Source organism: Microbacterium wangchenii (genome assembly GCF_004564355.1).
GTDB classification, from domain to species: domain Bacteria; phylum Actinomycetota; class Actinomycetes; order Actinomycetales; family Microbacteriaceae; genus Microbacterium; species Microbacterium wangchenii.
Genome location: NZ_CP038266.1, coordinates 617,752 through 733,094, shown reverse-complemented (window position 1 = coordinate 733,094; position 115,343 = coordinate 617,752). Strand labels below are relative to the sequence as shown.

The following is a 115,343-nucleotide window of genomic DNA, read 5'->3' as shown; positions in this document are numbered from 1 at the left end:
CGAGGCGGAGGGCGCCCGCCCCGAGGGCACGACGTGGCGGCGCACCCCGGCCAAGAAGCCCGCCTCGGCGACGCCCCCGCGCACTCCCGGCAGCTCGACGCGTGCCGCCGCGCAGGGGCGGGCCGCGCAGGGGACCACACCCGCCGGCGGTTCGGCGGCCACCCCGCGCCCCTCCTCCGGCTCCCCCTCGGGCTCGACTCCCGCCCCCACACCCGGCGGCGGGGATGCGACACCCGACCCCGGCCCGACCGACCCCGGCCCCTCCGATCCCGGCCCCACCGATCCCGGCCCCGCCGATCCCGGCCCCGCCAATCCCGGCCCGGCCGACCCCGGCCCCACCGACCCCGGGCCCAGCGACCCCGGCGGCACCGGCGGAGTGGACACCGGCGGAGGCGACACCGGCGGAGGCGACACCGCGGAGACACCGCCCGCCGATCCCCCGGCGGAAGCGGATCCGACGCCACCGCCGGGCGGCGAGCCCTCACCGACGCCCACCGCCGGCGTGCCCGTGTGACGCGGGCCCGACATGGCGTCCACGCTCACGCCGCCCGCCGATGCGGCCGGTGGTATCCCGATGGTCCTTCCGCGTCCTGCGCGCACCCACATCGACGCCGTCGTCGCTGACGACCGGCCTCCGCGGCTGGTCCTCGTCGGCACCGCCGGGTCGGGTAAGACGCGGCTGCTGCAGCGGCTGCACGCGGAGTTCGCCACGCAAGGCCGCACTCCCGTCAGCGCGGGCCGCGACCTCGCGCACGTACCGGCGAACGACGTGCTCGTCATCGACGACGCGCACCTCCTCTCCCCCGACGACCTCGCCGCGCTCGGCCGGCGCGTAGGCGACCCGGACGCAGCGCTCGTCCTGGCGATGCGACCGTGGCCGGTGCCGCCGATGCTCCGCGAGATCGCCGACGCGCTGCATCCGGCCATCGTGCTGGGGCATGTCACGCACGCGGACGTGGTCGACGAGTGCACCCGGAACGGGCGGGCGATCGCCCCGCGGTGCGTGGACGGGGTCCTCGAGCTGGCGGGTCACCTGACCTGGCTCGTCTCCGAGGCGCTCGGCGTGCACGACGCCGACTGCACCGAGGATGACGCGCACCCGGGTGTGCGGGAGGAGCTGCGCGACCTCATCGCGCATCGCATCGCCGGTCTCGACGAGGAGCTCCGGCATGCGCTGGAGAGCCTGTGCCTGTCGCCGCACACGCCGGTGTCGCCCCCGGGGGCCGATTGGGCCGCGGCCGGACACGCCAAGGGACTGCTGCAGCGCAATGGCCAGCCGGCGCCGGTCGTGCGCGACACCGTGCGGACGACGATCTCCGTCGACCGCCTCGCCGAGCTGTACGTCGACGCCGGGGCGTCGCCGGCCGACCCGCTCGTGCGCGAGCTGATGGGCGGGATGCACGATCCGCGCGTGGCCACGGCGCTGCTCGAGGACGGCGACACCGAGCTCTCGCGTCATCCGCACCGCGCCGACGAGCTCTTCCGCGGCGCCGCCGACGCCGGCGCAGACCCGCGCACGGTCGCCGTGCGGCGTGCGCGGGCGGCATGGAACGCCGGGGAGATCGACGCCGCGGGCGCTCTCATCGACGCCGCCACGGTGGATGCGGCGCACCCCGGCTTCCCGGAGGCGGCGGCGATCGCCGGCGCCGTGTGGGCTGCGCGCGGCGACCTGCGCATGGCGTCGGCGGTGTTCGCCCACACCGACCCGGGCACGCCCGAATTCGTCGCGCACGCGAGCCTCGCGGCCCTCGGCTCCGGTGAGGTGGACGAGCTCGACCGCCTCGGCCAGGCGCCGCCCGCACGCGCCGTGCCGTCGACGCTGGCGGTGTCGCACGAGCTGCTCGTCCGCGGGTTGCGCGCGACACTGGGGACGCAGACGCGCACGTGCCTGAGCGACCTCGTCCGCGCCACCGAGATGTACACGGCCGCGCAGTGCGATGCCCCGACGCCCGAGCTCCCCGCGGTGGTCGCCACCGTCGCAGCCCTGAGCCTCGGCGAGCTCGGCGTCGCCCACACCGTGATGGACACCGCCGTGCGGGCGGGCCACGGCGGGATGTGGGCGCGCCCTCGGCTGCTGCTGTGGCAGGCCTGGGTCGCGGTGCAGCGGGAGCGTCCGCATGAGGCGGAGTCGGCCCTGCAGGCGGCGAGCGCGGCCGGCGTGACCACCGCCCGCGAGCGGGTGCTCGCCGACGCCGTCACGATGGCCCTCACCCGCCGGTACGCCGACGCGTCGGCGCTCGCGCCGGCGTGGCGGCGCGCCCGCGAGAGCATCCTGCGCACGCGCTTCGACCTGTACTCGCTGCTGCCCCTGGCCGAGTTCGCCGTCGGTGCCGCGCGCCTGGGCGACCTGGAGCGGCTGCGCCCGCACCTGGACGAGGCGTACGCCACGGTGGAGCGCATGGGCTCGCCGCCCATGTGGTCGAGCCATCTGCACTGGGCGGGCCTGCACTGTGCGATTCATCAGAACCGCCCCGACGACCTCGCCCCGCATGCGCGCGGGCTGCTGGCCGCAGCCCCGCACACGCGCCTGGCGCGCAAGATGGCCCGCGCGGGCAAGGTGTGGACCGAGGTGCTCACCGGTCATGTCGACGCCGACGCGATCGAGCGGGCGGCCCTGGGGCTGGCTTCGGTGGGCCTGGCATGGGACGGTGCGCGCCTGGCCGGCCACGGCGCCGGGCGCACGGAGGACCGTCGCGTCATCGCGCGCCTGCTCGCGTGCGCGCGTCAGCTGCACCCGCGGGAGGAGCTGCAGCATCCCGCCGTCGACGACGCGCGCACGACCGAGGCCGCCGCCCAGCGCGTCAACGACCTGCTGAGCGCGCGGGAGCGGGAGGTGGCGGCCCTCGTCGTACAGGGCAAGACCTACGCCGAGATCGGCGAGTCCATCTTCATCTCCCCCCGCACCGCAGAGCATCACATCGCGCGCATCCGCCGGCGCCTGGGGGCGACGACGCGTTCCGACCTCATCGGCAAGCTGCGGATGGTTCTGGAGGATGCACCCTCCGACGATGTGCCCTCCCCGCGGGAGGTGGAGTTCGCATGAGCGAACACGCGACCGGCCACGGTGCTCCCCCCGCGCGACCCCCTAGTGGCACCCCCACGACGGGGGGACAGCCCCCGACGCGCAGCGCGCGGCGACGCAATACGTTCGGAACGTCCCGATGTGAGGAGCAGAAATGAGCATGACGCTGGCGACGATCGCCGATGCCCTGATCGAGTTCATCCTGAGCCTGCTGCGCGATCCCGATGCCGCCGAGGAGTTCGCGAAGGACCCCGAGGCCGCCCTCACCGCTCGCGGCCTCGGCAACGCGACGGCCGCGGACGTGTGCGCGGTCGCACCCGTCATCGCCGAACGGGCGCAGGTGGTTCCCGTCCCCGCGCCCAAGCCGGCGCCGGCCGCGCCGGAGCCGAACCCGACCGTGCGGGAGATCAACTCCATCACCAACAGCTTCTCCTACATCGACGACCGCGACACGCTCCTGGACCAGTCGGTGAACCAGAACATCTGGGCCGACGGCGACGTCACGCAGGTGTTCGATCAGGACGCCGTGGTCGCCTCCGGCGACGGCGCCATCGCGGCGGGCAACGATGCGACGCAGGAGAACAACCTCGACCAGTCCACCGACATCGACGCCGGCGACGACGTCGCGATCGGCGGCAGCGACGTCACCGAGACCACCACGACGGACTCCGGCAACACCTCGACCGACACGACGACCACCACGGATGCATCGACCACGACCACGGTCACCGACTCGATGAACAGCACCACCGGCACGACCACCGCCGACGAATCGTTCAACGACTCCACCGTGGCCTACGCCGAGACGACCGTCGACAGTGACACCACGGGCGTGTTCGAGTCCTCCGACACCGTCGTGATGGAAGAAGCCCCCGCGGATGACAACTTCTGATCTCGCGCGACGCCCCGACCCCGACAACGGCGCCGGGGCGCGGGGCGCCCGCGCGACCTCCTCGGCCGGCGAGGCCCGCGAAGCACCCGCGCGTCCGTCGCTGGGGAACAAGGAGGCGGCGCCGGTGCTGGTGAAGTTGCCGGCGCCGGCGTCGGTGCGTCTCAGCCAGCTCGCGTGGGTGCTCTCGCTCGCGGTGAGCGCCGTCGCGGTGGTCTACCTCTTCATCATCCGCGAGCAGCAGCTCCCCGAGATCATCGGCGTCATCGAGGCCGTCGACGCGGAGCGAGCGGATGCCACGTACGACACCGCCGCCGACATCGTCTACTGGTCGGTGTTCGGCGCCCTCGTCGCGCTGTGGCTGGTCCAGGTGACGCTCCTGGTGTCCTTCTCCAACCGCCGGCCGAACATGCGGTGGTGGCTCCTGGGGACCGCGCTGTTCCAGGGGGCGGTGTTCCTCGCGTGCCGGGAGCTGGTCGCGCTCGGCGACCGCGGCATCCCCCTGACGCGCGTACTGCTGCTGGCCCTCGGGCTGGCCGTCGTCGGGCTGCTCTTCTCGACGCTACCGGCCGCCCTGCGCTGGACCGCTCGCCAGCACGACGTCGCCCGCAGCCTCGGCGCGGGCAGCGGCCTCTGACGCGATCCCCTCGATGCTGCGCACGACCATGCGGCACAGGTACGCGGTGTAGCGGTCGCTCAGGGGCGACTCGCCCAGCGACCGCCAATGCCCGAGGAGCGCCAGGGTCCGTTCGTCGCGCTCCGCCTTGGTCGCCGTCTCGGGCAGTCCCAGCCGTGCCGGAGCGGAGGTGCCGAGGCCCCCGAGCACGCGCTCGGCCTCGGCGATGTCATGCGGCGACAGCGCGACGGGGGCGGTGCGCACATCGGCCAGGAGCGCCAGCTCACGCAGTTCGTGGCTGCGCACCAGAATGCGCTCGATGCCCCCGAGCACGGCGTCGGCGCCGGGGCGCGGCCGCTCACGGACGAGCTGCTCCACCCCCTGCAGGACCCCGCGTGCCTTGAGCGCGACGGCGCGCGCGCGGAAGTGGTCGACGAGAAACTGCTGCAGCCCCACCATCCCGCTCTGCTGCACGAGCCGCTCCGCGAGCGCGGAAGAGGTGGTGGCCCCGCCGCGCACGAGCGCGGCGGCCAGGCGCACGCCGAACAGGCCGAAGCGCTGCAGGAGGTTCTCGCGGACGGGGATGCTCAGCGACGTCGCCGTCGTGGGGCGGACGAAGCGGTCGGCCGACAGCAGGAGGCGCTCGCGCACGTCGCGGTCCAGCCGTGCCAATTCGCGCAGCGCGATGAATTCGCTCTCCCGGAGCGTCCGGGCGCCTTCGGCCAGGAGGCCTGCGATCGGCACGACCCCCAGCGCCAGGGCGCGCAGCTCGCCGTCTCGTCGGTACCGGTCGGCGATCGCGGCCGCCGACAGCAGGGAGTCGATGCGCCCCGAGCCGATCTCGTCGGCTCGGGAGAGCACGGCGACGGCGTTGACGGTCGAGGATGCTCCGGCCGCGGTGTCGCGGAACGCCCGCAGGAACGACACGTCCGAGGAGTGCACGTGCCGCAGCAGGTACACGATGGCGTCGGCGGCGGCGGGGGAGTTCTCCGGCAGGAGGAACTCCATCGAGCGCGCCGAGTTCTCGCGGGTGACCGACGCGATGCCGGGCGTGTCGATGAGGATCGTGGAGCGCAGCGCCTCGGAGGGCCATCCCACGTCGATCCAGGCGACGTCCTCCGCGCGGTGGCCGCCCAGCTCGAGGTCGAGCCGCCCGTCGGTGCGGCGGACGGGCAGGCGCACCGCCGAGCCGTCGACGAGGTTCATCGTGATGCGGGCGGTGGGCGCGTAGCGGTACCACGTGATCGCCCGCGTGCACTCCCCCGCATCCGTCGGTGCGATCCGTTCGCCGATGATGGCGTTCAGCAGCGTCGACTTGCCGGCCTTGACGATGCCGGCCACCGCGAGGCGCAGCGGCTCGCGCAGACGCCGCGCGTAAGCGTCCAGCAGCTCCACCGTGCCGGGCTCGTCGGCGTAGAGGATGCGCGTGGCGTCGAGAACGTCGGCCACGTCGCCGAGCGACGTGCGCATCAGCGGGCCCGCTCCGAGACCGCCTGGAGCGCGGGGATCTGCGTCCGCAGCGCGTCGAGCTGGCGCAGTCGCGTCTGCAGCTGCGTGACGCGGCCGTCGCGGTCGGCGGTGTAGGTGGCCGCGGCCTGCTTGGCGGCGAGGACCGATTCGGACAGGGAGCGGTGCAGCTCGTCGGCGATCGTGCCGAAATGGTCGCGTGAGGCACGCTGCACGAGCCGGAGCCGGTCCTTCAGCTGCTTGCCGACCTGGAAGACGACGTCTTCGATGTGGCGGCGCAGGAGGTTCTTCGCCTCCATCTGGCGGCGCGTGAGGCGCCCGGTCATGTCTTCGCGGTAGGCGCGGCGTCCAACCAGCACGCCGGCCAGCAGCGACAGCGGGTTGATGAGCGTCAGGCCCACCAGGCTCGTCGCGAGCCCCACCATCAGAACACCGCCGTAGGAGCCGCGCACCCCGATGTAGATCTTCTCGGCGGCGCTCATGCGGCCCTCATCCAGCACCTGCAGGTTCTCCACGGGATCGAGCACTCCGGTGACATCGCCCACGTCGATGAGGGGGATCCCCGACTCCCCGGCGATGAACTCCTCCGCGACCCGCTCGGACAGCCACTGCGAACGCTCGTTGGTCCACACGAAGGTCTCCGACACCGCCGCCGACACGCGCTCATCCAGCCACTGCGCGATCTGATCCCAGATGGGCCCGGGGTCGCCCTCGTCGATGGCCGCCTCCCCGTCGCGCTGCACCTTGCGGAGGCGATCGCGCAGATCGTGCTCGGTGTCGGCGATGAGGTCGGCGATGCCGTCGCTGAGGGTCACCTGCCATCGGGCGGAGCGGCCGCGGAACTCGTCGGCGCGGGACTTGGCGTCCTCGAGCTCGGCGAGCATGCGCGGGGTGTCCTCGGGGTGCAGCAGTGCGTTCAGCTCCGTGCGCAGCGAGAGCGAGAGCTGATCGACGACCGTGGTGAGATCGTGCACGGCCCCGCGGCGGTGCAGCAGCTCGGCATGCCCGAGCACGTTCCGGCGCAGGTGCGCCACGAGCGCGGGGAAGCCGGACTCGTCGTTGAGCTCACGGTCCTGGTGCTCGGCGGCCAGCAGGCGCAGGTCGCTGGAGACGGCGAAGATCGGCACGTCGCCGAGCCCGTCCAGGCGCGACCGGTCGATGGAGTGGATGTCGCGCCACTGCGGATAGATGTCGGTCTTGCTGAGCACCGCGGCGACGTTCGGCGAGATGCGCATCGCGTGCTGCAGGAACGTCAGCTCCGGCTCGGTGTACTCCTGCGACGCATCCGAGACCAGGATCACGGCGTGCGCCGTGGACAGGGCCGCAAGGGTGGCCAGTGCCCGCGTGGATTCCAGACCCCCCACGCCCGGGGAGTCCACGAGGCGCAGGCCGCCCTTGAGGATCTCCCGGGGCAGCAGGACCTCGGCCCCCACGACCGAGCGCCCCGGGGGCACCTCCGCGCGATCGGACACGTAGGAGGCCAGATCGTCGAAGGAGATGGGAACGCGCTGCACGGTGTCGTCGCCGCCACCCTCCGGCCGCATGAACACGGCAGCGGAGGGCTCCTCCGCGTACCCGACGGAGGTCGGCACGGCGGTGGCGACATCGTCGTCTACCGCGCACGCCGGCGCGTTGATGAGGGCGTTGACGAGTTTGCTCTTGCCCTGTTTGAACTGTCCCACCACGATGACCCGCACGTGCGGATCCAGCAGCCGGGCACGGGTGTCGTCGAGCCGCTTGGCGAGGTCGGTGCGCCCCACCGCGCCGGAGAAGGAGCGGGCCTGCTCCACCAGCCGGACGAGCTCGCCGGGTGGGGCGGATGCGGCCACGTGGTCGTTCACGGGCGCCCCGACGGCGATCCCCCCTGCCGGATCGGTTGCAGTCACCGTTGCCTCCTTCTCGTCGCGACCCGTCGCACGAAGCGATGGCCCCGGGTCGGGTGCTGACCCGGGGCCATCGCGGTCACGTCGGAGTCATAGATCCACGTCGACATCGGGGTCGGTGTCGTCCGCGATCCCCGACATGCCGCTGTCCCAGATCACGTTCGCGTCGATGTCCCAGGCGCTCGTGGTCTGCACCGTGAGGTCGTCGTGGAAGGAGTTCTCCACATCCAGCGTCGCCGAGTAGGTGTTGCCGCTGTTGTCGAGGTCCCAATCCTGCGAGCTGTCGTTCACCGTCGTGTCCACGGTCGAGGTGTTCCCCGAGTTGTACGAGAAGTTCACCGTCTTGGTGCTGTCCATCAGGATGTCGCCGTCGGCGCTGAGCGATGTGCTGCTGTCGACGTTGTACGTCACGGCCGCATCCGACCCGGCGACGATCGCTCCGTCACCGCTGTTGACCACCGCATCCGTCGACACCCACTGGGAGACCCCGCTGCCGGCGGAGACGTTCATGTTGAGCGACTGGTCGAGGATCGTCGACCGGTTGTCGATCATCATGTCGCCGCCGCCGGCAGCCCCCAGCACATTGCCGAAGCCGGTGTCGTAGGACCGGACTCCCGCATTGATCGAGTTGTCGTGGGTGGAGTTGTCGGAGTTGTCCGTCTCCGACCCGTCCGTGTACGTGAACTCGTCGTTGAATGAGTCGGTGTTGTCGGAGTGGTCGGTGTCGGTGACGGTGTTGTACGAGTCCGAGTGGAAGGAGCCGGTCGCCGTCGCGGTGTCGTTGCCCGAGTCGTTCGTGGAGCTGTTCACGTTGCCGGAGCCGCTCACGGTGGTGGCGAGGTTCGCCGTGTTCGTGGTCGTGGAGGTGACCGAGTTGCGCACCTCGCTGGTGACGTCGATCGTGACGTCGTTGTCGTCGAAGGCCATGTCCTGCTGCTCTCTGTCTGGTGGGCGCGAGGCGCCCGGGGTTGGATGGCTGCCGGTCGCCGCCACCGCAGCGACCGGCAGCCGGTCTCACATGCCGAGGTCGGCGTCGCCGATGCCCGCGCCGACGCTGCCGACGATCGCGTCGACGTTCACGTCGACGGTCGTCGAGGACTGGAACAGCGCCTCGTCGTTGTACGAGTCGGTGACCGTCTCCGACCACGTGTACGTGTTGTTGGAGTCGGTGACGTCCCAGTCCTGCGAGCTGTCGTTGATCGTCGAGGTGAACGAGTAGTCGTTGCCGGAGTTGATCGACGAGTTGACGGTCTTGGTGCTGCCGTCCATCAGGATGTCGCCGCCGGCATCGATCGACAGCGACTCGTCGATGTTGTAGGTGACGTTCGCGTCGCCGCCGGCCACGATCGCGTCGTCGCCGGAGTTGACGACGGCCGAGCTCGACGCGGTCGTGTACACGGGGCCGGATGCGGCGATGTTGCCGTTGATCGACTGGTCGACGATCGTCGAGCGGTTGTCGATCATCATGTCTCCGCCGCCGCCGGCGGCGGCTGCGGCGCCGCCGAGGTCGCCGAAGCCCGTGGAGTAGCTGCGCACGCCGGCGTTGACGGAGTCGTCGTGCGTGGAGTTGTCGGAGTTGTCGGTCCACGACTCGTCCGTCCACGTGGCCGTGTCGTTGTACGAGTCGGTGTTGCCGGAGTGCGCGGTGTCGGTCTCGGTGTTGTACGACCCCCAGTGGTACGAGTCGGTCGCCGTCGCCGTGTCGTTGTAGCTGTCGTTGGTCGAGTCGTTCGTGTTGCCGGACTCGGTGACGGTGTGGTCGACATCCAGCGAGCTCGTGTTGGTCTCGGTGTACTCGTTCGTCACCGCCGAGCTGAGCGTGGCGTTGAGAGTGTTGTCGTCGAAGGCCATGATCCCTTTCCATTCCCGGGGCCCCAGGTCCCCGACGTGGTGTTGTGGCCTCACAGTACGAATGCGACCGGGTGCGCCGCATCGGGGATCCCTCCCGGGTTTGCCCGACGGGGTGCGGGGGTCCCCTCCCCCCGATCCCCCACCCGAAGGGGGTGCGGGCCGGGGCGTGGGGTGGACGCGCCTAGGGTGGGGGAGTGGATATGGCGGAGCTGACGGCGCTGCTCACCCCCGGCGGCCTGCGGCTGCTGGACGAGGTGGGAGAGGTCGGCTCCACCGCCGACGTCGCGCGCGTCGTGTCGCAGCTGCGCGCGGCCGGTCACTCCCCCGACCTCGTCTCCGCGGTGGTGGGGCAGGCGCGGCTGCGGGTGCGGGCGCGCGCGAAGTTCGGCGACTTCGCCGCGCGCATGCTGTTCACGCGGGCGGGGCTCGAGCAGGCCACGCGCCTGTCGGTGGCCGCGCGCCACGCCGGCCGCTTCCGTGCCGCCGGGATCGAACGGGTCGCCGACCTCGGATCCGGCATCGGCGGCGATGCGCTGGGGTTCGCCGGCCTCGGCCTGGGAGTCGTCGCCGTGGACGCCGATGAGGTGACCGCCGCGATCGCGGCGTACAACCTCGCGCCCTTCGGCGACGCCGTGACCGTGCAGCACGGCACCGCCGAGGCGGCCGACCTCTCCGGCGTGCAGGCGGTGTGGCTCGATCCGGCCCGGCGCACCGCCGGACATACGGAGACGACGCGCGTGCGCGCGGGCGACTACTCCCCTCCGCTGGAGTGGGCGTTCGATCTCCTCGCCCGCATGCCCGGCGGCATGAAGCTCGGCCCCGCCTTCGATCGCGACGCCCTCCCCGCCGACGTCGAGGCGCAGTGGGTCAGCGCCGACGGCTCGACGATCGAGCTCGTGCTGTGGAGCGGATCGCTCGCACGCCCGGGCGTGCGCCGCGCGGCGCTGGTCACCCGCGGCGACGACGCGTGGGAGCTGACGGCCGGCGGCGACGCCGAGGACGTGCCGGTGCGCCCGCTCGGGGCGTTCGTGCACGAACCCGATGGCGCGGTCATCCGGGCCCGGCTCATCGGCGAGGCAGCACGGCAGCTGCAGGCCGGGATGCTGGCCCCCGGAATGGCGTATCTCACCTCCGACGAGGCGCTCACGAGCCCGTTCGTGACCTCGTTCCGCGTGCGCGAGGAGGTGCCGTTCGACACGCGCGCCCTCGCCCGCGCGCTGCGCGAGCGCGGCATCGGCACGCTGGAGATCAAGAAGCGCGGCGTCGACGTCGACCCGGCCGTGCTGCGCACGAAGCTCAAGCTGCGCGGCGACGACGCCGCGACCCTGATCCTCACGCGCGTCGGATCGCGCCGCCTCGCGCTCCTGGCCGACCGCGTCGGGTGAGGCGGGCCCGTCCCGCCCTGGTCAGTCCAGCGGAAGCTGCGGGATGACCCACAGCAGCCAGCCGGCGCTGTAGGCGATCGACACGAGGCTCAGCACGAGCGCCCACACCGCCATCGCGCGCGATTCCCGGGGACGACGCAGGGCCACGATCGCGACCACGAACCCGGCGAGACCGAACGGCAGCATCCACCCCACGAAGAAGGACGCCCCCAGCGCGACGATCGCCAGGGCGAGCGCCCACGCGGCCACCGCGGCCCGCCGCGCCGGCGGCGGGGGCGACCACGGCGAGGATTCACCCTCGACCGGACCGTGCGTGGCGAGGATGACCGGGGCGGTGGGCAGCTGTGTGTAGCCCGTGCGCGCGGCTCCCGGGATGCGCGGGGCGACGGGGGCGGCGACGACGTCGGGCGAGGGCGCCTCCACGGTCGGGGCCGGCGGCAGGGGCGGCGGCGATCCGAGCGCGGCGTCGACGCCGGTGAGGTCGGGCGTCGTGGCCGGCTGGACCGCGGCCTCGGCCGCCTCCGCATCCGCGGGCGGGTGCGGCTCGGGGGGCAGGGGCTCGCTCACGCGGCCTCCTCCTCCGCCACCTGGATCTGCGTGACCGGCAGGGTCGAGTCCGCGCCGAACGACAGGGTCGAGGGGCGCCGGCCCGATGCGATGAGGTCGGCGGCGAGGGCGGCGATCATCGCGCCGTTGTCGGTGCACAGCCGCAGCGGCGGGATCCGCACGCTCACGCCCGCCTCGGCGGCGCGGGCGAGGGCGACATCGCGCAGGCGCCGGTTGGCCACGACGCCGCCGCCGAGCAGCAGGCGCGGCACGTCGTGCTGCGCGCAGGCGTCCAGCGCCTTGGTCACGAGCACGTCGACGACCGACTCGCGGAACGACGCGGCGACGTCCGCGACGGGCACCGGCTCGCCGGCGGCCTCCCGCTGCTCGATCCAGCGCGCGACGGCGGTCTTCAGGCCCGAGAAGGAGAAGTCGTAGCGGTGGCGTGCCAGGTCGGAGGTGCGGGAGAGGCCCCGGGGGAAGCGGATCGCGGTGGGGTCGCCGGATGCGGCGGCGCGGTCGATCTCGGGGCCGCCGGGGTAGGGCAGGCCGAGGATGCGGGCGACCTTGTCGAACGCCTCCCCCGCGGCGTCGTCGACGGTCTCGCCCAGCAGCTCGACGTCGCTCGTGAGGTCGCGCACGAGCAGGAGCGACGTGTGCCCGCCGCTGACCAGCAGCGCCACCGTCGGGTACTCCAGCGGGCCCGCGTCGGCGTCGAGGATGTCGGCGGCGATGTGCCCCACGAGGTGGTTGACGGCGTACAGCGGCTTGCCGAGCGAGACGGCGAGCGCCTTGGCCGCGCCGATGCCCACCATGAGCGCGCCGGCCAGCCCAGGGCCGCTCGTGACCGCGACGGCGTCGAGGTCGTGCAGGCTCACGGATGCCTCCGCCAGCGCCGCGCGGATCGCCGGCTGCAGCGCCTCCAGGTGGGCGCGGGCGGCGACCTCGGGCACGACGCCGCCGTAGCGGGCGTGCTCGTCCATGCTCGAGGCGATCGTGTTGGACAGGAGCGTGCGCCCGCGCACGATGCCGATGCCCGTCTCGTCGCAGCTGGTCTCGATGCCCAGCACGAGCGGCGCGCGCGTCATGTGCACCACCCCGTCGCCACGTCGCACGCCGGCGCCGCGTCCCCGAGCGGCCGGAGGCCCGCACCGAGGTCGGAGGATGCGCCCGAGGTCGGAGCATCCGCCGTGGATCCTCCGACCTCCGTGCGATCCTCCGACGGCGCGGCGGCGCGCGCGGCGGCCCAGGAGGGCAGGTCCAGGCGCATCACGACGGCGTCGACGCCGTCCGGCTGGTAGTAGCGGGGGCGGCGGCCCACCTCGGCGAACCCTTCCGAAGCGTACAGCGCCTGGGCGACGGGGTTGTCGGCGCGCACCTCGAGGAACACCTCCCGGGCGCCCCGCCGGTCGGCCTCGGCGAGCAGCGCCCGCAGCAGCGTCCGTCCCCGTCCGTGTCCGCGGAAGGGCTCGGCGATCGTGATCGTCTGGATGTCGGCGTCCTTCGCCCCGCGCGGGGCTCGCAGCCCCGCGTATCCGGCGAGCATCCCCGCCTCCTCGGCGACGACGTACCAGCCGTGGCGGGAGGCCAGCTCTTCGCGCATCATCGCCTCGCTCCACGCGTCGGTGGGGAACGAGGCGCGCTCGAGCGTCATGATCGCATCGAGGTCGGCGGCCTCGGCGGCGCGGAGGTTCACGTGCGCACCTTCTTCGGCGTGTGCCCGAGCGTGACGTCGGGCGAGCGGAGGTACAGCGGCTCGGACGGGCCGATGCTGCGGCCGGCGGCCACCGCGCGTGCGGCGGCGAGGGCGATCATGGTCGCGGGCACGGATGCCGCGTCGTGGCGGATCGCGCCGAGGTCGGCGACGCGCGCATCGAGCTCGTCCCGCGGCGACAGGGCGGGCTCGCTGACGCGCACGGGAAGGCCGTCGTCGTCGAGGCCTTCATAGACGGTGAACGCGAATTCGCGCCGGCGGGCGTCGGTGACGACGGCGAAGCGGCCGGGCTCGGGGGCGCCGGCGACGGCCGCATCCAGCAGGAGCCCGAGGGCGACGGCGTCGTGACTGACGACCGGCACGACCGGCAGGTCACGGCCCAGGGCGAAGGCGCGGGCGGCGGCGATCCCCACGCGCAGCCCCGTGAAGGGGCCGGGGCCCATTCCGGATGCCACGTGCGTGATGCCGGCCGCATCCACCTGCGCGAGCAGGTCGCCGATCACTTCGGCGTGCCCCAGCGGGTCGGGGCTGGATGCTTCGTCCACGACGTACCCGTCGGCCTCGACGACGGCGACGGCCGTGGCGAGGGAGGTGTCGATGCCGAGGAACACCCTCCCAGCGTAATCCGCCCCCGGCACCCGCTCGCCCTCGTCCGCCGGCGGGCTACGGGTGGCGGGTGATGGCGACGGTGCGGGGGGCGTCGGCGTCGAGCTCGGCGGTGTGGCCGGCGATCGTGCCGCACGCGGAGTCGAGACCGCGCCCGCCGGTCTGCGGCGTGATCTCGATCTCCCACCACGACTCGGCGAGGTGCTCGGCCATCCCCCGGCCCCATTCCACGATCACGACGGAGGACGGCACGTCGATGTCGAGGTCGTCGAGCTCGACCGCCGAGCCGAGGCGGTAGGCGTCCACGTGCACGAGCGGTGCGCCCCCGATGAGTGAGGGGTGCGTGCGCGCGATGACGAACGTCGGGCTCTGCACGGGGCCGCGGATGCCGAGGCCCTCGCCGATTCCGCGGGTGAGCGTCGTCTTGCCGGCGCCGAGCCCGCCGGTGAGCACGACGACGTCGCCGGGCTCGAGGGCGCGCCCCAGCGTCACGCCGAGGTCGTGCATGGCGTCGGGGGTGTCGATCTCGCGCGTACCGAGGAGCTCGTCGGGGACGCTCATCCGGCCACCTGCCGCCGCGCCACCCGCGAGCCGATGCCCGTGACGAGGTCGTAGTTGATGGTGCCCGCCGCATCCGCCCACTCGGTCGCCGACGGCGCACCGAGCGTCGGATCGCCGAAGAGCACGACCTCATCGCCGACGGCGACCGGCGTATCGCCCACGTCGACGACGAACTGGTCCATCGCGATGCGCCCGGCCACGGTGAAGCGTCGCCCGCCGATCGTGACCGGTCCCGTGCCCGAAGCCTGTCGCGGCACTCCGTCGGCGTATCCGAGGGGGACGAGGGCGAGGGTCGTGTCCCGCGGGGCGCGGAAGTCGTAGCCGTACGACACGCCCTGGCCCGCGGGCACGCGCCGCACCGCGGCCACGGCGGCGCGCAGGGTCATCGCGGGGCGCAGTCCGAGCTCGGCCGACGTGCGGTCGGCGAAGGGCGACAGTCCGTACAGGCCGATGCCGATGCGCACGCATCCGAGCCGTGTCTCGGGCAGCTCGATGGCCGCCTGGGTCGCGGCGATGTGGCGCAGCGGAGGGTTCAGCCCGAGAGAGGCGGCCTCGCTCACGGCCTCCTCGAACACGCGCAGGGCGGCGAGGTCGTCGGCGGCGGACGCGTTGGACAGATGCGAGAACAGCCCGACCACGCGCACCTTGCCGATGCGCTCCAGGCGCGCGGCCTCAGCGAAGACGACGCGATACTGCGCCGGCGGAACGCCGTTGCGCGACAGGCCGGTGTCGATCTTGATGTGCACGGCGGCGGGGCGGTTCCCGGATGCGGCGGCCGCGGCCTGCAGCAGCTGATCCATGCCCGACACACCCACCTCGATGTCGTGCTCGACCGCCTCGGCGAACGACGTGCCCGGTGCGTGCAGCCACGCGAGGATCGGGGCGGTGATGCCCTCGCGGCGCAGGCGCAGCGCCTCGGCGATGTCGGCCACGCCGAGGCGGGATGCTCCGCCCTGCAGTGCCGCAACGGCGGAGCGGAACGCCCCGTGCCCGTATGCGTCGGCTTTCACGACGGCGATGATCTCGGCGTCGGTGAGCCGGCGCAGGTGCCGCACGTTGTCGGTGATCGCGTCCACGTCGATGCGCGCCTCGCGCATGACGCCGTCGGGCAGCCGGCTCATGCCGACTCCACGATCACGTACGCGGTGGCCATGCCCGCGTCGTGGCTGAGGGAGAGGTGCGTGCGGGTGATTCCACGGGCCGCCATCGCCTCCGCCGTCGACCCTGACAGGGCGAAGCGCGGGCGGCCGGACGCTTCCGAGACCACCTCGATCTCGGTCCAGTGCACGCCGTCGGATCCGCCGAGCGCCTTGATGAGGGCCTCCTTCGCGGCGTAGCGCGCCGCGAGCGAGTGCGGCTTCAGCATCCGCTCCTTCGGCGCGAACAGTCGCGTCAGCAGGCGCGGGGTGCGCGCGATCGACCGCTCGAAGCGGGGGATGTCGACCAGGTCGACCCCGATCCCCACGATCATTCGCGCTCCTCCCGAACACCCCCGACCGCGGTCTGCGACCTCCGCACGGAGCCTCCGCCAGCCTACCGCGCACCGGTTGGACGGCACTCGGCGGGGCGAGAGCCGGATAACGTGGCGGGGTGGATTCCCTGCCTCCTGGACCACGGCTGCCTCGATCGACGACGAGCCGCGAGCCGCAGTACCTCATCGTGACGCTCCTGGGCGACTACTGGTTCAGGCGGAGTGAACAGATCCCGTCGGCGGCGATCGTGGCACTGCTCGCCGAGTTCGGCATCACGGAGAGCGGCGCGCGTCAGGCGATGCGACGACTTCACAAGCGCGGTCTCCTCACCCAGGGCAAGTCCGGCCGGACCACGTCGTACGGCGCCCCCGAGCGCATGAGCGAATCCGCGGAGGCGACCATGCGGCGCGTCTTGCGATTCGGCCTCGACATCACCGGTTGGGACGGACTGTGGACCGTGGTCACCTTCTCGATACCCGAGCCTGCGCGTGACGTCCGGCGCGTGCTGCGGACGCGATTGCGGGACTTGGGCTTCGGCCTGCTCAACGATGCCAACTGGATCACGCCGCATGATCGAACGATCGAAGCCGTCGAACTGCTCGACACCTTGCAGGTCGACGACGGCAGCGTCCTGCGCGCGACCATCGTGGCACGGCCCGGGCGTCCGTTCTCCGTCGCCGACGTCTTCGACCTCGAGACGCTGGAGCGTCGATACCTCGACTTCATCGCACGTCACGAACCGAAGGTCCAGGAGGTGCTCGCCGGCGGCGTCACTCCGCGCGACGCCCTCGTCATGCGTACCGAGATCATGACCGAATGGCTGCAGTTCCGGCAGTTCGACCCCGATCTGCCTGTCGAGCTGCTGCCCGACGGTTGGCCGCGCGCTCGCGCGCGAGAAGTCGCGTTCCGCATCTACGACGAACTCGGGGTCGCGGCGGAGGCCCGATTCCGTCAGGTGCTCGGGGCGGTCGATCGCGATCTCGCCGCACTGTCGTCCCACCACACATCCCGCGACGCGTGACCTTCGCCGACCCGGGTCGAGGGGAGGTGCACCTCCTCAGCCGCAGCTCATGCGGGCACGACCCGCAGGGGCACGCTCTGCGCACCGAGTTCGGGCATGCGTGTCATCTCGATCTCCCCCGCGACATCGAACGACTGCGTGCGCTCAAGGAGGACCTCCAGCGCGATGCGGAGGCTCAGGCGCGCGAGAGCCATGCCCACGCAGCGGTGCCGCCCGCGGCCGAATCCCATGTGCCGAGAGATGTTCGACCGGTCCAGCACGAATGCGTCCGGATCCGGGAAGACGCGCTCGTCGCGATTGGCCGACGCATACACGAGGGTCACGGGCACCCCCGGCTCGATGAGGCGGCCGTGAACCTCCACCGGCTCGGAGACCGTCCTGGCGAAGCCGCGATACGGCGTGTAGAGGCGGATGAACTCCTCGAGCGCTGCCGGGATGAGCGCAGGGTCCGCGCGGAGCCGGCTCTGCAGGTCCTGATCTCGGCTCAGGTGGACGCAGATACCGCCGAGCAGGATGGGCGGGGCGACGAGGCCGACCACCAGAGACTGCCGGAGCGCGCCGACGACGAGCTCCTCTGCGAGCGGCGCCCCCTCGTACTCCTCGGCGAGCAGCGAGCTCGCCGGGTCGGTCTCGACGGGCCGGGGGTTGGCGCGACGATCGGCGACGAGGGCGCGCGCCATGTCGTACATCTCGTTACTGCGCGCCGTCACCGTCTCGCCGTCCTGCCGGCGCCAGGCGTCGACCCAATCGCTCGACACCGACGCGAGTCGGTAGACCTGGTCGCGGTCGAGATTCAGCCACTCCGCTGCGGTGAACGCCGGGTAGATCGTGCCGAAGCTCCGACAGATATCGCTCGTGCCGGCGTCGAGGAAGGGCTGGATCTCCCGCTCGGCGTGCGCACGCAGGCGGGGAGCCAGCCGTTCGAGCCTGGAGTGGTGCAGCGTCCGGTCGAGCGCACGACGGAACGGCGAGTGCGCCGGCGCGTCGAAGTTCAACGGCGGCCGGCGGATGCCACGCGGGTCGCTCGGCACGACGGCGCGGACGGACGAGATGAAGCGCGTCGAATCACGCGCGGCCTTCTCGACGTCCTCGAACCGCGTCAGCGCGTAGAAGCCGCCATACCCGCTCGAGTACGCCACGGGCGCCTCATCTCGCAGCCGGCGGTAGTTCTCGTGCGCACCGTCGAAGGATTCGGCGGCCGTCGCGTCGAAGTCGTCGGCGAACGGACACCGGGAGTCACTGTGCGTCATTTGGTTCTGCTCCACTCTCGGATTGTCGACTCTACGCCAACGCCCGTCCGCTTGAACGATGTCTATTCTCGCGACCGGCTCGCCGTTTCGCATCATGTCGCCAGTCTCGACCGCGATCCCGCGCCGTGACAGCGAGCGTGATGGTCCGAATAGGATTCACCTGGATTGACTGTCGCCACTTTTACTGAATACTATTGCGTGACAGTGCCGTCTTGCCATGCGGCGGGTGGCGTTCCGAATCAACGACGATGGGATACCTCGTGCACCACACACTCCGCACCGCGGCGGCGGTGATCGCCGCGGGGATGGTCCTCGGCCTCGCCGCCTGCAGCACCAGCGGCGATCCTGCGCCCGCGGGACCCGCTTCCGCCACCGGCGACCCGGTGGCCGGGGGTGATGCCACCATCATCCTCGGCGTCGAGGCGGTGCGCGGTCTCGATCCGGCGTTGCTGTTCAACCTCACGCCGTCGGGCGACGCCAACCGGATGGCAGCGATCTACGACGTGCTGTTCTGGTCGGATGCGTCCACCGGTGAGGTCCACGGGCAGCTCGGCGACTCGCTGGAGCCCGACGTGGACGGCACCGTCTGGACCATGAGCCTGCACCCCGACATCGTCTTCACCGACGGCACGCCTCTGGATGCTGCCGCCGTGGTCGCGAATTACGAGCGGATCCAGGACCCGGCCACCGCTTCACCCCTGGCAGGACTGCTCGAGGGCGCGACGTTCGCTGTGGTCGACGAGACGACCCTCACCATCGAGCTGACCGAACCGAACCTCCAGTTCGACAAGATCGTCGCCACGAGCTTCACGCACATCGGCTCGCCGACGGCCATGGCCGAGGATCCGGACTACGCCAACAACCCGGTGGGCGCCGGACCGTTCGTACTCGAGGAATGGGTCCGCGACGACCACATGACCCTGGTGCGCAACCCGGACTACTTCCAGGAGGGGCTGCCGTACCTCGATTCGATCACCTTCACGCCGCTGCGCGACCCCACGCAGCGCATCAACACCGTGCAGACCGGAGCCGCGCACGCGGCCGTGCCCGGGTCGGAGCTCGCCTTCAAGCAGGCCGCGACCGACGCCGGTCTCGCACTGACCACCGCCCCGGCCGGCGGCGGACCCGTCCTGATGTTCAACACGCAGACCGCTCCGTTCAATGACCTCCGCGCCCGCCAGGCGGTCCAGCTCGCGCTCAATATCGATGAGCTCACCTCGGTCGTCGACCCCGGCTCGTCGGCTCCGGACAGCCTGTACGGCCCCGAGTCTGCCTTCCACCCGGGGGACAGCATCTTCGTCGAGCACGACGCGGAGGCCGCTCAGGCCCTCTTCAGCGAACTCGCCGCCGACGGCAACCCGGTCTCGTTCACGGTCACGATGCCTCAGAGCGGATTCTTCACCCGCACCGCGGAGTACCTGCAGAGCCGCCTTGCGCAGTACGACGACGTGACCGTACAGATCGAGACGCTCGACAACGCCACGCTGGACGAACGAGTTTTCCGCAAGCAGGACTACCAGATGTCGGCGCAGATCGTGCCGGTCACGGATCCGGAGCCGAACCTCGCGAAGCTGCTGCAGACCGGCGGTCAGACCAACTACATGGGGTTCTCCGACCCCGAGCTGGACGCGGCGCTGGACTCAGGGCGCGCCAGCGTCGATGAGAAGGAGCGCACCGCCGCGTACGCGACCGTCGAGGAGATCGTCGTCGCGCAGGTGCCGATCCTCCCCATCCGCAATCAGGAATCCTTCACCGTCCACGCGAAGTCGCTGCACGGCCTCACGCTGCACGGCGACGGGTCGCTCCTCTACGACCGCCTCTGGCTGAACGCGGAGTAGCGTGAGCGTATTCACCGGGGAGCGGATGCGCGCCACGCGCATCCGCTCCCGTCCCGCCCTCGCCCGCGCGGCCCACCTCGCCGCGGTCGTCCTGCTCGTCACGCTCGCCGCCACGGCATTGACGGACCTCATGCCCGGTTCCCCGGGATCGGTCATCCTCGGCCCCGGCGCGACGGCGCAGCAGATCGCCGACTTCGATGCCGCACACGGGTACGACCAACCGCTGTTCGCGCGATACGTGCAGTGGCTCGGCGCCGCTCTGACGGGTGACCTGGGAACGTCCATTCAGACGAACCAGCCGGTCGCCGAGGTCCTGCTGCAACGCCTCCCCGTCACGCTCGAGCTGACCGTCCTGGCCCTCCTGCTCTCGCTGCTCATCGCCGTCCCGGCCGCCGTCTACGCCGCATCGCGGGCGAACGGCGTCTTCGACCGGATCATGTCCAGCCTGGCGTCGGGGTTCCTGTCCATCCCGGTGTTCGTGGTGGGTGTCGTCCTCGTGTACGTCCTCGCGGTGTCGACGCGCTGGTTCCCCGTGGCCGGGTGGGCGCCGCTTTCTGCGGGGCTGGGCGAGAATCTCCGTTTCGCCTTCGTGCCCGTGCTCGCCCTGGCGCTCGGAGAGTTCCCCGCGTTCTACCGCCTGCTACGTGGGGATGTCATCACGACGCTTCGCGAGGACTTCGTGCGCACGGCCACCGTCCGGGGTCTCCCCCGCGCCTACATCCTGCTGCGACACGTGCTGCGGCCGTCCTCCTTCTCACTCATCACCGTCGCGGCCGTAGCGTTCGGGCGACTGCTGGCCGGATCCATCGTCATCGAGAGCCTGTTCGCCCTCCCGGGGCTGGGCAGCCTCGCCCTGCAGTCGATCCCGGCCAAAGACGTCCCGATGATCCAAGGAATCGTGGTGCTCGTCGCTGTGACCTACGTACTCATCAACGCCGCCGTCGACATCGCCTACACCTTCCTCGACCCCAGGACCCGCCGATGACCGCGACCGCCCCGCCCACCAGGCCGTCCACCCGGACGCTGCACACCGTCACGGTGCCGCGGCGCCGGCATGCCGGCAGGCGCATCGCCCTCGTGGTGTCGGTGACGTGGATCGCCCTGCTGGCGACTCTGGCCCTCGTCGCGGATCTTCTGCCGTTACCCGGGATCGATGAACCGGTGGGCGGCCCGAGCCTCCCCCCGTTCTCCGGCGAGGGACCACTGCTCGGCACCGACGCGATCGGTCGCGACGTCGCGACCCGGCTCATCTACGGGATCCGGATCTCGCTCGCCGTCGGGATCGGCGCCACGGTCATCGCGCTGGTGATCGGCGTGCTGCTCGGCCTCATCGCGGCGAACGCGCGCGGGAAGATCGAAGCGCTCATCAACGTCCTCGCCGACACCGTGCTGTCGTTCCCGCCGCTGCTGCTCCTGATGGCTCTCGCGACCGTCGTGGTCCCCGGCGTACCGACTCTCGTGTTCGCCTTGGGGTTCCTCTTCGTTCCGCCGTTCTTGCGCCTGACCCGCTCCGCAGCGCTCGCGCAGATGAACCGTGACTACATCACCGCGGCCCGCACCCTGGGCGCCGGTCGCGCGCGCATCGTCTTCCGCGAACTGCTCCCCAACAGCATCCAGCCCGTCGTGTCCTATGCCGTGGTCGTCATCGCCGTCATCATCGTCATCGAGGGCTCGCTGAGCTTCCTCGGGGTGGGGGTTCCCCCGCCCGCCCCCAGCTGGGGTTCGATGATCGCCTCGGGCAAGGACAACCTCAGCCGCGCGCCGTACCTGATCGTGGCCCCCTCGCTGATGATCTTCCTCACGGTGCTCAGCTTCAACACGGTCGGCGACCATCTGCGCCGACGTCTGAGCGGAACGGGTGCCGCATGACCCTCGATAGCCAGGCCGACCTTCGCGAGTCCGGGAGTGCCGATGCACTCCTTCGCGTCGAGGACGCACGCTGCGCGATTCCGACCGGGCGCGGCGACGTCAAGGCGCTCGGCGGGGTGGACCTCGAACTGCGCGCCGGCGAGGTGCTCGGCGTGGTCGGTGAGTCCGGTTCGGGCAAGTCCACGCTGGCGGGGTTCATCATCGGAGCACTCGCTCCCGGGGCGCAGTCGACCGGGTCGGTCATCCTGGAAGGCCAAGATCTGCGCAGCCTGCCCTCCGAGACCGCCCGCCGTGTGCGGGGCCGCCGCATCGGGATCGTCTTCCAGGACCCCATGATGGCGCTCAACCCCGTCGTCCCGATCGGACGCCAGGTCACCGAAGCGGCCATGTTCAATCTCGGGCTCTCCCGCGCGGAGGCGAAGGCCAAGGCCGTCGGGCTGCTGCGCCAGGTAGGCATCCCCGACCCCGAGCGCAGGCTCCGCCATTACCCGCACCAGTTCTCCGGCGGGATGCGCCAGCGCATCACGATCGCGATGGCCTTGGTGTGCGATCCGGACATCCTCATCGCCGACGAGCCCACCACGGCGCTGGACGTCACGGTCCAGCGCCAGATCCTCGATCTCTTGGCACGTCTCGCCCGCGAGCGCTCGCTCGCGATGATCATGGTCAGCCACGACCTGTCGGTGATCGCGGGACGCACGGACACCATCGCGGTGATGTACGGGGGCTACGTCGTGGAATCCGGGCCGACCGTCGAGGTCTTCCGCAACCCGCGGCATCCGTACACGCGGGCGCTGCTGCGGGCCATCCCCCGCATCGACGGCTCGCGGCACGCACGGCTGGAAGCGATCCCCGGCAGCCCGCCGGATCTGACGCTACTCGGCACCGGGTGCCCGTTCGCACCGCGCTGCCCGAACGCCCTGCCGCTGTGCGCCGACGTCATGCCGGCGGTCTCCCATCCGCACGGAGGCCGAACGCTGCGATGCCACAACCCCGTCCCGGAAGGAGCCTGACATGCCGCTGCTGGAGGTGAGCGACCTGACCAAGCGCTTCAAGGTGCCCGGGGGGAGCGTGGAAGCCGTCTCAGGTGTGAGCTTCTCCCTCGAACGTGGCGAGACGCTCGCCCTCGTGGGAGAGTCAGGATGCGGGAAGTCCACCACCGGGCGCGCCCTGCTGGGCGCACCCGGCCCGGATGAGGGGACGATCGTCCTGGACGGCGTGACGCTGTCCGATCGCGCGGCGTCCCGGCGGCGCGACGTGCAGATGATCTTCCAGGATGCGCGGGCCTCGCTGAACCCCCGCCGCCGCGTCCGCGATCTCGTCGCCGAAGGGCTGCGGATCGCCGGCGTGCCGAGGGCGGAGACGCGCACCCGCGTGGACGCCATGCTGCGTGCGGTCGGTCTCGACCCCGACCGCGTCGGGGACCGCCGCGCCGCGGAGTTCTCAGGTGGCCAGTGCCAGCGCATCGCGATCGCCCGCGCGATGGTCATGGAGCCCCAGGTGCTCGTGTGCGACGAACCGGTGGCATCGCTGGACGTGTCGGTGCAGGCCCAGGTGGTCAATCTCCTGCAGGACATGAAGGAGAGTTACGGGCTCGCGATGCTGTTCATCTCCCACGACCTCTCGGTGGTGCGCAGCATCAGCGACAGGGTCGCGGTCATGTATCTGGGGCGCGTCGTGGAGATCGGAGGCGTGGATGAGCTGTACGAGAACCCCGGGCACCCGTACACGCGAGCGCTGCTCGACTCCGTCCCCGCACCTGACCCTGCCGCCCCCTCGCGGGGCGCGGCGCTGACGGGAGACCTGCCTTCGCCGATGTCACCGCCGAGCGGCTGTCGGTTCCGGACCCGGTGTCCGCTCGCCCAGGATGTGTGCGCGACCGAGACTCCCACCCTGCGGCGCACCGCGGCGGGACAGCTCGCCGCATGCCACTTCAGCGAACTCGTGGCCGCGTGAGGGGGGCGACCGCCGAGCTGGCGGAATGGGCGGCGAGCCTCCGTATCGAAGATCTGCCCGACAGCGTCATCGATCGTGTCCTGGCGCACACGCTCGACACCGTCGGCGCGATCCTCGTAGGTGCCACGCAGCCGTGGACGCGCACGGTGGCCGAGTACGCGTCCGTCGAGTCGCCGACCGGCAGATCCCGCTCCGCGGCGCTCGATCGCACGCTCCGTCCCGAGTGGGCCGCCCTCATCAACGGCACGGCGGCGCACGGTTTCGAGATCGACGACTACGCCCTGCCCGGGCTGTCGCACCCCGGCAGTGTTGTCGTGCCGAGCGCGTTCGCGCTGGGTGAGGACCGGGGGATCTCGGGCCGCGCGCTCATCGTCGCCCTCGCCGCCGGGTTCGAGTCGATCGTGCGGTTCGGTGAGGCCTGCACTCCTTCTCTGACCAGCCACCGCGGATTCCACGTCACAAGCGCGCTCGGGGTCTTCGGCTCGGCAGCCTCCGCTGTCAGCGTCCGTGGGCTGACTGCGGAACGGGGCCTGGCCGCGCTCGGAATCGCCGCCGCGCACGCGAGCGGCACGACGGAGTTCACGAGGACCGGGGGCGACATCAAGCGGCTGCACGCAGGCATGGCGGCGGCGGCCGGCATCCGCTCGGCGGCCCTCGCCGCGGGCGGGTTCACCGCTCCCCTCGCCGCCATCGAAGGCGAACGGGGGTTCCTCGCGGCGTTCGTGGAACAGGCCCGCCCCGAGCAGCTGACCGCGCAGCTCGGGCACCGCTGGGCGCTGGACGGCCTCGCACTCAAACGCTGGTGCGTGTGCGCCGGAATCCAAGCGCCGCTGGCGGGGCTGGACGCGATCCTCCGCGAGGGCGACATCCGGCCCGAGGACATCACGGCGATCGAGGTCGGGGTCGACCGCGCGACGCTGGCCCACGTGGGTCACATCGGCGGCTCGCCCCGCGACATGACGGAGGCGCAGATGAGCCTGCACCACGCCATGGCGATGCGCCTGGTCGCGGGTGGCAACGACCCCCTGCACTACACCCTCTTCGAGCAGGGGCTGGATGTCGGGGCCCAGGCGGACCGGGTCTCCCTCCACGTGGATGACACCGCGGAGGAGGCCTTCCCCCGCCGCCTGCTGGCCTCGGTCACGGTGCGCACCGCCACCACGACCGCCACCACCGTCCGCGCCGAAGCGCCCGGCACTCCCACGACCCCCATGGATCGCGACGCGCGACTGGAGAAGTTCCACGCGCTCGCCGACCCCCTCATCGGCGAGCGCGATGCGGTCCGCCTCGTCGACGCGGTCGACGCGCTCCGAGAGGACGGGCCGGTCTCGGTCGTCCTCGCTCACACCCGAAAGGCACAGCACACCGCATGATCCGTTTCACCGCCGTCGGCGACGTCGGGCCCGAGCGCCCCGACGTCGACAGTCTGTTCGAGAAGGTCGCCGCGCACGTGCGCGCGGCGGACATCGCGTTCATGCAGCTCGAGATGACCCTCACCCAACGCGGGCAGCGCGTCCCGCAGACCAAGCACACCTCACGGACGCACCCGGATGCCGCTGCGGCCTTCCGGCGCGCGGGCTTCACCCACGCCGGCTGGGCGAGCAACCACTCGCTCGATTGGGGGACCGAGGGCTTCTTCGACACGATCGACGCGCTCGACGCGGCGAGCGTGGTACCGCTCGGCGTCGGGCGGGATCTCTCCGAAGCCCGCCGGATCCGGATCGCCGAGGCCGACGGGATCCGCGTCGCGATCCTGGCGTACTGCAGCATCCTCCCGGCCGACTACTGGGCCACGGCGCAGCGTCCGGGCGTCGCCCCCCTCCGCGCCTTCACGGTGCACGAGCCGATCGAGCCGGACCAGCCGGGCACCCCGGCACGGATGCACACCTTCCCCCATCCGGACGACCTCAGCGGCATGGTGGCGGACATCCGCGCCGCGCGGGAGATCGCGGACGCCGTCATCGTGTCGGCGCACTGGGGTATCCACTTCAGCTACGCCGAACTCGCCGATTACCAGCGCGTGGCGGGGCGGGCGGCGATCGACGCCGGCGCCGACCTGGTCATCGGCCACCACGCCCACATCCTCAAAGGCGTCGAGATGTATCGCGGGAAGGCCATCTTCCACAGCCTCGGCAATTTCGCGATCGAGCTGCCGATGGATGAGGAGCACGCCCAGCGACCATCATTCCGGCACCTGCTGTCCCTGCACCCCGGCTGGGAGCCCGACATCGGCGGGATGTTCAACTTCCCGCCGGATTCACGCAAATCGATCATCGTGGACTGCGACATCGACGAGAGGGGCGTGTCGGGGGTGCGCCTGCGTCCGGTGTGGATCGATCGGATGGCCGTGCCCGAGATCCTCGCTCCCGACGACCCGCGCTTCGCCGAAGTGGTGGACTACCTCCGCGGCGCCTCGTCCGCGGCCGGACTCGACACCACCTTCACGGTGGACGGGGACGAGGTCCGAGTGTCCTGACGCGGGGGCGCTCCGCCCCCGCGGCCGGGACTCCGCCCGCGGTCTACTCGACCGTCACCGACTTGGCGAGGTTCCGCGGCTGGTCCACGTCCAGGCCCTTGGCCGTGGCCAGGCCCATCGCGAAGATGTGCAGCGGCACGACGGCCAGGAGCGGCTCGAACATGGGCGCGGCCAGCGGGATGCGCAGCACCTCGTCGGCGACGGGCAGCACGGCGGCGTCACCCTCCTCGGCGATCGCGATGACGCGCGCGCCGCGGGCGCGGATCTCCTCGATGCTGGAGATCACCTTGCGGTGCATGTCGCCGCTCCCGCGGGGAGACGGCACCACCACGAAGACCGGCTGACCGGCCTCGATGAGCGCGATCGGGCCGTGCTTGAGCTCGCCGGCGGCGAAGCCCTCGGCGTGGATGTAGGCGAGCTCCTTGAGCTTGAGCGCGCCCTCCATGGCGATGGGGTAGCCGACGTGGCGGCCGAGGAAGAGGACCGATCGCGTGTCGGCCATCCAGTGCGCGAACTGCGAGATGCGCTCCTGCTCGGTCTCCAGCACGCGCACGATCTTGCCCGGGATCGCCTCGAGCTCGGCGACGTTGTCGGCCAGCTGCTCGGCCGAGAGCGTGCCGCGCAGGCGCGCGACGTGCAGGGCCAGCAGGTACAGCGCGGTGATCTGCGCGACGAAGGCCTTCGTGGAGGCCACGGCCACCTCGGGGCCGGCGTGGGTGTACACGACGGCGTCGGACTCGCGCGGGATGGTCGCGCCCTGCGTGTTGCAGATCGACAGCGTCTTGGCGCCCTGCTCGCGGGCGTACTTGACCGCCATCAGCGTGTCCATCGTCTCGCCGGACTGGCTGATCGACACCACGAGCGTGTTCGGGGAGAGCACCGGGTCGCGGTAGCGGAACTCGTGGGCGAGTTCGACATCGACCGGCACGCGGGTCCAGCTCTCCAGGGCGTACTTTCCGACCATGCCGGCGTACGCGGCGGTGCCGCACGCGATCACCAGGATGCGGTCGATTCCTCGCAGCAGGTCGTCCATGCCGTCCAGCTCGGGGATCTCCACGCGGCCCTCGTGGATGCGGCCGAGGAGGGTCTTGGCGACCGCCTCGGGCTCTTCGGCGACCTCCTTGGCCATGAACGAGGACCAGCCGCCCTTCTCGGCGGCCGCGGCATCCCACGTCACCTCGAACGGTTCGACCTCCACCACGGACCCGGCGAAGTCGGTGACCTCGACGCCCGTGGGGGTGATGACGACGATCTGGTCCTGCCCGATCGCGAGGGCGTTGCGCGTGTGCTCGACGAAGGCGGCGACGTCGGAGCCGAGGAAGTTCTCCCCGTCGCCGAGGCCGATCACCAGCGGTGAGTTGCGGCGAGCCCCGACGACCACGCCAGGGGAGTCCTGGTGCATCGCCAGCAGCGTGAAGGCGCCCTCCAGGCGCGCGACGACAGCGCGGAAGGCCTGCGCGAGGTCGCCGGTGGCGGCGTACTCGCGGCCGAGCAGGACGGCGGCGACCTCGGTGTCGGTGTCGCTGCGGAAGGAGAACCCCTCCCCCACGAGTTCGGACTTCAGCTCGGCGAAGTTCTCGATGATGCCGTTGTGGATCACGGCGAGCTTGCCGTCGTCGGCCAGGTGCGGGTGCGCGTTGACGTCGGTGGGGCCGCCGTGGGTCGCCCACCGGGTGTGCCCGATGCCGGTCGTGCCGTCCGGCATCGGCCGGTCGACGAGGTCGTCGCGCAGCACCGCGAGCTTGCCCGCGCGCTTGCGCATGCCGAGGCCGCCCTCACCGTCGATGACGGCGATGCCGGCCGAGTCGTAGCCCCGATACTCCAGTCGGGCCAGCCCCGACATCAGGATGTCCTGGCTCTGTCTCGGGCCGACATATCCGATGATTCCGCACATAACCCCTCATCCTAAGCGGCGGAGTCTGAACGCCTTCCGGACGACGCGGCCGCGTCGCGGCGTCGCGTGCGCCCGTCGGTGGGAGGGCGCGGGCCCCCTCGAGCCACCGGTGGGACTGGGGACAGGAGAGGGCCCACTGCTCCGATGCGGACCCGCGGAATCGCTTGGGGAAACGACCCGACCAAGACTGCTGGGGACAGCCCGGGAACCGCATCGGAGGCACGGTCAGTGTACTGCACGGCACCAGGAGCGAAACGGGATCTTCGCCATGCGTGTCGGGCGAGCCGTCCCGGTTTGTATCTGGTGCAGTCGTGGGGGCGGTTGTATCGTGAAAGCTCGACCGAACGGTGGTCGCGAAGGGGCCTCGGGGCGAGGCGCTGCCACGGTCCGGCCGGCGCGAGGAGTGACTGGGGAGAACGCTCCCGCAGCATCGAACCCTGTGCGCGGCAGGCGTCTCACCGGCCGTGCACGGGGTTCGATCTCGCAGCGGTCAGCCGTCGCACGCCGGCGCGGCGAGCACCCGCACCGGAACCGGTTCGAGCATCGGAGTGTGCAGCACGACGGGCGGAACCGCCGCGCCGCCGGACAGCAGGAAACGGAATTCCACCGTTTCGGCCTGACCGGGCGAGACGTTCACGCGGACGGCGGTGACCGAGCGCGTACCGTCGAGGGCCTGCGCCGCGGGCTCGGCGCCCTTCATCCCGGTCACCCCGGCCGGGTCGGCGCCCGGTGGCGCCGCGACGGTCACGTTGGTGCCGATGTCGCCCACCGCCGTCCCCCACAGCCCGCCGCCGGTCATGCTCAGCGGCAGGTCGAAGACGGTGTCGACCGGCGCCGTGTTGGCCAGCTCGACGCGCACGAGGGCCTCCGCCGGGCCGTCGCCGCACGCGCGGACCTCGACCTCGACCGCCGCGCCGAGGTAGCTGCCCATCTTCCCGCCCGTGGCGTCGTTGAAGTACACCGCCCACGCGTCGTCGCCGGCCGCCTCCAGGCGCGCCCTGGGGCCGCCCAGCGCGGACGCGGCCAGCGCGTCCTGCTCGGCCGGCACGGCGCTCCACACCGAGATCCGCCCCTCCGCGATCACCGGCGCGAGCGCGTGGGCCCACGCCAGCGGGTCGGCGTCGGCGGTCAGCGCCGGGAGCACCGCCGCGGTGACCTGCTGCAGGTAGGCGGTCTGACCTTCCGCGTCCAGGTGCAGATACGGCTCGACCAGCAGCCGGTGCACGAGGTCGTCGGCGCTCAGCTGCGTGCCGTCGGGCAGGGCCACCGGCCCGTGCGCGGCCAGGAGCGCACGCAGGACGAGCGGATCGATCGCGACCACGGCGTCCGGGGTCACCCCGTACGCCGACTGCCACCACGCCGAGGCGAGGCCGGCGGATGCGGCGAAGTCGGGGGTCATCGTGGCGTTCTGCACGAAGCGTCCCACCACGTCGCCGTACAGCGCCGTGGCGGCATCCGGGACCGGCGCGATGGCCGCATCCCGCGGTGCGAACGCGCCCGATTCGGCCTGGCGCACGAGGGTGAGCCCGCCGTCTTCGGCGTGCAGCTGAACGAAGCTGCCCGTGATGCCGCCGCCGGTGCGCACCTCGGCGGTGTTCTGCAGCATCACGAGGATCTCGCGCGGGCCGTCGGCGCCGAGCAGGCCCGGCGCCACGGCGCCCGCCTGGGCGAACCCCTCGACGACGCCGGCGCCGGCGTCCAGGGCGCCGCGCAGGCGCGTGACGCCGTCGGCCAGCGGCGGCAGGAGAGCGTCGGCGTCCACGGCGTCGACGGCATCACGCGCCGCGAGCATCGCCGCCGAGGCCTTCGCCAGAGGTTCGGACGCGTCGGCGAGGGCGCGCGGGTCGCGGCGCTCCTGGAGGGAGCCCGCGGCATCCAGCACCGGGTCCACGACGGAGCCGGCCACCGTGGCCAGCTGCTGCGAGACGGTGCGCACGGCGGTGAGGTTCGGGCCGAGGCCGGGGACGGCCTCGAAGAGGGGCCACAGCGCTCCCGTGGTCAGCTCGTGCGCGCGGTCGGCGTGCGTCCGGAAGCGGACGGAGACCTCCCGGGCGGCGTCGAAGTCGCGCGCGGAGACGGCGGAGCCGAGCTCGTCGGCGAGCGGGACGACGGCGGCCAGCTCTTCGGTCGCCTGCCACGCCTGCACACCCACCCATCCGGTCGCGGCGACGGCGAGCACCGCCGCGCCGCACCCCGTGAGCACGAGCGTCCGCCGCCGCCGCCTCCGAAGGGCGACGGATGCCACGCCCGTCAGCTCTCGCGTCGGCGACGCAGCATCGAGACAGCGATGCCAGCCGCCAGGAGGGCGACTCCCACCGCGCCGAGCGCCGGGACCCACGGCTCGAGCCCCGTGAACGGCAGCGTCACCGGAAGCGCGGCCATGGCGCACGCGCTCGAGGCCAGCGGCACCCGCAGTGCGGGTGCGCCGGAGGGCTCCAGCTGGATGGTGGCGCTGGCGGACGGATCGGCGGCGGCCAGTGCCGCCGCATCCGCTGGCACACGGACCTCTCCCGACGTCGTGCCCTCGGTCACCTCGCCCAGAGACACCGTCTCGGTGCGGCCTCCGGACTCGACGACGAGCAACGCCGTGGCGGCGACGGATTCGTCGTCGGCCGCCGTCAGCTGCACGCGGTAGTCGAGCCACGGATCGCCGGAACGGCACTCCATGGCCACGGCTGAGCCGGCCAGCGTGGCGGTCGACGGGTCGACCGGTGTGTATCTGGACTCTGTTGCGACGCCGGCCGTCACGGGTGCTCCCATAAGCACCCCGACGAACACGGCCGCTGCGATGGATCGCATGCGGATTGCCCTCCCCAATAGGCTCGCAGACTCTCAACTCCCCAGTGGAGTGCCTGCAGGTTCGAGACTGTAGCGCGAATCCGGCGAGAACGGAAACACATCCGACACGCCGATGGTGAACGGGGACTTCCGCGCAGCTCGAACCTGTGGTTGTATTCATCCCGCACCAGGCATCGCAAGATGTCGAGGACGCACAGCCGAGGGGTCGGCAGTGCGTGACCTCCCGATCTGGGGTCGGGATCAGGGTCACCTCGGGTGCACTCAGCGGGATCACGCCCGCTTACTGGGGAAATTGGGGACGACGTCCATGGGGAGACGTTATTTGGCGTACCCGCGCACCGTCGGAGGTGTGCGGCTGCGCATCATCGACGGTGCGCGGGGACGCGTACCGCGGGCGCTGAAGCGTTCGAGGACGCGGTCATGACCGCCGTCGACATCGCCGCGCCGGGCCTTTCGCTGCCCGCCGTCGACGCGGCCGACTTCACCGTCGCCCGCCCGGCCGGGCCGGCTCTGGGCGTCGGTCCGCGGGCCATCCCGTCGCTGGAACGCCGGCTGCTGTGGGAGCGGGCGTACCGCGTACGCCTGACCGTCACCGATTCGATCGTCGTCGCCGTCAGCACGTGCGCGGCGTCGCTGCTGCAGCTGGCGACCCTCGCGCCCGGCTCGCTCGCGCAGGATCCGTGGATCCCCGCCCGCATCCCACTGGCCACAGCCCTCGTGTGGCTGCTCATGCTCGCCGCCTTCCAGAGCCGCCAGCCCCGCATCACCGGGGCCGGCAGCACCGAGTACAAGCGCGTCGCGCACGCCACCGGCCTCGCCTTCGGCATCATCGCGATCGCCTTCATCGTCTTCCAGTGGCAGGGGCTGCGCAGTCAGCTCGTCATCGCCCTGCCCATCGGCCTGCTCGGCCTCCTGGTCGCACGCTGGCGCTGGCGCCACTGGCTCGTGGCCCAGCGCCGCGCGGGCCGGTACGTCTCCCGTGCGATCGTGGTGGGCCGCCGCCCCGACGTCGCGCACGTCATCGGGACGCTGCAGCGCGACGAGCAGTGCGGATTCGACGTCGTCGGCACCGCCCTGGAGGGCGATTCCGGTGCCGAACTCACCGTGCGCGCCCGCTCGTACCGCTCGTTCGGCACTCCGGATGCGGCGGCGCGCGTGGCGCGCGACCTCGGCGCGGACACCATCATCGTCGCCAGCCACCTCGACGATCCGGACGCCATCCGGAGCCTGGGCTGGCAGCTCGAGGGCACCGCGGCCGACCTGGTCCTCTCCAGCCGGCTCACGGATGTCGCCGGTCCCCGCATCTCGCTGCGTCAGGTGGTGGGGCTGCCGCTGATCTCGGTGCGCATCCCGACGTTCGACGGCGCACGTCACGCGTTCAAGCGGGCCCTGGACATCGGCCTGGCCGCTGTCGCGCTCATCCCGATCGGCCTGGTCACGCCCCTGCTGGCGCTGCTGATCGCGCTCGATTCACCCGGCGGCGTCTTCTTCCGCCAGCGCCGCGTCGGCCAGGACGGCCGTGAATTCGACATGGTCAAATTCCGCACCATGCGTGCGTCCGCCGAGAGCGAGGTCGCCGGCCTCGCGGCGGGAAGCGACGGCGCCGGCCCGCTGTTCAAGCTCCGCCACGATCCGCGGGTCACCCGCGTCGGCGCCATCCTGCGCAAATACTCGCTCGACGAGCTGCCGCAGTTCTGGAACGTCCTGCGCGGCGACATGAGCGTGGTCGGGCCCCGGCCGCCGCTGCCCAGCGAACTGGGCGGTTACGACGAACCCGTCTTCCGCCGGCTCTACATCAAGCCCGGCATCACGGGGCTCTGGCAGGTCAGCGGACGCAGCGACCTGTCGTGGGAGGAGAGCGTGCGGCTCGACCTCCACTACGTCGAGAACTGGTCGGTCATGACCGACCTCATGATCATCGTCCGCACGGCGAAGGTCATGCTGCGCGGGACAGGAGCGTACTGACATGACCCTGCACAAGCCCACTCCGGCCGCGACGAAGCGGCAGAGGGCCTCCGAGGCGGTGCCCGCCCCGGCCACCGCGCCCGCCACGGGGCATTCGCATCGGCTGGACGACGTGCCCAGCATCGACATCGCGGCGTGCCCCGTGCACGTCACCGACGAGGCCGGCGCACTGCGGGTCATCACGGATGCGGCCAGTCGCCCGCATCCGGCCCCCCTCGCCGTCTCCTCGATCAACCTCGACCACGTGCATCACTTCGGCGACGGCCGACGCCGACTGGGCGCCGGCGACGTGGAGTGGCTGCACCTCATCGACGGCGCGCCGATCGCCCACCAGGCCCAGCGCGTCGTCCACGCCGACGTGCCGCGGCTCGCGGGCAGCGACCTCATCGTCCAGATCCTCGACGACGCCGACCGCCGCCACCTCTCCGTGGCGGTGCTCGGCGGCTCTCCCGAGGTCAGCGCGCCGCTGCGCGAGCGCCTGGCGCGCATGTGGCCGGGCCTGCGTTTCACGGGGCACTGGACCCCGCCGCGCGAAGAGATCTCCGACCCGGCGCGCTCACGCGCGGTGGCCGGGGAGATCCGCGACAGCGGCACCGACATCCTCATCGTCTGCCTGGGCAAGCCCCGGCAGGAGGAGTGGATCGACACCTATGGCTCGGCCACCGGCGCAGGCACGCTGCTGGCCTTCGGGGCCGTCGTCGACTTCCTGGCCGGGCGCGTCTCGCGCGCCCCGCGCTGGGTCGCGGCGGCGGGCTTCGAGTGGATGTGGCGGCTCATGCTCGAGCCACGGCGACTTGCCCGCCGGTATCTCATCGAAGGACCGCCGGCCTATCTGGCCGTGCGGCGGTCGCATTCCCCCACGCGGGCATGAGCTGCCACTTGACCGAATCGTCGCTGTGGGGACTCCGTCCCACCCGACGCACATCGTCCGGGCGGGTGTGCCCCTCACCCGTCCGGGCTTCCCCCCGCGGCGGATGACGACGCGATCCCGGGGCCGAAGGGACGAACCGGCGCGCGAGCCAACGGCGCGCCGGTTCGCCGCGCCACCGGTCGATGACGGCATCCCGAAGCAGACGAAGACGACGACGAAGACGACGAAAGGATGGCGGTCGTGAGCGAGAGCCGACGAGCCGACGAACGCGGATTGGACCGAGGCGATGCCTTCTCCCCCGAGGGGCCGGCGGAGGTCGCGGTCGTCATCGTGTCCTACAACAGCGCCGACGACATCCGCCAGCTCCTGCCCGATCTCCGGCGCGAGGCCCGCGCGATGCCGCTTCGGGTCATCGTCGCCGACAACTCCTCGACAGACGGAACCCTCGCCATGATGTCGGAGCACACCGACGTGGTCACCGTCCGCACGGGCGGCAACCTCGGCTACTCCGGCGCGATCAACGCCGCGATGCGGCACGTCGGCGAGGCCGAGGCCATCCTCATCCTCAACCCCGATCTGCGGCTGGACGCCGGCTCGATCCCGCGGATGCTCCGTCGCCTGCGCAGCGACCCGCGCATCGGCGCCGTCGTCCCGCTGCTGCGCGATCAGGACGGCTCGGTCTACTTCTCGCTGCGCCGTGAGCCCACCGTCCTGCGCGCCGTGGCCGACGCCGTGATCGGCCGGTACTGGCAGCGTCGTCCCGCACCGCTTTCGGAGTACGTCCGCGACCCCCGCGAGTACGCGTGGTCGCACCCCGTCGACTGGGCCACGGGTGCCGCGCTTCTCCTGTCTGCTCCCGCGGCGGCGGTCGTCGGCGAATGGGACGAGCGCTTCTTCCTCTATTCGGAGGAGACCGACATCCAGCGCCGTCTGCGCGACGCCGGCTGGCTCGTCTGGTTCGACCCCGCAGCCGGCGCGACGCATCGGCGAGGCGGGTCGGGCGCCTCGCCCGACCTCGATGCGCTCCTGGCGGTCAATCGCGTGCGCTACATGAAGAAGCATCGGCCGCTGGTCGCCGGCGTGTTCCGCGTTGCCGTGATCGCCGGGGAGCAGCTGCGCCGCTCGCCCGGGAACGCCCGCTCCCGGTGGGCGCTGTGGAGCAGCAGACGGTGGGCCGCACTGCCGCACGCCCTCAGGGATCCCCTGCCGGTCGACGCGTTCCCGCGCGCGTCCATCGTGATCCCCGCACATCAGGAGGCCGCGGTGATCGACCGCACGCTGGCCCCCCTGGCCCACTTGGCCGCCGCGGGCCGGCTCGAAGTCGTCGTGGTGTGCAACGGCTGCACCGACGACACCGCCGATCGCGCGCGCGCCTATGCCGGCGTGCGCGTCATCGAGACCGAGGAGGCGTCGAAGACCGCCGCCCTCAACCTCGGCGACGCGCACGCGAGCGTGTGGCCGAGGTTCTACCTCGATGCCGACATCGTCGTGCCGCCGGCTGCCCTTGCCCCGGTCATCACCGCCCTCAGCGGCGGCACGGCGCTCGCGGGACGCCCCTCTTTCCGGCTCGACCTGCGCGGCGTATCGCCGATCGTGCGGGCGTATTACCGGGCACGCGAGCGGATGTCCTCGACCTCCGCCGCGCTGTGGGGGGCCGGCGTCTACGGCGTGACGCGCGCCGGTCACGCCCGCATCGGACACTTCCCCTCGTTCACCGCCGACGACCTGTACGTCGACGGGCTGTTCGCGCCCGAGGAGAAGACCTTCCCGGTCACCGCGCCGGTGACCGTGTCGGTTCCGCGGCGCACGAGCGCACTGCGACGCGTCCTCATCCGGATGCGGCGAGGGCCGGCGGAGCAGGGGGTGGACACGGGCGCGTCCACGGCTCGCGAACTCGCCCGCAGCGTCCGCGGGCCGCTGTCGGCGACGGATGCCGCCATCTACGCCGCCTTCGCGATGGACGCGCGCCGCGGCGCACGAGAAGCCGGCCGCCGCGGCGCCGACGGATGGGAGCGCGATGATTCCTCCCGCGGAAGCGCCGCTCCGGACTCGCTCGTGGGCGCCGGATGATCAGAGGCGACCGGCGCAGCCGCGCCGCACACCAATCCTGACCCGGCGGTTCCCCTGGCTGGGGCGACGGGTTAGACTCGCCCAGAAGCGGCGATCAGGTTCCGGGGGGAATCGATCGTCTTGGGGCATGATCATGACCGCGCTCGAGCTGCGTCGTCGTGGGGGACTTGGGGAATGGCTCGATGGGGATATCTGCGCGTTCGCGCATTCTGACGCCGCATATGCGGGTCGCACTGGTCGTCACGGCGGTTCTCGTCGCGTCCGGCGCGGTACTGAGCGGATGGCTCCTGCTGTCCGCGGAACCGCCGGCATCACCGCGGACGGCGACCACCGCCGCGGCACCGGGACCGGTCCCCGGCGCCACGCCCGAAGCGGGCAGCGAGGTGCTGCCGCCGGACGAGCAGGCTCCGCCGAGTGACCGGCTGCCGGCCATCGCACCCGCCACCCCGCGCATCGCCGCCCCGCTTCCGGAACCGGCCTCGGCGCAGGGCGCGCTCGTGGAGGGCTACCCGGCCGACCTGGCCGCGCCGCTGGACGGCTCCGACGTCCTGGACTCTTCGCTCGCCGTGGAGGGCGACGTGCTCCAGTTCACCCTCATCGCCCGCTCCGACGCATCCGGCAGCGACATCGCCGCGCACTACGCCGGACGGTGGGCTGCACTCGGGATGGCGCCCGCGCCGGAGACCGGCCCCGCCACGTCCTACCGCGACGCGTTCTCCTCGGTGACCGTGGCCGCGGAGGCCCCCTCGGGCACCGGCACGGTGTACACCGTGTACGGCGTGCTGAGAGCGGGGTGAGCACGATGTACATCTCGCTCACCAACACGCCCGCGCCCGACGGGGATCCCGCCGAGGGCGACGCGCCTGCGCCGGGAGCCCCGCGTCCAGCGGGCCTGCGCACGGTGTCGTCGACCGTCATCACCCTGGGCGTCGTGTCGCTGCTCACCGACATCTCCTCCGAGTCGGTCTCGGCGATCCTGCCGCTCTACATCACCGGGGTCCTGGGGCTCTCGACGATCGCGTTCGGCGTGCTGGACGGCCTGTATCAGGGCGTCAGCGCGCTCGTGCGCATCGCGGGCGGCTACACCTCCGATCGCATTGACCAGCCCAAATGGGTGGCCTTCGTCGGTTACGCCCTCGCGGCCGTCGCCCGCGTCGGGCTCCTCTTCGGCTCGGGGTTCGCCGCGCTCACCGCCGTCGTCACCGCCGACCGCATCGGCAAGGGCATCCGCACCGCCCCGCGCGACTCGCTCATCACCGCCACGAGCGATCCGGAGAAGCTGGGTACGGCGTTCGGCGTCCACCGGATGCTGGACAACATCGGCGCCGCGCTCGGACCGCTCAGCGCGTTCGTGATCCTGCTGGTGATCCCCGACGGCTACCTGACGGTGTTCGCCGCGTCCCTGGCCTTCGCGACCATCGGGGTCGTCATCCTCGCCCTCGTCGTTCCGAACGTCCGCACCCGCCGCCGCGAGGCGCGGCCCGCGGGCGAGCCGCGTCCGAAGCGCGAGCGTTTCGCGTGGTCGGTGATCACGCGCGGTCCGATTCGTCGCGTCCTGGCCGCGGCAGGCATCCTCGGCCTCATGACGATCGGCGACGGGTTCATCTACCTCGTGCTGCAGGCGCGCAGCGACTTCGCCGCGCAGTGGTTCCCGCTGCTCTATGTCGGAACCAACGTGGCGTTCCTGGCCTTCGCCCTCCCGCTGGGCAAGCTGGCCGACCGGATCGGCCGCGCTCGCGTCTTCGTGCTGGGCCACCTCGCACTCCTCGCGACGTACGTCGTGGCCGCCCTGCCGGTGGCCGACATCGCCGCCACCATCCTGTGCCTGGTGTTCCTCGGCGCCTTCTACGCCGCGACCGATGGAGTGCTCGCGGCGCTGGCCGCGCAACTGACGACGCCGGAGACCCGTGGCACGGGCATCGCGGCCGCGCAGACGGTCGTGGCGATCGCCCGCTTCATCTCCGCGGCGGGATTCGGCCTGCTGTGGTTCGCCATCGGCCGGGAGGCCTCGATGCTGGTGGTCGCGGGAGTCCTCGTGATCGCGATCCCCTGCGTGGCCATCCTGCTGCGGCCTCTCCTCGCCTCGTCGAAAGCGATGAGGGCGTGAACGATCGCCGCAAGTGGATGATCGTGGCGATCGTTTCGTGCGCGGCGCTGGCGGCGACCTCGGTCGTGGGGGTCGTCGCGTGGCGTGAGTATCAGGCTCGCGCGGAAGCCCCCAGTGCGGTCGACGTCGCGGGCGCCGGGGACGAGATCGACGGAGATCACGTCGTCTTCCGAAACACCGCCTCCGGGTCGGGGTACGGGCACATCGCGCGCGTCCCGTTGTCGGATCCGGAGGGAGCACGGGTCGTCGACAGCGTGGCGTGCGACCGCGTCGACGCGACGGACGTCGAGTTCTCGTGCCTGCGGATCGAACGCGGCATCGTCCCGTCGTACTCGGCGACCCTGTATTCACGCGAGGGCGACCAGCTGGAGCAGTGGCCGCTGCCGGGCATCCCGAGCCGCACCCGGATCTCGGCGGACGGAGCGCTCGTGGCGACGACGTCGTTCGTGACCGGGCACTCCTACGCCACGGTGGGCTTCTCGACCGAGACCGTCATCCGCACCGCCGGCGGCGAGAGCATGGGCAACCTCGAGCAGTGGACCCTCATCGTCGACGGGACCGCATCCACGCCGCAGGACCGCAACTTCTGGGGTGTCACCTTCGTCGACGACACCACCTTCTACGCCACGGTGGGTCTGACGGCTTCGGGGGCCACCCACCTGGTGCGCGGCGACATCCCCGCGCGCACGCTCACGACGCTGGCCGAGAACGTGGAGTGCCCGTCCGTCTCGCCGGACGGCACCCGGGTCGCCTTCAAGCGGGTCACCTCGGGCTCGGGTGCAGCCGTGCGGTGGACGCCGGCGATCTACGACCTCGCCACCGGCGAGGTGACGGTCCTCCCGGAGCCCCGCAGCATCGACGACCAGATCGAGTGGCTCGATGACGACACGATCCTCTACGGGATGCCGCGTGAGGGCGCCGTCGGCGACACCGACGTGTGGCAGCTCGCGGTCGACGGCTCGAGTGACCCGACCATCTTCATCGAGCACGCGTGGTCGCCCTCGGTCGTGCGGAGCGGACCCTGACCGGCGTGCGGGCATCCAGGGCGCCCGCCGGCCGCACGGGCCCTGTCACGCGGCGCGCGCCCTGGGCGCTCATCGGCGTGGCGGTGTACGTCGCGGCCGCTCTCACGATCCTGCTGTCTCCCGTTTCGCCCGAGCGGCTCGTGGCGGAGGCCACAGCATGGCTGCGTGACGGCGTCGGGCTCTCGGCGGTGCGGCAGGGATGGGTCGAATTCGGCGCGAACGTCGCGCTGTTCACGCCACTGGGTGCTCTCGTGACCCTCGCGTTCCGCCGTCCCGGAGTGGGCATCGCAGCCGCCCTCATCCTCTCGGCGGGAGCGGAGATCGTGCAGCTCGCCCTCCCCGGCCGCACCGCGAGCGCACGTGACATCCTCGCGAATGTCGCCGGCGCGGCCGTCGGCGCCCTCGTGGTGGCGGTGGTCCGGGCGACGCGCCGACATGAGAAGAGCATGAGATCTCGGGGAAAGCAGGGTCATCGCTGGTACGGTCGGCGCAGGGGCGTTCAACGCACGTTGTCGAGCCATGGAGCGCCCCGCAATGACTAAGACACGCCCGTCCCTCTTCCCGCGACTGCTCACGAGCGGTCTCGCCCTCGTCTGCCTCGCCCTCGCGACATGCGTGGCGATGGTCTCCTCGATGGTGGTGCACGCCCACAGGGACGAACCTCCGACCGCCGCATCCACGGCCGTGAGCGTGTTCGCAGACGCGGCCACGCCGCGTTCGCACGCCGGCGCCGTCAACGACGAGGCCCCGCTGTCGGTGGCAGCGGGGGTCACCGGCATCGCGACGTCGTCACTCACCGACGAGGCTGCATCCTCCGACCTGGCGGTGCCGGACGAGGCCGCAACATCCGCCGGAGCGTTCCCCGGCACGGCGACGCCGCAGACCCCCGTCGACGCCGACCGCGATCCGGTCGAGCTGGGCATGCGGTTCACGCCCAAGACCGACGGCGTCGTGACGGGTATCCGCTTCTACCGGACCACCGCCAATCGCGGTCCGCACACCGGCACGCTGTGGAGTGCCTCGGGCAAGGTGCTCGCCCGAGTCGGTTTCCCTGAGGCGACGTCGACGGGGTGGCAGACCGCTGACGTGTCGCCCGCCGTCACGGTCAGCGCGGGCGCGACGTATGTGGTGTCCTATCACGCACCGAATGGGCGCTACGCCGCCGATGAGCGCGGCTTCGACCGGGGCGTGGAGACGGACGCCCTGTCGATCCCGGCCGGGGCCGGCGTCTTCACCTACGGCTCGGGCGCGTTCCCGACCGAGAACTACCGAAACTCGAACTACTACGTCGACGTGGCGTTCCGCGGCGTCGTCGACGTGCCGGTCGATCCGCAGCCGACCGTGTCGCCCGAGCCCACCCAGCCGCCGGCTGCGGGGGCCTTCCCGGATGACACCGAGCCCGCGCAGGCAGTCGATCCCGATCGCAGTTCGGTCGAGGTGGGGATGCGGTTCACCCCCAAGGTCGACGGCACCATCACCGCACTGCGGTTCTATCGCTCCGAGGCCAACCCAGGTCCGCACGAGGGCACGCTGTGGGATGCTGCCGGCAGGGTGCTCGCGCGCGCCGATTTCCCTGCCGGCACCGACGCCGGATGGCAGACCGCCGAGCTCGCGTCGCCGATCGATGTGACCGCGGGTACGGAGTACGTCGTGTCGTACCTGGCACCTGAGGGCCGCTACGCCGCCGACGTGCACTTCTTCGACACCGGCATCGAGAACGACTACTTCACCGTTCCGCCGGGAGCAGGCGTGTACGCGTACGGCAGCGGTGCGTTCCCGACGCAGAACTACCGGAACTCCAACTACTACGTCGACGTGCTCCTGACGCCGGCCACGGTCCCCGGCCCGGCGCCGACCGATCCGCCGCGACCGGGCAATCCGGCGCCGGCGCCGACGGCATCCCCTGCCCCCTCCCCCGCGCCCACCGCGGTGCCGACCCCGGCGCCCACCGCGGTGCCGACCCCGACGCCCGCGCCCGCGCCGACCGATCCCGGACCGCCGGCGGTCCTCGACCTGCCGACCGAGCCGTGGTGGGGCGGGCCGGAGTACTACGGCCAATGGGACAAGCCCACCGCCGCGGGATGGACCGACCCGTCGTTCTTCCCGATCGCGGTCTTCTTCGGCAAGCCGTCCCACGCACGTCAACTGGCGGCGATCGGGATCAACACCTACATGGCCGCCGAGCATGACGGATCACCGATCTCGACGATCACGCGAGAGGGGATTTCCGTCCTGCCGCACGACGAGTGGACGGCCGCCGAGGTGGGTGACAATCCGCTCGTGGTCGGGTGGAATGTCAGCGACGAGTGCGACATGGGCTACTCGGGATGCGCTCCTGACGGCACGGAGGCCGATCGACTCGCGATCCATGAGCGCCTGGTGAACGAACGCAAGGCGCTCGCCGACGGCCGGTTCCTGCAGGCCAACTTCGGAAACGGCGTGCTGGAGACGCACTGGGCGCCCACGACGATGGACGACCACGTCGCGCTCCTGGACGTGACGAGCGTGGATAAGTACGCCTACACCAGCCCTCACGTGCAGGGGCTGCTACCGACCTCGCCGTCGTGGCCGACCGGAAAGAATCCGGCCTCATCGGGTGCGTACGGATGGCTGCAGGACCAGATGGAGAAGTTCTCCACACCGGCTGCCTCCACGCCGAACTGGGTCTTCGTCGAGACCGCGATGCCCTACCTCACGGATGCCGGCGCGACCAGCATCACGGGCGACAGGATCGAAGGAGCGGTCTGGAACGCCATCATCCACGGCGCCGCCGGCATCGCGTACTTCCAGCACAACAACGACGGGACCTGCGGCAACTACTCCCTCGTTGAATGCTCCCAGGCACTGCGCACGAAGGTGGGCGCTGTCAACGCATCCGTCGCATCCTTGGCCCCGGTGATCAACACCCCGTCCTATACGTGGTCGTTCGGTCCGAGTCTCGAGACCGCGCTGAAGGTCCATGGCGAGTACGCATATGTCTTCGCCATGACTGACGGCGGCTCAGGAACGCGGACCTTCTCGGTGCCCGCCGGCGTCGACGTACTGGCGGTGGAGGTAGTCGGTGAAGACCGCACGCTCAGGATCGTCGACGGCGCCTTCACCGACACGTTCGCTTCGGAGCACGATCACCACATCTACCGCATCGCGCTGGAGGGCTGACGAACCGGGCGGTGAGGTCAGCGAAACGCTCGGAGCGCGCGGCGTCGTTCGTCCAGGGCGGTGCCCGACTTGGCTGACACCATCACCGCGACGTCGGTGGGGGCCGCCCCGCGCAGGAACTCCTCGAGCTCTGCACCACCCAGCGGTGACTCGTCGGAGTGGTTCACGCAGTGCATGTCGTCCGTGTGGCCGGCGGCTCCCGCGATCTCGTCGATGAACACGCCGTACAGCACCATCTCGGAGAAGTGCAGTTGACGGGCGATCGCTGCCCACCACGGCCGCCCCGTGACGTGCTCGACCCGCGCGAACATCTCGCGCACGGATGCCGGGCGCCACAGGCACGGCCAGCAGATGTAGTCGGGACGCGTGGCTTCCGAGGATGCGGGGATCCCCAGCATCCGGCGCGCGACCGAGTCCCACATCATGTGCCGCGGGAGGCGCCCGTCCACGGCGCCGGGAAGACGGTACAGCGGCACTCGACCCTCGGGCGCGTAGGTGGAGAGATCGAACGGCCGCGTGAACACGACATCCGAGTCGACCAGGAGCACCGCATCGGCATCGCTGGCCGCCGTGGCGGCGAGCTTCACGATCTGCTGTGCGATCCAGCCCCGCACGGGCGGCCACGGCCCGCGCACGTTGCCCCACATGTTCGCACCGGGGATCTTGATGAGCCCCCGCGGCAGCACGTCCCGCACCCGCTCGACGCGCACGGTGTCCGACACGAGGGACGAGAAGGCGCCGACGTCGCCGGAGGGAACGATCAGCCGATGCGTGACCGGCTGGCGCGCGAAGGTGCGGATGCTGTGGACCAGGTCACGGCACAACTCCAGGTCGGGCCGGTAGCTGGGGGTGACGATCTCCATGGTGCGCACGCCATCAACGCTCATCCTGAACCTTCCTGCCCTGGCCGGTGGTCCTGCCGGCGCCGCCGCTCGCCGCCGGTGCCCCACCTCGGGGCTCCTTCTCGAGCAGCCCCTGCAGACGCGTATCGGCGTCGAAGAGGGCCTTGTCGGCCTCGCCGATCGTCCGGATCGCCGCGGTGAGCCCCATCACCAGGAAGAACAGCCCTGCCGAGATCGGGAAGCTCAGGCCGTCGAAGAAGAGGAACAGCGCCGCCAGGGTGGCCACGGATGCGGCGATGGACCGCGCGAGCGTGCGGGTCTCGCCGTAGGGCGAGCGCCGGCTGGCGCGGATCGCGCTCCACATCGCCGCCACGATCAGCGCGGTGAAGCACACCAGCCCGAGGATGCCCAACTCGATGGCGATGAGCACCCACTGGTTGTCGAAGATGTAATAGCGGGGAAGGAAGGTCCCGAAGCCCTGGCCGATGAGCGGTGACGCGCCGATGAACTCCGGCACCCGTGCCAGGGCGTTCGTGCGGGAAAGCGCACTCGGGTCGCCCGCTGCGTTCGTGAACAGCGACAGCACCGTCCCGAACAGACCGGGCACGGCCGCGATGACGATCAGCGAACCGCACAGCCCGGCGACCCCTATGACCCAGCGGTATGCCTTGGGCAGCCCGGGCACCGAGGCGACGACGGCAACGACGAGCCCGATGAGGGCCGACCGTGAGACGGCGAGCATCGACACGAGCGCGATGAGAGCCGCCGGCGTCCACCACAGCAGCGCCTGCCGGCGCGTGGCCGCGCGATATCCGCCCGCGATGGCGGTGGCGATCGCCAGCGGGAGGACGCCCACGATGGATGCGGTGAACTCGAGCGGATGCGTCGCGGTCCCCGAGGCGCGCGTGAAGTCGCCGCGGCTGTCGACCCCGCCGAGGTCGACGGAGACACCGGGGAAGCTGTGCACCCACTCGAGCAGGCTCGAACCGGTGAACGACTGCGCCAGACCCAGGACCGATGCCAGGGCCGCGACGACCACGAGCCACCGCACCAGCCGTGTCGCTTCGTAGTACGTGCGCACCCCGTCCATCGCCACGAGCAGCACACCGCCCCACGACATGAGGCGAAGCAGGGCGGTGATCGCCGGGGAGACCTGATCGGCGGGCTGACCGCGCAGCATCGCGGCGGCGAACGCCACGAGTGCGACCACCACGAGGGCGGCGTACGCGAACCGGATGGGCTGCCAGACCGGGCGAGCATCGACGGTGCGCTGCTGCAGCCGCGACAGGACCCACCACACCAGCAGCAGGATGCCCCAGAGCAGCGCGGGGCGGCCGACCGAACCGAGCGGTCCGAGTGTCACGTTGGAGGGGACGGCGAACAGCAGCACGAGGTACACCGTGATCATGGTGGTCGCCGTGACGCCCCGGGGCGCGGTGAACCCGCGATGGCGCCACGCCTCGACCGGCGGTGCGATGGAGCGTTCGAGGGTCATGAGGCTGCTCGGGCTCACCCGCGGCGGGCGGCGACGGGCCGGGACTTGTGCCGGGTCGCGGCTTTGGCGGGACGGCGCGGCGCGGCAGCGTCCTTGGCCGGCGCGGCGGGCGTCGGGGACGGAGCTTCGACGTTCTCGTCCGCGTCGTCGTCCGGCTCGGACGGCGCGACGGACGCGGTCGACCAAACGTCGCCGTCCTCGGCGCTGCGGTCCTCGACCGCGGACGCGGGCTCGGGCTTGGGCTTGGGCTCGGACAGGCTTCCCGCCGTGTTGACGTGGTCGCCGGCTGCGACCTGCGGCTCCGGCGAACCGTCTCGAGCTCCGATGGGGCCGGCGCCCGTCAACGCATCGTCTTCGTCGTGCACGAGTGCGTCGTCGTGGCCGTCCCGCGGGCCGCCGCGCCCGCCGCGTCCGTCTCGTCGCGAGCGGGTGACGAGTCCGTCCACCGCGCTGGCGATGAGGAGGACGAGGAGTATCCCACCGGCGGCGACCGCGGCGCTCAGCACGATACGGTCGCGCTGCTGCGGCTGGCTGACCTGGTCCACTGCGATCGGCGTCACTGTGATGGCGTCGTCCGCCGGCACGCCCTGCGCACCCTGGAGGTCGGCGACGATGGTGGCGGTGCGCTGGACCATCTCGGCGATGATCTGTCCCGCGGCCGCGTCGCTGGGTGCTGTGACCTTGATGAGGATGACCGGACCGGATGTCGTGGGGTCGCGCGTCACTTCGACCTCGGATCCGGGGTGTTCCTCCACGATGTCGCGGAGGGCGTCCTCCGCCCCGACGGCGCGCACGATCACGTCCGCAGCGGAGGGCAGACCGCCGAGGTAGAGGTAGGGGTTCGTCGCCTCCTCCGGCAGCGTGCCCATGCCCGGGAGCAGGATCTGCGTGGCAGTGCGCTCGTACGCCGGCTCCGTCACCGACCACGTGTACACCCCGGCAACGGCGGCCAGGAGGATGCCCGGTAGCACGATGTACCAGCGTCTGATCAGACCACGGAACGTTTCTGCAAGATTCATGCGGTTACCCCTTTGGACAAGATGAGTGCGGCGTGCCGGTGCTTTCTGCGCCGGACGAGCAGATCGAAGGTGACGGCCCCCCACCCCCCGGCCAGGAGTGCCGCGACGGACATCGTCGCGAAGGCCGCCAGCTGGGCGGTCCGCGACGGAGCGATGAAATCGATGCGCATGGTGAGAGGTTCGACGTGGGCGACGATGCGCTCGTCTGCTGCAGCCGTCGCCGCGCCCAGCTGTGCGTCGACCACCTGGCCGATCTGCGTCAGGACGCGACTCTGCTGCTCGAAGACCCAGGCCTCGGTGCGGCCGACGATCTGGATGTCGATGATCGCGGACCCATAGTTCGGCGCCCACTGGCTGCCGTCGTCGCGGAGACTGACGAGCACGCCCTCACGGACGCCGGCGCCGTAGAACGGCGCGTCGCCACTGGAGTACCGCGGCGTCGGGCGCCCTCGGTTTATCTCGGTCGACACGGCACCGGCGAAAGCGATGACGCTGGCGTCCTTGGACCCGTTGTCGGCCTCGAGGGTGCTCGCTGCGGGCAGGGTGAAGGTCACCACCGTCTTGGTGGAGTACACCCCGCCGTCCTGGATGAACAAGACCGTCAGGAGCGCTGCCGCCGCCGCTGTCGCGACGAGCACGTACCATCGTCGGGCCAGCGCGGCGATGAGGTCCCGGAACGTCATCGTGCACCCCCTACCCGAACAGTAGCGCGTGCCTCCGCGCGATCCACGAGATCGAGGAAATCCTCGGCCCGGCGCTGCCACGTGTGCGATGCGACGAACGCGCGCCTGGCCGCGTCGCCGGCCTCGTCCGCCCCACGCCCGACGAATCCCCGAACCGCGCCGAGGAACTCGTCGGGCGTCCGGGTCACCGCGACATGAGGGGTGTCGAGCCAGCGGGAGGCGGGCAGGTCGCTGGAGACCACGGGCACTCCGGCGGCGAGATACTCGAACGTCTTCAGCGGCGAGCTCGCGCGGTTGAAGTCGGTGTCGGCGTACGGCGTGAGTCCCACCGAGATCTCGGCGAGGTGGCCCGCCACCGCCGCCGCCGGAACCCGGCCGCGCCAGTCGACGAGCGGATGTGCCAGGAACCCGTCGAGTCGCTCACCGAAGGAGGGGTCGCGGTCGGCCCGCGGCCCGACCACGCGCACGCGGATCCCGGCCCCCGGCAGCGCTTCCAGCAGGTCGAGGTCGAGACGTTCGTTGAGCTGACCCACGATCCCGGCGATCGGCTGCCGCGTACCCTGCACCGTCGCATCCATCGCCGCCGTGCCGTTCGGCAGCACCACGTCTGCGGCGGCGAGCGCGAGCGCGGGGCTGACGACGGCGACGATGTCGGCCTCCCGGCGATTGCGGCGCAAGCCGCGCGTGATGGCGCCGCGGGGCAGCTGCATCAGCGGAGCACCGGCGACCCAGTCGTCGGTCACGTAGAGCACGCGCGCGACGCCGCCGGCGCCGGGGAAGCGGGCCAGCGGGTTGGCCACCACGACGGCCGACGCACCGCTGCGGCGCACGGCGCGAGCCAGCGCCCTGCCCCGCAGCGCGTCGGTGGCGAGCCTCATCGGCCACCGCGTGAGCGCCGGAGGCGCCGTGACTCCCAGTCGGAGGACGCCGGGCACCTCGGTCTCGACGCCGTCCGCGGGCGCGGCGGGCCGCCCGAGCGGCTGCGGCGGGTCGATCCACCACACGGCACGCAGGCGCGCGATCTCCTCGACGATGCGTCGGTCGGTTCCGGCCGTCTCGTTCCACGCGACGCCCGCCGACCAGACGAGCGGGGTGCGTCGCATCATCGGGTTCCCCGCCCGGCGACAGGTTTGGCGTTGAAATCGTCCATCGACTCGCGGCCCAGCGCACGGCGCACCCGCTTCGCGCCGTAATAGCGGGCGTAGCGGGCATAGGCCGCGGCCTCGGACGCACGCGCGTACGACGCCGGTGACGAGGCGGCATCGGCATAGATGCCTGCCTGCACCTCGGCCGCTCGCGTCAGGGAGAACCGCTCGCGGACCACGGTGAGCCCGAACGCGCCCAGTTCTGCTCGACGCGCCGCATCGGTGAGGAGCGGAGACAGTGCGGCGTCGAAGGCAGCGGCGCCGATGTGCATCCCCTCCCCCACCCCGTACCATCCGGTCCAGAGGAACCGGTCGAGCGACGAGGGTTCGCACGTGCGCCAGAACCCCTGCTCGCCCTGCACGATGAGCGGCGCCCCGAACGCGAGGGCACGCAACGCCGACCCGCCCATGCCGAGGGCGATGTCGGCGGCGGCGTAGGCCGGGCGCGGGTCGTCGAGCTGCCCCGTGAGGACGACGGCACGCCGGCCCGCGACGGCGTTCGCCGCCGCGGCGGCGCGTGCGACGTCGTCGCGGGCCGGACCGTCACCGACGAGTACGAGCTGCACAGGCGTGCTGCGCGCCAGCCGGCCGATCACCTCGATGGCGGTGAGGGTGCCTTCGAGCTTCAGCTCCCGCGCGAACCGCGCGACCGAGACCACCGTGAGCGCGCTCAGGTCGAGCTGGTGCGCCGCCCGGAACGCGGAAGCGTCGCCGGAGGTCGGGTGATTGTGGGCGAGGTCGACAGGAGGCTCGATGACGGACACTCGAGCGCGACCGCTCCGGCGCTCGGCGTCGGCGATCTGCTCGGTGCCGACGACCAGGTCGATCGACCGCGGGATGAAGGGCGGCACCGACATCGACATGACGGTCGACACGATGGCGGTATGGCGGCCACCCGGGAACGCGAGCACCGCGTCGAGGGTCGGCGGCCACTCGTACCCGTGCACCAGGTCGACGGCGCGCTCCTGGACGAGCGCCCGCAGGGCGCGTGCCGTGGACGGAGAGGGACGCTTGCCGGGCGGCGGCGCCTCGACGAACTCGAGACCCAGTTCCTCCACGCGCTCCACGAGCGCCCCTCGCCGGCCGAAGACCAGAACGTCGTGACCGAGATCGCGTACCGCGCCGGCGAGTTCGACGGCGTTCAGCTGGCTGCCACCCATCCCCAGCTCGTGGGGGTAGACGACGATCCTCATGACGCCTCCTCCGCCACGACCACGTCGGGTCGGAGGACGCGCATGCTCCCACGGGACAACGCGAGGGTTCCCGCGATCACCGCGAGCGCGAACGTCCCTGCAGCCAGTGCGGCCAGGAGGTCGAGCTCGATCAGGTATGCGGCCAGAAGCGCCCCGACACCGGCCGCGACACCGCCGAGGACCGGAACGATCGACGTGCGGACCAGTGCCCCGACGTGGACGCCCGCGCGCGACAGCGCCCAGGCGTAGCAGCCGACGAGCACGACGGCGGCGACGGCGAGCTGCGCAATGGCGACTCCCTGCATCCCACCCAGGTTGGCACCGACCACGAGCGCCGGAATGAGCGCGAGCACCCAGATGATCTGGATGACCATCAGGGTGCTCGAGCGGCGCCGCACCGCGAGGAAGTCGTACGCGAGCTCGAACGCGATCCGCAGCACCGCGTGCAGGGCGAGCCACTGCAGCGCGAGGGCCGCCGGCGCCCACACCTCCCCGTAGACGAAGGTCACGATCGGCACCGCGGCGCCCGCCACGAACGTGCACACCGGGAGGGCGACCACGAGCAGGAGCCGGAAGGCGGCACGGAAACCCGCGTCCATCCGCTCCGGATCGTTCTGGATGCGCGCGAACGCGGCCGGCGCGACGGCGCGCACCGGCTGCGACAGCATGCTCACCGGCCACGACGCCAGGTTGAACGCGAGGAGATAGAACCCGAGCGCCTGAGCCCCGAGAACCGACCCCACGACCAGCTGATCGGAGTAGCCCACCGCGAAGACGACGATGCTCGCGCCGGCCAGCGGCAGACCGAATCGGAGCAGTGCGCCGGCGGAGGTGCGATCCCAGCCGAAGCGCAGCGGGAGCGGTGAGAACACCAGCAGCATGATGGAGAACACCACCGTGGCCACGACGCGCCCGATGGCGAGGCTCATCGCCCCGAACCCGGTCAGCGCGAGCGCGACCGAGATTCCCGCGCCGAGCCAGATGTTCACCTGGTCGGCGGCGGTGCGGCGCCCCTGCTGGTACTCGCGCTGGAGCAGCGCCGCTGCCGTGGCGACCAGTCCGTTCAGGGGCACGCACACGAGCATGAGCCGTACGACGTCGGTGGCCTGCGGGTCGCCCATGGCGGCCGTGAAAGCCGGCGTCGCGGCGTAGGCGACCCCGAAGAAGAGGAGGCTCGCGGCGACCGAGATGGTCGTGACCGTGGGGGCGATCGCCCGAGGATCCTCTTCCCAGCGCACGATGGCCAGGCTGACGCCGAGCTCGTTGACGCTCAGGACCGCCATGAGCGCGACGAGCGCGACGGCGTACGTCCCGAACTCCTCCGGCCCGAGCACGCGCGCGATCAGGATCGAGATCAGGAGGGTGCCGAACTTTCCGAAGGCCGTGTTCGCGAAGCTCCACACGAGGGCGCGCCGCGCACCCGGCGGTGTGACGATCGAAGGCCGCCGCGTCGCGGTGCTCACTCAGGCCACCGGAACGAGGGCGCGACTCATCGCTGTGGACAACGCCGCGGCGACCCGCTCCTGCTGCTCCTCGAGCAGGTGCGGGAACATCGGCAGCGAAAGGATGCGGTCCGCCGCGGCCTCGGCCACGGGGAACTGTCCGCGCTGGTACCCCAGGTGGGCGTACGCCTCGGTGAGGTGCACGGGCGTCGGATAGTGGATGCCGGCGCCGATCCCGTCGGCGGTCAGCTCGGCGAGCACGCGGTCGCGCTCCTCCACCCGGATGACGTAGAGGTGCCACACGTCGGAGTTCCCCGGTCGCACCGACGGGAGCCGGACGCCCTCGATCCCGCTGAGGATCTGCCCGTACCAGGCCGCTGCCTCCTGGCGCGAGGAGTTCCACGCATCCAGGCGGCGGAGCTTCGCCCGCAGCACGGTGGCCTGCACCGCGTCGAGACGAGCGTTGAACCCCACCCGGTGGTGCACGTACTTCGTGGCGCTGCCGTGGGCCGCCATGTCCCGGACGGTCCGCGCGACTTCGGGATCGTCCGTCATGACGGCACCGCCGTCGCCGGCCGCGCCCAGGTTCTTGCCCGGATAGAAACTCGTTGCCGCGACCCGGCCGAGCGAACCGGCACGGCCCGCGGCCGAAGCGGCACCCTGCGACTGCGCGGCGTCTTCGATGATCGGGATGCCGTCGCGCTCGGCGATCGGAGCGAGCAGCTCGACCGGGGCGGTCTGACCGAACAGGTGCACCGGCACGATCGCGCGTGTGCGCTCGGTGATGGCCGCCGCGACGGCATCGGGGTCGATGAGGAGGTGCTCGTCCTCGACGTCGACGAACACCGGGACGGCGCCGATACGTGAGGCGGCCTCAGCGGTGGCGATGAACGTGTTGGCCGGCATGATCACCTCATCGCCGGGGCCGACGCCGACGGCGCGGTACGCCAGTTCGAGGGCGTCGGTGCCGTTGGAGACCCCGACCACGCAGTTCACGCCGAGATACGCAGCGTACTCCTGCTCGAAGCCGGCGATTTCGGGGCCGCCCATGAAAGCGGCGGAGCGGAACTGTTCGCGCCACTTCGGCAGCACCTCGTCGATGATCTCCGCCTGCTGCGCGGACAGATCCAGGAACGGCACGTTCTCGGTCATTTCGTTACCCCCAGTCGTCGGGCCGGGACACCGGCCCAGATTTCACCGGCGGGGACATCGGAGAGCACTGCTGCTCCCATCCCCACCGTCGCGGCGGCACCGATCGACAACCCCTGCCGCACCGCCGCATTCATTCCGATGTACGCGGCTTCCCCCACCCGCACACCGCCCGCCAGCGCGACCCCGGAGGTCAGTGTGGCGAAGTCTTCCAGGACGGCATCGTGGGTGATGACGCAGTTCGGCATGACCACCACATGGCGGCCCAGCCGCGCGTCCGCCGTCACCACGACACCGTCGAGCAGGATGCTGCCCGACCCGACATCGCTCGTGGTCCCCATCCGCGCCGACCGCGCGACATACGTCGCGTAGCGCTCGGCCGCGACACCCGACCGGCCGAGCCGGCGCACCACCTCACGGCGGGTGCCGCTGGGTCCGATGCACACGAGGAGCTGCTCGTTCCCGGCCGCGGCGTCCGCGACAGGGCCGACCACGGGCACGCCGGCGATCTCGGTGCCGTGCAGCGACACATCGTCATCCAGGATGCCGGCGACGCCGGTCATCCCCGCCGCCAGTACCTCGCGTGCGAGGCCGCTCGCCCCCACGAGCAGCACTCCCTCCCCCACAGCCGTCACTCTCCGGGATTGCGCAGCACCGCGATCACGCGGTCCTGATCGGCGGTGGTGAGCGTGTGGAACAGCGGAAGGATGAGCGTCCGGTCGGTGAGCCGCTCGGTGACGGGGAGCGTCCCCTCCGACGCAAGGTGCCGGTACGGCGCATGCCGGTGCGCGGCCATGATGCCTCGCCGCGCCGAGATGCCGGCGTCGGCGAGCGCGACGAGAAGCTGCTCGCGATCGAGCGGATAGGACGCGTCCACCTCGACCCACAGGGACTGGAAGTTGCTGGTTCCCCATTCCGGGTCGTCCACGAGACGCAGGCCACGGATGTCTTCGATCTCGCGCCGGTAGCGCGCGGCGTTGACCCGGCGGCGTCCGACGACCTCCGGCAGCTTCGACAGCTGCACGATGCCGACGGCGGCCTGCAGGTCGGTCATGCGGAAGTTGTACCCGATCTCGGCATACTCCTCCGGCGGCGACACCAGGCTGGCGTGCCGATCGGCGGCGGAGATGCTCATCGCGTGCTCGCGGAGCGCACGGGCCCGTGCCGCCCACTTCGGATTGCTCGTGGTGAGCATGCCGCCCTCGCCGGTGGTGAGGATCTTGCGCGGGTGGAAGGACCACGCGGCCAGTTCCGCGCCGGCCCCCACCGGGCGCCCCTTGTAGGTGGAGCCGGCTCCGCACGCCGCATCCTCGATCACCACGATGCCGAAGGGATCGCACACTGCGCGCACCGCGTCGAGGTCGACGGGGATTCCGCCCTGGTCGACCACGATGACGGCCCGCGTCTCGGGCGTCAGCGCCGCGCTCACCGTTTCGGCCGTGACGTTGCCCGTCTGCGCATCGACGTCGGCGAACACGGGACGCGCACCCACATAGGTGGGTGCGTTCGATGTGGCGATGAAGGAGAAGGAGGGGACGACCACGTCGTCTCCCGGTCCGATGCCGGCCACGATGAGGGCGAGGTGCAGGGCCGTGGTGCAGTTCGACACTGCCACGGCCTCCGTGGTCTGCATGGCCTGCGCGAAAGCCGACTCGAACTCGGCGACCTTGGGGCCCTGTGCGACCCATCCGGACTCGATCACCGCGGTCACCGCGGCGACTTCGTCCGCGCCCAGCCACGGGGTCATCACGTTGATGCGCGACTGCTGAAGGACGCTCATGCCGCCACCACCGTCCGGCCGAGGCCGATCTCGTCGCGCAGCGGACGCCACCAGTCGACCAGCATCCGAAGGCCCTCTTCCAGCTCGATCCGCGACTCGAAGCCCAGATCGCGGCGGGCGGCCTCGGTGTCGGCGAGGCGGCGGACCACGCCGTTCACAGCGCGCTCCGGACCATGCTCGACATCGAGGTCGGAGTCCATCGCCCGCAGGAGCGCCTCGGCGAGACCGAGCAGGCTCGTCTCGGTACCGCTGGCGATGTTGTAAACACCCTCGACGATGTCGCTCTCGGCAGCGAGGAGGTTCGCCCGCGCGATGTCGGGCACGCAGACGAAGTCCATCGTCTGCTGGCCGTCGCCGAAGATGAGCGGCGGCTGGCCGTCGGCGATCCGCTCCATCCACCGCACGAGCACCTCGGTGTACAGGCCGTGCACATCCATGCGGGGTCCGTACACGTTGAAGTAGCGCAGGACGACGTAGTCGAGCCCCTGCATGGCGCGGAAGCTGCGGATCAGTCCCTCGTTGAACGACTTGGCTGCACCGTAGAGCGTGTCGTTGTTGTGGTGGTGGTGGCGCTCACCCGTCGGGAACTCCTCCGCCATGCCGTAGACGGACGCGCTGGATGCGGCCACCAGCTTGCCGACGCGGTGACGAGCGGCCGATTCCACCACGTTGAAAGTACCGTCCACGAGCACCTCGAGCGCGAGGCGCGGCTCCTCCGCGCACTGCGTGATGCGGATGGCGGCCTGATGGAACACGATGTCCTTGCCCGCGACGAGCTCGTCGACGAGGCCCGCGTCGCGGATGTCGCCGTCGATGAGTTCGACGTGGCCGGTTGCCAGCGCCTCGTCGAGGTTGGCACGGCGACCGCGCACGAGGTTGTCGAGCACCTGGACGCGTCCCGCCCCGGCCGCGACCAGCTGGTCGACGAGCGTCGACCCGATCGTCCCTGCGCCGCCCGTGACCAGCACGTCGGCATTGTGGATGTTCACCATTCGAATCTCTCCCCTGTGAAGTCGTGAACTACGCGGCAACGCGCGTGGTGGTCTGCTGTGGTGCGCCGAAGCCGTTCAGGCTCTCGTTCGCCGCCTCGAGTACCGACAGCACCCGGAGGCCGGCTTCCCCGTCCGTGCGCGCCGGTCGGCCTTCGCGGATGGCGGCGGCGAACTCGGTCGCGACGCCGGCGAGCGCTTCGCCCTCGGCCAGGGCCGGAGCCCAGGTGTCACCGAGGCGGTACGAGATGTGCGCGGAGCGCGCATCGGTGGTGGTGGCCTTGGACACCTCGGCGATATCGACGCCCCGGTCATAGACGCTCACCCGCTGCTGCGGGTTGAGGTCGTCCCACACCAGCGTGCGCTTGGTGCCGCCGATGACCATCTGCCGGATCTTCGTGGGGCTGAGCCAGTTGACGTGCACGTGCGCCATGGCGCCGCCGGCCAGCGGCATGGCGAGGTAGCCCACGCATGCCTTGCCGGTCTGAAGCGGGTCGGCGCCGTGCGCGGAAACGCTCGTGACATCGAGTCCGCCGGGCAGGACGAAGTCCATGATGGAGAGGTCGTGCGGCGCCAGATCCCAGAACACGTCGACGTCGGGCTGGATGAGACCGAGGTTGATGCGGACGCTGTCGACGAACAGGATGTCTCCGAGGAACCCCTCGGAGATGAGCTCGCGGATCTTCAGCACCGCCGGCGTGTAGCAGTAGGTGTGGTCGGCCATCAGCACCAGACCCCGCTCGGCGGCGCGGCTCACCATTTCCCTGCCCGCCGCACGGCTGTCGGCCAGCGGCTTCTCGACGATGACGTGCTTGCCTGCATCCAGCGCGGCCATCACGATGCGGTGATGCGTGCCGGCCGGCGTCGCGATTGCGATCGCATCGATGAGCGGGTCGCTCAGCACGTCGGCGAGGCTCGTCGTGATCGGCGCGCCGCCGACGCTTTCCGCCACCCGGCGAGCGCGGTCGATGTCGAGGTCGCAGATCGCGGCCAGGTTCCAGTCGTTGCTGTTGCGGAAGTTCCGCGCCAGGTTCGGTCCCCAATATCCAGCGCCGATGACGGCGATGTTCTTACGGTCGGTCACGGATTCCCCAATCCACGTTGTGATTCCCCAGATGAACGAGGTGCCGTCAGCCGGCGCCGTCGAACGTGATGTCGACCCAGTAGTTGTGGATCGTGAGTTCGGCCGGATACCCCCGGCCGTAGGTGAAGGCGCTCCCGTGGCCCGGGATCGTGAACGGTCCGACGCGCGTCTCGAACGCCAGCGTGCCCAGGTCTACGGCGTATCGGCCGGTCGTGCTGTAGAGGCCCACGCGGTACTCCGTGTCCGCCAGGAGCGGGACCGGTGCAGCGAACTGAGCGGTCTGCCATCCGTCCGCCGTCTCGTCGACGAACTCGACCTCGGCGATGCGCTCACCGGCGGCGTTCCACAGGTACCCCGTGTGCTGCCCGGTGTTCGCCTCGCCCTTGTAGAACCGCACGCCGGTGGCGTTCCCCGCCGTGTCGACGGTGAAGCGGGTCGCCACCTGGACGGCATCGGAGTCGGCCCACCAGGGATGCTGCGGCGTTCCGTCACCGAAGATCGTCCGCACATCCGCCACCACCGGCTCCGCCGCGGTGCTGAAGGTCCACGTCGCACCGCTGATATCGCCCTCGGACGAGGAGACGGTGACGGTGTAGGCAGTGGACCACGCCAGCGGCTCCGACGGCGTGAAGACGAGCTCACCCGTGGCCGCGTCGTACGCGGTGTCCCCGGCGATCGCAGCACCCAGCGGCCCCTGCAGCGCAACCGTGGCGGATGCGGGGGCAGGACTCAGGGTGGCCGACACCGTCGTGGTCGGCGAGACGTCGAGGGCTGCCGCCACCGGTGCCGAGGCGCTCACCGCGGCAACCGGCCCGCCGGGCTGCGTCGGAGTCGGAGTCGGATCCGGCGTCGGCGTCGGCGTCGGCGTCGGCGTCGGAGTCGGATCCGGAGTCGGGGTCGGCGTCGGAGTCGGCGTGGGCGTCGGATCCGGAGTAGGAGTCGGCGTCGGCGTCGGAACCGGGGTGGGATCCGGAGTCGGATCCGGAGTCGGCGTCGGAGTCGGAGTCGGCGTCGGCGTACCGGTGCCCCCGAAGACGATCTCCGCATCCACGAAGTAGCCCGACGCACCCCACGATCCCGTCGGCATCCCGCCTGCGGGTCCGTAGAGGAAGCGTCCGTTGCTGCCACCGGGCGCCGTGATGTAGCCGCTGGTCACGGACGACCGGAAGTACTGCGGCGTGATGGCGAAGTGACCGTTCGGCGCAAAGTACGACGCGATGTACGTCTTCCCGGGTGTGACCGGCACGGGCGCGGCCAGGGCGGCGCGCTGCCACCCCGCCGCACTCTCGTCGGTGAAGGTCAGGGAGGTCAGCCGCTCCCCCGTGGCCGCATCCCACAGCGACGCCACGTGTTCCCCCGTGTTACCGGGACCCTTGAAGAACCGAAGGGCCGACACGTGGCCGGCACGCGACACCGTGAACGCGGTGCCGATTTCGACCGGGTCGGTGTCGGTGGTCGCCGCGACCTCAGGAGTCTCGTTTCCGAACAGCGTGTCGGTCGCCCCCGGAAGCGGGGGCGCCGCGGTGGTGAAGGTCCACTGGTCGAGCACCTCACCGCCGATGCGGACGACGGCCGTATAGGTCGTCGCGGGCACCAGGGCCGATGAGGGCGTGAAGCCGATCGTGCGGGAGGCGCTGTCGTACGTCGAGGTGCCGGGCACCGGCTCCGGGCCGGCCGTCAGCGCCAGAGTGGGCGACGGCGCCGCGACCGACAGGACAGCCTTCACGGCCGCATCCGTATCGACGCCGTCACCGACGGGTGTCCTGCTCGTGACGACCGGCACGGGCTCTTCTCCGCCGCCGGGGCGGAACTCCACGTCCACGGAGTAGTTGGACGACCGCCAGCTGGACTCGGGCATGACACCACCGGGGCCGTACTGGAACGTGCCGTTCCGCGGCGACACCGCGGTGAGCGGACCGCTGGAGACCGGCGACGTGAAGAAGTCGGCGGCGTGGATGTAGCGACCCTGCGGTGAGAGATAGGAGACCGTGTACGTCTGGCCGGGCACGAGCGACACCGGGACCGTGAGTTCGGCGCGCTGCCACCCCGAGGGCGATTCGTGGGCGAACGTCACGGTCGCGAGCGCATTTCCGTTCGGTCCCCACAGCGTTCCGGTGTGGGCAGCGGTGTCGCCTGCGGCCTTGAAGAAGCGCAGCGCGGTGATCCGCCCCGGAACCGACGTCGTGAACGCCATGCCCAACTCGACGGAGGTTCCGTCGTTGGCGGCCTCGCCCGCCGCCGCGGCGGCGCCGAAGAAGCTCACCGAGCTCGGTGATGCGTCGGCCAGGACCCGGAAGGACCACATGCGGTCGACACCGGTCTGCCCGCCCGCGGTGATCCCGGACATCCGGGTGGCCACGTCGGCACCGGCTGGCAGCGCCTCCGTCGGGTCGAACGTCACCGTGCGGCCATCCGTGGAGAGGGTTGCGGCCCCCGCCACAGGGGCTCCGTCCGCGGTGACCGTCACCGCCGGCACGGTCGTCAGTTCCGTGTCGAACGTCGCGGTGATGTCGGTGCCGGCGGCCACGTCCGTCGCGCCGGCGAGCGGCGTCGTCGTCTCCAGCGCCGGGCCGGTGGCCGCGCGCTCGAAGATGACGTCCACGAAGTAGCTCGACGAGGAGGTCCGGGCGGGGAACCCGCCCTGGTAGGTGAAGGCGCCACCCTGGGCGGAGACGGTCAGGGGTCCACGGCTGAAGCCATCGGCGTATGCGCCCGGGCTCACCGCGTAGCGGCCGGACGGCGCGATGTACGAAACCGTGTACTCCATCCCCGGGACCACGGCGATCGGGCGATCGAACACGGCGGTCTGCCACCCCGCGGTGGTTTCATCGGCGAACGTCACGCGTCCGAGTTCGAAGCCTTCGGCATCCCACAGCATCCCCGTGTGCGTGCCGAGGTTCGCCGTGCCCTTGAAGAACCGCATCCCGGTGACGACGCCCGACTCGGCGACCGTGAAGCGCGTGCCGACGGTGACGCTGGATGTGTCGGCATCGGAGGAGATCAGCGGCCGGTCGAGGTCGGTGTAGAGCGAGCAGGGGCACTGCCCCTCCGACGCGATGGTCTGCGCGGTGCGGAAGGTCCACGGCTCGCCCGGCTCGAACGCCGTTCCGTCCGACGGCGTGGCGGCGATCGTCACCGTGTAGTCGGTCAGTTCGGCGAGCGGCTCCGCCGGAGCGAAGCGCACGACGCGCGTGGCGTCGTCGTACGACATGGTCCCGGCGACCGGGCCGCCGTCGACGCTGGTCAGAGACAGCGCGACCGAGGACGCCTCGACGTCGCGCGTGAACACGGCCGTCACGGCGGTGTCGGGTGGCACCGAGCCACTGCCCACGGCGGGAGTGCGCGCGGCCAGCCGCACGGGCGACGTCGTGGTCGGCTCGAAGACCGCGTCGACGAAGTAGTTGGAGTCGCCGGAGGTGCGCCAGGGGAATTCACCGGCCGCCGCGTGCAGACCGGGGCTGGCGCCGCCCACACCGGGTCCCACCGTGAGGGGGCTGCTCGCGGTGTTCTGGTAGGGCCAGTAGTTGTCGACGTAGGCGTAACCGCCCTGCGGGGCCGTGTACGACACGACATACGGCGTCCCCGCGGTCACGGCGACAGGAGCATCGAACAGAGCGGTCTGCCAGCCGGTCGGCGACTCGCCCCGGAAGACCACGCTCGCGATGCGCTCCTGGTCAGCCGACCACAGCGTGCCCGTGTGCGTGCCCGCGTTTCCGGCCCCCTTGTAGAAGCGCACACCCGTGACAAAGCCGTCCGCCTCCGGGGTGATGCGCAATCCGAGCTCGAGCGCGTCCGGGTCGCTCGATGACTCCAGAGCCGGGATCTCCGCACCGAATACCGTGTACGGCCCGGTCACGGTCAAGTCGATCGCCGTGCCCGTCTGCGAGAAGTTCGCGCTGTCGTCGATGGCGCGGGCGACGATCTCCGCCTCCGCGTAGCCCTGCTGCACGTAGGTGTAGCTCCACTGCGTGGTGCCGGTGGCGGGATGCCAGGACTCGCCGCCGTCGGTCGACACCTCGACACCGGCCACGCGTCCGCCGGAATCGTTGGCGGTGCCGGTGACGGTGACGGTGGATCCGTGTGTCACCGTCTGCCCCGCGGTCGGCGAGGTAATCGTCGTCGCCGGCGCGATGGTGTCGACACTCGCGGTTGCGCTCACGAGCCCCGTCATGAGCGATCCAGGCTGGACGCCCATGTCGGCGAGGAGATTTACCTGCGCCTGCTGCATCCGCTGGTCGGTGTCCACGCGTGTGCCGTCGTGCGTGGAGTCGAGACCCCAACTCCATTGCACGCTGCCGGCGGAGAACACGAGGGCACCGCTGGCCGCCCGGTACAGGGTGAGGTGGTGCGTGGTCGTGCCGGCGCCGACGGTGTTGCCGTAGTCGCGGAGGTACTCGCGCGTCTCACCGACCGTGGTCGACAGCCGGATGAGGCCTTCCGGGCGGAAGCCGTTGTCGATGTCTTCGTTCGACTCGTATCCGACGGTCTGGTCGGCCAGTTCGGCACTCGTCCCCGGCGCCAGATTGGCCAGGTCGGTGTTCCGCCACAGTCGTGCCTTGCCCTCGTCGGAATTCACCGTGACGGGCAGGTACACACTGTTGACCATGTACATGGTGCCGATGAGCTCGTTCTCGGGCAGGTGCCCGCCCTGTGCGGCGTCGGCGTAGCGCGGGTCGCGCCAGGTACCCGTCCACTCCGGGCTGGAGGTGTCGATCTTGTCCCAGCCCCACGTCTCCTTGTACGACACGAGCGTGCGGTAGTCGCCCTGCTCCCCGACCGTCGACGGCTCGTAGCGGGTGCGCCAGTAGCCCTCGTTGCCGGCGAGGAACTGCAGGTTCACGCCGGCGTCGCGCGCAGCTTCCATGTTGGCGCGCTGCGCGCCGGACCAGTACTCGTCGTGACCGACGGAGAGGAAGACCTTGTGGTTGAGAAGCTCCTCACCGCGGCGGTCGGTGTCGACGCCCGCGATGTAGCTCATGTCGTAGCCGTTGCGCTCCAGAAAGCGGACGGTGGCGTATTCGGAGCTGAAGTAGAAGTCGCGCTTCTCGATGCCGCCGCGCGTGGCGAATGGGCGATTATAGCTGATCTTGTGCGCGCGGCCCTTCGCCGCCCCCTGGTAGAAGTTCGAGCCACCGTACGAGTTGTACGCGTGCCATGTCGGGTCAGAGGTCTGGAACAGCACGTCCGAGGTGTTGCCGTCGCGCCGGACGATGAAGGTGATGTGGCTCGCACCGCCGGTGTCACCGCGCTCGAGGCGAGCGACATAGACGCCGGAGACCGCATCGGCGGGGACATCCCACGAGGCCGACACGTCCCACGTCCCGCAGTCGTAGAGCTCGGTGGTGATGTCGGAGAGGCACTCGTCCTGCACCTGCGGCAGGGTCGCCGATGGCTCGACGCTGTCGATCAGGCGCGCGCCCAGGCCCTGGTACCAGCCGGTGCGGTAGATGTCGATGTCGTAGTCCGCGGCATCCGTGTCGATCTTGAAGTCGACGCGATCACCTGCGTTGACGCTGATGTCGGTCGCGAAGCCCTGGATGCTGGGGTCGCCGGCACCATCGATGTCCCACACGTCGGGATCGGTGCCGGGTTCGCGGTTCTCGCACTCGATCGGATTCACCCCATGACCGCAGGGGCTCGGTGCCGTGGCGCGCGCCGGCGGAGCAGGCGCGACGACGAGCGACGTGACGAGAGCGCCCAGCACAGCGAGCGCGATGATGCGTGCACGAGTCGACCGTTCCCGATCGACGACGAGCGTCGAGTACCCCAATTTTTCCCCAGACCACCCGCTGCACTCCCAAGCGCTGCGGGCTTTCCGCCCCCCGGCGGACCCCAGTCCGCCCGAAGACGGATATCCATGACAGGCGACGCTCGCTCCGTGACCGGTGCAGAGTCGTCTGTATCCCCGCGGCGAGTATAGCGTTTAGAACGAGCCGTGCACGAGCAATTTCACGGATCCCGCCCCCGCGCAGAGGAGTGCCCATGGTTTCGCACACCGATCAGCCGTTCATCGCCGCCACCGCCGACGTCTCCGAGGGTGCGCAGGTCGGCGAGCGCACCAAGGTGTGGCACCTCGCCCAGGTGCGCGAGGGCGCCGTGCTCGGAGCGGACTGCATCGTCGGCCGCGGTGCCTACGTCGGCCCCGGCGTCGAGATCGGCGAGGGCAGCAAGCTGCAGAACTACGCCCTCGTGTACGAGCCGGCCCGCCTCGCGCGCGGGGTGTTCATCGGCCCAGCCGCCGTGCTCACCAACGACGAGTATCCGCGGGCGATCACTCCCGAGGGGCAGCTGAAGTCGGCGGATGACTGGGATGCGGTCGGCGTCGAGATCGGCGAGGGCGCCTCGATCGGCGCCCGCGCGGTGTGCATCGCGCCGGTGCGCGTGGGAGCGTGGGCGCTCGTGGCCGCCGGCGCGGTCGTGACGAAGGACGTGCCCGATTTCGCCCTCGTGGTGGGCGTACCCGCCCGCCGCATCGGGTGGGTCGGCCGGGCCGGGCGGCCGCTCGCCCAGGAGGGCGAGGACTGGGTGTGCCCGGCCACCAGCGAGCGCTACCGGGAGTCCGCCGGCACGCTGCATCCGCTGTCCTGACCTCCGTCGGGCGACGACGCAACCCCTGTCGACCGGCAGCCGGGCGCGAATACGCTCGGGCCACTCGACACGAGGAGGTCCGGATGTCCGTCGCCCGATTCCTGCGCCAGGCCGCTGCCGGCGCGCTCACCGTCAACGCGGTGCCGCACGCGGTGAGCGCCCTGCGCGGTCAGCCGTTCCCGACGCCGTTCGCCGATCCGCCCGGACGCGGCCTGTCCTCCCCCGCGGCGAACGTCGTGTGGGCGGCGATGAACCTCGCCGGGGCGGGGCTCCTGCGCCGGCGCACCACCGCGACGTCGGCGCGTGTGGCGTTCGGCCTCGGCGCGCTGGGGATGGCGTTCGTCGTCGCGCAGTACTTCGCCTCGGTACCGGCGGTCCACGGCAAGCGCCGCCGCTGAGCTGCTCGCGCCGGACTAGAGCTTGCGGAGCGAGACGCGCTCGACGGTGTGGTCGGAGGCCTTCTGCAGCACGAGCGTCGCGCGATGGCGCGTGGGCAGCACGTTCTCCAGCAGGTTCGGCAGGTTGATGTCACGCCAGTAGCCGAGGGCGCGCTCGACGGCCTCGTCGTCGCTGATGTCGGCGAACACGCGGAAGTACGAGTTCGGGTTGCTGAAGGCGCCCTTGCGCAGGGCCAGGAAGCGCTCGACGTACCACTGCTCGACGTGGGCGGCGTCGGCGTCGACGTAGATGGAGAAGTCGAAGAGGTCGCTGACGGCCACGTCGTTGGGCGCGGGCGGGGGCTGCAGCACGTTGAGCCCCTCGACGATGACGACGTCAGGTCGGCGGACGGTGACGTGTGCGTCGGGCATGATGTCGTACCGCATGTGCGAATAGAACGGCGCGCGGGCCTCGGCGGCGCCGCTCTTGACCTCGTGCAGGAAGTCGATCAGCGCGCGCCGGTCGTACGACTCCGGGAAGCCCTTGCGGTCCATGAGGCCCCGGCGCTCGAGCTCGGCGTTGGGGTAGAGGAATCCGTCGGTGGTGACGAGTTCCACGCGCGGGGTGTCGCCCCAGCGGCTCATGAGCTCGCGCAGCAGCCGCGCGATGGTCGACTTCCCCACCGCGACCGACCCGGCCACCCCGATGACGAACGGGGTCGTCACGTCGGCCTCGCCGAGGAACGCGCTGGTGTCGGCGCCGAGCCGCTTCGTGGCGTTGGCGTAGAGGCTCAGGAGGCGGCTGAGCGGCAGGTACACCTCGCGCACCTCGCGCAGATCGAGCCGGTCGCCCAGCCCCCGCAGCTGCACGACTTCGGTCTCGGTGAGCGGCTGCGGCATGCCTGCCGCCAGTCGCGCCCAGTCGGCTCGGTCGATCTCGCGGTACGGGCTCAGCGACGGCGCGGCGGTCTCGGCGGGCACGCGCCCATGCTACTCCCGCGCGATCAGCACCCGGCCTCGCACCTCCCCGGTCGTTGAGCGAGCGGAACTCGACGAAGCGCCGCGACCGCTACGCTCGATCCGTGCGCCTCGGGGTCCTCGACATCGGTTCGAACACCATCCATCTCCTCGTCGCCAATGCCCGCCCCGGCGGCCGCCCGACGGCGACGACGAGTCACCGCACGGTTCTGCGCCTCATGCGCCACCTCGGCCGCGACGGCGCCATCGATGCCGCCGGAGTCGCGGCGCTGGTGGATGCGGTGACCCAGGCCCGTGCGAAGGCCGCGGCCGAGGGGGTCGACGAACTGCTCGCCACGGCGACCTCGGCGGTGCGCGAGGCGACGAACGGCCCCGCCGTCATCGCCCGCATCGAGGAGGCGCTCGGCCAGCCCCTGCAGGTGCTCGGCGGCGACACCGAGGCCCGGTTCACGTTCCTCGCGGTACGGCGATGGTTCGGCTGGTCGGCGGGGCAGATCCTGCTGTTCGACGTCGGCGGCGGATCGCTCGAGCTCGCCGGCGGCGCAGACGAACTCCCCGACATGGCCGACTCGGTGGCGCTGGGCGCCGGGCGGATGACGTGGGAGTTCCTCCCCGACGATCCCCCGAACGACTTCCAGCTCGAGGCGCTGCGCCGGCACGCCGCATCCGTCCTCGCCCCGGTCGCCGAGCGCTTCGCCACCCTCCCGCGCCCCGATCATGTCGTGGGGTCGTCCAAGGCCATCCGCTCGCTCGCGACGCTGGCCGGGTACCCGGTGCCGGGCTGGTCGGGCATCGAGCGGATGGTGCTCCCCCGCCGCGAGCTGAAGGCGTGGATCCCGCGGCTGGCCCGCATCCCGGCCGAGGCGCGCCAGGAGCTCCCCGGCATCACCGCCGACCGGGCGACCCAGATCGTCGCGGCCGCCGTCGTGCTCCACCAGGCGATGAAGGCGATGCGTGTGGAGGAGCTCGAGGTGTCGCCGTGGGCGCTTCGCGAGGGCGTGCTGCTGCGCTACATCGAGTCCCTCGCGATGTGACCCGCGCTCTGCTGCACGACTTCGGTCTCGGGACGCGGCTGCTCCGGCGGTGACCGCCTGTCCGCTTCCCCACGGCCCGCGCTACGCTGGAATCGCGAACACCCGAGCCCGGAAGTTGGCCCTCATGGCGCCCGATCCGATCAGGACACCCGACCAGCGACTCCGCGTCTTCGTCAGCTCGACCCTCGGAGAGCTCCAGCCCGAACGAGCCGCCGTGCGCGAAGCCGTCGAGCGGCTGCGCCTGGCCCCCGTCATGTTCGAACTCGGCGCCCGGCCACACCCGCCGCGGTCGCTGTACCGGTCCTACCTCGAGCAGAGCGACATCTTCGTCGGCATCTACTGGCAGAGCTACGGCTGGATCGGACCAGGGGAGGAGATCTCCGGCCTCGAGGACGAGTACCGGCTGTCGGGCGAGATGCCCTCGCTCATCTACATCAAGGCGCCGGCCCCCCAGCGCGAGGAGCGTCTCTCGGCGCTGCTGGCCCGCATCCGCGACGACGATCGCGTGTCGTACAAGTCCTTCCGCGACCCGGCCGAGCTGCGGGAGCTGGTCAGCAACGACCTGTCGACCCTGCTCGCCGACCGCTTCGACGCCGCCGCCCGGGCCTCGGTCGTCCCCCCGCCGCCCCCGCCGTCGGCCGCCGCGGGCACCGGCATCCCGAGCAGCTTCAACGCGATCATCGGCCGCGCCCGCGACCGGGATGAGATCCTGCGGATGCTGCGCTCGCCCGCCGCCCGCGTCGTGACCCTCGTGGGCCCGGGCGGCATCGGCAAGTCGCGCCTGGCGATCGAGGTGGCCTCGGCCATCGCCGCGGACGGCGGCGAAGTGGCCTTCGCGCTGCTGGAGTCGGTGGGCTCGCCCGACGACGTGCTTCCCGCGATCGCGCGCGCGGTGGGCGTGCGCGACGGCGGCGACCGGCCGCTGGAGACGGCGCTGATCGCCGCGCTGGACGGACGCGACTACACCCTCGTGCTCGACAACATGGAGCACGTCCTGGATGCCGCCGACGCCCTCGTGCGGCTCCTCACGGCCCTTCCCCGGCTCACGCTCCTGGTGACGAGCCGGTCACCGCTGCGCCTGCGCGCCGAGCGGGTCTACGCCCTCGCGCCCCTGCGCGCCCCCGGCGAGCACGACGACCTCGCCGCGATCGAGGCGAACGCCTCCGTCGCGCTGTTCGTCGAGCGGGCATCCGCTGTGCTGCCCGGGTTCCGCCTCACCGACACCGACGCGCCGACGATCGCCGCGATCTGCCGCGCGCTGGACGGACTGCCGCTGGCCATCGAACTGGCCGCAGCGCGGATGCGGTCGCACACGCCGCAGGAGATCCTGGAGCGCCTCGGCTCGGCCATGTCGCTGCTGGTGGACGGAGCCCGCGACCTGCCCGCGCGCCAGCGCACCATCCGCAGCACGATCCAGTGGAGCGTGCGCCTGCTCGATGACGATGCACAGGCCGCCCTGGCCGCGCTCGCGGTGTTCGCGGGGCCGTTCACACGGGCGGCGGCGGAGTCGGTGCTCGAGTGCCTGCCTGGCCTGGATGCGGAGCCCGCCCTGGACGCCCTCGTGGACGCGAGCCTCCTCCAGCAGCAGGACCGACGAGGCGTACGGGTCTTCGCGATGCTGACCCTCGTGCGCGCCTACGCGAGCGAGATGACCTCCCCCGACACCGCGCGCGAGCGCTGGATCGGGCACTACGCGTCGCTGGCGGAGACCGCCTCGCGCGACATGACCGGCTCCACCCAGCTCGCGTGGCTGCTGCGGCTGGACGCCGAGACGGAGAACCTGTCGGCGGTGCTGCGCGCCCTCATCGACGCGTCGCGCTTCGACGAGGCGGCCCGCATGGCGTGGGCCCTTTACCTCTACGGCTGGCTGGGCGGGATGCTGGGTGCCCAGCAGGCGCGCATGGCCGAGGTGCTCAGGCGGGCCGAGGCGGAGGGCGTCGCCCTGAGCCCCTGGACGGAGGCGGTCGCGAACTACTACGCGCACGCGATCACCTTCTGGCAGCATCCGGATGTCGACGTGATCCCCGGTCTCACACGGGCCGCGGATCTGTTCGAGGAGGCCGGCGACGCACGCGGCGCGGCTCTGGCGCGCCTTTCCCTCGGGCTGGCGCTCCTGGCCCGCCGCGAGGGACCCGATGTCGCGGGCGCGCAGGAGGTGCTGACGCGGGCGATCGACGGATTCGCCGCCGCCGGCGATGGATGGGGCGAGGCCATGGCCCTCGTCCCGATGGGCCGGCTCGACCTGCTGCTGGGCGACACCAGCGCTGCGCTGGATCGCTTCGAGCGCAGTCTCGCGCTGGCCTCGGCCAACAGTGAGCGCCTGGGCATCGTCATCGCCCAGCACCACCGCGGGTGGGCGCGCCTGGCGCTGGGCGACGTCGACGGCGCCGAGGCCGACTTCACCGAGAGCCTGAACGCCTCCCTCGCGCTCGGTCACGACGAGGGCATCGCCTACGGCCTGGAGGGCCGCGCCGCGGTCGCCGCGGTACAGGGCAGGGCCGAAGACGCCGGCCTCATGCTCGGGGCCGCAGCCGCCGCCCGGCGGCGGACGGGCACCACCGACTCCGGCCAGCTCGACCTGTACGCGCCCGCTTTCGAAAACCTCGCCGACGACGGAGCCGGCCCCGTCCTCGATGCCGCCGTCGCCCGCGGCGGCGCCCTGTCTCCGCGGGAGGTTCTGGATGCCGTCGCCCACTGACACCGCGGGTCATCGCGCAGCCACGCGCGACGACGTGGTGCTGCGCACGACCCGCGGAGTCGCCGTCGTGATCCTGCCGTTCCTGGTCGTCGCGGCGTTCCTGCTCTACGTCTTCCCCGATCGCACCGGCGAGCTGTTCGCGTGGGCGATCGACCCACCGCTGTCGGCCTATCTCCTCGCCTCGGCGTACGTGGGCGGCATCTGGTTCTTCGTGCGCGTCGCCGTGGAACGCCGGTGGCATCGCGTGCAGCACGGATTCCCCGCCGTCGCGGTGTTCGCCGGGGCGCTCCTGGTGGCCACGCTCCTGCACCTGGACCGGTTCTCGCCGAACCTGTCCTTCGCCGTGTGGATGACCCTCTACGCCACCACGCCGTTCGCCGTCGTGATCCTCGCGGTGATCCAGCGCCGGCACGCGCGACGCGATCCCGAGCCCGGCGACGTGGAGATCCCGCGCCTGGCCGCACTCGGGCTGGCGGCCATCGGCGCGGCGGCGTTCCTCTTCGGCGCCGTCGTCTTCGTCGCCCCAGGGTTCGCGGCATCCTTCTGGGCGTGGGAGCTGACGCCGCTCACCGGCCGGGTCACCGGCGCCGTGCTGAGCCTCACCGGCGTGGTCAACGCCGCGCTGCTGTGGGATCGGCGCTGGAGCGCGTTCCGCATCCTGTTCCAGGCGCAGCTGCTGAGCCTGGCGGCGATCTGCCTGTCGCTTTTCGTCCGCTCCGCCGACCTGCGGTGGGAGCGGCCGATGACCGCGGTGTTCGTCGCGCTGGTGGCCGGCGCCGTCCTCTCCTACGGCGCCTTCACCGCCTGGTGCGAGCGCGAGTCCCGCCGCCCCCGCCCCTGACCCGCCGCCCCGCCCCCGCGCGTCTCCCGCTCCACCCCCATCCGCCGAGAGTGCATCATCCCGGCGAGAGTGCACCGGATTCGGTGCACATTCGCCGGGCTCGTGCACTTTCGCGGCCCCGGCGCCCGGGGCCCGCGACCCGGGACGCGGGCTACGCGGCCAGGCGCTCGCGGACGACGGTGGCGATGCGGTCGGCGTAGGCCTCGGCGGATGCCGCGTCGGCGGCCTCGACCATGACCCGGACGAGGGCTTCGGTGCCGGATGCGCGCAGCAGCACGCGTCCGGTGTCGCCGAGTTCGGCCTGCACGGCCGCGACCTCCGCCTGCAGCACCTCGTCGGAGGAGACGCGGGAGCGGTCGACGTCGCGGACGTTCAGCAGCACCTGCGGGAACACGGTCATGACCGACGCGAGCTCGGCGAGCGTCTTGCCCTGGCGCGCCATCTCGGCGACCAGGTGCAGTCCCGTGAGCAGTCCATCGCCGGTGGTGGCGAACTCGCTCATGATGACGTGGCCCGACTGCTCCCCGCCGAGGGAGTAGCCGTTCTTGTTCATCGCCTCGAGCACGTAGCGGTCGCCGACGGCGGTCTGGACGACCTGGATGCCGTTGTCCTGCATCGCGCGGTGCAGCCCGAGATTGCTCATGACCGTCGCGACGAGGGTGTCGTCGACGAGGCGCCCGCGGTCTTTCATCGCCACGGCGAGGATCGCCATGATCTGGTCGCCGTCGACGATGCGGCCCTCCGCATCCACGGCGAGGCACCGGTCGGCGTCGCCGTCGTGGGCGATGCCGACGTCGGCGCCCATCTCGCGCACCTTGCGCGCGAGCTGGTCGAGATGCGTCGAGCCGACGCCATCGTTGATGTTGAGGCCGTCCGGGTCGGCGCCGATGACGGTGACGCGGGCGCCCGCGTCACGGAACGTCTCGGGCGAGACGCCGGCGGCGGCGCCGTGGGCGCAGTCGAGCACGACGTGGAGTCCGTCCAGGCGGTGCGGCAGTGAGCCGAGCAGGTGCACGACGTAACGGTCTTCCGCGTCGGCGAACCGGCGGATGCGGCCGACCCCGGCGCCCGTGGGCTGGAGCATGTCGCCGTCGAGGGCGGCTTCGATGCGCTGCTCGACCATGTCGGGGAGCTTCACGCCGCCACGGGCGAAGATCTTGATGCCGTTGTCGGGCGCGGGGTTGTGCGAGGCCGAGACCATGACGCCGAAGTCGGCGTCGATGTCGCCGATGAGGAACGCCGCGGCGGGGGTGGGCAGCACGCCGGCGTCGAGTACGTCGACACCGGATGAGGCGAGCCCGGCGGCGACCGCGGCGGAGAGGAACTCTCCCGACACGCGCGGGTCACGGGCAACGACGGCGGTGGGCCGCTTGCCCGCGGCGCGGCGCGCGGCGGCGGTACGGCCCTGGCCCAGGACGACAGCGGTCGCCTGGGCCAGGTGCAGCGCGAGGTCGGCGGTGAGGGGGCCGTTGGCCAGCCCCCTCACCCCGTCCGTGCCGAACAGCGGCATGGAGGTTTCCGAACTCAGCGCTTGGAGTACTGAGGCGCCTTGCGGGCCTTCTTGAGACCGGCCTTCTTGCGCTCGATGACGCGGGCGTCACGCGAGAGGAAGCCGGCCTTCTTCAGTGCCGGGCGGTTGTTCTCGGCGTCGATCTGGTTCAGCGCGCGGGCGATGCCCAGGCGCAGGGCGCCGGCCTGGCCGGAGTCGCCGCCGCCGGAGATGCGGGCGATGACGTCGTAGGCGCCGGTGAGGTTGAGCACCGTGAACGGGTCGGTGATCAGCTGCTGGTGGAGCTTGTTCGGGAAGTAGTCCTCGAACTCGCGGCCGTTGATGGTGATGACGCCGGTGCCCGGAACGAGGCGCACGCGGGCGATGGCCTGCTTGCGGCGGCCCACGGCTGCGCCGGGGACGGTGAGGACGGGGCGCTCGACGGCGGCGACGGTCTGGTCGGCCGGCGTCTCAGTGGAGTAGTTCTCGATGTTCGACACGAGTGATCCTTAATCGGCGCTTACTGGGCGACCTGGTCGAAGGTGTACGTCTTGGGCTGCTGAGCACTGTGAGGGTGCTCTGCGCCGCGGTAGACCTTGAGCTTGGAGAGCTGCTGCGCACCGAGGCTGTTCTTCGGGAGCATGCCGCGAACGGCCTTCTCGACGGCGCGCTCCGGGTTCTTCGCCAGGAGCTCTTCGTAGGTGACCGACTTCAGGCCGCCCGGGTAACCCGAGTGGCGGTAGGCCTTCTTCTTCTGGAGCTTCTGGCCCGTCAGCGCGACCTTGTCGGCGTTGATGATGATGACGAAGTCGCCGGCGTCCATGTGGTTGGCGAAGGTCGGCTTGTGCTTGCCGCGGAGGAGCACGGCGGCGTGCGAGGCGAGGCGACCGAGGACGACGTCGGTCGCGTCGATCACGAGCCACTCGCGCTGGGCGTCGCCAGCTTTGGGGGTATAAGTGCGCGTCACAGTAGTGCTGCTTTCTGATTCGAACGGAGGTGTTCGTGAATCCCGCTCCGGGGGCTTTTCCGGCGGAGGGCCGGCGAAGACACCAGTGGAGGGCTCACGTTCGCGGTGGCACGCCAGCAGACGGCATGCACCAAAGGGATAGCTTACGGCATCCGGATGCTGCGGCCAAACAGCATCCGCCCGCCCCGGGGTTTCGAAACTCTGCCTTTTGTCCCCCGGATGGGGGACAAATCGCTATCGTGTAGACCGCGACGGCGCGCACCACACCCGTGGAGTGCGCCGATCATCTTTGGGGGCTGAGATGAGAAGAGCGGTAACCGAGCGCGCCCGGGCGACGCGTGCTGCGTCGTCGGTGGAGGCGCACATCCCGGATTGGGCGTCGCAGGTCACATCGATCGCGATCGTCCGGCTGGATGCCACGGGGCGGGTGCGCTCGTGGAACCCCGGCGCCGAGCGCATCAAGGGGTACACCGCGCGGGAGATCATCGGATCCTCCTTCGAGCGGTTCTACCGTCCGCAGGAGCGCGACCGGCACGTACCCGCTCGACTGCTCGAGCGCGCGGCGCGCACCGGATCCGCCGAAGACACCGGGTGGCGCGTGCGGGCGGACGGATCGCTGTTCTGGGCGCGTGTGGTCATCACGGCGCTCCGCGCCCACGACTCCGCGCTCACCGGATACGTCACGCTCACCCGCGACCTCACCGCCGAGAAGCGCGCGGAGGACGAGCGCGAAGCCTTCCTGCGCGCCTTCGCGCACGACTACCTCTCTCCCATCACGGCGCTGCGCGGGTACGTCGACCTCCTGGAGGAGGCAGCGCCCGAGCACCACGCGCTCATCGAGCGCATCTCGACGGTGAGCGACCACCTCGTGTCGATGATGTCGGAGCTGACCGGCCACGTGTCGGGAACTCCCGCCGCCGAGCGCGAGAGCGTCGCACTGGGCACCCTCGTGCGGGAGGCGGCGGCGCTCGTGCTCTCGGACGATGAGTTCTCGCGGCTCCGCATCGCCGGCGATCGGCGCCTGGGGGTTCTGACGGAGGCGCCGATGCTGCGCCGCGCGGTGGCGAACGTGATAGACAACGCCGCGAAGTACAGTTCCGACGACATCCGCGTCACGATCTCCGCGCGGGACGGCGAGGCGGTTCTCGCCGTGACCGACACCGGCCGCGGGATCGCGCCGGAGGATGCGCCGACGATCTTCTCGCCGTTCGAGCGGGGTCGCCTGTCCGAGGCGGATGACGGCGGGTCGGGGCTGGGCCTGGCGAGCGTCCGTGAGATCGTCGAGCGCCTGGGCGGTCGCGTCGACTTGACCTCCGCCCTCGACGCCGGCACGACGGTGACCCTCGCCCTCCCGCTCTGAGCCCGCCCGGCAGGGGAAACGTCGCAGTAACGGAGAGCACGTAGCCTGACCGGATGCTCCGTTCCGCCCGTGACCCGCGCCTGCACGCGCTGCTTCTGGCGCTGCTCGCGGCGTACGTCGTGACGCTCGCGCTCATCGCGTTCTGGCCGACGCACGTCGACCGCGACGCGGGGCCGCTCCTGGACGCCATCGAGCGGATCTTCCCCTGGGCGACCTACCGGCGTGTGGAGTTCGCCGCGAACGTGGCGCTCTTCGCGCCGTTCGGCCTGCTCGCGACACTGCTGCTGCGCTCACCGGTCCTCGCGCTCAGCGTCGGCATCGCCGCATCCTTCGCGATCGAATTCGTACAGGAGGTCGCCCTCCCCGGCCGCACCGCGAGCGCGCTGGATCTGCTCGCCAACGCGCTGGGCACGGCCGCGGGCATCGGCATCGCGCTCCTCATCGCGCGCGTCACCGCGTCGCGCCGCCGCCCCGCCTCGGCCTAGAGCTGGAAGGCCCAGAGCGGGAAGGCCCAGGGAAAGCCTAGAGCTGGAAGAGGGCGAGGCCCTTGCGTGTCTGCAGTGCGCGGAGGCCGTCGTCCTCGCCGTCGCCCGCGGGGTCCCACCGGCCCGAGCCGACGCCCACGACACCGGCGGTGTACTGCCGAGGGTCGTCCACCTCGCCTTCGATGCCGCAGCCGCGCACGAGGGCGCCGCCGGTGTAGCGGACGTTCTGGTTGTACGGGTCGCTCGACTCCGGATAGAACGGCCCGCTGGTCTGGAAGCATCCGACCAGGTCGTCATCGGCCAGCTCGCGGGTCTCGCCGGTCGCGGTGTCCAGCACGTGCGGAACGCCTCCGTCGGTGTACGCGAGCACACCCGGGGGCGCGACGAATCCGCCGTCCTGCTTCCTGTTCCCCACGCCGCCGAGCTCGCCGGTGATCTCCCACTCGGTCTCCCCGGTGCGCGGGTCGATCCGCGTCAGGGTGCCACCGGCAAGGTCGAGGTCGAGCTGGGTGGTGCTGTCGGCGCGGGGTCGGTAGGCAGCATCCCCGGAGCAGAACACGTCTTCGTGGCACGGCGCCAGGCCCTCGCGGGTCCAGAGCACCTCACCGGTGTCGTAGTCGAATCCGACCGCGACATAGTCCTGTGCGGAGAACCCGCCCTCCTCCTGCGCCGGCCTCGGCACGGCGGTCACGACGATCGTGGGCCCCTCGTCGAAGTACAGGTACCCGGCGGGCACGTTGACGAGCGTGGCGCCCTCACCCCACAGCGCGGAAACCGGATGCGCCCACCGCTGTCCGTCGTCACCCACGCGCACGATGCTCTGCGCGCCGGCGTCGTCGCTCGCGAGGTACACCTCGCGTCCGAAGGAGCGCGCGATCGCGCCGACATCGGTGGCCGGCAGGCCGATGCCACGGCCGGAGGTCACGGTGCCGTCGAGGGCGAGCTGCGTCCGCACCCACGACTGGGCGGCTTCGTCCCACACCAGGTAGCACGCGCCCCCGGTGGCGCACGAGCCGGGGCTGCCCACCCACTGCCGCGGACCCTCGAGGACGACGCGGCCGTCGTCGGGGTCGACGAAGCGGACGGTGTGCGCGTATCGCTGGTCGGGCTGCAGCGCCGGCACGCTCACGCTGATGAGCAGCGGATCGCCCTCCGGCGTCGCCGTCCGCATCACGGTCAGGGGGCTGCCCGACTCGATGCTGCCGGGGCTGGACGGCAGCGACCACACCCGTTCGCCGGTTTCCACCGAGTAGCCGCTGAGCGCGAACGGCGTGTCGGGGGTCTGCTCGTAGGTCACGACGACGTCGCCGATGATGATCGGCGCTGAGGCGAAGCCCGTCGTCGGAGCGACCCAGAGCGGCTCGAGCGGCGTGGACAGGGAGTCCAATGCCGTCTCCGTCGGTGTCTCCTCGGGCGCCGGCTCACCGCCTCCGGCCGCGCACGACACCAGCAGAGCGGCGGATGCGGCGGCCGCCAGGCTCACCGTCAGAAATCGTCGAACAGGTCGTCCCTTCACGCGGCACCTTCCCCCGAATACAGCCGTGAACTGTTCAGAACATATCCAACGCGAGATTCCCCCCGCGGAGGGGTTGCGCGCACGGGGTGCCGTGCGGCAAGGGCCGGCGTCAGCCGAGGGTCGGGCCGGAGGAGCCGCCGAGCAGCGTCCCCACTGTGGCGAGGGCGACCCACATGCCGTTGTAGACGACGTGCATCAGCACGGCGGCCCAGATCCGTCCCGTCAGCAGCACGAGGAGGCTCGCGACGATCCCGACGAGGGCGAGCGACAGTGCCTGATCCCACGCCGCCGGCACCAGCAGCGCGTGTGCGGCGACGAACAGGCCCGTGGAGACGAGGGTCGCGGCGAACCCGGCGACCCCGCGCCCGGCCAGCCGGCGCACGGCCGTGTACGCGGCGACGAGGATGAGGCCGCGGAAGAAGAACTCCTCCAGCACGGGTCCGGCCACGGTGGCGGCGACGAGTTCGTCGAACAGCCAGCCCGACGGGAGCGCGCCGCCCGCGGTCGGGTACGACGGCCACGCGCCGGTGCCCCCGGCGGCCATGTCGAGCCACCCCTGCATGATGCGCAGCAGGATGCCGAGGGACAGGGCGTAGAGCAGGTCGAGCGGGCGGAAGCGCAGCAGCGCGCGCGGCACCGACCGGCGGAAGGCCAGCAGCACGGGCACGGCGAACGCGACCCACAGCGCGAGCAGCGACAGGGTCGGCCCGAGCGGCTGCGGCACGAATTCGTTCAGCGCCGCCCCGGCGACGAGCCCCGCGCCGAGGGCGAGCACGGCCCATCCGAGCAGTTCCCAGCCCCAGTGCTCCACCGAGGTGCCGCCCTCGACCCACGTGCGGCGGCGCCGCGGCGACCGGGGCCGGCGGGGCCGCTCGGCAACCGCGGCGTCCTGCGCCTCGAACTCCACGTCGGGCAGGAGCAGGTCGCGGCGCGCGGCGTCGGTAGACTCGGTCATCGACGCCCACGTTACCGGCGGGCCGTCGACGCCGCCGACACTGAGGACGGGATGCTCGACCTTGACCTGAGCGGCTTGTTCGCTCCACGAGGCGACCAGCCGTCGTCGCCGACGATCGAGATCCTGACCGTCTGCACCGGCAACATCTGCCGCTCACCGCTGGCCGAACAGGTGCTCCGCACGCGGTTGCGCCCCCTCGACGTCCGGGTCGCCAGCGCCGGCACCCACGCGATGATCGACTCGCCGATGACCCCCGAGGCGGCGCGGATGGCCGCATCCCTCGGCGTCGCCGCCGACGACAGCGCCGCCCACCGCGGCCGGTGGCTCAGCGAGCGCGAGCTCGTCTCCCCCGACCTCGTGATCGCGATGACCCGCGAGCACCGCCGCGACATCGTCGAGCTGGCGCCGGCGCGCGTGCGCTCGACGTTCACGGTGCGCGAGTTCGAGCGCCTCGCGACGGGGCTTCCCGACGCGGAGCTGCGGCAGACGGCGGATGCGGCGGGCACCGACCCGCACGCCCGCGTCCGCGCCTCGCTGGCCCTGCTCACGTCGCGCCGCGGCGTCGCCCCCGCCCCGGCCACCGCGAGCGACGACGACGTGATCGACCCGTATCGCCGCTCGTGGGAGACGTACCAGCGGTCCACGGCGCAGCTGCTGCCCGGGCTCACCGAAGTCGCGCGCGTGCTCCGCGCCGTCCTGAACTGATCAATACACCACCGACGCCGCCCCCGCGCCGACACGGGGCGGAAACACTTCCTATGGCAGGATGATCGCGTACAGCCGCGACCCCCCGAGAGGCCTCATGGAGCTCAGCGACTACATCCGCATCCTCCGCAAGAACTGGCTTGTGATCGTCGCGACGACGCTCATCGGCATCGCGGTGGCGGCGGGTTACTCCCTCACCCGTACACCGATGTACGAGGCATCCAGCCGCGTCTTCGTGTCGACGCAGGCCGGTGGGACCGTGCAGGAGCTGCAGCAGGGCGGCAGCTTCGCGCTGCAGCGCGTGGGCACCTACGTGCAGCTGGCCGAGAGCCCGCTCGTGCTGAACCCCGTGATCGCCGAGCTCGACCTCGAGGGCACCGCCGACAGCCTCGCCGCCCAGATCTCGGCGTCGAGCCCGCTGAACTCCTTCCTCATCGACATCTCCGTCGAAGACGCCGACCCGGTGATGGCGGCCGACCTCGCCAATGCGATCGCCGCGAGCCTCACCACCGCCGTGGAGAGCATCGAGACGCGCGATGAGCAGGCTGCCAGCCCCGTCCAGCTCAGTCGCGTGAAGGATGCGCTGCCGCCGACGAAGGCCGTGAGCCCGAACGTTCCGCTGAACCTCGCCCTCGGCGCCCTCGTGGGTCTTGCCGCGGGCCTCGGCATCGCGGTGCTGCGTGCCGTGCTCGACACCAAGGTGCGCAACGCGCGCGACATCGAGGCGCTCACCGACCGCCCCCTCATCGGCGCGATCCCGTTCGACCCGAAGGCCAAGGAACGGCCGCTCATCCTCGAGGCCGACCCGCACAACACCCGCTCCGAGGCGTTCCGGTCGCTCCGGACGAACCTGCAGTTCCTCGAGATGGACGGCGGGCACAGCTTCGTCGTCACCTCGAGCCTGCCGAGCGAGGGCAAGTCGACCACCGCGATCAACCTCGCCGTCGCCCTCGCCGACGCCGGCAAGCGCGTCGCGCTGCTCGACTGCGACCTCCGCAAGCCCAAGGTGTCGGAGTACCTCAACATCGAAGGCGGCGCCGGCCTGACCGACGTCCTCATCGGGCGCGCCCGCGTGGCCGATGTGATGTTCCCGTGGGGCAAGCGCCCGCTGTACGTGCTGCCGGCCGGCAAGATCCCGCCCAACCCGAGCGAGCTGCTCGGGTCGAAGCAGATGGGCCAGCTCCTGGAGGCCCTCTCCAACGAGTTCGACGTCGTGCTGTGCGACGCTCCCCCGCTTCTCCCGGTGACGGATGCCGCGATCCTCTCGCGCTCCACCTCCGGCTCGATCGTGATCGTCTCTGCGGGCCGCACGACGACCCACCAGCTCAACGGCGCCCTGGACGCGCTGGAGACGGTGGGGGCGAAGGTCGCTGGAATCGTCATGACGATGGTGCCCACGCGCGGCCCCGACGCGTACGGCTACGGGTATGGCTACGGCTACGGCGGATACGGCACGTACGTGTCGTCGCAGCCGGCGAAGCCCGCGGCCGCACCCCCGCCCCCGGCCCCGAAGGCGCGCCGCAGCCGGCGCTCCGCCGAGCCCGCCCGCCAGACGACGCCCGCACCCGAAGCATCCAATCTGCTGCCCTGACCCAGGAGTGTGATGGCACGTCGTCCGCCGGGCGTCCGCACCTCCGCGCGCTGGCTCGCAGGGGTAGCGGTGGCTGTTGTGGCCGTCGCCGCGATCGTCCTGGCCGTGATGGCGCTGCAGCACGTCGCCTCCCGCCCCGCCGCGACGGACCCCGAGCCGGTCCCGTCCTTCACGTTCGGTTCTCCGGCGACGCCTGAGCCGACCGCCACTCCCTCCGCGACGCCGGCTCCGGTTACAGGCCCGACGTACCCGCGTACGGAAGAGCGCTTCCTCTCCGTCGGTTCCGGCGGCATGTGGCGCGGGGTCGCCGGCGAGTGCGGTGTCACCGATCCCCTGATCGAGCGTTCGACCGACGGTGGCCAGACGTGGAGCGACGTCACTCCCCTGTACCGCGGCATCGGCCAGCTGATCTCCCTCGACGCCTTCGCCGGCACCGAGGCCGAAGCGATCGCGCGCATGGGCGACGAGTGCGAGACCGAGGCGCTCCGCACCTTCACCCAGGGCCGCTTCTGGGAGCCCTACCCCGAGGTGCTCGCCGCATCCCGCTACCTCGACGCCGCCGACTCCACCGTCCTCGTGACGCCCAGGGGCCCGCTCGAGTCCCCCTGCGCCGACCCGCGCAGCGTCCGTACCTCCGGGGGCACGGTGGCGCTCGTGTGCGACGGCACCGCGCACGTCCTCGGCTCCGACGGCGAATGGACTGCGCTGCCGACACCCGATGCCGCGGCCGTCGCGATTGCCGGAGACGCCGTCATCGTCGCAGCCCGCGCGGACGGGTGCGAGGGACTCGCGATCACGCGCCTGTCGGGCGGCGGCTTCGCGGATGCCGCTGCGGTCGGATGCGCGCCTGGCGACCCCGCCGCTCCCGTCGCCCTCGCCACCTCCGGCGACGCCACCCTCGTGTGGTCCGGCGACTCCCTCACCCGCCTCCCCTGACCCGCGCCTCACCCGTCGCAGGCTCGGTTGTTGACACTTCCCCAGTCGCTGAGACCGCCGGAGCGTCCGGATTCGTCCGACTGCACATCGCCGAAGGTCCCGACCCCCTAGGCTCATGCCCAACGGACCACATCCCGCGCCGCACCCGAAGCGGCGACACGCCGTGGCACCCCAACTCGCGACCCGAATTCCACCCCTTCTGCCGCCTGGCGAGAAGGGGCCGCTTGTCCCCCATTTGTCCCCCATTCCGAAATTCGGGCGACACAATCCGCTGCTAGCGTGAAATCGGGGAATCAAGATCCGTTGGGGTGCCGTACGACGGAAGGAACTATCCACTGTGACGTCTGACCTGAGGGTCGGCGCGACATCGACGTCGCAGACCACCGACTCAGATCCGCGCGCAGCGGCGACCAATTCGCCGAGCGGTAATGGCGACAGCAACGCCTCCGCGCCTCCGGCTCCGCGATGGCGGCAAAGCTACGCGCGCAGGCTGATCATCACCGATTTTCTGATCCTCGTCTGGGTGGTCTACGGCGCTCAGATCGCATGGTTTGGCACGGGGAACGCCATGATCGCGATGGCCCGGGATGCGAGGATTACCGATCTGTCCTACTGGGGCTTCTCTGCGGTCCTTGTCTTGGCCTGGATGTGGGCGCTCTCGCTCATTGACTCACGCAGTGAGCGCGTCATCGGGACGGGGTCGCAGGAATATATCCGCGTCATTGACGCGAGTATCCGCTTGTTCGGATTCATCGCGATCATCGCGTTCCTCACACAGATCGAGATCGCTCGCGGCTATCTCCTAATTAGTTTGCCCCTGGGGTCGGTGACTCTCGTGGCAGGACGATGGGTATGGCGCCAATGGCTAATCATGAAACGAGGGCGCGGCGAGTACTCAGCGAAGGTACTGCTCGTGGGCTCTCTCGCGTCCGTGACGCAGATCGCACGCGAACTGAAGCGCACGCCTAGCGCAGGTTATCTAGTGGTGGGTGCATGCGTGCCTTCGGGGAAGATTGCTCAGACGATCCCCGGCTCCACCATTCCCATCATGGGCTCGGTCGAATCAGTCGAGAGGGCCGTCGCGGCTACGGGGGCAGACACCGTCGCAGTCACTAGCACGGACGAGTTACCTCCTGACAAGGTGAAGCAAATCTCGTGGAGCCTTGAGGCGGGTCGCCAGCATCTGGTCCTGGCGCCCAGCATCGTCGATATCGCCGGCCCGCGGCTCCACACCCGCCCTGTCGCAGGGCTCCCGCTCATCCACGTAGAGACGCCCCGCTTCAGCAAAGGGCAGAGATTCCTGAAGCGGTCGGTCGACCTTCTCGCGAGCGTTTTGGGGATCATCTTCCTCAGCCCGCTCCTCCTTCTAATCGCCGTAATCGTCCGACTGACAAGTCGGGGGCCGATTCTCTTCCGTCAGACGCGCATTGGATTCCGCGGTCGGGAGTTTACGATGCTCAAATTCCGATCCATGGTGGTGGACGCTGAGGAACTCCTCAAGCATCTCGAGCTCAACGAGCGCGATAGCGGCAATGAGGTCATGTTCAAGATGAAGAACGATCCTCGGATCACTCCCGTCGGCCGCGTGATGCGCAAGTACAGCCTGGACGAACTCCCTCAGTTGTTCAACGTGCTCAGTGGAACCATGTCCTTAGTTGGCCCCCGCCCGCCCCTCCCTTCCGAGGTCAGGCAATACGCCGACCACGTGCATCGCAGATTCTTGGCCAAGCCCGGGATCACTGGCCTCTGGCAAGTCAGCGGGCGCTCGTCGCTCTCATGGGAGGACACGGTCCGACTTGATCTCTCGTATGTCGAGAATTGGTCCCTCGCGGCTGACCTCATCATCCTGACAAAAACCGCGCGGGCCGCCATCACCCCCGGCGACACCGCGCACTGAGCGAATCCCCTTGAGCAAGAGGAGCATGATGCCCGAAACCCCGCGCGCCCTAGTTACCGGTATAACAGGCCAAGATGGAGGCCACATCGCCGAGCTTCTACACCAGAAGGGGTACGAAGTCTTCGGGTTGATCCGTGGACAGAACAACCCACGCCGACAGTCTGTCTTGGACGAGTTCCCGTATGTGCGCCTTATCGAGGGTGACCTGACGGATCCGACGTCCCTGGTTCGCGCAGTCGAGCAGTCCCAGCCCGACGAGCTGTATAACCTCGCGGCAGTCAGTCACGTGGGCTACTCGTTCAAGAACCCGACGCTGACGGCAGACGTCACTGCAAAGGGGGTACTGAACGTGCTTGAGGCCGTCCGTATCACCGGACTCGCCCCCACGACCCGCGTGTATCAGGCATCCACATCGGAGATGTTCGGCGGTTTGGACTACAACCGCCCTGGCGCTGGCTACAACGAGGAGTCCCTCTTTCACCCCCGGAGCCCCTATGGTGTGGCGAAACTATACGGTCACTGGATCGCGAAGAACTACCGCGAAAGCTATGGCATGTTCGTCGCCTGCGGCATCTTGTTCAATCACGAAGGGGAGCGCCGCGGCCTCGAGTTCGTCACCCGCAAGATCACGCACGCGGTCGCGCGAATAAAGCTAGGTCTTCAACCGAATATTGAACTTGGTGACCTATGGCCAAAACGCGACTGGGGTTATGCGGGCGACTTCGTTGACGGGATGTGGCGCATGCTTCAGCATGCGGAGCCAGACGATTTCGTGCTCGCCACAGGCGAAACTCACTCGATCGAAGAATTCCTCACCCTGGCTTTCGCCGCGATCGGGGTCGATGACTGGAAGCCCTACGTGGTACAGAATGCCGCGTATATGCGGCCAGCTGAGGTCGATATTCTCCTCGGAGACCCATCCAAGGCCGAGGACGTCCTCGGATGGACGAGGAGAGTCGACTTCCCCGGCCTTGTGCGCCTGATGGTCGAGCATGACCTTGCCGTTCAATCTAAGAGCATGGCGGGTTTCGTATGACCGCTGGGACACTCGTAATCACCGGGGCCAACGGTTTCGTCGGCACGCACCTTGCTGAGATTGCATCCCAGCAAGGGGTCGACGTGTGGGCGATCGGGCGCGAGCCCGCCCCGGACCTCCTCCTCCAGGAGAACTGCGCGAAGTACTTCTCGATGGACCTGGAGAAGGAGTGGAAAATGCCTGTCGGGGCTGACGCCGTCGTACACCTGGCGGGTCTGTCCGCGGTAGGTCCCTCGTTTGCTCACCCCCAGCGGTATTTGACCGGAAATAGCGCCATCATGACCACTATGTGCGAGGGCCTACTCGCACATAGTGAACGCCCGCGCGTAGTCGTCGTCAGTTCGGGCGCCGTGTACGGCGCTCCCGAGGGGGGCACGCCTGTGGCCGAGACGAGCGCTACCGCGCCGAGCTCCCCCTACGCAGTCGCAAAGTTGCTCGTGGAGAGCCAGGCTACGTATTACGGTGGCCGCGGCCTCGACACCGTAATCGCCCGTCCGTTCAACCACATCGGGCCGCGGCAAGGAACGGGATTCCTGGTGCCCGACCTGACTGCGGCCCTTCGCGACTCGAGGCCCGGAGAGACGCTCGCAGTCGGCGATCTAGGGACGGCTCGCGACTACACCGATGTCCGTGATGTGGCCCGCGCCTATTTGGCTCTGGCGTTCGCCGCTGAGCACCACTACGACCGCTACAACGTCTGCTCTGGCGAAGCCCACTCTGGCCGAGAGGTTCTCGCGGTGCTCGCCGAGGCACTCGATCGCCCCGTGCCGCCCACCGAAATGGATCCCGCGCGCCTGCGCCCCGCGGACCCGCCTGTCATTGTTGGCGCAGCCGACAGGCTGCGCCAGGAATACGGCTGGGAACCGAAGATACCGTGGCAACAGTCAGTACGAGATTTCATCAATGCTGAGGTGAGTGCGCAGTGATTCGGGAATCTGGCGAACACGCTCTCCCCGCAGTGGCGATCGCACACGACTATCTGACTCAGAAAGGCGGCGCTGAGAAGGTGGTGCTGGCGCTGCATCGAGCTTTCCCGGAAGCGCCCGTACACACGACGCTTTACGAACCATCCCTGACGTACCCGGAGTTCGCGGAAGTTAATATCAAGCCCTCTCCTCTAAATCGGATTCGGCTATTTCGGCGTTCCCACCGGCTTGCCCTCCCGCTTCTCCCTTGGGCGGCGAGTCGTGTCCACGTGGCAGCACACCACACAATTGCGAGTTCAAGTGGATGGGCGCATGGTTTCCGGACGACGGGAAGCAAGATTGTCTACTGCTACTCGCCTGCGCGGTGGCTGTACCAATCAGACGCGTATCTCGGCGTTGGACGACGTGGTGCCCGGCGACTTGCGCTCAGCTTGATCTCGCCCTACCTAAGGCGGTGGGACCGCCAACAAGCGCAGACAGCCAGCAAGTACTTCGCTATATCAACGGTGGTCCAGGACAGAATTCGAGATGCGTACGGGATTGAAGCAGAGGTATTGCCCGCGCCGCATTCCGTCGATACATCACTACCCCAAGAGCCCGTGGCGCTCCCGTCCGGTGGCGCGGATTTCCCCTTCCATCTCTGCATTTCGCGACTACTCCCGTATAAGAATGTCGACGCCGTGGTCGAGGCGTTCAACATGCTCGGCACTCCGCTAGTCGTGGTGGGCGCTGGTCCCGAAGAGAAGCGACTCTCATCGCTAGCCGGACAAAACGTGACGATGTTGAAGAACCTCAGCGATGGCCAGATCCGGTGGCTATATGCGCGGTGCACGGCGGTCGTCTCTGCGAGCTACGAGGACTTCGGCCTGACTCCGATCGAGGCAGCCGCCTACGGCAAGCCGTCCGTGGTGCTTCGATGGGGGGGGTTTCTGGACACGATCCTTGAGGGCGTGACTGGCACATTCTTCAACGAACCGGATGCGCGGCTGATCGCTCAGGCGGTGAAACACTCCCAGAATGTCGACTGGGACACCAAGGCAATCACGGCGCACGCAGACTCCTTCTCCGAGCAAGCCTTCGCACACCGCCTACGAGAGGCGATGGCGACAGTTGAAGCTTGAGAGCCGGCAGTGGGCCTTGCGCTCCTGCTCGTCGCCGCGCACACACACAACCCCGACAGGATGAAGACACATGAAGGTTGCGGTATTGAACACCGTTCTGAGTAACACGGGCGACGCTGCTATCTATGAATCGATCGTGCACGCACTCGTCCAGAGCGGGCTCACCACCCCCTCAGACGTCGTCGCATTCGACAGCGCGGCGGATCGAACGGCGCCGCTTTACCCTGAGTGGCAGATATTGCAACAGCCATCACGTTCCTCACACCCTGTTCGGCTAGTCAGAGCGATCGCGTCACGCTTACGTGGAGGCTTGCTTGGCCTTCTCTCGCGGTTTCCTCGGGCGACCGGTGTCCTGCTGCGCCTCGCACCAGGGACAACATTCGTTCGCGCTCTCAGGTCGATCGCCGCTGCAGACCTGGTGGTGAGCAGCGGCGGCACCTATCTGGTCGACCACTACGACTTTGGTCACCGCGTCGCTGAGATTGCTTTCGCGAAGTCGAGGGGCAAGGTCGTCTACCTTTGGACACAATCCCTTGGGCCGTTCGCCACTCCTCCAGCCCGTGCCGCGGCATGTGCGCTTATTCCCCTCGTTGATGGCGTGTTTTTCCGAGACCCCCGATCGGAGCAAGCCTGGAAAGCAGTTGGTTCGCTACCCGCGCGCACCGAGGTTTGCCCCGACTCGGTGTTTTCGCTGTATGAAGCCGACACAGGCGCACGCGACCGACGCAGAGAACGCCCCATCGCGCTGCTCTCTGTAAGAGAGTGGGCTACGCCCGTGCTAGGGGAAAGCTTCTCCTTCACGCGGTACAGTGCCGCCATGCGAGCCGTGGCTCGTGGGCTGGACGAGCGCGGCTGGAGATGTATCGCAGTCTCCACATGTCAAGGCGTCGAGGGCTACACAATCGATGATTCAGCGACGGCACGAAACATGTTCCAAGGGCTCAGCGTCGAGATCAACAGCGGGTTTCACACTCCTGGCGAACTGATGAAGTTGATCAGATCAGCCGATCTTGTCATCGCCACGCGAATGCACATGGCGATCATGAGTCTGATCTCGTCCACTCCCGTGCTCGCGCTCGCGTACGAGACTAAGACACTCGAGCTATTCAAGTCCCTCGCGATGCCCCACTGCGCCGTCGCGATTGAGGAGGCGAACGCCGCATGGGCGGACCAAATCGTGACCGCCGACGACCCACGTAATCTTGCTGCCACGCTAGATCATCAGGCTCTGGAGGATCTCCGCGACCGCGCGCATGCGCCCGCCAGAGCGATCGCCGACGCAATGACGAGAACCGCTGGATGAGAAGGCTTACTCGTGTTGCTTGGTCATCCGCTGACCAAGCGCTGTCAAGTATCTCGAATTTACTCTTGTCGGTCCTCGTCGCCCGTGTAGCCTCCGTTGACGAGTTCGGCATGTTCGCCATCGTGTTCGCCATATACCAGTTTGGTCTCGGCTCATCCCGAGCGTTTTTGGGTGAGCCTGCACTCATCCGGATTTCGAAGGTCTCCCCGGAGCTTGCTAAGCCCAGCAATCTGCTTGGAGCGTCTCTGCTACTCGGGGTCCTCGGGCTCGCTCTGAGCGGCGCGGCCAGTCTCCTGCCTGGTTCGATGGGCAGCCTATTTCTAGTGCTCGCGGTCGCTTTCCCAGTACTCATGGCAGTCGATTCGTGTCGCTATTGGTTGTTTGCGACCAATCGGCCCCGGCAGGCAGCACTCATCGATGCGGTCTGGCTAACATCTCAACTGGCAGCCTATGCAGTGGCCATATTGGTCGGCGCGTCCGCGCCTCCCGTGGTGCTCGGCACTTGGGCCTTTGGTGCCTTGGTGGCGTTGGCGCTTTTTTGCGCGGTTCATCGCACGCTTCCCAGCGTTCGAGGAGGCTGGTCATGGATCTTGCGGACCCGCGACCTCGCGGGACGCTTCTTTGGCGAGTACCTGGCAATCTCGGGGACACAGCAGAGCGTCATTTACTTCAGCGTGATCTTCTCGGGCTTGTCCGCGAGCGCGGCGCTAAGAGGCGGGCAGGTGCTCGTCGGGCCGCTCAGTATGGTGTCGATGGGAGTAGCGGTTGTCGCGCTGCCAGCGCTGTCACGCGTAGCGCACGAGCCGCGCCATCTCATGCGCCGGGCGGTCACGATCTCAGGAGCGTTGCTCACCGCGACGTGCGGTTATGGGGTCTTGCTTCTGCTCGTCCCTCCCGGCGTCGCTGAGGGCCTGCTGGGCGAGAGCTGGTCTTCCGGTATTGCGCTAATACCACTGCTATTGATCCAGATTGCAGTCTCAAACATTGCCTACGGGGCGACCGCTTCTCTGCGAGCTATGGAAGCGGCGCGAATTAGCTTCCGATTGCGACTGGCGACGTTACCCGTCACCCTAGGCGCCATATTCGTGGGAGCGATCAGTTCTCCGCAGGGCGCGGTACTGGGGGCCGTAATTGGCGGGTCCATCCAAGCCCTGTGCTGGTGGATGACGGTGATCCTACTGAACCGCCGACGAAAGACAGGAGCGGAGTAAACATGCACCCCTCGCATCCACCTCTTGAAGTCACGCATGTGGGACCGAGCCCTTCTCAGCTAGGCGGGATGGAGACCGTTCTGCGAGCGTACTCAGAAGCGACGTGGCCCTCTTTCTCCATGTCGGTTGTCACGTCCTCAGTAAGAGGGCGTGTCGGAACTCGCTTGCGGACCATCTTCCAGGCGTATCGGGAAGTGCGCCGCGCCCGACACCGGTGCCTGCACTTCCATCTGAGCCACAGGGGCTCGTTTATCCGAGAAGGCTTCCTCATCCTCCGGGCGCCCCGCACCAACGGGTTGTTTGCCACGATCCATGGATCCGACTTCGTCCGCACCACGCGCGAGAGCTGGCTTTGGCGTCTCATATACCGGACGGTTCTCGGGCGACTGTCGGGCGTCGCAGTTCTCAACGAAGACGCCCGTTCCGCGGTGACGGGGCTCGTTGCTGGAACAAGCGTCAGCATCCTTCCAAACCCAGGCCCCATAGACGCTCAACCAGAAGACCTCAGCTTCACAGGGGACCGCAAGGTACTCTTCGCCGGGCGAGTCGGCCATCGCAAAGGGGTGGACACCCTCATACGTGCGTGGGACTCGGTACGCGAACGGTATCCAGACGCGTCCCTGCTCCTCTTCGGTCCACTCGACGCCGACCTTGACCCGGACATCGAGGCAAGGCTCCCCGAATTCCATCGTGGCGAGCAATCTCCCTCAGCGACACACGCCGCGCTACGTGACTCAGCATGTGCCGTGCTTCCGTCACGTGCGGAAGGCCAACCGATGTTCCTCATCGAGGCCTTGGCGTTCGGCGTCCCTCTGGTCGTGTCCGATGTTGGCGGGATGCCCGGTCTCGCTATGGGGTGCGGGCTCGTCGTAGAGAGAGATAACCCTGGTGCCCTTGCGGACGCATTATGCGAAGTGCTGGCTGGCGGGGAACCCGTTCGTGAAATGCGCAAGCGGGCTCGAGACAAATACGCTGGCAGTTTCTCCATTGCTGCCCATGACGAGCGCCTTCGGCAGTTCTACGGTCTGGCTCCTTCGCGGTCGATCGTCCAGGAAAGGTAACGCGATGACCACCCTCTTTGTTGCTATCTCAGGCGGACACCTCGCCCAGCTCCACCAACTTGCCCCCCGGGTGACGAAGGGCGAGTCGACGTGGGTAACGGACGCAACGCCGCAGAGCCGCTCGCTCCTCGCTGGGCGGCGAGTTCGCCACGTTCCGACGAGACCGCCGCGCGACTGGGTAGGAGTGCTTCGGGACTCCGCGATCGTGGATCGAGCGATCCTCGATCATGGCGTGACGCGGGTGATAAGCACGGGCTCGCAAGTTGCACTGTCCGCCTACCTCGCAGCGAAACGCCGGCGCGTCCCATTTGCGTACGTCGAGAGCGCTACGCGAGTCACGCATCTTTCGACGACGGGGAGACTGCTGGACAAAGCCCCTGGCGTCCGGCGCTTCGTGCAACATCCGACCGCCGTCACGTCTCCCCGTTGGGCATATCGACTCTCAGTGTTCGACGGCTTTACGGTGCACCGCGAACACGAGCGAGAGCTCCGCCGCGTCGTTGTCACCATGGGCGGTAACGGGGAGTACGGGTTCACGCGCCTCGCCGAACGCCTTCGCGACCTCCTGCCGTCAGACGCTGACGTACTCTGGCAACTGGGCAGCACGCCGCAACTCGATCTTCCGGGGAGAGTTGTGGCCTCAATCCCTTCCCACGAACTTCAGCGGGCCATGCGAGAGGCCGATGTGGTCATTGGGCATGCGGGGACGGGAACGGCGCTAGCTGCGCTCTCGGCTGGCAAACTCCCCCTACTGGTACCGCGTCGTGTAATCCACGGCGAGCACGTGGACGCGCATCAGGAGGATCTGGCGCGCGCACTTCAGGGTCGAGGCCTCGCGGTGGTTCGAGAGGCGGACGCCGTGAGTCTCAGTGACCTCGTCGAGGTTAGTCAGTACGCCGTACAGTCGGCCGATTCCCCTTCGGAAGTGGACCTATTCGAAGCGTAACCGTGCGCACCTGCTTCCCGTGCACGCTCCAAACTGGCATAGGTCACTTAGGTTGGCCGCCTCCCCTCGAGGTAGTGAGTGATTTGCCGGCGGCGGGAGCACTGCCTCCGCGCAAGCCAACCCAGGGCGAAATCAGCGGGCGTACATGACCTCCCGCGGCCACAGTCCAGAGTCCAGAGTTCAGAGTCCAGACAGTAGGGAAGTTATATGAGCGTCGGCACATATACGAGCACGGACAGGGCGTTCAGGAAGTTCGCGCGGCCAGTTTCTGGTCCGTCCATGAGACAGGTCCTCTCCAAGGGATCGTCCCTCAGAACACCGGGGGCTCCGTGCACGATGGCAGCGAAGGATTGCTATTAATGAAGGGTTGGTATTAATGAAGAGGCTCACTCCGAGCATTGAAGATCGTCAGCCGTCCCGAGGAAGCCTCATGCGTATTTCTGTCATTGGTTGCGGATACCTGGGCGCGGTGCACGCAGCGTCCATGGCGTCGATCGGCCACGAAGTGGTCGGCGTCGATGTGGACGGCCGTAAGATCGCATCGCTATCCAAGGGGGAGGCGCCGTTCTTCGAGCCCGGCCTACAAGAAATCCTGACCGAAGGCATCCAGTCGGGGCGCCTGCGGTTCACAACCGACATGGCTGAGGCGCGGGGCGCCAAGGTGCACTTCATCGGGGTCGGAACTCCTCAGGTGAAGGACGGCTACGCGGCCGACCTGACGTACGTCAACGCTGCGATCGACGGACTGCTACCGCATCTCGCCGCGGGCGACATCGTCGCGGGGAAGTCGACCGTTCCCGTCGGCACCGCCGCGACCCTCGCCGAGCGGGTAACCCCCACGGGTGCGACGTTGGTATGGAACCCGGAGTTCCTCCGCGAGGGCTGGGCGGTGAAAGACACCATCGACCCCGACAGGCTCGTCGCGGGGGTTCCTGATGGGGAGGAGGGCGACCGGGCAGCGGATGTGCTCCGAGAGGTCTACCACCCCTCGATCGCCAAAAGCACGCCCTTCATCGTCACCGACTACGCCACCGCCGAACTCGTGAAAGTCGCAGCAAACGCGTTCCTGGCGACCAAGATCTCGTTCATCAACGCGATGGCCGAGATCGCCGAAGTCACCGGCGCTGATGTCACGACCCTCGCCGATGCCATCGGACATGACGCCCGGATCGGCCGACGCTTTCTCGGCGCCGGCATCGGGTTCGGCGGCGGATGCCTACCCAAGGACATCCGCGCCTTCGCCGCACGTGCCGAAGAGCTCGGCCGTGGCGAATCGGTCGCATTCTTACGCGAAGTTGACGCCATCAACCTCCGACGCCGCGACCGCGCGGTCGACATCGTCGTAGACGCCTTCGGCGGGTCGGTGTTCAAGAAGAACATCACGGTGCTCGGCGCGGCGTTCAAGCCGCACAGTGACGACATTCGCGACTCTCCCGCCCTCGACGTCGCGGTGCGTCTGCACGGGCTGGGCGCCTGGGTCACAATCACCGACCCTGCGGCGATCGAGAATGCCCGCCGCATCCACCCGCAGCTCAACTACGTCGAAGACCGCGACGAGGCTCTGCGCGGCGCAGACGCCGTCATCGTGGTCACGGAATGGGATGAGTACCGACGTGAACTCTCCCCCGAGCACGCCAGAGAGCTGGTGACCGGCAAGATCATCGTCGACGGTCGCAACTGCCTCAATGCCGCCGCGTGGCGGGGCGCCGGCTGGGAGTACCACGGGATGGGGCGTCCCTGAGCCCACGCAGGAATCGACGCGCACCAATGGGCATGTGTTCCCTGATGCCCTCTCCCTCCGGGACTAGTGGTAGGTGCAGGAGGTGCATCGGGAGGACCCGTCCAATGTAGAGGGAAAGGTTTGGCTCGACGCCTTGGGTGCGGACCCACGGGGAGTCGAGGACTCCACTCCAGCATTTGCGGTAGCCGCGGCGACTGGACAGCAGCGGTCGTACGAGGAGAGATCCGCTGGCGCGGGAACCTCCAAAGTGGGATGACTGCTCGGCAGGAACCGATGGCCCGTTACGCAGGACCGACGTTGACTTCCGAATACGGGCACCTACTGTCTCACATGGATCCGGAGAACAACCATCGGTCCGACGGTCACGGAATTGGCATGATCCTTCGGTGGTCAGGCAACGCCGGGACAGCTGTAGGACCGAGGCCAACTCAGATTCGCCAAGACCAGGGACGTGGGAGGCGATTCAATCCTTACCGATCGGCGGCCCTGCCGTGTTGATGGTGAACAACTCAAACGGAGCGTCGCGGCCCGCCGTCTGAGTCGGTGGCGCTTGGGCGTACACCTACATCGGGTGTCGCGGCTGGCCTCGTCCAGCGCTCCGGTGGGGTGAATAGCCACCTCAGCGCACTGAACAAGTTCGCGACTCGGTACACGCCGAGGGAAACGAGCACGATCGCGGTAGTCACCAGCACGGGGTATAGCCACGCGAGAAGCGGCATCTGGTCGATGATCGGCATGCTTCCCATACGGGACCACGCGAGGCTCAGGACCGACACGAAGAAGAACTGCAGCACGTATACGGGCAAGGTGCGCTCGCCTACATAGCGGAGCCCGCGCGACGGCAGAGCGTCTGACGAGGCACGGGACGCAACCAGAATGCCCACCCCGATCCCGAGAAGGCTGACCACTGGTACCACAGCGTCCACAGAGCCCGCCGCGATCGCGATCGATTGTACGGCTGTGTACCCAAGAACCAGCGAAGTGCTGACCAGCCATCGAAGGTTCCGGAGCGCTTCCATAACAATCGCCCCGTACCGAGCACCGATCCAATAGAAGGCGGCGTTGGCGAGGATGCTGCCGAGAAGACTCGCGCTGTCCATTACCTCATATCCAGCAGACTGCATCCACTCAGTGAATTGATCTCGGAAGGCCAGACCGGGTAGAAGCGGCAGCAAGGCCAGCCACCATGGCCAGCGGCGCGTCACCCTGGAGTACAGGTAGTAGAGCGGCAGCGCGTACAGATACCAGTAGCCGCTGCCCGCGAGGACAAGGTTCCCGAAGAAGTTGCTCAGGAACGAATGCTCATGATCTCCCCACGGCAGCAGCAAGCGCAACGTGAGTAACGTGCTCCAGAGTACGTACAAATAGACAGGGACAACCCAGCGTTTGCGGGTTTCCCCCCACGGACGAGACAGCGACCGCTGGACGAGCAGTCCCGAGATGAAGAAGAACAGCGGAATGCGAATCGGCGTCAGGAAGTCATCGAGCACCGTCCAGGCGGCTCCGGCCATCTGCCAAGACTCCGGCGCTTGGTCAACCATTTGTCGAATGACGTGGTGCAATACAACGAGCATCACGCACGCCCCGCGCGCCATATCGGGCCAGGTGAGACGAATTGGCTTTTGGGTCACGAGCGCTGCAGCACCCTTCCCCATGGCGCCCGGGAGGGGACTCGCCCAGTTGGGTACCCACTTATCTCAGGCTTTGGACGAGTCGCGACTATTCCGACGAGCCCGAAGAAGAGTGCGAAGGTTGGCACGGCGGTGAATACCGCCCCAGCGACGGATTCGACGGTCATCTGAACAGTCCACGCGAGCCCTACAAGCCCGAGCCAACGGTCCCACCCCTGCGACTGACGGCTTAGGAGGCCGAATCTGCGAACGAAAACCACGAGCACAGCGATGAAGCAGGCCGCACCGATGAAGCCCGATTCTCCGATGATGGCCGGCCAAAATGTGTCGGTGAGGAATTGCCCCGACTCCTCAGTCGGCCCCAGCCCCCAGACGTTGTTATAGCTCAGTTCGTAATACAGAGGGCTGTAGTTCTGCCGAGCGACTGCGCTACCAAAACGACCGAACCCCGCACCGAACGGGAATGACTGGGCGGCGATTGTGAACGAGTCAATCGTGAGACGGATGCGGGCGACCGCATCTGGATTGACGAAGTACTCAGCCCAAGTGTACTGAACGACCTCGACAATACGGTTCCAGAACACGAGCAGGGAAAGAGGAACCGCGAGCACGGCCACGATTAGAAGAGGGGCCATTCGCAGCCGGAGGCCGAGGACCGAGACGCCCGCGACGAGTCCGATCAAAACCTTCCGCCTGCCCGTAAGGAACGCCGCGAAGAGCGATCCAAATACGAGGAGGATCGAAGTCTTCGTGCGGCGGAACACCGACTGAAAGGCGAGCGCTGCGAGGAGGGTCATAGCCATCACCGAGCCGAAGTATCCAGGATGCTGGAAAAAGGATGTGATCGGTGCAAGCCCGAATCGTGAGCCGTAGTCCTGACCGGCCAGAACGACCTGCGACCATGGGCCAGGGGCAACGAAGTTGATCACACCGCCCACTATTAGGAGAACGGCAAACGTAGCCGCCGCCTTTGCGATCTGTTCGACATCGTGAGTCGCCCAGTCGAGCTGCGCTACGCCCCAGGCGAGCACGAAGCCCTTAACGATCAAGAGCGCTCCTTGAAGAGACACCCCAAGCGGGACCGAATTGACGACGCATCCAGCCAATCCAATGAGGATAAAGATGACCGTCAGCGCCTGACCCGGAAGAACTCGCAGCGTCTGCCCACGAAGGAGCCGCTGCGTACTGAAAAGCACGGCGCACGCCGCTACGAAGATCTCATCGAACTGATCGACTATCCCCCCGCCGACATGGAGGCTCAGCGTCCGCTGCAACAACAGGATGAACATCCCGAGCAAAAAGAACGTCTTGGGCCTGACTAGTGCGAGAACAACGACCACGGCGCCTGCGATCACACCGACCCCGATCAACGGGTCGACACAGGCCAAGATCACGAGCGGGATCGCGCAGATCGCGGCCAGGAGAATCCAGGGGCTGTCGCTGTGTAAGCGCCCCGCCCATGCCATGCTGGCAATCGTACGGTATGCGCGTTGCGAAGAGCCTTCGCTGACTGTCAGGCGTAGTTTGTCGGCGACCTTGTCAGCACAGCTTGGGGCCTACGCCGCGGTGCACGCCATCTGCGCGGGCGAAGGTGGCGTGCACACGGGTCATTCGCGCGGCGACGGGTCGTCCGCTCGCCCGAGCATCTTCGCGAGCGAGCACCCCATTCGCCGACGCATCTCCCGCTTTGAGCGTCAACACCGCTTCTGCGCACACTGCGTCCATCACAACCCAGCCCCATCTGACTCGTCGGCGGACCCCAGAGCGAACTGGGGACAGGTTGGCTGCCAGGTGATGGGTTCCAGATTCGGTGACTAAGTGATGCTCTGACCGGGAAGCCTCGCCCATACCCTCGGCTTCACCTGACCGCGCCGGCGGTGCTCGGTCATAATCGCGTATCACCGACGCGGGAGGCTTCTCCCCGGCGACGGGCGCGAGGCGGCGGCCTCCAGCGTCTCGTCGACCCAGGTCTGCAGCCGCCACGACGGCACGCGGAACAGACGGGCGATCGTCGCCAGCGGGTAGCCGGCTTCCAAGACGGCAGCTAAGGCGAACTGCTGCAGCGTCGCAAACTCCCGATCTGCGAGCGCACCCGCCCGCAGATCATTGAACGATCGCGGGCCCTCACTCTGTGGAGGCGAATCCGCGGGAACCCGCGCCGCCGCCGAAGTCCGCGCTGGCCGTCGGACGTGGCGCGGCGAGCGAGGCGCCGCCACCGGCGCCGGCTGCCGCTCGGCCGCAGCGGGGGCCGGTTTCGCAGCATCTGACACGAGACCCTCCGCCTGCTCCGACCCATACGAGTCCAACTGCGCCACCCCGTAGCGGATGATCGCCTCCTCGAGCAGACTCCGCAGCTCGCGATGCCGGCGCCGCCGCCGCGCGAGGAGCGGAAGACCGATCGCCGGGATCACGAGCACGAACGCCCACATCCACATCATCGGGTGCTCGTTCATCCACGCGATGAACGCGAGCTGGAACCTCCACCCATTCGCATCGTTGTCCCGCGTCACCGCTTGTGCGCCCCGCAGCGCGACGACAGCATCCTGCCCCGTTCCAGCGAACACGTTCCCGATGATGTCGGCACGCCCTCCGCCGGAGAGCTCCACCACGTGGCCCACATCTACCCGCAGGCGGGAGCCGGTCAGAGCGACCTCGGCATCCTTCACCTCCGCCGCCACTCGCGGAGCGGAGATCTCGACGCCCTCCACCGTCGCGCCGGTGAGGCCCCCGTCATCTGCAGACCACGATGGTCCGACGTGAAGGCGCCGCCCACGATGCGCACGGCATCGGCGGGGCCGTCGACGCGCACGGCGGTCAAAGCGGCATCCACCGTCGCGTTCTCGATCAGGCCCGCCTCGACCAGGCGAAACGGCGGGCGCTGGCGGCCCCGACGACGCGGGCACCGCCAGTGGCGGCTGCGCCCGGCACGTGTCGCGGGTGGAAGCGAGACAGGGCGATCCCCCGTTTCGGGGTGTGCGGATCAGTCTGGCCTATCCCGACTCTGGCGCTGGGCGTCACCGGTCCTGCGGGTGTTCCGGTGCGAGAATCCGCGTCGGCGACGCGCGGGACTGGGCATAGCGCGAGTTATCCACCGGTTTTCGCGCCGGCTCCCCTGCGGAGCGGCAATGTCGGTGGCCCGGCGTAGCTTCGAAGCATGGAAACCAGCTCCCGGCCTGCGGAAACCCAGGGTGCCGACGTCGACCGGATGCGTGCCGGTCTCGACGTCGTCCGGGAGCAGAAATCCGTCATCGCCCGCGCGCAGGCGGCCCTCATCCGGCAGGAAGCGGAGCTGGCCGCGATCGCGCTGGACGAGATGGAACGGATGACCTCCCGGGCCTCGCGCGATCGAGAAATGCCGATGCGGTCACTGTCGGCCGAAGTCGCCTTCGCCACTCACGTGCACGACCTCACCGCGCAGAAAGAGCTGAACGACGCCTACGCGTTCGTCACCCGCTTCTCCGCGACGCTCACCGCGCTCGAAGAAGCCCGCATCTCCAAGCGGCATGCCGACGTGATCCTCGAAGTGGGCGCATCCATCGACAACGCCGACGTCCGCGCGGCGTGGGAACACACCGTGCTCGACCGTGCGGCCCGCGAGACACCGGGGCGCACCCGCGCCTTCGCGCGGCAGCTGGCCGAGGCGGTCAATCCCGTGGGCATGTCCGAGCGTTTCGCCGAGGCGTGCGAGACGCGAGGCGTGAGCATCGTCGACCTCGACGACGGCATGGCCCTCCTGCAGGTACGACTTCCCGCTGCCCTCGCCTACGGCATCCGCGACCGCATCCGCCAGCAGGCCCGCATCATCCGCGACGCCGCCAACGCCGAGCGCGCCCGCCGCGCCGCCGAGAAATCGGTGACCACGCCAGCCGACGCCGAGTCGGCACGGGATGCGGCGACAGCAGTGGATGCGGCGGACTTCACGCTCGACGACCTCACGCCTCCGCCCGCCGGGGAAGCTGCCGAACCCACGCCGGCCGAGGTGATCGACGACACCCGCACCCTCGTGCAGATCGGGGCCGACCTCGTCTCCGACATGCTGCTGACCGGCACTCCGGCCATCGATCCGGTGACCGACCGCAGCTCCGGGGGGCTCGGCGCGATCCGGGCGCACGTGCAGGTGGTCGTGCCGGTGCTGACCCTCGCGGGCAAGACCCACACGGGAGCCAGCCTCCACGGGCAGATCCCCATCGATCCCGAAACCGCCCGGCGCCTCGCCGGCGACGCCCCGGGGTGGGACCGCGTGATGTGCGACCCCATCACCGGCACGGTCCTCGAAGTCGACCGATACACGCCGCGCGCCGACCAGCAGCGCTTCCTCCGGGCTCGCGACCAGCACTGCCGCGGATTCGGATGCCGCCAGCCCGCGCACCGATGTCAGATCGATCACAATCACGAACACCACGAAGGCGGACCGACCGCGATCGGCAACCTCGCCCACCTGTGCACGCGACATCACACCCTCAAGACCGAGACCGCCTGGGCCGTGCGGCAGCTCGGCGACGGCTCGCTGGAGTTCACCAGCCCCCTCGGCAACGTCTACACCGACGAGCCACCCCCACGAGTGATGTTCATCCCCGACGGCGACCCGCCACCCTTCTGAAGCTTCCCCTCCCCCGCCCCGCCGCGCCACCCACCCAGCCGCGCCACCCCACCCGAGGTCGTGGCGCGCAGCCGGCACCCGCCGCCATGACCCGCCCGCGACCGGCGCCTCTCCCCCGCGAAATCGACCACCCGGCACCCGCACGCACCCGACGACGGCTATCCGCCACCAATCCACGTCATCATTGCCACGCGCGGCGAGTCCCGCCACGCTATGACCGTGCTGCTGCTGCCCCTGCTGCTCTTCGCGCTCCTGCTGATCGCGCTCATCGACGTCATCACCCGCCGCGAAGACCAGGTGAACCACCTCCCCAAGTTCGGGTGGGTGCTGCTCATCGTCCTGCTCCCCGTCATCGGCTCCATCCTGTGGATCACCCTCGGGCGGGAGTGGGGAAGCCGCCGCGAACCCATGAGCTTCGGCGACCCGCGCCGGTGGGCGGCGGATGCAGCGGCCCAGCCGTCCGCGCCATCCGCCCCTCACTCCACCGAAGCGCAGCTCGCCGCCCTCGAACGCGAGATCGAGATCGCCGCGCTCGAAGAGGAGATCCGCCGGCGGCGGGCAGCGGCCCAGCCGCTCGACCCGGAGCCGGGCGGCCACCGCAGCTGACGCATCCGCCAGGTGCGCCGAGCCCGGGACGACAGGTCGCCCCGGGCTCGGTCTACTCTCCCGACTTTCGTCAGGCCCGGGCGCGCCGCCGACGGGCGCGCAGCACCGCAGCCACTCCGGCGAACATGGCGAGGATCGCGATCCCTGCGGTGAACGCGATCTGATCCACGCTCCCGTCGCGGCCGCTGTTCGCGAGGGCTCCCCCGACTTTCTGGGGGTCCTGCGAACCCGCCGCGATCCCGGCCGGGTCACCCGGCGCCACCGGAGTACCCGGCGTTACCGGCGTCGTGGGCGTTCCCGGAGTCGTCGGAGTTCCGGAGGCCGGCGCCGTCGCGAGCAGGTAGTCGTGCACGGCGGTTCCGATGCGCTGGAGGAAGGGATTGGCGACGGCCTGCACGTCGCCGGTGAAGCCCGGTCGCACGGTAGAGAACACCGAGAGGGTGATCTCCTGACCGGGAAGGAGCACCATGCCGACGTCGTGACTGACCTCGGCGTTCTCCCCCGTCTTATGGGCCAAGATCCCGGCCGGAACGGTCGCGCCGAGCTTGGTCTTCACCTGCTGCGCCAGCATGAGATCGATGATGTGCTCGGCCGAGGCCGTCGACAGGAACGACGACGCGCGAGCGGCCGGCGAGGTGTTCGCCGCTTCGTAGATCCGCGTGAGCAGCTCGTTCATGCCCGAGGGCGTGAGCCACAGGTCGCCGTCGGGCGGCACGATCCCGCCGAACATCTTGCGGCCGAAGTGCAGGTCGGTCCGCGAAATGCCGGCCGCCTCGATCGTTGCGTTGATGGGGCCGAAGCCGCCGACGACATCCACGAGCTTGTTGGTGGCGGTGTTGTCGCTCACCGTGATCATCAGATCCAGCATCCGCCCGATCGACACGTCCTGGGGGAAGGTGCCGTCCTTGAGGATGCCGCTGCCCTCGTAGCGCTCCTCGGGGAGGATCGTGCGGATGTCGTCGAGAGTCAGCATCCCGTCTTCCACCTGCTGCATCACGGTGACGGCGAGCGCCATCTTGATGGTGCTGGCGGTGGTGGACCGGTCCTGCTTGCCGGCGAAGAGCGACCGTCCGTCGTAGTAGCCGGAGAGGTCCTCGATCGCCACCCCGAGGTCGATGCCCGCGGCGGTCGCCTCGTCGATGATGGGGGTGATCGCGGCCTCGAGCTCGGGCCAGCCGGGAGAGACGGGCACCGACGGCGCGGGGGTCGGGTCGTATCCGCCGACCCAGGTCAGCGCGTTGAAGGTGATGTCGCCGTAGAAGGCGCGGAGGATGTCGCCGGCGGAGCGCTGTCCCTCGCTGCTGTTCCAGAACATCACGACGCTCTCGTCGCGCTCGGGGAAGGCGAGGAAGAAGGCCTTCCGCGTGCCGTTGTCACCCCAGTGCCACACGCCCTGTCCGAGCTCGCTGTCCTCCAGACCGATGCCCAGGCCCCAGTCGATGAAGGGGTTGGCCGGGTTCGAGGCGTCTCGCACGGCGTCCGACGAGGGGGCGAGCCACTCCGCGTGCAGTGCGGGCGAGAGGCCCTCTCCGTTGATCACGGCGCGCTGCAGGAAGGTCGTGTAGTCCAGGCCGGTGGTCTGCAGCGTGTAGGCGGTGTTCCCGCGCACGTACGTGCTCATCGCCCCGGGGGTGCCGGATGCGTCGTGCCCGACGATCGTGCGGGGAGCATCGGCCGCGCGGTACGACAGCGTCGTGTTCATCATCCCGAACGGCACGAAGACCTCGTCGTGCAGGATCTGGTCGAACGGACGGCCGTCGAGGTGCTCGATGACGCTCTGCAGGAGGAAGAACCCGTCACCGGAGTAGCTGAACGACGTGCCCGGCGTGGAGTTGGGAACGAGCAGCGTCGTCTCGGAGTTGACCTCGCCGGCCCAGTTAGGAAAGCCGGTCGTGTGGTTCAGGACCATCCGGGCGGTCACCGTCTGAGCCTCGGCGTTGCCGGCGATGCGGGGCGAGGGGTAGTAGTCCCACAGCGGAGTGTCGAGGTCGATCTGACCTGCGTCGACGCGCTTGAGGAACTCGTATGCTCCCACCACCTTGCTCAGCGATGCCGCCTGGAAGACGGTGTCTTCGGCGACCGGGGCTCCCGTCGCGGTGCTCTGCACGCCGAACGTGTAGCTCTGGGTCGTCGCGCCGACGCGGTGGACGACCTGGGCTCCGGGGATGCTCCGTGCATCCAGTGCAGCCGCGATCGTGTCTTCGATGTCACCGGGGGCGGCCGTGGCTGCGCTCGCGGGGGCGATGGCGAGGGCCGCTGCCATCGTGGCGGCGGAGATCGCTCCCCATCCGCGGAGCCGGATCTTGCTCTTTCTCACTGTTGTCTTGTTCCTTCGGGTTCGTGCGGTCGTTCCGGGAAAGCGGGAACACTGGCAATCAACCAGCCCGCCGTTTCGGCGACGTTTCCGTCTGATCTCGCCGCCGCGACCCACCAGCCCACCGCCGGCCATGCACACCCCGCGGTAATGTGAGCGCATGGCCCGCCACGACGACCACGACGAGTCGCGGGCCGTTCAGACCCTCGGCGCCGCCGTCCGCGACGCGCGCCGCAGGCTCGGGCTGTCGGTGCAGGCCCTCTCCGAACGCGCAGGGGTCAGCTTCGGTCTCGTGAGCCAGCTCGAGCGCGGACTCGGCAATCCGTCGCTGCAGTCGATCCAGCGCCTCGCCGGCGCACTGGGCGTCCCGGCCGGGCAGCTGCTCGACGAACCCGCCGGCGACCTCGCCGTCGTCCCGGCCGAACGGCGGCACGTGATGCCACCGGCGCCTGGTCTGCCGCGCGATCAGCAGGCGGTGCGCGAACTGCTCACCCCCCGCGGCGAAGCGATGCTCCAGCTGATCCGTTCCACCCTGCCCCCCGGGTTCACCAACGAGCAGCGACCGTTCCGCCACATCGGCACCGAGTGCGTCACCGTCGAATCCGGCGTACTCGTCGTCGCCCAGAGCGACCGCCGCGTCGAACTGCACGCCGGCGACACCGTGACCTACCGATGCTCCGAGGCGCACTGGTGGGCCAACGGGCACGACGGCGTCACCGTCGTGCTCGGCGCCGTGACCCCCTTCGAGCGCTAACGCGGCGGCGGCAGGGCACCCGGCGAGGAGAGGTCGGCCGCATCCGACGCCCGCAAGTCCACCAGGCGTGCGAGCTCGGCCACGGGATCGGGGTGGTCGTCCACCCGCAGGTCGACGACGACGTCGCCCCCGGCGCGCGCGACCAGGACGGCCGCGCTCTGCCTCCCCCGGAGGTCGCCGCCCGCCTGCTCCCCGCGGGCGAGGACCGCCACCAGGTGGCGGGCGTAATCCACGGCATCCGGTTCTGCCGGCGGTGACGACAGCTCGGTCGCCATCGCGGCCAGCACTTCCGCGTCGGTGAGCAGGTTTCCCGCGACGACGGCGTCGGAAAGCACGACATGTCCCGCCCAGCCCGACGTCTGCGTGCCGGTGCGCGCGGCCGGCTCCCCCTCCCACGGAAGCGCGGCGACCTGTCGCAGCTCGGGGCGGTCGTCGTGCTCGCCGATCCTCCCGACCGCGTCGACGGCGACATCGCCCGCGCGGAGGCGCTCCAGCAGGAAGCCGCGCAGCGCCCGGTTCGTCCACGCCTGACTGGCCACCGCCCCCACCCGCGGATCGACGGCGACCACCGCGTTGCCCACCGCGAGCGAGCGACTCGCCGTCGCCGCCCCGATCAGGCCGCCGCGGGGATCGCGCGCGAGAACGGTGTACGTCACAGAGCCCTCCGGTCGGGGCGAACGTGACGATCGTGTTTCGCCTGCGCCCGCTGCTTGTCCTGACCCCCATATTCACACATACTGATCGAATCATCATCAGAGTGATGCCTCGGCATCCGCACGGATGGGGGACCCCATGGGAAAGCGCGTCATCTCCGGAGCCGCCCTGGCGGTCACCGCACTGCTGGTGGCCGGATGCTCCGCCGGCGAGGGCGTCGACCTCGATTCCTCCGGCGCCGACGGCGAGGTGCTCGTCGCCGCGATCGGCGGGGAGCCCGACCAGCTCGACCCGCAGAAGACGACGTCGTACTTCGCGTTCGAGGTGCTCGAGAACGTGTTCGACACGCTCGTCGAACCCGACGAGAATCTGGAGATGCAGCCCGCGCTCGCCGAGAGCTGGGAGGTCAGCGACGACCAGCTCGAGTGGACCTTCACGCTGCGCGACGGAGTGACCTTCCACGACGGGAGCGAGTTCACCAGCGCCGACGTCGTGTACTCCTACGACCGCATCATCGACGAAGAGCTCTCCAACGCGTGGAAGTTCGCCTCCGTCACCGATGTGACCGCCCCCGACGACCAGACCGTGGTGATCACCGTCGCCCAGCCCACCCCGAACCTGCTGTCGAACCTCGGCGGATTCAAGGGCATGGCCATCGTGCAGGAGGACAACGTCGCATCCGGCGACATCACGACCGCTCCGGTCGGCACGGGTCCGTTCTCGGTCGAAGAGTACGTCTCCGGCGACCACATCACCCTCACCGCGAACCCCGACTACTGGGGCGGCGCCCCCGAGCTCGGCGGCGTGGAGTACCGCTTCATCTCCGAGCCGGCCACCGCGCTCGCGGCCCTCCGCGGCGGCGAGATCCAGTGGACCGACGTCGTGCCGCCGCAGCAGGTGGGCGAGCTCGAGACCGACGAGGCACTCGAGCTGGGCGTCACGCCCTCCAGCGACTACTGGTACCTGGCGCTCAACCAGGCCCGCGAGCCGTGGAGCGACGTGCGCGTGCGCCAGGCCATCGCCTACGCGATCGATCGCGACGCGATCGTGCAGGCCGTCAGCTACGGCACCGCCGAGCTCAACCAGCTCGCCATCCCGGAGCAGAGCGTCTGGCACACCCCGTACGACACCTACTCCACCGACATGGACGCCGCGCAGCAGCTGATGGCGGAGGCCGGGTTCACCGGCGGCACGCTCGACCTGCTCGCCACGAGCGACTACCCCGAGACCGTCACGGCCGCGCAGATCATCGCCGCGAACCTCGAGCCCCTCGGCATCGAGGTCTCCATCCGCCAGCCCGACTTCTCCACGTGGCTCGACGAGCAGAACTCCGGCAACTTCGACATGCTGATGATGGGATGGCTCGGCAACATCGATCCCGACGACTTCTACTACTCCCAGCACCACAGCACGGGGGCCAGCAATGCGCAGAAGTACGCCAACCCGGAGGTCGACCAGCTCCTCGACGCCGGCCGGGTCGAGACCGACACCGAGGCGCGCAAGGACCTCTACGCGCAGGCCGCGACGATCATCGCCGACGAGGCCAGCTACATCTACCTCTACAACCCATCGGTGATCCAGACGTGGTCGCCCTCGGTCACGGGCTACGAGGCACGCGCCGACCGCGCCATCCGCTTCCGCGACGCGGCTCTCGGCGACTGAGCACGATGCGGATGCAGCCGGCCCGCGTGCTGCGCTTCCTCGGCGTGCGGTTCGTGTCGTCGGCGGTCGTGCTGCTCGGTGTGCTGGTCGTGGTGTTCGCGATCGTGCAGCTCGTGCCCGGAGACCCGGTGCGCCTGGCGCTCGGGACGCGGTACACCCCCGAGGCGTACGAGGCGCTGCGCGCCGCATCCGGGCTCGATCGTCCCCTGCCCGAGCAGTTCGTGGGCTACGTCGGCGGCGCCCTCACCGGCGACCTGGGCGTGAGCTTCCGCAACGGCGAGCCGGTCACCACGACGCTCCTCTCGCGCCTGCCGCCCACGATCTCCCTCGCGCTGGCGGGGCTCGCGATCGCGCTGGTGATCGCCGTGCCCGCCGGGATCTGGTCGGCGCTGCGCGAGGGGAGGGTGAGCGATGCCATCGTGCGCACCGCGAGCCAGTTCGGGGTCTCGGTCCCCGACTTCTGGCTCGGGATGCTGCTGATCTCGCTGTTCTCGGTGACCCTGGGCGTGCTGCCGGCCAGCGGTTACACCGCGATCACCGAGAACCCCGCCGAGTGGGCGCGGCGCGTGGCGCTGCCCGCCCTGACCGTCGGCCTGGTCGCGGGGGCGATCATGACCCGCTACATCCGCGCGGCCGTGCTCGACGTGGCATCCGCCGGCTTCGTGCGCACCGCCGTGTCGAAGGGGCTCCCCCGCCGCGTCGTGACCTTCCGCCACATCGTGCGCAACGCCCTCGTGCCGGTGCTCACGATCGCCGGCATCCAGCTGGCGACGATCCTCGGCGGCGTGATCGTCGTCGAGGTGGTGTTCGCGTGGCCCGGGCTCGGCCGTCTCGTCTACGACGCCGTCGCCGCGCGCGACTATCCGCTCATCCAGGGCGCGGTGCTGCTGATCGCCGTGATGTTCCTGCTCGTCAACCTGCTCGTCGACGTGCTCTACGCAGTCATCGACCCCCGGATCCGCGTCTCATGAGCACCGACCGCCCCCTCTTCGCCGACGTGCCCGCCGCCCAGCCGCGGATGTCGGCGCTGCGCATCCTCGCCGCCAACCCGGTCACCGTCGTCAGCGCGTCGATCATCGCCGTCGTCGTGCTCGTCGCGGTGCTGGCGCCGTGGATCGCGCCGTACGGCGTCAACGCCATCGACGTCAGCGCGCAGCTGCAGCCGCCCAGCGCCGCGCACTGGTTCGGCACCGACGAGCTCGGCCGCGACGTGCTCTCCCGCGTGATGCTCGCCGCCGGCACCTCGTTGTCGATCGCCGTCGTCGCGGTGACGTTCGCCCTCGTCGTCGGGCTCACCCTCGGCGTGGCGGCCGGATACCGCGGCGGATGGCTCGACATGGTGCTGATGCGGCTGGTCGACGTCATGTTCGCCTTCCCCGTGCTGCTCCTGGCGCTGGCGATCGTCGCGATCTTCCAGCCTGGCATGGTGACCACGATGATCGCGATCGGGGTCGTGTACACGCCGATCTTCGCGCGCATCGCCCGCGCGAGCGCCCTGTCGGTGCGGGTCTCCCCCTTTGTGCAGGTGTCGCAGACGATGGGCACCCCCGGGCTCTCGATCGTCCGCCGCCACGTGCTGCCGAACATCGCCGGGCCGCTGGTCGTCCAGACCTCCCTGTCACTGGCGTTCGCGATCCTCTCCGAGGCGGCACTGTCGTTCCTCGGCCTCGGCATCCAGCCCCCGGCGCCCTCGTGGGGCGGGATGCTCTTCACCGCGCAGGGATTCCTCACGCAGGCGTGGTGGATGAGCGTGTTCCCGGGGGCGGCGATCTTCGTCACGGCGCTGGCCTTCAACCTCTTCGGCGACGGGCTGCGCGACGTGCTGGATCCGCGTCAACGCACCATCATCGAGGCTCGGAGGACGCGATGACCGCGCCCGTTCTGCGCGTGGACGACCTTCGCGTCTCCATCGGCCGTGCCGACATCGTCCGCGGCGTGAGCTTCGCCGTCGAGGCGGAGCAGACCCTCGGCATCGTCGGCGAATCCGGCTCGGGCAAGTCGATGACGGTGCTCGCGGCGACCGGCCTCATCGATGCGCCCGGACGCCGCGTGTCGGGGTCATCCGTGCTGCACCGCGGCACGGATGACGCGGTCGAGCTCGTCGGCGCATCCGATCGCACGCTCCGCCGCGTGCACGGGGATGCGGTGGGCTTCGTCTTCCAAGACCCCGGCACGTCGCTCAACCCGCTCCTGACGATCGGGCGGCAGATCACCGAGTCGCTCGAGACGCACCGCGGCCTGTCCGGCCGGGCCGCGCGCACGCGCGCGATCGACCTGCTGGAGGCCGTCGGCATCCCGCATCCGGACGAGCGCGTCGACGCCTATCCGCACCAGTTCTCCGGCGGGCAGCGCCAGCGCGCCATGATCGCCGTCGCCCTCGCGTGCGACCCGGCGCTGCTCATCGCCGACGAGCCCACCACGGCCCTGGACGTCACGACGCAGGCGCAGATCATCGACCTCGTGCAGACGCTGCAGCGCGAGCGCGGCACCGCCGTGGTGTGGATCAGCCACGACCTCGGCGTCATCGGCCAGGTCGCCGACGACGTGCTCGTCCTGCGGAAGGGTGTCGCCGTCGAGCAGCGGCCGATCGCCGACGTGTACGCGCGACCCGAACACGCGTACACGCGCGAGCTGCTGGCAGCCCGCCCCCGCATCCGCGCCGACGCCGGGCCGCCGCCTCGTCCGGATGCGGCGCCGCTCCTGGATGTCGCCGACCTCGACGTGCGGTTCACCGTCGCCACTCCCACCGGTCCGCGCGTCGTGCACGCCGTCGACGACGTGTCGTTCCACGTTCGCCGCGGCACGACGCTCGCCCTGGTGGGCGAGTCGGGGTCGGGGAAGTCCACGATCGCCAACGCGCTCACCGGGCTCGTCGCCCCCAAGGCCGGCACCGCCACGCTGGCCGGCGCCGACCTGCTGCGCGCCCGCCGTGCCGACCGGCGCCGCGTCGCTATGGTCTTCCAAGACCCCTTCGCCTCGCTCGACCCGCGCCGCAACGTCGGCGACGCCGTCACCGAGCCGTTGCGCGTGCACCGCCTGGGCGGACGCACCGCCGCGCAGCGACGCGACCGCGTCGCCGAGCTGCTCGACCTCGTCGGGCTGCCGACGGCCTTCCACGAGCGATTCCCGCACGAGCTGTCCGGCGGCGAGCGCCAGCGCGTGTCGATCGCCCGCGCGCTGGCGCTCGAACCCGACGTCGTCGTGCTCGATGAGGCCACCGCATCCCTCGACGTCTCCGTGCAGGCCCACGTGCTGACGCTGTTGCGCCGGCTGCAGGACGAACTCGGGACGACCTACCTCTTCATCGCGCACGACCTCGCGATCGTGCAGGAGATGAGCCATGACGTCGTCGTGCTGAAGGAAGGCCGCGTCGTGGAGGCTGCGCCCGCCCCCGAGCTGTTCGCGAACCCGCGCGAGCCCTACACGCGGCATCTGCTCGCCGCCGTGCCGCCGGAGCGCCCGCGGGCCGTTCGCTCCTGAGCCGCGAGGTCAGGCGGGAACTTTGTCGAGGAAGCCGCGCACGTCCGCGACCCGCCCCTCCCCGTCGAGCACGACGACGTCGAAGCCGATGACGACCGGCTCGGCGCCGTCGGGTCCGAGACCCCACTGGAACCGCACCTGGTCGTGGTGGGAGTCGGTCGCGCCGACCGGCGTGAACACGAAGCCGGGGAACTGCGCCTGTACTCCGTCGATGAGGCGGTCGAGCTCGCCGCGCCCGCTCACCTGGGCGAGCGGATCGGTGTAGCTCACGGAGGGCGCGAAGTGCTCCGCGAGCAGGCGGCTGCGCTCCTCCGGCCGGGCGTTCCACGTGGCGAGGTAGCCGGCGACGATGTCGTTCATGGGGGTTCTCCTTCATCCGTTGTCGGTACGGCAAGACTCGACCAACGGATGCGGCGGAGCCATGACCCCGGAGGTCATGAAGTGGCGACGTGCCACGCCTTAGGCTCACCCCATGTCGACCTACGCTCCCGACCGGCCGGTGGGCGCGATGCTGCGCGAGTGGCGGCAGCGCCGCCGGTTCAGCCAGCAGGATCTCTCCGACGTGTCGAGCGTGTCCACGCGGCATCTCAGTCGCGTGGAGACCGGGCGGGCCCACCCCACGCCGGAGATGATCCTGCACCTCGCCGACACCCTCGAGGTGCCGCTGCGCGACCGCAACGGACTGCTGCTGGCCGCCGGCTACGCCCCGCGCTACAGCGACCGGCCGCGCGGCGACGCGTCCGTGGCATCCGTCATGGCGGGTCTTCGCTCCCTGCTGGACGCACACCTCCCCTATCCGGCGCTGCTGCTCGACGACGACTGGGACGTCGTGGATGCCAATGCCGCCGTCGACGCGCTCCTCGCGGGGTGCGCCCCGGAGCTGCTCGAGCCACCCCTCAACGTCCTGCGCCTGACCGTCGATGAGCAGGGGCTGGCGCAGCGGATCGTCAACCTCGAGGAGTGGACGGCGCACCTGTACTGGCAGGTGGCGCACCGAGCCGACCGCACGAGCAAGCCCCGACACCACGATCTGGCGGCCATGGTCGCGGCGCTGCGTGGCGGCGGTGTCCCGCGCCTGTCACCGTCGGCCGGACCGGTGCTGACGATGGACCTCCGCGCCGGCGACACGGTGCTCCGCATGTTCAGCACCACGGCGCGGCTGACCACGGCCACCGACGTCGCGCTGGAGGGTCTGCACTTGGAGACCTTCCTGCCCGCCGACGAGGCGACTCGGGCCTACTTCACGGCGTAGCGGCGCGGGCGCGAAAGGTACTGCATCCAGCTCGCCGGCGATAGAGGCCGTGCACGGATCGCGGGCGCCGCTACCGTGGGCGCAACCTGTTGCTCTATGCACCACCTGCACTCGAGGGGGAGTCAGTGATCGTGCTCACCGTTGTTCTGACCTGGATCGTCGGGTCGTTGGGGGTGGGCCTCCTCCTCGGTCGGAGCATCATGCTCGCCGACCGTCGAGAGGGAGCCCTCATCGTCGCGGAGCCCGCCACGCAGTAGGAGGAGGGCGCCGTCATGTCGCTTTCACCCGACCAGCTCGACCCCCACGTGTGGACGGAATCCGTCGCACGCGACTACGACCGGTCTTCGGCCGCGATGTACGACCCCGCGGTTCTCGACCCGACCGTCCGCTTCCTGGCGGATCAGGCGCGCGGCGGCCGCGTCGCGGAATTCGCGATCGGCACCGGCCGGGTCGCACTCCCCCTCGCCGCACAGGGGCTGGACGTCGCCGGGATCGAGTTCTCCCAGCCGATGGTCGACGAACTCCGCCGTAAGGACGGCGGCGCGAACATCCCCGTTGCGGTCGGGGACATGGCCTCCGCGACACTGCGTGGCGAGTTCGCGCTGGTGTACCTCGTGTACAACGCCATCACGTGCCTGCTGTCGCAGTCCGCACAGCTGCAGTGCGTCGACAACGCCGCACGCCACCTGCAGCCCGGTGGGGCGCTCGTGATGGAGGTCTTCGTGCCGCCGCTCCAGGGGGTGCTGCCCGGGGAGGCGTACAAGCCGTTCCACATCTCGGACGATCACCTCGGCATCGACGAGTTCGACACCGTGAACCAGCTCCTGGTGTCGCACCACTACAGCTTCTCCGAGGGGACCGCTTCGCGGTTCGACTCCCCGCATCGCTACGTCTGGCCCAGCGAACTGGACCTGATGGCGCATCACGCGGGCCTGACGCTGGCGGAGCGGTGGGCCGATTGGGATCGGACGCCCTTCACCGCGGACAGCCGTTCGCACGTCTCGGTGTGGCGGAAGCCGTAGCCGGCTCCCCTCCCCAGCCGACGCAGTGTTCGAGCTTTCCACAGGGGGAAGGGGTCGCCCGCGCTATGTCGGTGGTATGTGCGAAGCTTATCGCATGAAGAACCCACCTACTTGCATAGTTATCGACGAAGAAGTGCAACTCGCTTCTATCGTCGATGGGCTGCGCGAGAGCGAGGAGAACATCGCGGCGATGGAGGCGCAGAAGACCGCGCAGCTCGCCACGGCGATGCGGATCGCGCTGCGGCGGATGGAAGGGAAGCACCCCACTCAACGCGCTCGGGAGATGGAGCTGCGTTCGATCGCCGCAGAGATCGGCGCGGCCGTACGTTGGAGCGACCGGGTCGCGCAGCAGCGGATGGCCGATGCGCTGGATCTCGTCGAACGCTTCCCCGCGACCGTCGACGCGCTCGCGGCGGGGCGGATCACCGCGCGGCACGCCGCGGTCATCCAAGACGCCGGCTGCGTGCTTCCCGACGCCACGGAGCGCGCCGCCTTCGAGCGCGTCGTGCTCGAGTGGGCCGAGTGCGAAACGGTCGCGCGGACGCGTGACTACGCGCAGGGTCTGGCGGAGCAGATGAACCCCGAGTCGATCACCGAGCGGTTCGAGCGCGCCGACAAGGGACGCAAGGTGAGCGTCACCGAGCTGGGCGACGGGATGGTGAAGGTCGAAGCCATCGTCGCGGCAGCTCTCGGCCATGGCATCCACGACCGGCTCACCCAGCAGGCGCGGGCGATCCGGCAGTGCGCGGCCGATGCGCTTCGCGAGCAGACAGAGGACGACGAGTCGGCGGAGCCGACCGTCGCCGACACGCGCACGCTTGACCAGACGCGCGCGGATCTCCTCTGCGACATGATCCTCACCGGTCAGCCGGCCGTCGACCCCACCACCGACACCATCCCGGGCGGGCTGGGCGCGATCCGCGCGCACATCCAGGTCACGGTTCCCGCGCTCACGGCGGCAGGCGCCGACGATCGCGGTGCATCCATCGACGGCAAGAGCCCCATCGACGCCGACACCGCGCGGTGCCTGATGGCCGGCGCGCCGGGCTGGGACCGCATCCTCACCCACCCCGTCACGGGAACCGTCCTCACCGTCGACCGTTACCGGGCCGGCAACCAGATGGAGCGATTCCTCGCCGCGCGCGACGTGCACTGCCGATTCCCCGGATGCCGCATGCCCGCACGCCTCTGCGACCACGACCACAACGTCGATTGGGCCCTCGGCGGACAGACCGACGTGTGCAACCTGGCCTGCCTCTGCAAGCGACACCACACCCTCAAGACCGAAACCGAGTGGGTCGCGTCGCAATCCCCCGACGGATCCATCCAGTGGACGTCACCGCTGGGCCGCGGTTACACCGACCGGGTTCCCCCGCGCGTCACCTTCGTTCCCGACGGCGATCCGCCACCCTTCTGACGCGGTGCCGGGGTGAGCTCTGCTCAGGCTTCGATCGGATGCACTCGTCCTTGGTACCGAGCCGTCGCCGCGGCGTTCCGCTCGTCCCCGTCGGGCAGGTTCATCGAGCGGTACACCGGCGGCTTCTCGCCCTGTTCGAGCATCGCTCGAGCGATGCCCTCCGTAAGCAGCTGCACCGCGACGACGCCCGCCAGATTCGACACCGCACCCACGACGACACCTTCGCCAAGGTCCAGGGCCGCGTCTCCGGGAGGCGCACCGTTGTCGATGACGACGTCCGCCAGATCGAGCAGGCGCTTCCCGGAGGGGTGGCGGGAAGGGGTGGAAGTGCTGTGGGCGACCGAGGTCAGCGCCACGATGGGCAGCCCCGCGTCTCGCACCAGCATCGCGAATTCCACGACCGCGCCGTTGATCCCGGAGTTCGATGCGATGAGGAACACGTCATCGGGCGCCGGTGCTGTCAGTTCGAAAAGAGGTGCCGCGATCTCGGGGTCACGTTCCAGCAGCGGATCGGCGACGTCAGCGGGCGCGTAGCCACCGCGGAACGCCAGATCGCTCAGCCGCACGAGGTTCACCGAGGTCAGTCCTCCCGCGCGACCAGCCATCTCGTGCACGGGGATGCGCGCATGCCCTGTGCCGAACGCCTGCAGCACTCCACCACGGCGGAGCCGAGACGTGATCAAATCGACAGCCGCATCGATGGCGGATGCTTGCCTGTCCGCCATGTCGTCGATCACCTTGTGGGCGAGGGCGGGGTAGCTGTAGTTCATCGGATCTCTTTCATCATCTGACGCACCTCGTCGACGAGGCGGTCGGCGGCGTCGGGCAGGAAGTAGCTGGACAGGGCCTCGTATGTGCCCGCTTCGAACGCCGCCTCGTCGACCATGTAGCCGAGATAGTCATCGGCGTACCCCACGACCCGAGTCACTGGGAATGGACTGCCCGATCGGATCCGACCCCCGATGCTCGTGAAGAGTTCGACGGGGACATGCACCCAGGCAACGTCGCCGATCGCCAGCACCGAGATGGGGAAGCGGATCACGTCGTCCGGGGCGGCAGCGACGAGACCCCTCTGCACGAGCGCGCCGTCCACTCGCGACTGAGAGAGGCGGACACGGGGATCCAGCGGCGGCATGTCGGCCAGCTCCGCATGATCGGCGGCGGCTTGGGCGAGTTCGCGCTCGGCGACCTCGATCGACGGCAGGGGGCGCCTGGCGAGTTCGATGACGCGGGACAGGCGCCGCATCGGGCCGTTCAACTCGTGCCCGTCGTGCGCAATCGTCTCGATCACCGCGGCAGCCGCGATCGTGCCGAGGCGGGCCACTTCCCTCGAATCCGCTCCGCGGCGGGTGAAACGGGCGCTCACGTCACCTGCGGCTCCCTGGAGGAAGAGCACCACCGCTGCCCCGTCGTCCTGACCGGCCGACTCGTTCACGGCACGGGCCGCCGCCGACACGACGCGTCGCGCCACCCCCGGCCAGTCGGCCGACCATCGCAGGTTGACCGCGCCATAGACCGTCGGATGCACCGCCGCGTCGAAGACGATCGCGCGGAGTGCGCCAGTGGCTACCGACCGCAATGCCAGAACCCCCACGCCGTCGTCGTGCGGTCCGCCGGGAGTGAGCCGGTTGGCACCGAGCCCCACGGCGTTCCCCGAGCCCCACGTGCCCGCCACCGATTCCGGTTCGGTCTTCGCCAGATCGGCAGCGAGCGCCCGGACTTTCCCGATGAGTTCGTCTACATCATCCGACTCGATCGACCCGGAGTGCCCGGGGTGGATGCTGCCCACCCAGCCGCGTGGCGCCGAATGGGTGTGGGAGGCCGCGGCGACGACGAACACGTCGGGGTCGGCCAAACCCTCGCGCACCGCATCCCGGAGACGACGAGCCAGCTCAGCAGGCACGGCGATGGCATCCAGCGCAAGCCACGCCATCCGCTCCGCTTCGTCGCCGAGCACCACGAGCGTCGCATGCAGCGGGTCGTTCGTCCCCGTGCTGACCGCCCCTCTGCGGGCCTCATACCCCGCGAGGGGGCCGGGCCGCGAAGGGGTGACGTCGACCGCGCCGGCGCGCAGAGAAAACCCCGTGCGTGAGTGCGCTGCCCCGGCAGCAGGAGTTGCCACTTCTGTTCCTTCCCACGCCGGGCGCGAAGTGCGCACCCGGCCGAACGACTCACGCACGGTTCGGTTGATGCATGAGATCGATCCCGATCTCATAGCGGTCGGCGCGATAGACCGAGCGGCCGACCTCGAACACCCGACCGTCGACGTCCGTACTGGTCATCTGCACGACCAGACACGGGTCCCGCACGGTCACCCCGAGCACCGCCGCATCCGCTTCGCCCGGCAGCGTGGCCGCCGCACGGCCGGTGGACGATGCCCTGACAAGGCCCCAGCGCTCGGCCAGCACCTCGTACAGCGACACGTTCTCCAGATCCACTTCGTCCAGCCCCGGGAACTGGTCCAGCGGGATGCTGACCCGCTCGACGCCGACGGGTCGCCCATCGAGGGCGCGAAGGCGGGTGACGGTCAGGACGGGAGCGCCCTCTGCGATCCCCAGGAGCCTGGCCGTCGACGGATCTGCGCCGTCGGCCGCGCTCTCCAGGAGCGTCGAACTCGGGTTACCGTTCGCCGCGCGTGCCGCGACCGTATAAGACGTGCCCCACTCCGGCGCGAGGCGGGGTGCCCGAGCGACGAAGGTGCCCCGCCCATGCTCGACCTCCAGCACGCCATCGATCGCCAGACGTTTGATCTCCGTGCGCACCGTCATGCGCGCGACTCCGAAGTGATCCGCAAGCTGCCGATCCGACGGCAGCGTCGCACCGGGGCCCAGCCGGACGGCGAGCGCCTCCAGGCGCTCCCTGATCTGATCGCCGCGGGGCCGGTCGGGCGCGAGCGCCGCCGGCAGATCCAGCTCCGAGATGTCCACACTGCGGTGACGTCCCATCAGTACCCTCCCCTGGACGCGGTGCGCCGATCGTCCCACGCGAAGGTGATACTCGAGGCATAAGGACCCGAGAGGATCTCCTCGATGCCCACGGCATCCGGGGGGAGCGGAGCGGACAGTCGCATGTCCTCGTCGGCGAAGCGAAGCGCAAGCCGCGTGCGCAGTGCAGGGGCCTCCCCGAAGCGCCCGGTCACTACGACGTCGCCTGCGCCGGCCGCGGTCACCGACATCCGCGCGGTGCGTATCAACTCGTCCACTGCGTCGTCGAGGATCGCACCGGCCTCCGCGTCGCCGTGGTCGGCCGCGTCGCAGACCTGCACGGCGAAACCGGCCAGCGTGGCGGGCCAACGTTCGTCGGCCACGACGGCGCGGGCGACGTAAGGGGTGAGCTCCCCCAGCATTTGTTCCACAGCGCGGCGCAGGGGCGAGTGCCGTGCTTCGTCGACCGCGCGGTACGCCGCGCGCAGAGCCCACCGCCCGACCTCGACCGCCGAGCCGCGGTCGCCGGCGAGCGGACCCCAGCCGTCGAAACGGCTCACGCCACCATCGGCCGTCCGCGCGACAGCTATCACTCCGGTGCCGACCGCGAGCACGACGCCGGGCGCGTTGAGGGCGCGCGCGTGGCTGAGGGTTCCGTCGTCGGTGAGCCCGATCACAGCCTCGGGGATCCTGACGCGCAGTTCGTGGAACAGCGACTCCACCTCCGGCGCGGACAACTCGCTGGTGGAGCCGATGAGAAGGTGCGTCGCCGACTCCGCCCCCGCTTCCGCGAGGAGCCTCCCGATCGTCTCGGCGATGATTCTGCCGTGATCGCCTTTCTCGGACGGCGATATCCCCTCTGCACTGTGTGTGCGGATCTGCCCGCTGCCGAGGGCGTGGAGTCGCGTCTGCGACTTGCCGATGTCCACGAAAGCACCGACGGAAGTCACTTCTCTATCCCCGCGGTGAGTCCGCTGACGATCTGTCGCATCGCCAGAGCGAAGAAGATCACGACGGGGGCGACCGCGATCACGATGGCGGCGTAGAGCATGCCGCGGTCGGCGGTGTACTCGCCGAAGAACGAGCTGACCCCCACGGGGATGGTGAAGTTCTCCTCACTGCGGATCAGCACCAGCGGCATGAAGAAGTCGTTCCAGATGGGACCGATACTCAGGACGACGGAGACGGCGATCGCCGGCTTCATGAGAGGAGTCATGACGCTGAAGAAGGTCCGGAAGTGCGAGGCGCCGTCGATGCGGGCCGCGTCGTCGAGCGACTCCGGCAGCTGTCGGTAGAACGTGGACAAGATCAGGACCATGAGCGGAGCGGCCTGGGCCGTGTAGACCAGCACGAGACCGGCCAGGTTGTCCACCAGGCGCCATTGATCGTACATCTGGGCGAGCGGGAGAATCCCGATCTTGAGCGGAACCATCAGGCCCAGCAGGAAGAGCGCTTGGATGGCTCCCGCGAATCGGAAGCGCCACCGTCCCAGCGCGTACGCGGCCGGGAGGAAGAGCACGAGAGCAAGCGCGAGCGACACCGCCGTCACGACGACGGAGTTGAGGAAGTACGTGCCGATCGCGCCCTGCTCCCACGCCCGCGCGTAGTTCCCGAGATACAGCGACGTCGGCAGCCCGGTCGGGTTCGCGACGATCTCGGAATTGGGACGCAGCGAGCCCACCAGCACCAGCACGTTCGGCAGGGCGGAGATCGCCGCCGCCACGGTGAGCACGATGTAGACGCCTACCCGGCTGCGGGTCTTCACAAGAATCTCCGTTCCAGTCGACGGAACATCCGTTGCGCGCCGATGGTGACCACCAGGATGAGCAGCAGCTGAATGAGCGAGAACGCGCCGGACAGTCCGAAGGCGTTCGGGGAGTTGCTGAACGACAGGCGGTAGAAGAGCGTGCCCATGACGTCAGCAGCGCCGCCGACCCCGCCCGTGCTTCCCCCGATCGCGAAGACCAGGTCGAAGAGGTTGAAGCAGCCGATGAGCGTGAGGATGGTGACGATCGACACCGACGGAATCAGTTGGGGCAGCTGCACCGACCAGGCGATCCGGAGCGACGAGGCTCCGTCCACGCGCGCCGCCTCGATCTGTTCCGAGGGAATGGCCGCCAACCCCGCACCGAAGATCAGCATCGTGACGCCGATCCACTGCCAGGCGTTGATGAGGATCAGCACGGGCATGACCAGAGCGGGGGTGCCGAGCCACGTGATCGGCTCGATACCGAAGACGCCGAGCAGCGAGTTCACGGCGCCGAAGCGCGGCGACAGGAGCATCGACCAGGCGTACCCGATCACCAGGGCACTCATCAGGTACGGCACGGAGATGATCGTCTGGAAGAAGTGCTTCCCGCGCAGACGGCCATTGAGAAGGAACGCCAAGGCCAGCCCGACGCCGTTCTGGACGATCATCGTGCCGACGAAGAACACCGCGTTGTTGCCGACTGCTCGGAAGAACTGCGAGGCGTATGGCTCCAGCCCCATGAGCGTGAGGAAGTTACCGAAGCCGGCGAATTCCTGACGCGCCGTGCCCGTCCAGGTGAAGAAGCCGTTCGTCATCGCCGCGCCGACCGGGAACAGGAAGATGACCGCGTACAGGACGAGCGCGGGCCCCAGGAAGGCGAGGAGGACGGGGAACGAGGGAGAGCGCCGCGAAGTGCGGCGCCCTCCCCTGTTCAGACGAGCGATCGTCACTTATCTGCCTTGAACCACTGCTGGATCCCCGCCTGGACCTCTGCACCCACCTGGGACGGCTCGGACTCTCCGATGACCATCTTCTGGAGACCGGCGTACTCGAGCGACGTGCCCGAGGGAGTGCCGAAGTCGAAGTTGACATACGTGAGGTACGGCGTCGGGTGCTCCTCGAATGCGGTCGCCGCCTCTGCCAGGAGCGGGTCGGCGGGCGTGACTCCGTTGACGGCGGGGATGGCGAGAAGGTCGTCGGCGATCAACTGACCGAAGTCCTCCGATCCCACCCACTCCAGGAACTCGAGAGCGTTATCGCGCTTCTCGCCCTCCAGATTCGCAGCCATCCCGATTCCGCCGTCGAGGTAGCCCATCGCATAGGGCTCATCGCCGGTAACGGGCGGTGCGTTGAAGATGCCGAGCTCCACATCCGGCATGGCGTCCTTGAAGACTGCGAGCTCCCAGATTCCGCCCGGGTACAGGGCCGCCTCGCCGGCGATGAAGAGCGCATTGGCGTCCGCGTAGTTGATGCCCTCGAAGCCGCGCGGGAAGTACTTCGTCATGTCGACGAGCGTCTCGTTGGCAGCGGCGTACCGCTCGTCCTCGAACGTCGTGCTCCCTGCTCGCAGCTCTTCGGCGAACGCGGGCCCGTCGTAGGCAGCGGCCCCGAACAGGTCACGGTAGATGGGCAGGATCCACGACTCCAGGGCGCCGGCCGCCATCGGCGTGACGTCTTCCGCGAGCAACGCCTCGTTGAGAGCGATGAACTCGTCCCAGGTCGTGGGCTCGGACAGTCCGAGGGAATCGAGCAGCGTCTTGTTGTACAGGACGTTGGCCGTGACCGACTGGAAGGGGACGCCGTACACCTTGCCGTCGCTCTGGCTGCGGAGGCCATCCACCAGGTTCTCCGGGATGTTGGCCAGGCCCTCGAAGTCCTCCTCGAGTGCTGCCACGCCGCCGCCGGCCACGAGCGTGTCCAAGCCGCCGTACGAGCGGAGCATGACGATGTCGGGCCCCGTGCTGCCGGACAGACCGGTCTGGAGGATCTGGTTGTACTCGTCGGGCTTGTAGGACTTGTACTCGACGGTGAAGCCGTCCCCCTCGAACCCTTCGATGAGCTCGACCCATGGGGCCTCGTTACGCCATCCCCAGACCGTCAAGACCTCTTCGTCGGACTCGGCGCCGCCTGCACACCCGGCGAGCGCGCCCGCCATCGCAGCCACGGCCACGATTCCCAGAACTTTCTTCATTGCGTTCCTCACTACTCGCCCATGAGCGTTACAGGTCTAGTCCAGCTCGCCCTGAGCGTACGACAGGTCTAGTCCAGCGTCAATGACCGAAATGTGCGGAGTTCGGCCGACCCCTCAGCGGAGGTCGCTGAGCCGCAGACTGAGGAACCCGCCGGTGGCCTCGCCCGCGACATACCGCAGGTCGACGTGCA

The 115,343-nt window shown here is 70.0% G+C and carries 99 protein-coding genes (2 of these 99 only partly in view); 51 read left to right on the top strand and 48 right to left on the bottom strand.

The genetic code is table 11. The annotated features are described in order from the left end of the window. The 4 genes from E4K62_RS18965 to E4K62_RS03450 all read left to right on the top strand — a co-directional run. A protein-coding gene (locus tag E4K62_RS18965) for an Hsp70 family protein (protein WP_167747729.1) crosses the window boundary here: on the top strand, positions 1 to 514 show its 3' portion. It extends 1,400 nt beyond the left edge of the window; 514 of the gene's 1,914 nt are visible here — the last part of the coding sequence; its start codon lies beyond the left edge, outside the window; the stop codon is at positions 512 to 514. 12 nt (positions 515 to 526) lie between these two features. After that, positions 527 to 3,043, top strand: a complete 2,517-nt coding sequence (locus tag E4K62_RS03460) for a LuxR C-terminal-related transcriptional regulator (protein ID WP_135063574.1) — start codon at positions 527 to 529, stop codon at positions 3,041 to 3,043. A gap of 133 nt (positions 3,044 to 3,176) precedes the next feature. Then, positions 3,177 to 3,914: an IniB N-terminal domain-containing protein gene (locus E4K62_RS03455; RefSeq protein ID WP_135063572.1), complete on the top strand. Its 738-nt coding sequence runs from the start codon at positions 3,177 to 3,179 to the stop codon at positions 3,912 to 3,914. Continuing rightward, positions 3,901 to 4,548, top strand: a complete 648-nt coding sequence (locus tag E4K62_RS03450; RefSeq protein WP_135063570.1) for a hypothetical protein — start codon at positions 3,901 to 3,903, stop codon at positions 4,546 to 4,548. The genes E4K62_RS03455 and E4K62_RS03450 overlap by 14 nt, the downstream gene beginning before the upstream one ends. Here the strand turns inward: E4K62_RS03450 and E4K62_RS03445 are convergent. The 4 genes from E4K62_RS03445 to E4K62_RS03430 form a co-directional block, all read right to left on the bottom strand. Next, positions 4,474 to 5,997, bottom strand: coding sequence for a dynamin family protein (locus tag E4K62_RS03445; RefSeq protein ID WP_135063568.1), 1,524 nt, complete (start codon positions 5,995 to 5,997; stop codon positions 4,474 to 4,476). The genes E4K62_RS03450 and E4K62_RS03445 overlap by 75 nt on opposite strands. Then, a complete protein-coding gene (locus tag E4K62_RS03440; protein WP_240742803.1) occupies positions 5,997 to 7,880 on the bottom strand; it encodes a dynamin family protein in 1,884 nt (627 codons plus the stop codon). The genes E4K62_RS03445 and E4K62_RS03440 overlap by 1 nt, the downstream gene beginning before the upstream one ends. 87 nt (positions 7,881 to 7,967) lie before the next feature. Then, positions 7,968 to 8,804, bottom strand: coding sequence for a hypothetical protein (locus E4K62_RS03435; RefSeq protein ID WP_135063566.1), 837 nt, complete (start codon positions 8,802 to 8,804; stop codon positions 7,968 to 7,970). 87 nt (positions 8,805 to 8,891) lie between these two features. Continuing rightward, positions 8,892 to 9,728 (bottom strand): serine-rich family protein, encoded by an 837-nt coding sequence (locus tag E4K62_RS03430; RefSeq protein ID WP_135063564.1) that lies wholly within the window; start codon positions 9,726 to 9,728, stop codon positions 8,892 to 8,894. A 194-nt stretch (positions 9,729 to 9,922) separates the two neighbouring features. Between E4K62_RS03430 and E4K62_RS03425 the strand changes: the two genes are divergently transcribed. Then, positions 9,923 to 11,113 (top strand): class I SAM-dependent methyltransferase, encoded by a 1,191-nt coding sequence (locus tag E4K62_RS03425; RefSeq protein WP_135063562.1) that lies wholly within the window; start codon positions 9,923 to 9,925, stop codon positions 11,111 to 11,113. Positions 11,114 to 11,134: 21 nt separating this feature from the next. Here E4K62_RS03425 and E4K62_RS03420 read toward each other — a convergent pair whose 3' ends face one another. The 7 genes from E4K62_RS03420 to E4K62_RS03390 are packed head-to-tail and all read right to left on the bottom strand — an operon-like array spanning position 11,135 to position 16,011. Further along, the gene (locus E4K62_RS03420) at positions 11,135 to 11,680 is read right to left on the bottom strand and encodes a hypothetical protein (protein ID WP_240742802.1); all 546 of its coding nucleotides are present in this window, start codon (positions 11,678 to 11,680) and stop codon (positions 11,135 to 11,137) included. Continuing rightward, positions 11,677 to 12,747, bottom strand: a complete 1,071-nt coding sequence (gene tsaD, locus E4K62_RS03415) for a tRNA (adenosine(37)-N6)-threonylcarbamoyltransferase complex transferase subunit TsaD (protein ID WP_135063560.1) — start codon at positions 12,745 to 12,747, stop codon at positions 11,677 to 11,679. The genes E4K62_RS03420 and tsaD overlap by 4 nt, the downstream gene beginning before the upstream one ends. Then, positions 12,744 to 13,355 carry a ribosomal protein S18-alanine N-acetyltransferase gene (gene rimI, locus E4K62_RS03410; protein WP_135063558.1) on the bottom strand — a complete coding sequence of 204 codons (612 nt, stop codon included), beginning with the start codon at positions 13,353 to 13,355 and terminating at the stop codon, positions 12,744 to 12,746. Before rimI ends, tsaD begins: the two co-directional genes overlap by 4 nt. Then, the gene (tsaB, locus tag E4K62_RS03405) at positions 13,352 to 13,984 is read right to left on the bottom strand and encodes a tRNA (adenosine(37)-N6)-threonylcarbamoyltransferase complex dimerization subunit type 1 TsaB (RefSeq protein WP_135063556.1); all 633 of its coding nucleotides are present in this window, start codon (positions 13,982 to 13,984) and stop codon (positions 13,352 to 13,354) included. The genes rimI and tsaB overlap by 4 nt, the downstream gene beginning before the upstream one ends. Before the next feature lie 52 nt (positions 13,985 to 14,036). Beyond that, complete coding sequence (gene tsaE / locus E4K62_RS03400) at positions 14,037 to 14,540, bottom strand: tRNA (adenosine(37)-N6)-threonylcarbamoyltransferase complex ATPase subunit type 1 TsaE (RefSeq protein ID WP_135063554.1); 504 nt, start codon at positions 14,538 to 14,540, stop codon at positions 14,037 to 14,039. Next, positions 14,537 to 15,661, bottom strand: coding sequence for an alanine racemase (gene alr, locus E4K62_RS03395; RefSeq protein WP_187270424.1), 1,125 nt, complete (start codon positions 15,659 to 15,661; stop codon positions 14,537 to 14,539). Before alr ends, tsaE begins: the two co-directional genes overlap by 4 nt. Beyond that, entirely contained in the window at positions 15,658 to 16,011 is a 354-nt protein-coding gene (locus E4K62_RS03390; RefSeq protein WP_135063552.1) for a holo-ACP synthase, read from the bottom strand. Before E4K62_RS03390 ends, alr begins: the two co-directional genes overlap by 4 nt. Positions 16,012 to 16,130: 119 nt before the next feature. Between E4K62_RS03390 and E4K62_RS03385 the strand changes: the two genes are divergently transcribed. Then, on the top strand, positions 16,131 to 17,033 hold the full coding sequence (locus E4K62_RS03385; RefSeq protein ID WP_135063550.1) for a PaaX family transcriptional regulator: 903 nt from the start codon (positions 16,131 to 16,133) through the stop codon (positions 17,031 to 17,033). A 47-nt stretch (positions 17,034 to 17,080) separates the two neighbouring features. Here E4K62_RS03385 and E4K62_RS03380 read toward each other — a convergent pair whose 3' ends face one another. Further along, positions 17,081 to 18,379 (bottom strand): cytochrome P450, encoded by a 1,299-nt coding sequence (locus tag E4K62_RS03380; protein WP_240742801.1) that lies wholly within the window; start codon positions 18,377 to 18,379, stop codon positions 17,081 to 17,083. 164 nt (positions 18,380 to 18,543) lie between these two features. Here E4K62_RS03380 and E4K62_RS03375 point away from each other — a divergent pair, with 164 nt between their 5' ends. Genes E4K62_RS03375 through E4K62_RS03345 form a run of 7 tightly spaced genes read left to right on the top strand, consistent with a single transcriptional unit; the run spans position 18,544 to position 26,422 of the window. Next, positions 18,544 to 20,121 carry an ABC transporter substrate-binding protein gene (locus E4K62_RS03375; RefSeq protein WP_167747728.1) on the top strand — a complete coding sequence of 526 codons (1,578 nt, stop codon included), beginning with the start codon at positions 18,544 to 18,546 and terminating at the stop codon, positions 20,119 to 20,121. A gap of 1 nt (position 20,122) precedes the next feature. Further along, a complete protein-coding gene (locus E4K62_RS03370; protein WP_205805877.1) occupies positions 20,123 to 21,106 on the top strand; it encodes an ABC transporter permease in 984 nt (327 codons plus the stop codon). Further along, positions 21,103 to 21,990 carry an ABC transporter permease gene (locus tag E4K62_RS03365; protein WP_135063546.1) on the top strand — a complete coding sequence of 296 codons (888 nt, stop codon included), beginning with the start codon at positions 21,103 to 21,105 and terminating at the stop codon, positions 21,988 to 21,990. The genes E4K62_RS03370 and E4K62_RS03365 overlap by 4 nt, the downstream gene beginning before the upstream one ends. Beyond that, a complete protein-coding gene (locus tag E4K62_RS03360; RefSeq protein WP_135063544.1) occupies positions 21,987 to 23,003 on the top strand; it encodes an ABC transporter ATP-binding protein in 1,017 nt (338 codons plus the stop codon). Before E4K62_RS03365 ends, E4K62_RS03360 begins: the two co-directional genes overlap by 4 nt. Before the next feature lies 1 nt (position 23,004). Then, positions 23,005 to 23,946 carry an ABC transporter ATP-binding protein gene (locus E4K62_RS03355; RefSeq protein WP_135063542.1) on the top strand — a complete coding sequence of 314 codons (942 nt, stop codon included), beginning with the start codon at positions 23,005 to 23,007 and terminating at the stop codon, positions 23,944 to 23,946. Next, positions 23,943 to 25,319 (top strand): MmgE/PrpD family protein, encoded by a 1,377-nt coding sequence (locus E4K62_RS03350; protein WP_167747727.1) that lies wholly within the window; start codon positions 23,943 to 23,945, stop codon positions 25,317 to 25,319. Before E4K62_RS03355 ends, E4K62_RS03350 begins: the two co-directional genes overlap by 4 nt. After that, positions 25,316 to 26,422, top strand: coding sequence for a CapA family protein (locus E4K62_RS03345; protein WP_135063538.1), 1,107 nt, complete (start codon positions 25,316 to 25,318; stop codon positions 26,420 to 26,422). Before E4K62_RS03350 ends, E4K62_RS03345 begins: the two co-directional genes overlap by 4 nt. A 43-nt stretch (positions 26,423 to 26,465) precedes the next feature. Here the strand turns inward: E4K62_RS03345 and glmS are convergent, their stop codons facing one another. The 3 genes from glmS to E4K62_RS03330 form a co-directional block, all read right to left on the bottom strand. Continuing rightward, positions 26,466 to 28,316 (bottom strand): glutamine--fructose-6-phosphate transaminase (isomerizing), encoded by a 1,851-nt coding sequence (gene glmS, locus E4K62_RS03340; protein WP_135063536.1) that lies wholly within the window; start codon positions 28,314 to 28,316, stop codon positions 26,466 to 26,468. A gap of 490 nt (positions 28,317 to 28,806) precedes the next feature. Beyond that, positions 28,807 to 30,561, bottom strand: coding sequence for a DUF4012 domain-containing protein (locus E4K62_RS03335; protein ID WP_135063534.1), 1,755 nt, complete (start codon positions 30,559 to 30,561; stop codon positions 28,807 to 28,809). A gap of 5 nt (positions 30,562 to 30,566) precedes the next feature. After that, positions 30,567 to 31,115, bottom strand: a complete 549-nt coding sequence (locus E4K62_RS03330; RefSeq protein ID WP_135063532.1) for a hypothetical protein — start codon at positions 31,113 to 31,115, stop codon at positions 30,567 to 30,569. A 420-nt stretch (positions 31,116 to 31,535) separates the two neighbouring features. Between E4K62_RS03330 and E4K62_RS03325 the strand changes: the two genes are divergently transcribed. The 8 genes from E4K62_RS03325 (at position 31,536) to E4K62_RS03290 (ending at position 42,312) form a co-directional block, all read left to right on the top strand. Further along, positions 31,536 to 33,080 carry a sugar transferase gene (locus tag E4K62_RS03325; protein ID WP_135063530.1) on the top strand — a complete coding sequence of 515 codons (1,545 nt, stop codon included), beginning with the start codon at positions 31,536 to 31,538 and terminating at the stop codon, positions 33,078 to 33,080. Between the two features lies 1 nt (position 33,081). Next, positions 33,082 to 33,951, top strand: a complete 870-nt coding sequence (locus E4K62_RS03320) for a WecB/TagA/CpsF family glycosyltransferase (RefSeq protein ID WP_135063528.1) — start codon at positions 33,082 to 33,084, stop codon at positions 33,949 to 33,951. Between the two features lie 240 nt (positions 33,952 to 34,191). Continuing rightward, positions 34,192 to 36,021, top strand: a complete 1,830-nt coding sequence (locus E4K62_RS03315) for a glycosyltransferase (RefSeq protein WP_167747726.1) — start codon at positions 34,192 to 34,194, stop codon at positions 36,019 to 36,021. A 221-nt stretch (positions 36,022 to 36,242) separates the two neighbouring features. Beyond that, the gene (locus E4K62_RS03310) at positions 36,243 to 36,818 is read left to right on the top strand and encodes a hypothetical protein (protein WP_135063524.1); all 576 of its coding nucleotides are present in this window, start codon (positions 36,243 to 36,245) and stop codon (positions 36,816 to 36,818) included. Positions 36,819 to 36,823: 5 nt separating this feature from the next. After that, entirely contained in the window at positions 36,824 to 38,128 is a 1,305-nt protein-coding gene (locus E4K62_RS03305; RefSeq protein ID WP_135070830.1) for an MFS transporter, read from the top strand. Next, positions 38,125 to 39,153: a TolB-like translocation protein gene (locus E4K62_RS03300; protein ID WP_240742800.1), complete on the top strand. Its 1,029-nt coding sequence runs from the start codon at positions 38,125 to 38,127 to the stop codon at positions 39,151 to 39,153. Before E4K62_RS03305 ends, E4K62_RS03300 begins: the two co-directional genes overlap by 4 nt. A 5-nt stretch (positions 39,154 to 39,158) precedes the next feature. Then, positions 39,159 to 39,695, top strand: a complete 537-nt coding sequence (locus tag E4K62_RS03295; protein ID WP_167747725.1) for a VanZ family protein — start codon at positions 39,159 to 39,161, stop codon at positions 39,693 to 39,695. Then, positions 39,688 to 42,312, top strand: a complete 2,625-nt coding sequence (locus E4K62_RS03290) for a DUF4082 domain-containing protein (RefSeq protein ID WP_167747724.1) — start codon at positions 39,688 to 39,690, stop codon at positions 42,310 to 42,312. The genes E4K62_RS03295 and E4K62_RS03290 overlap by 8 nt, the downstream gene beginning before the upstream one ends. Positions 42,313 to 42,329: 17 nt before the next feature. Here the strand turns inward: E4K62_RS03290 and E4K62_RS03285 are convergent, their stop codons facing one another. From E4K62_RS03285 to E4K62_RS18960, 13 genes are read right to left on the bottom strand one after another with little or no spacing between them, the layout of a single operon-like run. After that, positions 42,330 to 43,199: a DUF6492 family protein gene (locus E4K62_RS03285; protein ID WP_205805876.1), complete on the bottom strand. Its 870-nt coding sequence runs from the start codon at positions 43,197 to 43,199 to the stop codon at positions 42,330 to 42,332. Further along, positions 43,189 to 44,649 (bottom strand): O-antigen ligase family protein, encoded by a 1,461-nt coding sequence (locus E4K62_RS03280; protein WP_135063518.1) that lies wholly within the window; start codon positions 44,647 to 44,649, stop codon positions 43,189 to 43,191. The genes E4K62_RS03285 and E4K62_RS03280 overlap by 11 nt, the downstream gene beginning before the upstream one ends. A gap of 14 nt (positions 44,650 to 44,663) precedes the next feature. Next, the gene (locus E4K62_RS03275) at positions 44,664 to 45,668 is read right to left on the bottom strand and encodes a YveK family protein (protein ID WP_135063515.1); all 1,005 of its coding nucleotides are present in this window, start codon (positions 45,666 to 45,668) and stop codon (positions 44,664 to 44,666) included. Then, entirely contained in the window at positions 45,665 to 46,351 is a 687-nt protein-coding gene (locus E4K62_RS03270) for a hypothetical protein (protein WP_135063513.1), read from the bottom strand. The genes E4K62_RS03275 and E4K62_RS03270 overlap by 4 nt, the downstream gene beginning before the upstream one ends. Beyond that, the gene (locus E4K62_RS03265; RefSeq protein WP_135063511.1) at positions 46,348 to 47,457 is read right to left on the bottom strand and encodes a glycosyltransferase family protein; all 1,110 of its coding nucleotides are present in this window, start codon (positions 47,455 to 47,457) and stop codon (positions 46,348 to 46,350) included. The genes E4K62_RS03270 and E4K62_RS03265 overlap by 4 nt, the downstream gene beginning before the upstream one ends. After that, positions 47,454 to 48,689: a glycosyltransferase family 4 protein gene (locus E4K62_RS03260; protein WP_135063509.1), complete on the bottom strand. Its 1,236-nt coding sequence runs from the start codon at positions 48,687 to 48,689 to the stop codon at positions 47,454 to 47,456. The genes E4K62_RS03265 and E4K62_RS03260 overlap by 4 nt, the downstream gene beginning before the upstream one ends. Continuing rightward, entirely contained in the window at positions 48,686 to 50,152 is a 1,467-nt protein-coding gene (locus E4K62_RS03255) for an oligosaccharide flippase family protein (RefSeq protein ID WP_205805875.1), read from the bottom strand. Before E4K62_RS03255 ends, E4K62_RS03260 begins: the two co-directional genes overlap by 4 nt. Further along, positions 50,153 to 51,283, bottom strand: coding sequence for a DegT/DnrJ/EryC1/StrS family aminotransferase (locus E4K62_RS03250; protein ID WP_135063507.1), 1,131 nt, complete (start codon positions 51,281 to 51,283; stop codon positions 50,153 to 50,155). After that, complete coding sequence (locus E4K62_RS03245) at positions 51,280 to 51,906, bottom strand: NeuD/PglB/VioB family sugar acetyltransferase (protein WP_135063505.1); 627 nt, start codon at positions 51,904 to 51,906, stop codon at positions 51,280 to 51,282. Before E4K62_RS03245 ends, E4K62_RS03250 begins: the two co-directional genes overlap by 4 nt. 5 nt (positions 51,907 to 51,911) lie before the next feature. After that, positions 51,912 to 53,060, bottom strand: a complete 1,149-nt coding sequence (locus E4K62_RS18770) for a DegT/DnrJ/EryC1/StrS family aminotransferase (RefSeq protein WP_135063503.1) — start codon at positions 53,058 to 53,060, stop codon at positions 51,912 to 51,914. After that, positions 53,057 to 54,052 carry an NAD-dependent epimerase/dehydratase family protein gene (locus tag E4K62_RS03235; RefSeq protein WP_135063501.1) on the bottom strand — a complete coding sequence of 332 codons (996 nt, stop codon included), beginning with the start codon at positions 54,050 to 54,052 and terminating at the stop codon, positions 53,057 to 53,059. The genes E4K62_RS18770 and E4K62_RS03235 overlap by 4 nt, the downstream gene beginning before the upstream one ends. Positions 54,053 to 54,080: 28 nt before the next feature. Next, positions 54,081 to 55,133, bottom strand: coding sequence for a Gfo/Idh/MocA family protein (locus E4K62_RS03230; RefSeq protein ID WP_135063499.1), 1,053 nt, complete (start codon positions 55,131 to 55,133; stop codon positions 54,081 to 54,083). Positions 55,134 to 55,179: 46 nt separating this feature from the next. Then, positions 55,180 to 60,753 carry a DUF4082 domain-containing protein gene (locus tag E4K62_RS18960; protein ID WP_261799191.1) on the bottom strand — a complete coding sequence of 1,858 codons (5,574 nt, stop codon included), beginning with the start codon at positions 60,751 to 60,753 and terminating at the stop codon, positions 55,180 to 55,182. A gap of 362 nt (positions 60,754 to 61,115) precedes the next feature. On the opposite strand from E4K62_RS18960, the gene E4K62_RS03210 reads away from it, so the two are divergent. Further along, positions 61,116 to 61,721 (top strand): acyltransferase, encoded by a 606-nt coding sequence (locus E4K62_RS03210; RefSeq protein ID WP_135063497.1) that lies wholly within the window; start codon positions 61,116 to 61,118, stop codon positions 61,719 to 61,721. 83 nt (positions 61,722 to 61,804) lie between these two features. Beyond that, positions 61,805 to 62,119 (top strand): hypothetical protein, encoded by a 315-nt coding sequence (locus E4K62_RS03205; protein ID WP_135063495.1) that lies wholly within the window; start codon positions 61,805 to 61,807, stop codon positions 62,117 to 62,119. Positions 62,120 to 62,134: 15 nt separating this feature from the next. Here E4K62_RS03205 and coaA read toward each other — a convergent pair whose 3' ends face one another. After that, on the bottom strand, positions 62,135 to 63,079 hold the full coding sequence (gene coaA / locus E4K62_RS03200) for a type I pantothenate kinase (RefSeq protein ID WP_135063493.1): 945 nt from the start codon (positions 63,077 to 63,079) through the stop codon (positions 62,135 to 62,137). Between the two features lie 101 nt (positions 63,080 to 63,180). On the opposite strand from coaA, the gene E4K62_RS03195 reads away from it, so the two are divergent. From E4K62_RS03195 to E4K62_RS03185, 3 genes are all read left to right on the top strand, one after another. After that, positions 63,181 to 64,110 (top strand): Ppx/GppA phosphatase family protein, encoded by a 930-nt coding sequence (locus E4K62_RS03195; protein WP_135063491.1) that lies wholly within the window; start codon positions 63,181 to 63,183, stop codon positions 64,108 to 64,110. Between the two features lie 124 nt (positions 64,111 to 64,234). Further along, positions 64,235 to 66,808, top strand: a complete 2,574-nt coding sequence (locus E4K62_RS03190; protein WP_135063489.1) for a DUF4062 domain-containing protein — start codon at positions 64,235 to 64,237, stop codon at positions 66,806 to 66,808. After that, on the top strand, positions 66,792 to 67,649 hold the full coding sequence (locus E4K62_RS03185) for a hypothetical protein (RefSeq protein WP_240742799.1): 858 nt from the start codon (positions 66,792 to 66,794) through the stop codon (positions 67,647 to 67,649). Before E4K62_RS03190 ends, E4K62_RS03185 begins: the two co-directional genes overlap by 17 nt. Before the next feature lie 151 nt (positions 67,650 to 67,800). Here the strand turns inward: E4K62_RS03185 and glmM are convergent, their stop codons facing one another. From glmM to rplM, 3 genes are read right to left on the bottom strand one after another with little or no spacing between them, the layout of a single operon-like run. Then, complete coding sequence (gene glmM / locus E4K62_RS03180) at positions 67,801 to 69,159, bottom strand: phosphoglucosamine mutase (protein WP_135063487.1); 1,359 nt, start codon at positions 69,157 to 69,159, stop codon at positions 67,801 to 67,803. Between the two features lie 14 nt (positions 69,160 to 69,173). After that, complete coding sequence (gene rpsI / locus E4K62_RS03175; protein ID WP_135063485.1) at positions 69,174 to 69,638, bottom strand: 30S ribosomal protein S9; 465 nt, start codon at positions 69,636 to 69,638, stop codon at positions 69,174 to 69,176. A 20-nt stretch (positions 69,639 to 69,658) separates the two neighbouring features. Beyond that, positions 69,659 to 70,105: a 50S ribosomal protein L13 gene (gene rplM, locus E4K62_RS03170; RefSeq protein ID WP_135063483.1), complete on the bottom strand. Its 447-nt coding sequence runs from the start codon at positions 70,103 to 70,105 to the stop codon at positions 69,659 to 69,661. Positions 70,106 to 70,406: 301 nt separating this feature from the next. Here rplM and E4K62_RS03165 point away from each other — a divergent pair, with 301 nt between their 5' ends. Together E4K62_RS03165 and E4K62_RS03160 are read left to right on the top strand one after the other, a co-directional pair. After that, complete coding sequence (locus tag E4K62_RS03165; protein WP_135063481.1) at positions 70,407 to 71,465, top strand: PAS domain-containing sensor histidine kinase; 1,059 nt, start codon at positions 70,407 to 70,409, stop codon at positions 71,463 to 71,465. 53 nt (positions 71,466 to 71,518) lie between these two features. After that, positions 71,519 to 71,950: a VanZ family protein gene (locus tag E4K62_RS03160; RefSeq protein ID WP_135063479.1), complete on the top strand. Its 432-nt coding sequence runs from the start codon at positions 71,519 to 71,521 to the stop codon at positions 71,948 to 71,950. Between the two features lie 37 nt (positions 71,951 to 71,987). Here the strand turns inward: E4K62_RS03160 and E4K62_RS03155 are convergent, their stop codons facing one another. Both E4K62_RS03155 and E4K62_RS03150 read right to left on the bottom strand, forming a co-directional pair. After that, a complete protein-coding gene (locus E4K62_RS03155; protein ID WP_135063477.1) occupies positions 71,988 to 73,433 on the bottom strand; it encodes an outer membrane protein assembly factor BamB family protein in 1,446 nt (481 codons plus the stop codon). Between the two features lie 142 nt (positions 73,434 to 73,575). After that, the gene (locus tag E4K62_RS03150; RefSeq protein WP_135063475.1) at positions 73,576 to 74,421 is read right to left on the bottom strand and encodes a CPBP family intramembrane glutamic endopeptidase; all 846 of its coding nucleotides are present in this window, start codon (positions 74,419 to 74,421) and stop codon (positions 73,576 to 73,578) included. Between the two features lie 51 nt (positions 74,422 to 74,472). Between E4K62_RS03150 and E4K62_RS03145 the strand changes: the two genes are divergently transcribed. The 12 genes from E4K62_RS03145 to E4K62_RS03090 all read left to right on the top strand — a co-directional run bounded on the left by E4K62_RS03145 (position 74,473) and on the right by E4K62_RS03090 (position 88,895). Then, positions 74,473 to 75,126 carry an arsenate reductase/protein-tyrosine-phosphatase family protein gene (locus tag E4K62_RS03145; protein ID WP_135063473.1) on the top strand — a complete coding sequence of 218 codons (654 nt, stop codon included), beginning with the start codon at positions 74,473 to 74,475 and terminating at the stop codon, positions 75,124 to 75,126. A gap of 61 nt (positions 75,127 to 75,187) precedes the next feature. Beyond that, positions 75,188 to 76,717: a tyrosine-protein kinase domain-containing protein gene (locus tag E4K62_RS03140; RefSeq protein WP_374108163.1), complete on the top strand. Its 1,530-nt coding sequence runs from the start codon at positions 75,188 to 75,190 to the stop codon at positions 76,715 to 76,717. A 69-nt stretch (positions 76,718 to 76,786) separates the two neighbouring features. Further along, positions 76,787 to 77,653, top strand: a complete 867-nt coding sequence (locus E4K62_RS03135; protein ID WP_135063471.1) for a hypothetical protein — start codon at positions 76,787 to 76,789, stop codon at positions 77,651 to 77,653. 337 nt (positions 77,654 to 77,990) lie between these two features. Further along, positions 77,991 to 79,550, top strand: coding sequence for a sugar transferase (locus tag E4K62_RS03130; RefSeq protein ID WP_135063469.1), 1,560 nt, complete (start codon positions 77,991 to 77,993; stop codon positions 79,548 to 79,550). Between the two features lie 28 nt (positions 79,551 to 79,578). Beyond that, complete coding sequence (locus E4K62_RS03125) at positions 79,579 to 80,586, top strand: GDP-mannose 4,6-dehydratase (RefSeq protein ID WP_135063467.1); 1,008 nt, start codon at positions 79,579 to 79,581, stop codon at positions 80,584 to 80,586. Then, on the top strand, positions 80,583 to 81,512 hold the full coding sequence (locus E4K62_RS03120; protein ID WP_135063465.1) for an NAD-dependent epimerase/dehydratase family protein: 930 nt from the start codon (positions 80,583 to 80,585) through the stop codon (positions 81,510 to 81,512). Before E4K62_RS03125 ends, E4K62_RS03120 begins: the two co-directional genes overlap by 4 nt. Further along, positions 81,509 to 82,633, top strand: coding sequence for a glycosyltransferase (locus tag E4K62_RS19010; RefSeq protein WP_338036965.1), 1,125 nt, complete (start codon positions 81,509 to 81,511; stop codon positions 82,631 to 82,633). Before E4K62_RS03120 ends, E4K62_RS19010 begins: the two co-directional genes overlap by 4 nt. Positions 82,634 to 82,703: 70 nt before the next feature. Next, the gene (locus E4K62_RS03110) at positions 82,704 to 83,936 is read left to right on the top strand and encodes a polysaccharide pyruvyl transferase family protein (RefSeq protein ID WP_135063463.1); all 1,233 of its coding nucleotides are present in this window, start codon (positions 82,704 to 82,706) and stop codon (positions 83,934 to 83,936) included. 110 nt (positions 83,937 to 84,046) lie between these two features. Further along, positions 84,047 to 85,147 (top strand): MATE family efflux transporter, encoded by a 1,101-nt coding sequence (locus E4K62_RS03105; protein ID WP_135063461.1) that lies wholly within the window; start codon positions 84,047 to 84,049, stop codon positions 85,145 to 85,147. A 164-nt stretch (positions 85,148 to 85,311) separates the two neighbouring features. Beyond that, entirely contained in the window at positions 85,312 to 86,208 is an 897-nt protein-coding gene (locus E4K62_RS03100; protein ID WP_167747721.1) for a glycosyltransferase family 4 protein, read from the top strand. 4 nt (positions 86,209 to 86,212) lie between these two features. Then, the gene (locus tag E4K62_RS03095; RefSeq protein ID WP_167747720.1) at positions 86,213 to 87,154 is read left to right on the top strand and encodes a glycosyltransferase; all 942 of its coding nucleotides are present in this window, start codon (positions 86,213 to 86,215) and stop codon (positions 87,152 to 87,154) included. A 430-nt stretch (positions 87,155 to 87,584) separates the two neighbouring features. Beyond that, positions 87,585 to 88,895, top strand: a complete 1,311-nt coding sequence (locus tag E4K62_RS03090) for a UDP-glucose dehydrogenase family protein (RefSeq protein ID WP_135063455.1) — start codon at positions 87,585 to 87,587, stop codon at positions 88,893 to 88,895. Positions 88,896 to 89,404: 509 nt separating this feature from the next. Here the strand turns inward: E4K62_RS03090 and E4K62_RS03085 are convergent. From E4K62_RS03085 to E4K62_RS03075, 3 genes are all read right to left on the bottom strand, one after another. Beyond that, positions 89,405 to 90,490, bottom strand: coding sequence for an acyltransferase family protein (locus tag E4K62_RS03085; RefSeq protein ID WP_276321928.1), 1,086 nt, complete (start codon positions 90,488 to 90,490; stop codon positions 89,405 to 89,407). 32 nt (positions 90,491 to 90,522) lie between these two features. Continuing rightward, on the bottom strand, positions 90,523 to 91,992 hold the full coding sequence (locus E4K62_RS03080; protein ID WP_135063451.1) for an O-antigen ligase family protein: 1,470 nt from the start codon (positions 91,990 to 91,992) through the stop codon (positions 90,523 to 90,525). A gap of 432 nt (positions 91,993 to 92,424) precedes the next feature. Continuing rightward, entirely contained in the window at positions 92,425 to 93,204 is a 780-nt protein-coding gene (locus E4K62_RS03075) for a hypothetical protein (protein ID WP_135063449.1), read from the bottom strand. Between the two features lie 476 nt (positions 93,205 to 93,680). Here E4K62_RS03075 and E4K62_RS03070 point away from each other — a divergent pair, with 476 nt between their 5' ends. Further along, the gene (locus E4K62_RS03070) at positions 93,681 to 95,126 is read left to right on the top strand and encodes an HNH endonuclease signature motif containing protein (RefSeq protein WP_135063447.1); all 1,446 of its coding nucleotides are present in this window, start codon (positions 93,681 to 93,683) and stop codon (positions 95,124 to 95,126) included. Positions 95,127 to 95,345: 219 nt separating this feature from the next. Further along, positions 95,346 to 95,732 (top strand): PLD nuclease N-terminal domain-containing protein, encoded by a 387-nt coding sequence (locus E4K62_RS03065; RefSeq protein ID WP_135063445.1) that lies wholly within the window; start codon positions 95,346 to 95,348, stop codon positions 95,730 to 95,732. Positions 95,733 to 95,802: 70 nt separating this feature from the next. On the opposite strand, the gene E4K62_RS03060 is transcribed toward E4K62_RS03065, so the two are convergent. Continuing rightward, complete coding sequence (locus E4K62_RS03060) at positions 95,803 to 98,049, bottom strand: serine hydrolase (RefSeq protein ID WP_167747718.1); 2,247 nt, start codon at positions 98,047 to 98,049, stop codon at positions 95,803 to 95,805. Between the two features lie 157 nt (positions 98,050 to 98,206). Between E4K62_RS03060 and E4K62_RS03055 the strand changes: the two genes are divergently transcribed. Continuing rightward, complete coding sequence (locus tag E4K62_RS03055) at positions 98,207 to 98,800, top strand: helix-turn-helix domain-containing protein (RefSeq protein WP_135063441.1); 594 nt, start codon at positions 98,207 to 98,209, stop codon at positions 98,798 to 98,800. On the opposite strand, the gene E4K62_RS03050 is transcribed toward E4K62_RS03055, so the two are convergent. Then, a complete protein-coding gene (locus E4K62_RS03050) occupies positions 98,797 to 99,456 on the bottom strand; it encodes a DUF1028 domain-containing protein (RefSeq protein WP_135063439.1) in 660 nt (219 codons plus the stop codon). The genes E4K62_RS03055 and E4K62_RS03050 overlap by 4 nt on opposite strands. Before the next feature lie 136 nt (positions 99,457 to 99,592). Between E4K62_RS03050 and E4K62_RS03045 the strand changes: the two genes are divergently transcribed. From E4K62_RS03045 to E4K62_RS03030, 4 genes are read left to right on the top strand one after another with little or no spacing between them, the layout of a single operon-like run. Next, complete coding sequence (locus E4K62_RS03045) at positions 99,593 to 101,116, top strand: ABC transporter substrate-binding protein (RefSeq protein ID WP_135063437.1); 1,524 nt, start codon at positions 99,593 to 99,595, stop codon at positions 101,114 to 101,116. A gap of 5 nt (positions 101,117 to 101,121) precedes the next feature. Beyond that, positions 101,122 to 102,087, top strand: coding sequence for an ABC transporter permease (locus E4K62_RS03040; RefSeq protein ID WP_135063435.1), 966 nt, complete (start codon positions 101,122 to 101,124; stop codon positions 102,085 to 102,087). Next, positions 102,084 to 102,986: an ABC transporter permease gene (locus E4K62_RS03035; protein WP_135063433.1), complete on the top strand. Its 903-nt coding sequence runs from the start codon at positions 102,084 to 102,086 to the stop codon at positions 102,984 to 102,986. The genes E4K62_RS03040 and E4K62_RS03035 overlap by 4 nt, the downstream gene beginning before the upstream one ends. Then, positions 102,983 to 104,596 carry a dipeptide ABC transporter ATP-binding protein gene (locus E4K62_RS03030; RefSeq protein WP_135063431.1) on the top strand — a complete coding sequence of 538 codons (1,614 nt, stop codon included), beginning with the start codon at positions 102,983 to 102,985 and terminating at the stop codon, positions 104,594 to 104,596. Before E4K62_RS03035 ends, E4K62_RS03030 begins: the two co-directional genes overlap by 4 nt. A gap of 9 nt (positions 104,597 to 104,605) precedes the next feature. On the opposite strand, the gene E4K62_RS03025 is transcribed toward E4K62_RS03030, so the two are convergent. Further along, the gene (locus tag E4K62_RS03025) at positions 104,606 to 104,956 is read right to left on the bottom strand and encodes a nuclear transport factor 2 family protein (protein ID WP_135063429.1); all 351 of its coding nucleotides are present in this window, start codon (positions 104,954 to 104,956) and stop codon (positions 104,606 to 104,608) included. A gap of 112 nt (positions 104,957 to 105,068) precedes the next feature. Between E4K62_RS03025 and E4K62_RS03020 the strand changes: the two genes are divergently transcribed. The 4 genes from E4K62_RS03020 (at position 105,069) to E4K62_RS03010 (ending at position 108,287) form a co-directional block, all read left to right on the top strand. After that, the gene (locus E4K62_RS03020) at positions 105,069 to 105,848 is read left to right on the top strand and encodes a helix-turn-helix domain-containing protein (RefSeq protein ID WP_167747717.1); all 780 of its coding nucleotides are present in this window, start codon (positions 105,069 to 105,071) and stop codon (positions 105,846 to 105,848) included. A gap of 125 nt (positions 105,849 to 105,973) precedes the next feature. Beyond that, positions 105,974 to 106,105 (top strand): hypothetical protein, encoded by a 132-nt coding sequence (locus E4K62_RS18955; RefSeq protein WP_276321927.1) that lies wholly within the window; start codon positions 105,974 to 105,976, stop codon positions 106,103 to 106,105. Positions 106,106 to 106,120: 15 nt separating this feature from the next. Next, positions 106,121 to 106,870, top strand: coding sequence for a class I SAM-dependent methyltransferase (locus tag E4K62_RS03015; RefSeq protein ID WP_135063427.1), 750 nt, complete (start codon positions 106,121 to 106,123; stop codon positions 106,868 to 106,870). 94 nt (positions 106,871 to 106,964) lie between these two features. Next, entirely contained in the window at positions 106,965 to 108,287 is a 1,323-nt protein-coding gene (locus E4K62_RS03010) for an HNH endonuclease signature motif containing protein (protein ID WP_167747716.1), read from the top strand. A 23-nt stretch (positions 108,288 to 108,310) separates the two neighbouring features. Here the strand turns inward: E4K62_RS03010 and E4K62_RS03005 are convergent, their stop codons facing one another. The 8 genes from E4K62_RS03005 to E4K62_RS02970 all read right to left on the bottom strand — a co-directional run. Continuing rightward, complete coding sequence (locus E4K62_RS03005) at positions 108,311 to 109,057, bottom strand: sugar isomerase domain-containing protein (protein WP_135063423.1); 747 nt, start codon at positions 109,055 to 109,057, stop codon at positions 108,311 to 108,313. After that, positions 109,054 to 110,409, bottom strand: a complete 1,356-nt coding sequence (locus tag E4K62_RS03000) for a hypothetical protein (protein ID WP_135063421.1) — start codon at positions 110,407 to 110,409, stop codon at positions 109,054 to 109,056. The genes E4K62_RS03005 and E4K62_RS03000 overlap by 4 nt, the downstream gene beginning before the upstream one ends. A 49-nt stretch (positions 110,410 to 110,458) precedes the next feature. Then, positions 110,459 to 111,232 carry a GntR family transcriptional regulator gene (locus E4K62_RS02995; protein WP_135063419.1) on the bottom strand — a complete coding sequence of 258 codons (774 nt, stop codon included), beginning with the start codon at positions 111,230 to 111,232 and terminating at the stop codon, positions 110,459 to 110,461. Then, entirely contained in the window at positions 111,232 to 112,161 is a 930-nt protein-coding gene (locus E4K62_RS02990; RefSeq protein ID WP_135063417.1) for a BadF/BadG/BcrA/BcrD ATPase family protein, read from the bottom strand. The genes E4K62_RS02995 and E4K62_RS02990 overlap by 1 nt, the downstream gene beginning before the upstream one ends. Beyond that, positions 112,158 to 112,976, bottom strand: coding sequence for a carbohydrate ABC transporter permease (locus tag E4K62_RS02985; protein ID WP_167747715.1), 819 nt, complete (start codon positions 112,974 to 112,976; stop codon positions 112,158 to 112,160). The genes E4K62_RS02990 and E4K62_RS02985 overlap by 4 nt, the downstream gene beginning before the upstream one ends. Further along, positions 112,973 to 113,911 carry a carbohydrate ABC transporter permease gene (locus E4K62_RS02980; protein ID WP_135063413.1) on the bottom strand — a complete coding sequence of 313 codons (939 nt, stop codon included), beginning with the start codon at positions 113,909 to 113,911 and terminating at the stop codon, positions 112,973 to 112,975. The genes E4K62_RS02985 and E4K62_RS02980 overlap by 4 nt, the downstream gene beginning before the upstream one ends. Continuing rightward, complete coding sequence (locus tag E4K62_RS02975; protein WP_135063411.1) at positions 113,908 to 115,152, bottom strand: ABC transporter substrate-binding protein; 1,245 nt, start codon at positions 115,150 to 115,152, stop codon at positions 113,908 to 113,910. The genes E4K62_RS02980 and E4K62_RS02975 overlap by 4 nt, the downstream gene beginning before the upstream one ends. Positions 115,153 to 115,266: 114 nt before the next feature. Further along, positions 115,267 to 115,343, bottom strand: partial view of a sigma-70 family RNA polymerase sigma factor gene (locus tag E4K62_RS02970; RefSeq protein ID WP_135063409.1) — the final stretch only. The gene runs 1,672 nt beyond the window's last position; the window shows 77 of its 1,749 coding nt (coding positions 1,673-1,749); the start codon falls outside the window, past its right edge — the gene reads right to left on this strand; its stop codon occupies positions 115,267 to 115,269.

Excerpts from the sequence above, each read along its gene's own strand:
- E4K62_RS03085 (WP_276321928.1), bottom strand. The coding sequence starts at position 90,490 with ATGGCGCGCGGGGCGTGCGTGATGCTCGTTGTATTGCACCACGTCATT.
- E4K62_RS03260 (WP_135063509.1), bottom strand. The coding sequence starts at position 48,689 with ATGAGGATCGTCGTCTACCCCCACGAGCTGGGGATGGGTGGCAGCCAG.
- E4K62_RS03365 (WP_135063546.1), top strand. The coding sequence starts at position 21,103 with ATGACCGCGACCGCCCCGCCCACCAGGCCGTCCACCCGGACGCTGCAC.
- E4K62_RS03105 (WP_135063461.1), top strand. The coding sequence starts at position 84,047 with ATGTTCGCCATCGTGTTCGCCATATACCAGTTTGGTCTCGGCTCATCC.
- glmM (WP_135063487.1), bottom strand. The coding sequence starts at position 69,159 with ATGCCGCTGTTCGGCACGGACGGGGTGAGGGGGCTGGCCAACGGCCCC.
- E4K62_RS03095 (WP_167747720.1), top strand. The coding sequence starts at position 86,213 with ATGACCACCCTCTTTGTTGCTATCTCAGGCGGACACCTCGCCCAGCTC.
- E4K62_RS03160 (WP_135063479.1), top strand. The coding sequence starts at position 71,519 with ATGCTCCGTTCCGCCCGTGACCCGCGCCTGCACGCGCTGCTTCTGGCG.
- tsaD (WP_135063560.1), bottom strand. The coding sequence starts at position 12,747 with ATGACGCGCGCGCCGCTCGTGCTGGGCATCGAGACCAGCTGCGACGAG.
- E4K62_RS03235 (WP_135063501.1), bottom strand. The coding sequence starts at position 54,052 with ATGGTGAACATCCACAATGCCGACGTGCTGGTCACGGGCGGCGCAGGG.
- E4K62_RS03205 (WP_135063495.1), top strand. The coding sequence starts at position 61,805 with ATGTCCGTCGCCCGATTCCTGCGCCAGGCCGCTGCCGGCGCGCTCACC.
- E4K62_RS03285 (WP_205805876.1), bottom strand. The coding sequence starts at position 43,199 with ATGAGCGTTGATGGCGTGCGCACCATGGAGATCGTCACCCCCAGCTAC.
- E4K62_RS03035 (WP_135063433.1), top strand. The coding sequence starts at position 102,084 with ATGAGCACCGACCGCCCCCTCTTCGCCGACGTGCCCGCCGCCCAGCCG.
- E4K62_RS03310 (WP_135063524.1), top strand. The coding sequence starts at position 36,243 with ATGCGGGTCGCACTGGTCGTCACGGCGGTTCTCGTCGCGTCCGGCGCG.
- E4K62_RS03345 (WP_135063538.1), top strand. The coding sequence starts at position 25,316 with ATGATCCGTTTCACCGCCGTCGGCGACGTCGGGCCCGAGCGCCCCGAC.
- E4K62_RS03330 (WP_135063532.1), bottom strand. The coding sequence starts at position 31,115 with ATGCGATCCATCGCAGCGGCCGTGTTCGTCGGGGTGCTTATGGGAGCA.
- E4K62_RS03110 (WP_135063463.1), top strand. The coding sequence starts at position 82,704 with ATGAAGGTTGCGGTATTGAACACCGTTCTGAGTAACACGGGCGACGCT.
- E4K62_RS03455 (WP_135063572.1), top strand. The coding sequence starts at position 3,177 with ATGAGCATGACGCTGGCGACGATCGCCGATGCCCTGATCGAGTTCATC.
- E4K62_RS18770 (WP_135063503.1), bottom strand. The coding sequence starts at position 53,060 with ATGAGCGTCCTTCAGCAGTCGCGCATCAACGTGATGACCCCGTGGCTG.
- E4K62_RS03325 (WP_135063530.1), top strand. The coding sequence starts at position 31,536 with ATGACCGCCGTCGACATCGCCGCGCCGGGCCTTTCGCTGCCCGCCGTC.
- E4K62_RS03005 (WP_135063423.1), bottom strand. The coding sequence starts at position 109,057 with ATGAACTACAGCTACCCCGCCCTCGCCCACAAGGTGATCGACGACATG.
- tsaE (WP_135063554.1), bottom strand. The coding sequence starts at position 14,540 with ATGAGCGTCCCCGACGAGCTCCTCGGTACGCGCGAGATCGACACCCCC.
- E4K62_RS02975 (WP_135063411.1), bottom strand. The coding sequence starts at position 115,152 with ATGAAGAAAGTTCTGGGAATCGTGGCCGTGGCTGCGATGGCGGGCGCG.
- E4K62_RS02995 (WP_135063419.1), bottom strand. The coding sequence starts at position 111,232 with ATGGGACGTCACCGCAGTGTGGACATCTCGGAGCTGGATCTGCCGGCG.
- E4K62_RS03165 (WP_135063481.1), top strand. The coding sequence starts at position 70,407 with ATGAGAAGAGCGGTAACCGAGCGCGCCCGGGCGACGCGTGCTGCGTCG.
- E4K62_RS03055 (WP_135063441.1), top strand. The coding sequence starts at position 98,207 with ATGGCCCGCCACGACGACCACGACGAGTCGCGGGCCGTTCAGACCCTC.
- E4K62_RS03040 (WP_135063435.1), top strand. The coding sequence starts at position 101,122 with ATGCGGATGCAGCCGGCCCGCGTGCTGCGCTTCCTCGGCGTGCGGTTC.
- alr (WP_187270424.1), bottom strand. The coding sequence starts at position 15,661 with ATGAGCCGGCTGCCCGACGGCGTCATGCGCGAGGCGCGCATCGACGTG.
- E4K62_RS03250 (WP_135063507.1), bottom strand. The coding sequence starts at position 51,283 with ATGACCGAGAACGTGCCGTTCCTGGATCTGTCCGCGCAGCAGGCGGAG.
- E4K62_RS03265 (WP_135063511.1), bottom strand. The coding sequence starts at position 47,457 with ATGATGCGACGCACCCCGCTCGTCTGGTCGGCGGGCGTCGCGTGGAAC.
- E4K62_RS03080 (WP_135063451.1), bottom strand. The coding sequence starts at position 91,992 with ATGGCATGGGCGGGGCGCTTACACAGCGACAGCCCCTGGATTCTCCTG.
- E4K62_RS03020 (WP_167747717.1), top strand. The coding sequence starts at position 105,069 with ATGTCGACCTACGCTCCCGACCGGCCGGTGGGCGCGATGCTGCGCGAG.
- E4K62_RS03025 (WP_135063429.1), bottom strand. The coding sequence starts at position 104,956 with ATGAACGACATCGTCGCCGGCTACCTCGCCACGTGGAACGCCCGGCCG.
- E4K62_RS03460 (WP_135063574.1), top strand. The coding sequence starts at position 527 with ATGGCGTCCACGCTCACGCCGCCCGCCGATGCGGCCGGTGGTATCCCG.
- E4K62_RS03090 (WP_135063455.1), top strand. The coding sequence starts at position 87,585 with ATGCGTATTTCTGTCATTGGTTGCGGATACCTGGGCGCGGTGCACGCA.
- E4K62_RS03380 (WP_240742801.1), bottom strand. The coding sequence starts at position 18,379 with ATGATGCGAAACGGCGAGCCGGTCGCGAGAATAGACATCGTTCAAGCG.
- E4K62_RS03390 (WP_135063552.1), bottom strand. The coding sequence starts at position 16,011 with ATGATCGTGGGGATCGGGGTCGACCTGGTCGACATCCCCCGCTTCGAG.
- E4K62_RS03140 (WP_374108163.1), top strand. The coding sequence starts at position 75,188 with ATGATCGCGTACAGCCGCGACCCCCCGAGAGGCCTCATGGAGCTCAGC.
- E4K62_RS03045 (WP_135063437.1), top strand. The coding sequence starts at position 99,593 with ATGGGAAAGCGCGTCATCTCCGGAGCCGCCCTGGCGGTCACCGCACTG.
- E4K62_RS03360 (WP_135063544.1), top strand. The coding sequence starts at position 21,987 with ATGACCCTCGATAGCCAGGCCGACCTTCGCGAGTCCGGGAGTGCCGAT.
- E4K62_RS03190 (WP_135063489.1), top strand. The coding sequence starts at position 64,235 with ATGGCGCCCGATCCGATCAGGACACCCGACCAGCGACTCCGCGTCTTC.
- E4K62_RS03275 (WP_135063515.1), bottom strand. The coding sequence starts at position 45,668 with ATGAATCTTGCAGAAACGTTCCGTGGTCTGATCAGACGCTGGTACATC.
- E4K62_RS03120 (WP_135063465.1), top strand. The coding sequence starts at position 80,583 with ATGACCGCTGGGACACTCGTAATCACCGGGGCCAACGGTTTCGTCGGC.
- E4K62_RS03030 (WP_135063431.1), top strand. The coding sequence starts at position 102,983 with ATGACCGCGCCCGTTCTGCGCGTGGACGACCTTCGCGTCTCCATCGGC.
- E4K62_RS03010 (WP_167747716.1), top strand. The coding sequence starts at position 106,965 with ATGAAGAACCCACCTACTTGCATAGTTATCGACGAAGAAGTGCAACTC.
- E4K62_RS03305 (WP_135070830.1), top strand. The coding sequence starts at position 36,824 with ATGTACATCTCGCTCACCAACACGCCCGCGCCCGACGGGGATCCCGCC.
- E4K62_RS03145 (WP_135063473.1), top strand. The coding sequence starts at position 74,473 with ATGCTCGACCTTGACCTGAGCGGCTTGTTCGCTCCACGAGGCGACCAG.
- E4K62_RS03070 (WP_135063447.1), top strand. The coding sequence starts at position 93,681 with ATGGAAACCAGCTCCCGGCCTGCGGAAACCCAGGGTGCCGACGTCGAC.
- E4K62_RS03210 (WP_135063497.1), top strand. The coding sequence starts at position 61,116 with ATGGTTTCGCACACCGATCAGCCGTTCATCGCCGCCACCGCCGACGTC.
- E4K62_RS03290 (WP_167747724.1), top strand. The coding sequence starts at position 39,688 with ATGACTAAGACACGCCCGTCCCTCTTCCCGCGACTGCTCACGAGCGGT.
- E4K62_RS03450 (WP_135063570.1), top strand. The coding sequence starts at position 3,901 with ATGACAACTTCTGATCTCGCGCGACGCCCCGACCCCGACAACGGCGCC.
- E4K62_RS03185 (WP_240742799.1), top strand. The coding sequence starts at position 66,792 with ATGCCGTCGCCCACTGACACCGCGGGTCATCGCGCAGCCACGCGCGAC.
- E4K62_RS03320 (WP_135063528.1), top strand. The coding sequence starts at position 33,082 with ATGACCCTGCACAAGCCCACTCCGGCCGCGACGAAGCGGCAGAGGGCC.
- E4K62_RS03435 (WP_135063566.1), bottom strand. The coding sequence starts at position 8,804 with ATGGCCTTCGACGACAACGACGTCACGATCGACGTCACCAGCGAGGTG.
- E4K62_RS03430 (WP_135063564.1), bottom strand. The coding sequence starts at position 9,728 with ATGGCCTTCGACGACAACACTCTCAACGCCACGCTCAGCTCGGCGGTG.
- E4K62_RS03150 (WP_135063475.1), bottom strand. The coding sequence starts at position 74,421 with ATGACCGAGTCTACCGACGCCGCGCGCCGCGACCTGCTCCTGCCCGAC.
- E4K62_RS03015 (WP_135063427.1), top strand. The coding sequence starts at position 106,121 with ATGTCGCTTTCACCCGACCAGCTCGACCCCCACGTGTGGACGGAATCC.
- E4K62_RS03355 (WP_135063542.1), top strand. The coding sequence starts at position 23,005 with ATGCCGCTGCTGGAGGTGAGCGACCTGACCAAGCGCTTCAAGGTGCCC.
- E4K62_RS03270 (WP_135063513.1), bottom strand. The coding sequence starts at position 46,351 with ATGACGTTCCGGGACCTCATCGCCGCGCTGGCCCGACGATGGTACGTG.
- E4K62_RS03125 (WP_135063467.1), top strand. The coding sequence starts at position 79,579 with ATGCCCGAAACCCCGCGCGCCCTAGTTACCGGTATAACAGGCCAAGAT.
- E4K62_RS03280 (WP_135063518.1), bottom strand. The coding sequence starts at position 44,649 with ATGACCCTCGAACGCTCCATCGCACCGCCGGTCGAGGCGTGGCGCCAT.
- E4K62_RS03445 (WP_135063568.1), bottom strand. The coding sequence starts at position 5,997 with ATGCGCACGTCGCTCGGCGACGTGGCCGACGTTCTCGACGCCACGCGC.
- glmS (WP_135063536.1), bottom strand. The coding sequence starts at position 28,316 with ATGTGCGGAATCATCGGATATGTCGGCCCGAGACAGAGCCAGGACATC.